The organism is Halomonas marinisediminis, from assembly GCF_004347715.1.
Classification (GTDB): Bacteria; Pseudomonadota; Gammaproteobacteria; order Pseudomonadales; family Halomonadaceae; genus Halomonas; species Halomonas icarae.
The window spans coordinates 1-113,249 of record NZ_SLTR01000002.1; the positions used below are offsets into that span (position 1 = coordinate 1).

The following is a 113,249-nucleotide window of genomic DNA, read 5'->3' on the forward strand; positions in this document are numbered from 1 at the left end:
TGCCGCGCCAAGGTGCACTTTACTGGCGCCCGCTGCCGCGCCAAGGTGCACTTTACTGGCGCCCGCTGCCGCGCCAAGGTGCACTTTACTGGCGCCCGTTGCCGCGCCAAGGTACCCTGACGCCGTTTCCGAGGCGAGGCGACGCCGATGAACGACGCGACCGTCGTCGCTTGGCAACGCCCGCCGCGTAGAATTTCTGGAGATCTCATGGTGCACGCCACTGCCGGGGGCCTGGCCCCCATCGAGGACCTGATCGAGGATATCCGTCAGGGCAAGATGGTGATCCTGATGGATGATGAGGATCGCGAAAACGAAGGCGACATCATCATGGCCGCCGAAAAGGTTCAGGCCGAGCACATCAACTTCATGGCGCGCCACGCCCGCGGCTTGATCTGCCTGCCCATGACCCGCAGCCGCTGTGAACGGCTCAAGCTGCCGTTGATGGTCAACGACAATGGCTCGGGCTTCGGCACCAAGTTCACCCTCTCCATCGAGGCCGCCGAGGGCGTCACCACCGGCATCTCCGCCGCCGATCGCGCTCGCACCGTCCAGGCCGCCGTGGCTCACGACGCCAAGGCCGAGGATATCGTGCAGCCCGGCCATATCTTTCCGCTAATGGCCGAGCCGGGTGGCGTGCTGCGGCGTGCCGGCCACACCGAGGCCGCCTGTGACCTGGCTGCCCTGGCCGGGCTCGACCCCAGTGGCGTGATCTGCGAGATCATGAATGACGATGGCACCATGGCGCGGCGCCCCGAGCTGGAGCGCTTTGCCGAGGAGCACGGCATCAAGATGGGCACCATCGCTGATCTGATCCACTACCGCATCCACAACGAGCAGACCGTGGATCATGTGGAAGAGACCCAGGTGTCGACCGCCTTCGGCGACCTGACGCTCCACGTGTTCCGTGACAGTATCCAGGGGGCTCACCATCTGGCGCTGGTCAAGGGGCGGCCGAGTCCCGAGGCGCCGACCACGGTGCGCGTGCACCTGGCGGACACCCTGCGAGACCTGCTCTGCCTGCAGAAGGGCGAGGGCGGCCACTGGACCTCTCATCAGGCCATCGCCGAGGTGGCTCGCAGTGAGCGTGGCGTCTTCGTGCTGCTCGATCAGGGGCGACCGGGACTCGATCTGCGCGACCAGCTGGACACCTTCCTGGAGCGTCGCCGTGCCCCGCGCACCAGCGACTCGGACGGTGCCGGCAACTATCTGACCATCGGCACCGGTTCGCAGATCCTGCGCCATCTGGGCGTGGGCCAGATGCGGTTGCTCAGCTCCCCCTGGAAGTTCTCTGCGCTATCCGGCTTCGATCTGGAGGTGGTGGAGCGGCTGGGGCCCGAGGATATGGCGACCGGCGAGTGAGCCGATGCCCTTGTGGCATGCCCGACGCCTCCTTGCAGCATCTTGTATGCGCACTCCCATTCAATATTCCCATTCAACACCAGGCGCGGGTCGACCGCGCCAGTGAGTCTCAGCAGGAAACCGACATGGAACCCATTTCTCAAGTGGAAGGCAGCTTCGTCGACGTCGACGGGCGCTATGTGATCGTGGTGGGCCGCTTCAACCACCATGTGGTGGACAGCCTGGTAGAGGGCGCCGTGGATATCCTGGTGCGCCATGGCGTCGATGCCGAGAACATCGATATCGTCCATGTACCCGGTGCCTGGGAGCTGCCGCTGGCGGTCAAGCAGGTCCTCAAGGCGGCACGCCCCGAGGCCGTCATCGCCCTCGGCGCGGTGATTCGTGGTGGCACACCACACTTCGAATATGTGGCCGGCGGGTGCAATTCGGCTCTGGGTACTCTACAGCTGGAGTTCGAGACGCCCATTGCCAACGGCGTGCTCACCGTCAACTCCATCGAACAGGCCATCGAGCGTTCCGGCACCAAGGCCGGCAACAAGGGGGCAGAGGCGGCCATGGCGGCCATGGAGATGGTGTCGCTGATGCGCCAGCTTGGCGGCGGCGTCGAGGAGGAGGCATGAGCCGCGAACGCGCGCCGTCGAAGGCGCAGCAGTCGCGTCGTGCCGCCCGCGAGCTGGCGGTGCAGTGTCTCTACCAATGGCAGCTGACCGGCAAGTCGATGAGCGCGGTGGAGGCGGAGTTCCGCAGCCAGCTGGCCGATGATGACCTCGAGGATCACGAGAACTGGCACAAGGTCATGGGGATCGCCGACCTGGCCCTGTTCCATGAGCTGGTGCACAACGTGTCCCGCTTCCGTGCCGACCTGGATGCCTCCATCGCGCCGCTGCTCGACCGCAAGCTCGAGGAGCTCGACGCCATCGAGCTGGCCATCCTGCGCCTGGGTGCCTATGAGCTCTCGCGTCGCCTGGAGGTGCCGTATCGTGTCGTGATCAACGAAGGGGTCGAGCTGGCCAAGTCGTTCGGTGCCACCGACGGCCACAAGTACGTCAACAGCATCCTCGACAAGCTTGCCGGGCGCCTGCGCGGCGCCGAGGTAGCTGCCCGCCGCCGCTGAAGGGTAGCCGGATGCACAGCGAATTCGAACTCATCGCGCGCCACTTTACCCCCGCCACCCCCGGCCTCGGGTCCGGGGTGACACTGGGGGTGGGCGATGATTGTGCGCTGCTGGCTCCCGCTGCGGGGCAGCGGCTGGCGGTGAGCGTCGATACCTCGGTGCTCGGGATTCACTTTCCACCTGAAGCGCCTCCAGAAGCGGTTGGCCATCGCGCTCTGGCGGTTAGCCTCTCCGATCTGGCCGCCATGGGGGCCAGAGCGCGCTGGTGCTTCATGGCGCTTGCCCTGGAGGAGAGTGATGACGCCTGGCTGGAGGACTTCTCGCGCGGTTTTCTGGCGCTCTGCGAGCAGACCGGAGTCAGCCTGGCAGGCGGCGATATCACCCGTGGTCAACTGGCCATCGGTGTCACCGTGATGGGGGAAGTACCACCCGAGTCTGCCATCTGTCGCAGCGGTGGTCGTCCCGGCGACCTGCTGGCGGTGACGGGAGCCCTGGGCGGTGGCGCCGGTGGCCTGGCCGCCTGGCAGGCGGGCGAGCGTGACCTTGCACACCCGTTGCTGAAGCGCTATCTCACCCCCCAGCCGCGGCTAGCCGCCGGCCAGGCCCTGGCGGGCCTTGCCACGGCGGGGCTGGATATCTCCGATGGGTTGCTGGCCGATCTGGGCCATATCCTCGAGCACTCCGGAGGCGGTGCACATCTAGAGCCCGAGACCCTTCCGCTGGCCGAAGGGCTGGTCGAGGCGCTGGGCGAGGAGGGCGCACGCCAGGCGGCCCTGACCGGCGGTGACGACTATGAACTGCTGGTGTGCCTCCCCCCCGAGCAGCTGGAGGAGGCTCGGTCACGCCTGGCGACGTTGTCGCTGCCACTGACGGTGGTCGGGCGGCTCACTGACACCGTCGGGGTCAGTGGCGTGACCACGACCCGGCGCACCGGCTGGCAGCATTTCCACGCTGTTGGCCAGGGAGGCACGCCATGAATCGAGCCCCATCCAGTGTCTGGCATCGGCCGTCGCACTTTCTGGCCTTCGGTCTCGGCAGTGGTGCCGTGCCGTGGGCACCGGGTACCTTCGGCACCCTGGCGGCCATCCCCTTCTACTGGCTGCTCTCCGAGCTGCCGCTCTCCTGGTACTGGGGCGTCGTCGTCATCGCCTTTGTCTGGGGGGTATGGCTCTGCGAGAAGACATCACGGGATCTGGGCGTTCACGACCACTCAGGCATCGTCTGGGACGAGTTCGTCGGCTACTGGATCACCATGGCGGCCATCCCCTTCACGTGGGAGTCGGCGCTCTGGGGGTTTCTGATCTTCCGGGTGTTCGACGTGATCAAGCCATTTCCCATTCGCTGGGCCGATCGTCGTGTGGCCGGCGGCTTCGGTATCATGATCGACGATGTTCTCGCCGGTATCTTCGCCGGGAGCCTCATGCACCTCTGGTTCTGGCTACACTAGAGCGTAGATCCTGAAGCGTGGATCGATAGCGCGGTGGTGTCCGATGCCCGGGGGCCACAGGGAAGGGAGTCACCATGCGCAAGGAACGTCTCATCGTGCCACTAGTGGTAGGGTTGGCGCTGCTCTGGGCCGTGGCCCAGTATGCGGCCTCGCTGCTCTTCGAGCGCGAGCTGGTGCGCATGTTGAACGATCTGGAGGCGCGCGGTGAGCTGGTGGTCGAGCGTGTCGCCGTCGAGCGTGGCTGGCTCACCTCATCGGGGCGCGTCGTGATCGCCCCCCTGCTGGGCGATGACTGGCAGCTCGCCTTTACCTATTCCGCCCGCCATGGGGTGCTCAGCACTCGGCTGGATGGCGAGCTTCAACCCACCCTGGGACCGGAGCAGCAGCGCCTGTTCGGCGACGCCCTGCCATCGACGGCACCCCGCTGGCATGCTCGCTATCAGACCCTGGGCGGAACCCTTGAGGGTAGTGTCGGACTGTCGCCCTTCGTGATACATCAGCTGGAGCGCGAGCTCGACTTCCAGGGAGGTCAGGTGACCTTCGGTGGCCAGTATGGTGACTGGTGGTTGCGTGCCAGGCTCAAGCCGCTGCGCCTCAGTGATGGTGACACTACCCTCGAGGCCGGGCCGTCGAGCCTCGAGAGTCGCTACGCCTACACCGCGGATGCCTACCACTTTACCCAGCATGACCTGCTGCATCTGGACCAGCTCATCTGGCGGCAACCGGGACTTGTGCTCGATGGCAGCGAGCTGCGCTACAGCAGCCGCATGCAGCTCGATGACAGCGAGCTGCGCATCGAGGGTGAGCTTGTTCTGGGGGAGCTGGTGGTCGCAGAGCAGGTGCTGTTGACCGGCCGGGTGGAGGCGCAGCTCTCGCGTGTGCATGCCGAGGCCCTGCGAACACTGCTTAGCCGGCTGCGCGAAGAGGTCATGCAGGCTCATCGCTATACCCCGCGTGAATTGATCGAACGGCTGGAGCCGGAGTTCAAGGCCCTGCTGCAGGATTCGCCGCGTCTGGATATCAACAGTGTCGACCTCGACAGCCCCATGCTTGGCGTTTCCGCACAAGGGGAGGGCGTGCTGATCTTCGATCCACGACGCCTCGATGAACTCAGGGTTTCTCGGCTCGATGACCCCGACGAGCAGGCTCGTTGGCGCAGCCGACTCGACGGCGACTTCGTCTGGCGTGATGTGCCCACCGTGGTGGCACTGTGGCTGGGCCTGCCGTTGAGTACTCGGGAGCTGGCAGTGGATGTCATTCGGGGCAAGGTGCGCGTCAATGGCCGCCCTTTGCCGCCGCTCAGGCGCTGACGGCGGTTCGCCAGACTTGAAGTTCCCGCTCGTCGCCCGCATTCCTACAAGCATTGGCTTAACAGCATTGGCACAAGACCAACCGCTTGGACAGGGAGACACCATGAGCGATGAACAGGACCGCCACGATACGGATGAGCCGGAGTGGATTCACCACGGCCAGGGCGAGGATCTCGACCTCGGTGAAACGCAGAGTGACAGCAAGCATTCCGTCGTGCCGGCCCGCGAGGCATTGCCCGAGCGCATCTATCTGCTACCCATTCATAATCGACCCTTCTTTCCCGCGCAGGTGCAGCCGCTGGTCATCAACCGCGAGCGCTGGGATGAAACGATCGAACGTGTCGCCAAGACCCCTCACCACACCGTGGGCCTCGCCTTCGTTGGCGAAGGCGCCTCTGAAGGAATGGGCGATGGTGACTTCCCCGAGATCGGCACCGCGGTCAAGATGCACAAGCTGCAGGGCGAGGAGGATCAGCTGCAGTTCATCGCCCAGGGCCTGCAGCGCTTCAGGATCCAGCGCTGGATTTCCCGGGAACCGCCCTATCTGGTGGAGGTGAGCTACCCGCGAGAGCCGGTGGATGCGGAGGCCGACGAGGCACGCGCCTACGCCATGTCGCTGATCAATGGCATCAAGGAGCTGCTGCCGATCAACCCGCTCTATGGCGAGGAGCTCAAGCACTACCTCAATCGTTTCAGCCCCCACGAACCGGGCCCTCTCACCGACTTCGCCGCCGCCATCACCTCGGCCAAGGGGCATGAACTCCAGGACGTGCTGGCGACCCTCCCGGTGCTTTCCCGCATGCAGAAGGTGCTGCCACTGCTGCGCAAGGAGATCGAGGTCGCCCAGCTGCAGAGCGAGATCAGCGACCAGGTCAACGCCCAGATGCAGGAGCGCCAGCGCGAGTTCTTCCTGCGCGAGCAGCTCAAGGTGATCCAGCGGGAGCTGGGTATCTCCAAGGATGACCGCGAAAGCGACGTCGACACCTTTCGCGAACGGCTGGAGAGCCTGGTGGTGCCGCCCAAGGTGCTGACCCGCATCGAGGAGGAGCTCGACAAGCTGACCATGCTCGAGACCGGCTCGCCGGAATATGGCACCACCCGCAACTATCTCGACTGGCTGACCAGCATGCCGTGGGGGGTGCGCAGCCAGGACCAGCTCGACCTCGCCCATGCACGCCAGGTGCTGGATCGCGACCACGACGGCCTGGCCGACGTCAAGGAACGGATTGTCGAGTTCCTCGCCGAGGGTACCTTCAAGGGGGATGTCGGTGGCTCCATCGTGCTCCTCGTGGGCCCGCCCGGGGTGGGCAAGACCTCTGTCGGTCGCTCCATCGCCGAGGCCCTGGGGCGCGAGTTCTACCGCTTCTCGGTTGGTGGCATGCGCGACGAGGCGGAGATCAAGGGACATCGGCGGACCTATGTCGGCGCCATGCCCGGCAAGCTGGCCCAGGCCCTCAAGGAGGTCGAGGTCGAGAATCCGGTGATCATGCTCGACGAGATCGACAAGATGGGTCAGTCCTTCCAGGGTGATCCTGCCTCGGCGCTGCTCGAGGTGCTTGATCCGGAGCAGAATATCGACTTTCTCGACCACTACCTGGATGTTCGCCTGGACCTCTCCAAGGTGCTCTTCGTCTGCACCGCCAATACGCCGGACTCGATTCCGTCGGCGCTGCTCGACCGCATGGAGCAGATTCGCCTCTCCGGCTATATCGCCGAGGAGAAGGTGGCCATCGCCAGAAACCATCTGTGGCCGAAGCTGCTCAAGCGCAACAACATCCCCAAGAAGCGTATCAACCTCACCGCGGCGGCGCTGCGCCAGGTGATCGAGGGCTATGCACGGGAGGCCGGAGTACGCCAGCTCGAGAAGCAGCTGCACCGCATCGTGCGCAAGGCGGCGGTCAAGTTGCTGGAAAGTGATCAACAGACGGTCAAGGTGTCGGTCAAGAACCTCGAGGAGTATCTGGGCGCGCCGCTGTTTCGCAAGGAGCAGGTGCTCGATGGCGAGGGGGTGGTCACCGGCCTGGCCTGGACCTCCATGGGCGGTGCTACCCTGCCCATCGAGGCGGGCAAGGTTCACGCCCTGGATCGTGGTTTCAAGTTGACCGGCAAGCTCGGTGACGTGATGCAGGAGTCGGCCAATATCGCCTACAGCTATGTGTTGGGCCACCTGGCCGAGTATGGCGCCGATGCCGACTTCTTCGACTCGGCATTCGTCCACCTGCATGTGCCGGAAGGTGCCACGCCCAAGGATGGCCCCTCGGCGGGGGTGACCATGACCACCGCGCTGCTGTCGCTGGCCAGGCATCAGGCCATCGATCGCAACCTGGCGATGACCGGCGAGCTGACGCTGACCGGGCATGTGCTGCCGGTAGGGGGGATCCGTGAGAAGGTGATCGCCGCCCGGCGCAGCGGCATCTTCGAGGTGATCCTGCCCGATGCCAACCGCCGTGACTATGACGAGCTGCCGGAGCACCTCAAGGAGGGCGTCACGGTGCACTTCGCCAAGCGCTACCAGGATGTGGCCAGGGTGGTGTTTGGCTAACTCTTCGGCTAAGCAGCGGAGCCAACTTCGCCGGGGGCAGTAAGTGATAACCCCCAGGAAACCCCGGAAACGGTAGCGGTACCGATTCCGGGGTTATTCATGGTAACCGCGTCGCCGATGCCGCCGGCGGCACCCTGCAGGGCAACACGGTGTTTCGGCATGGGAGATGGTTCCTCGAGTGGGCGAACGGCATTATAGTGATTGCTGAAGTACACAGTCATAACATGATCAATACTGGACACCCTGGGAGATAACGATGCCCCGCTTTACCCGCACCCTGCTTGCCTCCACCACGGCGATCCTGATGGGCGCCATGGCCCTCCAGGCCCAGGCCGAGACCCGCGTGACCTACAAGTCGGCCTCCGCCGGTACCGCCTATTACCAGATGGGGGTCGAGCTGGCCGAGGCCATTCGTGAGGGCACCGATGGTGAGGTGGTGGTGACCCTCGAGGAGAGCCAGGGCTCGGTACAGAACGTCATGGAGGTGATGGCGCGTCAGGGCAACTATGTGTTCACCACACCGCCGGGGCTGGTGACGCGTGCCCTCGAGGGGACCGGTCCCTTTGCCGAGCGACAGAACCCACGCTTCGCGGAAATTCGCGGTCTGTTCCCGATTCCGGCCATCACCATGCACTTCGTGCTGGCCGGTGAGGAAGGAGTGGTGGGTCTCGATGCCCTGGAGGGCAAGGAGATCCTGATTGGCCAGGGCACCTTCGGGGCTCGCGAGGCCCAGCGCTATCTGGAGCTGTTCGAGTTGATCGACAAAGTGGAGATTGCCAATGCCAGCATCGGCAGCGGCCCGGACGCCCTGAAGAATGGTCAGATCGACGCCTTCGTTACCGCCAGCTCCTTTCCCACCCCCAACGTCATCGAGACGGCAGCCAGCATGCCGGTCAGCCTGGTCAGCCTGACCGATGAGCAGATCGAAGCGACCGGAGCGGCGCGCCAAACCATTCCGGCTGGCACCTATGCCGGGGTCGATGAGGATGTGGAGACGACCTCGCTGCCGGTCATTGCCTACACCACCAGCGCCATGGACGACGATACCGCCTACGCCTTGACCCGTACCTTCTGGGAGCGCCGCGATGCGATGGCGGAGGAGGCCGCCTGGTGGGGCAGCATCACTCACGACATGGTGGGCAATATCGTCGGCACCCTCCACCCGGGGGCTCTGCGCTACTACGACGAGGCCGGTATCGAGATCCCCGACGAGCTGCGCTGATGTCACAGACTCATTCATCAACCCCTCCATCAACTCCATCGCCGGCCGTGGCCGGCGATGTCACGTCGGCTCGTCCGTCCCCGGCCTGGGTGGGCCTCGGGGCCATCAGCGTCATCTTTCATCTGGGGCTGATCTTCTATGGGTTGGCGCCGGCGCTTATCAGCCGGCCGATCCATATGGCCCTGGCGCTGCCCTGGATCCTGATCTTCATGGCACGCACGCCCTTCGAGCGTGTCAGCGGCTGGGTGTTGACCGGGCTGGGGATGGCGGCCTGCGGGTTTATCGTCATCAATCATGATGCCCTGTTGCAGCAGTACGGGTTTATCGACACCCCGTTGCAGATGGCCATCGGTGCCTTCCTGGTGCTGCTGGCCCTGGAGGCGGCACGCCGTGCCATCGGCTGGCCATTGCCGCTGGTCGCACTCGTGGCGCTTTGCTATGGGCTGTTCGGTGATCTGATACCCGGCCAGTTCGGGCATCCCGGGATGCCGCTGCCGAGCTTCATGGGCACCCTGACCATCTCCGAAGGGGGGCTGTGGGGGTCGCTGACCGGGGTCAGCGTCGGCGTGGTGGCCATCTTCGTGATCTTCGGTGCGGTGCTCAATGCCGGCGAGGCGGGGCGTGGCTTCATGAATCTTGCCGGTGCCATGGCGGGTCGCCTGACCGGGGGAGCCGCCAAGGTGTCGGTGATCTCCTCGGCCCTGATGGGGTCGATCTCCGGCTCGGCCTCGGCCAATGTGGCCTCGACCGGGGCCATCACCATTCCCGGCATGGTGCGTCTGGGCTATCCCCGCTCCCTGGCGGGCGGGGTGGAGGCGGTCGCCTCTTCCGGAGGGCAGATCATGCCGCCGTTGATGGGGGCCGGGGCCTTCGTGATGGTGGAGCTCACCGGTACGCCCTATACCCAGATCATGGCGGCGGCGATGCTGCCGGCGATTCTCTACTTTGCCACCGTGTGGGTGGGCATCAACGCCTACGCGACACGTCACGACCTCAAGCCGCTGGCCGAGAAGGACCGTCCCTCGGGACGCGAGGTAGTGATCACCTCGCTGTTCTTCGCCGTCCCCTTCGTGACCCTGCTGGAGCGCATCTTCGTGGGTGGCTACACGCCCCAGTACGCGGCCAGCCTGGCGATCTTCGCCGGCCTGGCGCTGCTCTTCCTCGACGCCTCCCTGAGCTTCTCGCTGCGAGGTTTCGCCGCTCGGCTGGCGGAGGCGCTGGTCACGGCGGGCCGTCAGGTGGCGGTGATCGGCTCCATTATCATCTGCGCATCGCTGGTGATCGGCGTGCTGGCGATGACCGGGCTGGGGGTCAAGATCACCTCGGGGATCCTGGCCCTCTCCAACGACATGCTGTGGCCGGCGCTGCTGCTGACCGCCCTGGCCTGTCTGGTGCTGGGCATGGAGGTGCCTACCACGGCGGCCTATGTGATCTGTGTCTCTGTTGCCGGTCCGGCGTTGATCTCGCTGGGGCTCGAGCCGTTGCTGGCGCATCTCTTCGTGTTCTGGTTCGCGCTGCTCTCGACCATCACGCCGCCGGTCTGTGGCGGGGTCTTTATCGCCGCCGGCATGGTCGGGGAGAGCTGGCTCAGGGTGGCCTTCAAGGCCATGTCGCTGGGCATCGGGCTCTATCTGATTCCACTGGCCATGGTGGCCAACCCCGAAGTGATCCGGCTGGCGTCCGCCCCTGGGGCGGCGGTGTTCGACATGCTCAAGATCGGCGTAGGCCTGGCGGCCATCTCCTATGGTGTGATCGCACGCCGGGCGGTAGGAGTGCGGCTGCTGCTGGTGATGGCCGGAGCGGTCATCGTGTTCATGATCTAGCGTGTTCAAGGAGGTTGGGATGCGTTTCGCCACCCTGGGCCCCGAGGGCAGCAACCATGCGCTGGTGCTGGGGCGCTATCTCGACAAGCATGGCATGCTCGCGAGGGACGCCGATGCCGAGGTGCATCTCTTCGAGACCTTCCCGGAGGCCTTCGATGCCCTGCTGGACGGTCGCGTCGACCGGGTACTGCAGTGTAGCGCCCACTTCAGCCATGCCGACTGCGTGGGGCGTACCATGCATCGTGCCTTTCCGGTGGATACCTTCGTTGCCGGCAGCCAGCCACTGGCGCTGCTGGCAAGGGCGGAGGTGGCCGCCCCGGTGTCGGTCGGGCTCCAGCCGGCCACGCGTCACTACACGGACCTTTCCACCTTCACCGAGCAGCGCGACTACGCCACCATCGTGGATGTAGCCGATGCGTTGCTGGCGGGAGAGATCGATGCCGGCATCTGCCCACGCGAGACGCTGGAGCGGCACTCCCAAGCGCTGCGACTGGTGGAGGACCTGGGCCCGGCGCTGGATGTCTGGGTGCTCTATGGCACCCGGCCGCTTCCCGAGAGTCACCCGCTGGTGGTGGCCTAGTCCCGCCCGGGACAGTCCCCCGCATCTGAATGCCGAGCCGCCGGCACAGGTGGCCGCGACGACACCGAAGCGTTGATAGAACGGCGCGGTATTCGTTAAGTCAACCTCACTCGGGAGCCCATAAGGGGGCCTGAAAGTCGTTTTTAAAACGAAAGTTTGATTCTACATTAGATAAGAAAAATTCTGCTTTCTTGTCATATTATTGTAGGCCCTAGTGTTTAGCGTATCATGTGGGGTCAAGACTGATGAATCGCCAGCTGTTTTTAAACGACTGTAGGGAAGAGTGCCAAGGATATGAGTGATCTCAGAGGCAAGAAGATTCTGGTCGTGGATGATGCAGAAGCAGATAGACTGCTTATTTCCACATTTCTTCGTCAACTCGGGTGCCGAGTCTTTTATGCTAATGACGGTGTTGATGGGGTCCATAAGGCCAGGCTGATCAGGCCCGATGCCGTGTTGATGGATCTGAGCATGCCTAACTGCAACGGCTATGACGCTTGCAAGCTTCTTGCGGAAGATCCAAGAACTAAACATACCCCCGTGTTGTTTCTTTCAGGTTATGCCACGCCGGAAGATAAAGTAAAAGGCTTGATGTCGGGTGCCGTCGACTATATTGCCAAGCCTTTCCATTTCGATGAGGTAAAACTTCGGCTCTCCGTTCACTTGAAGAGTGGCGGTGACAATATCGGTCACACCATTAATGATGAAGATGATTGCATTGTCCACGCGAGGAAAGAGAGCTCGCTCGATGAAATTCTCTTTCGTAGTGCGCAGGTGTATCTTCTTAAGGACCTCAACGAGGATCCGGGACTTCATGAGCTGGCACAGCAGGTCGGAACCAATGCCAAGCAGCTCAACCACTCCTTCAGGGCCTGTGTCGGCATGACGGTCTACGAATATCTTCGTGAAGAGCGAATGAAGGAGGCGCGGAAATTACTCGTTTCCACGGCGATCTCCGTCTCCGAGATAGCGGAAACCGTCGGGTTCAGCAGTGTTGGGACTTTTTCCACTGCCTTCAAGGAGCGTTTTGGCACCTCACCCACTAGATTCAGAAAGCAGGAGAGAGTCGGCTGATATGCGCATGCCATCCTGCTCCCGGGTTTTCGGCTGTTGTATTTCTCTGATATTGATAACCCTAATGGCTCTGGTCTGTCTGCCCGTGGCTCATGCGGAGTCTGGAGGCTCTGTTGAGGAAGTGAAGCTTGTTGAGCAAGTGGAACCTGTTGGTAATAGTGATGAAAAGTCTGACGTTATTGATCTCAGTGCCGTATCTTTTGATAAGAATCTTGTGTTCGATATGCAGGGGTTTCATGTCTCGGGAGAAGGCCACGCTTCACTGAACAAGGCGCTTAGAGAGGGTCGTTGGCAATTAGTCAGCGAAAATCCCGGCATTCTGGAAAAGCCTCGCCAATACTCCACGCTATGGCTGAAGGTCCGGTTGGAAAATTCCAGCGATGAGCATGTGGTGCGCTGGCTCGATCTCACTCCCTGGCGCCTCAACCAAGTCAATGCCTGGCTTGTCGAGCCTGTGAGCCTCGATATTAGAAATGAGATGACGACCGGGCTGAAAATCCCGATAGACAAGCGTGTGGTCGATAGCAACAAGGCGATTATTCCGGTCTCGATCTCTCCCGGCGAGAGTCTTCTGCTGGTGGCAAGAATATTTTCTGATAGCCGTCCTTTTCTCGAAATCAGAAGCTGGGAGCCCGTGGCATTTTCCATGAGTGAGATGGCCGAATGGCAGTTTCATTCCATGTTGCTGGCGGCAGTCATGACACTGCTCGCTGTGTTGCTAGTGACCCTTGACTTTCGCTATGCCTTGTTGGGTGCCTGGCTGTTGGTGATCTTTATTTTCGAATCCGAGAAGGAGGGCTATATAAGCCAGGTGTTGGTGAGTAGCCTGTTTGACTATTCTGCTAACCTAAGATTCTCGACCTGGATACTCACCGAGGCAGTCTTTCTGGTAACTTCTGTCTATATCCTGGGTATTAACAAGCAAAGGCCCTGGCGTTTTACTTTGCCAGTCTTGCTTATGGTCTCTGCTGTCTTTAGCGGGCTGACATTTTTCCTGGGTGGTGATGTTATACGCAATATTGGAAACGCTATTGACCTGTCATTTTCCCTTGTCTGGCTGATGATGATTCCTGCGGCTCTCCGTGTTGATCGCCAATGGCAATATGCACTGCTCGGTACTCTCTCGCTTTGGTGGCTGGCATCAAATTTCGTCTTGATTGGATATATAACCAATCTTTATTATACAGCTTCCTTTGTGGAGATGAAGATATTTTCTGGTATTACCATTGTGCTCTCTTTGTTGTTGATTTACTCAAGACAGAAGCGTGGTCATGAGTTGAATCTTGAGAAAAAACTTAGGGAGAGTGAACGTAATCAACGAGAAAAGCTTGAAGCGCTGGTGGTGCGTCGCACGCATGACCTCAACCAGGCTCTCGATGATGCGCGCAAAACCAATGAAGAAAAGACCCTATTTCTTGGCCGTATTTCCCATGACCTGAAGTCGCCGCTGACATCGATAAGTGGCTATGCACAGCTGCTCTCTGCAGAGGATGCGGAATCCGCTAATTTTGCTCGGATTATTCATTCGAGTGCAACACATATGAGTAGGCTTATAGAGAGATTGGTTGGCTATGCGAGGGGGGTCGTTTCGCATAAGGAGAGGCTATCAACCATTCATGTCGAGAGTTTCTTTACCGCTGTATTCCAAGAGGCGGAGGCGTTGACAAGCCGAAATGGAAATGGTTTCTCTATAAATGTCGAGACTGGAGACTTTCCATTCGTACGCTGCGATGATGTTTCCCTTCGGCAAGTGGTTATTAACCTTATCGATAACGCTGCCAAATATACGAGCTCGGGAAATGTTTCTCTTGAGGTCAATTGCCATGAGATGGTTGGTAAGACGGAGCAGCTTGCTCTAGACATGACGTTCAGGGATACAGGGTGCGGAATTTCCCGAGAGCGGATAAAGCGTATCTTCGAACCTTTCTCTCGTGAGTCTCGTGATAGCGAGGGCACAGGTCTGGGGCTGGCCATCGTCAAGGATCTGGTGACCACGATGGAAGGAAGCGTTTCTCTTAACAGTGAACCAGGTTCAGGCACCGAGGTGCATGTTTTGATACCCGTTGGAGTCGGTGATGAGTCAGAAGTGTTGAATGAGCCAGCCTCCATGCCCGGAGCGCTACTGCCTGCCTACCGAGTTGATGGCCTGTCGGCATGGGTGGTCGAGGATTCTCAGCCTATCCTGGACCTTCTATGTAGCGACCTCTCCACCATGGGCTTTGCCATAAAGGGCTTTCAGAAAGGTAGAGAGGCCATTGCGGCTATTCAGAATGCTGAACCAGTACCAGACCTTATCGTGACAGATTATCGGCTGCAGGGTGTCTCGGGTGATGAGGTGCTTATGGCTGCCAAGGCCAGGCACGACTGGATTCCCGTGATGCTGATCTCAGCGACCTGGAGCGTGTTGAAAAGTCGAGACCAACAGAGTAGCGACCTTGAGTATGCCGCCTGCCTGTCGAAGCCAATCAACCTTGTCGATTTTCGACGCGAAGTGGCTCGCGTCTGTGCTCTTTCACCTACCCGGCAGCCAGATCCATTGGGAAAAGAGGCTTCTACGGGTAGTGGGGATGAGCCCGATATCCAGCAGTTGTTATATCTTCTGGAGATGGGAGCCGTCAGCGATATCATGGATTGGTGTGACGCATATGCTGCCGTCTGCCCGGATAACAAGAGCCTCGCTGCCCAACTCCGCAGCCAGGCCGAGCGTGGCGACTTTTCCGGGATAAAAAGATCTATCAGCGTCTTGCAATAGCCCTGGGTGCCTGATATATGGCGGCTCGACTGCTCTCGCTTGCCGACGTGCATCGCGTCGGTTCTCCTGTTTTTTTGTTCAAGAAACTCCAGGTGTTAGATAAATTTCTTTCCTCTGGACAAACTATTTCCCCTCCATAAAAAACATCTGCTTGTCGCAAATTTTAAGGTGCGTCTAGCGCAGCACTGTAGCCAACAAGCTCCGCACTGGCGTGCGAGCGGCCAATCAGCACTCAAAAAAGCCCGGAGAGAGGCTTGGTTGATGGCGACCTGTCCAGCATTGACTGGCGCTCCCGGCGCCCCAGGCAGACCGCTCTCTCGACCAAGGACCGAGTACCTCCGCACAAGGAAGGCACAGCTGCAAGAGTCAACCAGAACGACACTCCGCAGGTGGACATGAACAAGGTATTTAGAATCATCTGGAACAGCACTCTTGGGCGTCTGGTGGTTGCCTCGGAGGCAGCTCACTCACGCGGTAAGTCCAGCGGCCAGCGGCTCCAGGTGGCGCCGACGGCAGCCATGAAGGCCTCGCCTGCGGGTGCCTTGCGGTCCCTGGTGGTGGCGATAGGGTTGGCTGCCGTAATCCCTGCTGCCACTGCACAGCAGAGCCCGACCTACACAAATCTGACGGTTACTGATGAGCTGACGGTTAGCGGCGATGCGATTCTTAGCGCCCTGCAGGTAAATGGTGATGCCACGTTCGACGGTACCCTTACCGTAGGGGGGGTGAACGTTGCCAGCGCCATCAGCACTAATACGAGCGATATCGGCACCAATGCGAGCGCCATCAGCACTAATACGAGCGATATTGGCACCAATGCGAGCGCCATCAGCACTAATACGAGTGATATCGGCACCAATGCGAGCGCCATCAGCGCCAATGCGAGCGATATCAGTTCCAACTCTAGCGGTATCTCGGCGCTGGATAGCCGGATTACTGCAGCAAGCGCTGGCTGGGATATCAGCGCGGAAGGGGGTACGGCGGCAAATGTCGCTCCTGGAGGCTCGGTCGACTTCAGCGGCGTTAGCAATATCGAGGTCGAACTTAGCGGCACCGATCTGGCTTTCGGCCTGTCCGACGATGTTGAAGTAGCCAGCAGCCTTGGCGTCACCGGCGGGCCCAGCATCACCACCGGAGGTATCGATGGCGGCGGCAAGGCGATCACTAACGTTGCCGCCGGCAACCTGACGGCGACCAGCAACGACGTGGTCATCGGCAGCCAGATCTACGACCTTTTTATCGAAGAAGGTGCCGGCGGTGTGCGCTATTTCCGCGCGCTCTCGGCGCAGCCGGACTCCCAGGCCCTGGGGGCCGAGTCGATTGCCATTGGTCCGAATACCGTGGCAGAAGGAGCCCGCAGCCTGGCCGCCGGTGACGGGGCAGCCACCACGCTGCCCGCCGAGGGCGCGATCGCCCTGGGACAGGGCGCCAGTGCCGGTGGCGATCCGCTCGGCGGGGCCGGTGCGGTCGCCGTCGGCCGCGACAGCGTGGCCGGCGCCAACAGCGCCTTGGCGCTGGGGGATGCTGCTCAAGCGGTGGGGGGCAATGCCACCGCCGTTGGCGCTGGTGCGGCAGCCTCGGGTGGCAATAGTATCGCCCTAGGTGATGCCGATGCCGTCGGGAGTAACGCCTTCGCCGCCGGCTCTGGTGCCTACGCAGGCTCGCCGGGCGGTATCGCACTGGGCTCCGGCGCCGGCGTTGGCACCAATGGTAGCGCGGCCGGAGACAAGACCCACCATATCGCCATCGGTACTGGTGCCGGTCGGAATGTAGACGGTAACCAGACCACGGCAATCGGCTTTTCGGCGGGTGCTGACATCACCGGAGATCATAACGTGTCCGTCGGCAGCCATGCCGGGCAGAACCTCCAGGGCGACTTCAACGTCGCGATTGGTCACGAAGCCAACCGCAATGGTGGGGAGGTGGAGCGCGCCACCGCCATCGGGGGGCAGACTGGGGCAGAGAGAAATGGTGTCTCAGTCGGCTACGGTGCCAGCTCCTTGGAAAGCGGCGTGGCGCTGGGTGCCAACACTAGCGCCCACAACCTTGGGGTGGCGCTTGGGCGCAATGCGATGGCCGAGGGCGGCAGCGTGGCCATAGGCAGCGGTTCCGCCGCGCGCAGCACTGATGCCACGGGGGCGGGCTACCTGACCGGGAGCGACTTTACCGACGGCACCGTCGTCTCAGTAGGCAATACCAATCCGGCCGGCGTGCGTACCACACGGCGTATCGTCAATGTCGCCGATGGCTCTCAGGCCTACGATGCCGTCAACGTTCGCCAGCTGGAGGGCGCGCAGGAGTCGGTCGCTAACCTCGTCGGCGGTAACGTCACCCTGGGGGCGAATGGCGCCTTCAAGGGGTATGTCGTCGAGCTGCAGGACAGCAGCGGTACCAGCCATCAGTACGCCACGGTCGCCGAGGCCATCAACGCGGTATCGAGCGGCAGTATCAACGTTCTGCCGGGTAACGCTGTGACCTACAATGCCACGACTGGTTCTGGCCCTGGCACAGTCACCGTTAGCGATGGGGAGCTGGACAGCCATGCGGTTAACGTCGGTCAGCTCAATAGGGCAGTGGCCGAAAACGGGGTCAAGTACTTTAGCGTCAACTCCACCGAGCCGGCCAACCGCGATAACGCCGAGGCCAGCGGCACCGATGCCATCGCGATTGGCCCCGCCACCAGCGCCGACGGGGCCTCATCGCTGGCGGCGGGCCACCTGGCCCACGCGGTGGGCGGCGAGAGCGTGGCGCTTGGCTATCGGGTCGAGGCGCTGGGCAATGATTCCACTGCGATTGGCAGCGACAGTGACGCCTACGGCAATGGGGGGGTGGCGATCGGCCTGTTAGCCAAGAGCCAGGGGGAAAACTCCATCGTCATGGGCACCCGTGCCCAGGCGGACCCCAAGAGCACCGATGCCACCGTCGACAATGCCGTGGTGATCGGGACTGATGCCGAGGCTACGGCGGACAACGGCATCGCGGTCGGCGAAAGCGCCCTAGCATCCGAGCTGCGCGCCGTGGCACAAGGTAACGATGCCCACGCCACCGCGGATGATGCCATGGCCTTCGGCAGCAACTCCCGCGCGAGAGCCGCCAGCGCCCAAGCCAGCGGTACCAATGCCAGCGCTAGCGGTGTCAATGCCCAGGCCAGCGGCACCAACGCCAGCGCTAGTGGTTTCAATGCCCAGGCCAGTGGCACTCGTGCTATTGGCTATGCCACCGATGGCATCGCCATGGGCACCGGGGCTGTAGCGGGCTTCGCTGATCCTAACGGGTTGGATCCGGACCGCAATACCGCGGGTATCGCGATTGGCAAGCAGTCCCTGGCGGACGAGCAGCACGCGCTGGCTCTCGGCGTCGAGGCGAAGTCCCGCGCCCAGTCAGCCACGGCGATCGGCGATGGGGCCGAAGCCTCGGACACCGCCGAGGGCGGCCTGGCCGTCGGGGCCGGCGCGCGGGTCACCGCGCAGAACGCTGCCGCCTTCGGCCAGAGCGCCGAAGCGGAGGCCACCGAGGCCCTGGCCATGGGCTCTGGGGCGAGAGCCGCTGCCCAGTCCGCCACGGCGATCGGCGATGGAGCCCAGGCCAACCACCAGGGCTCGGTGGCGCTGGGGAGCAACGCTGTCACAGCGGCGCCGGTCCCCACTGACAAAATGACGGTCGACAAGAACACCTACGACTTCGCGGGTATCGATCCCGTGGCGACCGTCAGCGTCGGTACGGCGGGCGCCGAGCGCACTCTGACCAACGTCGCCGCCGGACGCGTCAGCGCTACCAGCACCGATGCCATCAACGGTAGCCAGCTGCATGGCACTAACCTGGCGTTGGACGCTCTGGCCGGCAACCTGGATACCGCCGGTGACTCCGTGGCCGGGGTCTTGGGGGGCGATGCCGCCTACGATCCGGATACTCATCAGGTCACCATGAGTAACGTGGGTGGCACCGGGCAGGATACGGTAGACGAAGCCATCGAATACGCGGCCCAGGGTTGGAATGTCAGTGCGAATAACGAGCCCGGTGCCAATATCGCGCCCGGCGGGGCGGTGGATTTCAGCAGCGCCGACGGCAATATCGCCATCAACCGCACCGGCACCGATCTGGCGTTCAGCCTCGCGGACGACATCGCCGTCGGCGGTAGCGTCAGCGTTGGCAGCGATACCGTAATTGACGGTGACAGCGTCACCACTAACAACCTGACGGTCGGCGGCAATACCTTCGTCGTGGCAGGAGATAGCGTCACTTATGACGGCAATGAGGTCGCGACTCAAGCCGACGGCCTGAGTTTCATCGGTAACACCGGTGGTGCCATCGACAAGACGCTGGGTGGCACCACCCCGCTGACCGTTTCTGGTGAGCTGGCGGCGGGCGATGCCTCAAGCGGCGCCAACCTGCGCGTAGATAGCGATGGTAATCAGCTCAATCTGGTGATGGCGCGCAATCTGACCGAGCTGGACAGCGTTACCACTGGTGATAGCGTGCTCGATACCGATGGCTTGACCGTCGACGACGGCACCAACACGACCGATTATGGCCCCAACGGTGTCACGATCAGTGGCCCGAACCAGGACGTTCAGCTCAGCGACAGCGGCCTGGACAACGGCGGCAACCAGATCACCAACGTGGCCAGCGGCGGCACGACCATGACCAATGCTGCCAACATCGGTGATGTACAAAGTGCGACCAGCGATCTCACCATTACTGGTTTGAACTTCACGGGTGACAACAGCAGCGTGAACGTGCATCGCAACCTGGGCGAGACGTTGGCGATCAACGGCGGTGCCAGCAACGCGACGACCGCGAAGAACATCGTCACCACCGGTGATGCCAGCGGTGCTATCCAGATCGACCTGGCGGAAGAAGTGGATCTGGGGACTGACGGCAGCGTCACCACCGGCGACACTGTGATGAATAATAGCGGTGTGACCGTGGACGACGGTACCGGCAACCGCACCGACCTGGGGGCGGGCAGCCTCAGTGTCGCCGGCGGCAGCAACACTGTCGCCATCGACGGTGGCGCGGGCGACATCACCGGCCTGACCAACACTGACCTCGACGGCACCGACTTCGCTCAGGCGGGACGTGCGGCCACCGAGGAGCAGCTGGACCTGGTCAATCAGACTGCCAACGCCGGCTGGAGCCTGAGCGGCTCCGGCGCCGATCAGGTGAACATCGGGCCGAACGGCGCGGTGGACTTCCAGGGCGACAGCAATATCAGCGTGGCGCAGAACGGCCAGGAGGATGACGGTCAGATCGACATCACCCTGAACCCTGACCTGAATGTAGATAGCGTGACCGCGGGCAATAGCGTGCTCGATACTGATGGCCTGGCGGTGACCGATACCAACGGCAACCAGACCATCACTGGTGCCACCGGCACCAACGTCACCGACGGCACCAACAGCACCGAGTATGGCGCCGACGGCATGACCATCGCCGGTGGTCCGAGTGTCACCACCAGTGGTATCGATGCGGCTAGCAACACGGTCACCGGCGTGGCCGATGGCGCCATCAACAGCAGCAGCAGCGATGCCATCAACGGCAGCCAGCTGCAGGCAGCGGGCGACAGCCTGGCCAGCAACGTGCTGGGTGGCGATGCCGATTACACCGGCAACGACTTCACCATGAGTGACGTGGGCGGTACCGGCGAGAGCACCATCGATGACGCCATCCGCTCGGCCAACAGCGCGGCCACTGCGGGCTGGGACATCAGCGCTCAGGGCAGCAACCCGACCAATGTGGGGCCGAACGACAGCGTCGATCTGAACAACAGTGACGGCAATATCGAGGTCAGCAAGACCGCCGCTGACAACAACGTCACCTTTGATCTGGCCGATAACATTGATGTTGCCAGCGTGACCGCCGATGACGGCGCCGGCAATGTCACCGAAGTGACTGCAACCGGCACCAGTGTCACCGATGGCACCAACAGCACCGCCTACGGCGTCGACGGCATGACCATTGCGGGTGGCCCGAGTGTCACCACCAGTGGCATCGATGCCGGTGATCAGGTGATTGCCAACGTGGCCGACGGCGTGGCCGACACCGATGCGGTCAATGTCAGCCAGCTGACCAGTCTTGCGGATACCCCGCTGACCTTTGCCGGTGATGCCGGCAGCAACGTCGAGCGCAAGCTCGGGGAAACGGTGAACCTGGTTGGCGGCGAGACTGACACGACCGCTCTGGTCGACGGCAATATCGGCGTGGTCGCCGACGGTAGCGACACCCTATCGATCCAGCTGGCCAAGAACATCGATCTGGGTGATACCGGCAGCGTGACCACCGGCGACACCGTGATGAACGACGACGGGGTGACCGTCGACGACGGCGCCGGCAGCACCACCGAGGTGGGCGCGGGGAGCATCAGCGTGGCCGCTGCTGGCAACAGCATCACTCTCGATGGCAGTGCCGGTGACATCACGGGCCTGACCAACACCGACCTCGATGGCGGTGACTTCGCCCAAGCGGGACGTGCGGCCACCGAGGAGCAGCTCGACCTGGTCAATCAGACTGCCAACGCCGGCTGGAACCTGAGCGGCTCCGGCGCCGATCAGGTGAACATCGGGCCAAACGGCGCGGTGGACTTCCAGGGCGACAGCAACATCAGCGTGGCGCAGAACGGCCAGGAGGATAACGGTCAGATCGACATTACCCTGAACCCTGACCTGAATGTAGATAGCGTGACCGCGGGCAATAGCGTGCTCGACACCGATGGTCTGGTGGTCAACGACAGCGCCGCGAACCCGACGGCCACCACCACGGTAGCAGCGGGTACGATCACGCTGGCGGCGAACCCGACCACGGGCCCGGCCAACGAGATCGTAGTTGATGCCAATAGCGGCACTATCGGGGGGTTGACCAACACGTCCTTCGACCCGGACAGCTTCACCAGCGGCCAGGCCGCGACGGAGGACCAACTGGGTCAGGTATACACAGTGGCCAACGCCGGCTGGAACTTGTCGGTGGATGGTGAGGGTGCCCTGGCAGACGGTAGCAACAACGTCGGTCCCAATGGGGTGGTGGACTTCACCAGCGAGGACGGCAACGTCATTATCAACCGCGATGGCACCAATCTGGCGTTCAACCTGGCCGATAGTATCACCCTGGGTGATGGCGATACCGCGATCAACGTGGATGGCGAGAAGGGCGAGATTGGCGTCGGAGATACCATCGTGAATGGAGGCGGTGTCAGCGTTGGCGATAATGTGACTCTGGGTGATGTCGGGCTTGAGATTGCTGGTGGGCCGAGCGTCACGGCTGGTGGCATTGACGCGGGCGATCGCAAGATCACCGGTGTGGCCGACGGCGATGTAAGCAGCACCAGCACCGATGCCATCAATGGTGGCCAGCTGTATGAGGTGCAGCAGGTCGCCAATGCCGGCTGGAACCTGACCGGTTCCGGTGTCGACCAGGTGAACATCGGGCCGAACGGCGCGGTGGACTTCCAGGGCGACAGCAATATCAGCGTGGCACAGAGCGGTGAGAATGATGCGGGGGTGATCGAAGTCGCGCTGAACGACACCATCACCCTGGGCGAAAACGAGAATGCCATCACCGTAGACGGTACTGACGGCAGCATTACCACCGGTGGAACCACCATGGATGGTGACGGCCTTACCGTCGACGATGGCACCAACAGTACCGATTATGGTGCTGATGGCATGACCATTGCTGGCGGCCCGAGCGTCACCGTTGGGGGTATTGATGCTGGCGGCATACAGATCACTAACGTGGGTAGTGGCCTGGGTGGCCAGTCGTTGGATCAGATCAGCGGTGATGACCTGATGAACGCCGTGAATGTGGGCGATCTTAAGCAGGTGGCCGGTGATATCGGTGATGAAGTGGCAGCGGCCAAGACCGAAGTCACGCAAGGCAAGAACATCAAGGTCACCGAAACGACTGGCGCAAATGGTGAAAGCGTCTACGAGGTAGCCACGTCGGACGAGGTAGAGTTCGACAAGGTGGACGTGGGCTCCGTCACCATCGACAAGGACAACGTCGATGACGAGGGCAACACCATCATTGCCGGTGTCGGCAAGGGTGACATCAGCGAAGGCAGCACCGATGCGGTCAACGGCGGCCAGCTGCATGATGTCCAGGAAGAAATTGGCGATATCAATACCTCGCTGGATGGCGGCATGGACTTCGCTGCCGACGAAGGCGATGACGTGAACCGCAAGTTGGGCGATACCGTGGCCATTACCGGTGATGACAACATCACCACGCGCACCAATGACGGCGGTGTGGAAGTGGGCCTGAACCGCGACCTGGATGTCGACAGCGTGACCACGGGCAAAACCACCGTCAGCAACGGGGGCGTGACCATCGAAGATGGCCCGAGCATGACCACTGACGGCATCGATGGTGGCGGTATGCGAATCACCAACGTTGCTCCGGGGGTCGATGCCACCGATGCGGTGAACGTCGGTCAAATGCAGGAGCTCAACCAGCGCTTTGCCCAGGAGATTAATAACGTTCATGGGCGTATCAGCACGGTTGAGAAGAATGCGAATGCGGGCACCGCCAGTGCACTGGCGGCAGCGACTGTTCCCCAAGCCTGGATGCCCGGCAAGAGCATGGTGGGCGTGGGTGCCGGTACCTACGAGGGCGAGTCTGCCGTATCGGTAGGCGTATCGCGTCTCTCGGACAATGGCCGTTGGGTCATCCAGGGCAAGGTGACGGGTGACTCTCAGAGTAACTTTGGTGCGGGCATCGGCGCTGGCTGGCACTGGTAAGGAGACGAACGTGAAAGTAATGAGCTCATCTGCACTGCTCAAGGCGGCCCGAGGGGCCGCCGGTATTGCCAGCCTGGCAATGGTTGCAGGCTGTGCTAGCCCCCCGAACAACGACCGTACAGACATCCGTGAAGCGGGAGATGGCTTTCCGGCGCTGAATGATAACTGGCATGATGGCGGTCGCTTCGTCGAACCGCGGAACATCCTGCGCATTCGCGAGGGGCAGACCAAGGACCAGGTGCGCCAACTGATCGGCAGCCCCCAGTTCAGCGAAGGTTTCTTCGGCGTTCGCGAGTGGAACTACGTCTTCAATCTGTATACGGGTGAAGAGGGCGGGGAGTACCTCACCTGCCAGTATCAGGTCGATTTCGATGATGATATGGCGCTGGAGGACTCCAGCTGGCGAGATGTGCAGTGTCCTGAACTGTTGGTGCCAACGAAGGTGGCGGAAGACGAGACGCTGGTACTCTCGGGTGATGTGCTGTTCGATTTTGACAGCGACCAGCTGACCCTGGAAGGTCGCCGTGCCCTGGAGCGCGTGGCCCAGTCTGCCAAGGACAAGTTCACATCCCCCGGGATGATGATCGTGGGCTATACCGACCGCTTCGGCAGCGCGGCGTATAATCAGGAGCTTTCGCAGTCGCGGTCCGATAGCGTGGCCGACTATCTCTCCACTCAGGGGATCTCGCGTGGCGATATTCGCACCGCAGGACGTGGCGAGGCCGATCCGTTGGTGGAGTGCCCCGGGGCCAGGGCGACGCCGAGCGTCACCGAATGTCTGCGGCCCAACCGCCGTGTGGAAATCACGATCATTGATCTGGCAGAAGGGTAGTGGTGTCAATCCTCTGATCGTACAACGCTTTGCAGCTTTCAGCGCTGTTTATATACGTACCCGGCATGCTCAAGCATGCCGGGTTTCTCCTTGAGGGTGGCTAATTCATGAGAGCAAAGACTTGGCTGGGAGTTGTGCTGCTGAGCGGCAGCACACTGGCATATGCCGACTATAATGCTGGCCTGGCAGAGTTTCGGCAGAGAAATTTCGCCTCGGCGGTGCATGAGTGGAGAGAGGCCGCAGAGCAGGGCGAGGGCCAGTCACAGTTTGCGTTGGGCAAGATGTTCGAGAATGGCACTGGCGTTAAGGAAAGCCTGGACAAGGCCTACAAGTGGTATCGGCTGGCGGCTGACAATGATGTGCTCGAGGCCCAGGTCAGGATGGCCGAGCTATTCTTGAGCGAAAGCATCGACGGTCGTGGACCGGCGGATGCCGTGGAGTGGCTGGAGCGTGCGGCACAGTCCGGGCACGCTGGAGCTAAGTTCCAGTTAGGGTTGATGTATCTTGAAGGATTTGGTATCGAGGAGGATGCGGTCGCGGCGGCACGCTGGTTCGAGCAGGCGGCTGACCAGGGTCACCTTCAGGCTCAGAACAATATTGGCAGTCTCTACGAAAACGGGCGTGGGGTCGAGCAGGACTTTTCTCGCGCCTTCGATTACTTCAATAAGGCGGCCAGGCAGGGCGACGCCATGGCGCAGAATAATCTGGGTGCTCTCTATGCCCGGGGGCGTGGGGTAGAAGCCAACCACGCCTGGGCGGTATTTTGGTTTGCTACTGCATCGCGCAATGGAAATGATGTGGCCAATGCGAATATCCAGCCTAGCCTGTCGAAGCTCCAGGATAAAACGGTCATTAGCCCTCGTGTCAATATTCGATCGGGCGCTGGAACTGATAACGCTCGGATAACGCAGCTGACTCAGGGAACCGTGGTCTACGTGCTGGGAGAAGGAGAGGGCTGGAGCCAGATCTATTTTGAGAAGGATGGTGAGCCGGTTCTTGGCTGGGTCGCTACGCGATTGATTGAGTAAGCCACAGGGCTCTGCTTCGGCCTGGCCTGATGGCCGGCCGCGTGCCAAAATCGTCGGCTGACCTGGACACCGAGTCGCCGGCACAGGCGGCCGCTGAAAGAAGAGAAGAGAACACCATGCCCGAGTATCGTTCCCGCACCACCACCGCCGGCCGCAACATGGCCGGCGCCCGCGCCCTGTGGCGTGCCACCGGCATGAAGGACGACGACTTCCACAAGCCGATCATCGCCGTGGCCAACTCCTTCACCCAGTTCGTGCCGGGGCATGTGCACCTGAAGGACATGGGACAGCTGGTGGCCCGCGAGATCGAGAAGGCCGGCGGGGTGGCCAAGGAGTTCAACACCATCGCCGTGGACGACGGCATCGCCATGGGCCACGACGGCATGCTCTACTCGCTGCCGAGCCGCGACCTGATCGCCGACAGCGTCGAGTACATGGTCAACGCCCACTGTGCCGATGCCCTGGTGTGCATCTCCAACTGCGACAAGATCACCCCGGGAATGCTGATGGCCGCCATGCGCCTCAACGTGCCGGTGATCTTCGTCTCCGGCGGGCCCATGGAGGCCGGCAAGACCAAGCTGCTCGACCATGGCCTGGACCTGGTCGACGCCATGGTGATGGCTGCCGACGACAGCGTCGATGACGAGACCCTGGCCGAGGTGGAGCGCAGTGCCTGTCCCACCTGCGGCTCCTGCTCCGGCATGTTTACCGCCAACTCCATGAACTGCCTGATGGAGGCCTTGGGGCTGGCGCTGCCGGGCAACGGGACCGTGGTGGCCACCCATGCCGACCGTCGTCGCCTGTTCGAGAGCGCCGGTCACCGCATCGTCGAGCTGGCCAAGCGCTATTACGAGGGCGACGAGGCGCACCTGCTGCCCCGTGCCATCGGCGCCAAGGCGGCGTTCAGGAACGCCATGACCCTGGATATCGCCATGGGTGGCTCCACCAACACCATCCTGCACCTGCTGGCCGCCGCCCAGGAGGCCGAGATCGACTTCGACATGACGGATATCGACCGTCTGTCGCGGGAGGTGCCGCAGCTTTGCAAGGTGGCGCCCAATACCCAGAAATACCATATCGAGGATGTCCATCGTGCCGGCGGCATCATGGCGATCCTCGGCGAGCTCGACCGTGCCGGAGTGCTGGATACCCGCGTGCCCACCGTCTACGGCGATAGCCTGGCCGAGGCGCTCGAGGAGTGGGACATTATGCGCTCGCCGAGCCCCGAGGTGGTGGAGTTCTTCAAGGCCGGCCCCGGCGGGGTGCCCACCCAGGTGGCCTTCTCCCAGAGCGCTCGCTGGCCGAGCCTCGACGGCGACCGCGCCACCGGCTGTATCCGCGATCTTGAGCATGCCTTCTCCCGAGAGGGTGGTCTGGCCGTTCTCAAGGGCAATATCGCCGTCGACGGCTGCGTGGTGAAGACCGCCGGGGTCGACGAGTCGATCCTGGTCTTCGAGGGGCCGGCCCATGTGGTGGAGTCCCAGGATCAGGCGGTGGAGCATATCCTCGCCGGCCGGGTGAAGGAGGGCGATGTGGTCGTCATCCGCTACGAAGGCCCCAAGGGCGGTCCCGGCATGCAGGAGATGCTCTACCCGACCTCTTATCTCAAGTCCAAGGGACTCGGCAAGGCGTGCGCGCTGCTTACCGATGGCCGTTTCTCCGGGGGTACCTCGGGGCTCTCCATCGGGCATGTCTCACCGGAAGCTGCCGCCGGCGGTGCCATTGGCCTGGTCGAGCAGGGGGATATCATCCAGATCGATATTCCCAACCGTGCGATCAACGTCAAGCTCAGCGATGAGGAGCTGGCCAGTCGCCGTGCGGCCATGGAGGCGAAAGGCAATGATGCCTGGAAGCCGGTTATCCAGCGCGACCGCAAGGTCTCCGCGGCGCTCAAGGCCTATGCACTGCTCGCCACCTCCGCCGACAAGGGCGCGGTACGCGATCTGAGCAAGCTCGACTGAACCACCCAACGACGCCCCGGCCACGGCCGGGGCGTCGCGTTTCCAGCGAGGAGAGCTGCGATGAAGACCTTAACGCTCGGCGTCGGGCTGGTCGGGTATGGCCTGGCGGGCCAGGTGTTCCACGCCCCCTTGATCAATGCCACCGAGGGCATGCAGCTGGCCGCCGTGGTCAGCTCGGATGCCGACAGGGTTCATGCCGACCTGCCAGGGATGGAAGTGCTGCCCAAGGCGGCGGCGCTGTTCGATCGGCGTGACATCGATCTGGTGGTCATCGCCACTCCCAACGATACTCATTACCCCCTGGTCAAGGCCGCCCTGGCGGCGGGCAAGCATGTGGTGGTGGACAAGCCCTTTGCGGTGACGCTCTCCGAGGCGCGAATGTTGCGCGCCCAAGCTGACAACGCTGACCGAAGCCTGAGCGTCTTTCATAACCGCCGCTGGGACAGCGATTTCCTGACGCTCAAGGAGCTGATTGATGCAGGCAGCCTGGGGCGAGTGGTATCGCTGGAGTCTCGCTTCGATCGTTTCCGGCCCACGGTGACGGAGCGCTGGCGTGATAATCATCGACCGGGCGCAGGGATCTGGTACGACCTCGGGCCACACCTGCTCGATCAGGTGGTGCAGCTGTTCGGCATGCCGCGGGCGATCCTGTTGGAGCTGGCCACGGTGCGTGACGGCGCCGAAGTGGATGATGACTTCCACTGCCTGCTGGAGTACGACGGACTACGGGTCAGCCTGCAGGCGAGTTCGCTGGTGGCCGACCCTACCCCGCGTTTCCGCGTGCACGGTACCCGTGGCAGCTACGTGAAGTTTGGTCAGGATCCTCAGGAGGCCCACCTGCAGGCGTCACTGGCGGTCATGCCTGGCATGGGCGTGGATCCCGAGCCGGGGCAGCTGAGCCTGGTGGCCGACGAAGAGGATGTGCCGGAGGTGCAGCAGCACCTCAATCTGCCGGGGGACTACCCGGCCTTCTACGCCGGGGTAGTGGAGATGCTGTTGCATGGCGGGCCACCGCCCGTTTCGCTGGATAGCGCCTTGCAGGTCATGGAGCTGCTGGAGGTGGGGCTGGACAGCTATCGGCAGGCGCGCTGGCTGCGGCTCAAGGAGGGCAACAGCCAGCTTCGTCAGCGCCTGCATCGCCGCTGAATCGCCTCATCGGCGGGCTACCAGATTGCGCCGCCCTCTGCCTCGCTACGCAGGCGATCCCGGGCGATATAGAGTGCCGCGATGGCCCGGGCCTCATGGAAGTCCTCCCGGGCCAGCAGGGCGGGCAGCTCCTCGAGGGCGTGGGTCTCCACGATCAACGGTTCGGGTTCGTCACCGGGCAGGCGCTTGGGATAGAGATCCGTGGCCAGCAGCACCTGCATGCGATGGCGCATGTAGTTGGGGGCCAGTGACAGCTCCACCAGCGGTTCGATGCGTCGTGCACCGAAGCCGCACTCCTCCATCAGCTCGCGGTTGCCGGCACTGATGATATCCTCACCCGGGTCGACCAGCCCCTTGGGCAGGGTCAGCACATACTCCTCGAAGCCGGCGGCATACTCGCGGATCAGCAGCACGTGTTCGGGATCGGGCATGGCCACGATCATCACGGCCCCACTGTCGCTGCCGGTCAGACGCTCGAAGGTGCGCTCCTCGCCGTTGGAGAAGCGCAGATCAAGCGATTCGACATGGAAGAGGCGGCTCTTGGCCTCCGAGCGGCGGTCGAGGATGGCGGGCTTCTGCGGCCAGTCGGGCGAAGTCATCGGTGGCTCCGTTTCTGGGTAGGAACTTGCCTGCTACCATATCACCTCCCGCAAGCCACGACCCGGACCTCTTATGATTGACTGGCGCGCCATCGATACCGTTCTGCTGGACATGGACGGCACCCTGTTGGACCTGCACTTCGACAGCCACTTCTGGCTCGAGCATCTGCCGCGTCGCTATGTGGAGCTGCATCAACTCGATGAAGCCACCCAGGAGAGGGTGCGCGCAAAGGTCATCGGCGAGCAGGGGACGCTCAACTGGTACAGCCTCGACTACTGGAGCCGTGAGCTCGACGTCGATGTGATCGCCCTCAAGCGCGAGATTCAACACCTGATCGGCCTGCGCAGCGATGCCCTGGACTTCCTCAGGTGGCTCAAGCAGGCTCACCCCCGGGTCGTGCTGGCCACCAACGCCGACCGCGCCAGTCTGGCACTCAAGCTGCCGCTTACCGGTCTTGAGCCCTACCTGGATGCCATCGTCTCCTCGGCCGACTTCGGTGCGCCCAAGGAGGAGCAGGTGTTCTGGACGCGCCTGCAGGAGGTCGAGCCCTTCGTGCCGGCCCGCACCCTGTTTATCGACGACAACCCACGGGTACTGGAGAGCGCCCGGCAGTTCGGCATTCGTCATCTGTTGGGCATCAAGCAGCCCAACAGTCAGCGGCCCGAACGCGAGCTGGAGGAATTCATTACCCTGGACACCTTCGCGACCATTCTGCCTGGCAACGAGCCGCCCCTGACCCCTTGAACGGAGGGTGGGCTCGTGGCCGACAGCTAGGAGGATTCCCCATGGATAGTGTCAGGCTCGACAAGTGGCTATGGGCGGCACGTTTCTTCAAGACCCGCGGCCTGGCCAAGAAGGCCATCGAGGGTGGCAAGGTGCACTACAACGGAGGTCGGGCCAAGACCAGCAAGAACGTCGAGGTCGGCGCCATCGTACGCGTGCCCCAGGGCTGGGATATCTGGGAGGTGGAGGTGATGGCGCTCTCCGACCAGCGGCGCGGCGCCCCCGAGGCGCGCGAACTCTATCGCGAGACCGAGGAGAGTGCCCGCCGCCGTGAGCAGGAGGCCGAGGCGCGCCGGCTGACCAATCAGGTCATGCAGCATCCCCTCAAGCGCCCGGACAAGAAGCAGCGTCGCGAGATCCAGCGCTTCCAGCGCAATCAGGGAGAGTAGGGGAGGAGTGCAGATGTTTCGTGGATTAGGCGTTTTTCGTCAGCCATCTATCCAGCGCATTGGCAAACTCTCGACGGTCGCTGTCGGAGTACCCCTTGGGGCCGCCGGTATGCTCGCCGCTGGCGCGTAGGGTCTCCATGAAATCCCTCATCTGCACTCGCGCGCGGATGTTATTGGCGTCGAGTGTCTCGCCACGGGTGGTCATTACCTTCGCACCGCGCTCGATGGCCTCCATGGCCAGCGGCAGGTCCGAGGTGATCACCAGATCGTTGGCCGCCAGGCGCTCGACGATCTCGTCATCGGCGGCATCGAAGCCGTGGCTGACGGCCAGCGCCTTGACGACCGGTGAACGGGGTAGGGGTATGGCATGGTTGGCCACGAACCAGGTCGGCGTGGCGGTTCGCTCGGCGGCACGCACGATGATCTCGCGGGCCACCCTGGGGCAGGCATCGGCATCGACCCATAGACTGGGCATGATATCTCCTCGGTTGAGCAGCACATAAAGAGAAAGACCAAAAAGACTGGCCAGGCTAGGTCGACGATGGTAGCATGCGCCCTCCTCGCATGTGCTGACCCCACCATCATGTACGACGCCATCGCTGACGGTCATCGACCGAACAGAAGATGGGCGCCGCAACGCCAGGCCCAGCGACCATCGCTGTATGCCGCAAGCGTTCGAATTGTGTAGATGGAGCGCCAACCGAGATTCCGCCGTTCTGGCGTGATCGGCGCAAACGGTCGCCACAGGGGCTCACTGCCATCGACGATGGCGCTGACCCGATGCCAGGTGCGACCGGCGTCCCCGACTCCGATGTCCCGTGCTGACTGCCATCACTGGCCGCAGCGCGCCTGACCGCTTTTCGCTCGCGTCAGGGACGCCAATGAATTTACGCCGGTGATCCCGGCTTACCAAGGTGTGATCAATGACCTCTTCTTCCGTCGCCTCGCCGAACTTCGGTGATCTTGCCCTGCTGCCTGCTGTTCTCTCTGCCGTCGAGACCCTGGGCTACCAGACCCCCTCGCCGATCCAGATGGAGACCATTCCGGCTCTGCTGGAAGGGCGCGACATGCTGGGTCAGGCCCAGACCGGTACCGGCAAGACCGCGGCCTTCGCTCTGCCGCTGCTCTCGCGCCTCGAGCTGACTCGCCGTGAGCCGCAGGTGCTGGTCATGGCGCCGACCCGCGAGCTGGCACAGCAGGTTGCCGTCTCCTTCAGCCGCTATGGACAGAACCTTCAGGGCCTGGAAGTGGCTACCCTGTGTGGCGGCCAGGAGTATCGCGAGCAGCTGGGTGCGCTGCGGCGTGGCGCCCAGGTCGTTGTGGGTACCCCGGGGCGGATCATCGATCACCTGGATCGCGGCAGCCTCAAGCTTGACGGTCTCAGCGCCCTGGTGCTGGACGAGGCCGACGAGATGCTGCGCATGGGCTTCATCGATGACGTCAAGCGTGTGGTGGCCGACACCCCCAAGGAAGCCCAGCGGGTGTTCTTCTCCGCGACCCTGCCCGCCGAGATCGAGCGTATCGTCAACCGCTATCTGGTGGATCCGGTCAAGGTCGCCATCGAGTCGCGTACCACCACCGGCGAGAATATCGAGCAGCACCTGGTGCGGGTCGACGGCGGTGCCAAGCTGGAGGCGCTCTCTCGCATCCTCGAGGTGGAGCCGGTCGACGGTGCGATCGTTTTCGTGCGTACCCGTGCCGCCTGTACCACCCTGACCGAGCAGCTCTCCGCCCGCGGCCTCAATGTGGCCAGCCTCTCGGGTGATCTGGACCAGAGCCTGCGCGAGCGCACCATCCAGCGTCTCAAGCGCGGCAAGGTCGACGTGCTGATCGCCACCGATGTCGCCGCCCGTGGCCTCGATGTGCCGCGTATCACCCACGTCTTCAACTACGATCTGCCCCAGGATTCCGAGGCCTACACCCACCGCATCGGCCGTACCGGCCGCGCCGGGCGCACCGGTACCTCGATCACCTTCGTCGGCTTCCGTGAGGGCCGCAAGGTAGGCTGGATCGAGCAGGCCACCGGCCAGAAGATGAGTGAGATGGCGGTACCTGACGAGTCGGCCATTCGCGCGCACCGCGACGAGGCGTTCCACCAGAAGGTGATTGCCGCCCTGACCGCCGGTGCCGAGGAGCAGCAGGCTCTGGTCGAGCGTCTGATCGGTGAGGGTTACGACCCCGTCGAGCTGGCCTGTGCCTTCGCCCGCCTGGCGCGTGCCGACGAGGCGCCCATCGGCCGCCTGCAGGCGCCCCGCAAGGAGCGCGCTCCGCGTGATGCCAAGCCGGGTCGTGGGCCGCGTGACCGTGCGCCCAGCGAGGGGATGACCCGCTACCGTGTGTCCGTGGGCCACAAGGACGGCGTCAAGCCCGGCCAGCTGGTCGGTGCCCTGGCCAACGAGGGCGGTATCGAAGGCGCGCGTATCGGGCGCATCGACATCCGCAACGCCTTCTCCGTGGTCGAGCTGCCCAGTTCGCTGCCGTCCAGCATTCTGGCCAAGATGGCGCGCGCTCGTGTCGCCGGTCGTCCGCTGGAGATCAGCGAGGATCGTGGTGCTCCCGAGCGTGCTCCGCGCCGTCGCAACGATGATGGCCAGGCGCCGATTCGTCGCCAGTCACGCGCGTAACACCTCGGCTGCCGCCCGCCGGGCGGCATTCCACCTCACGACAGGTCGGAGCCCAGCTCCGGCCTGTCGTCGTTAGTGAACTCGATAACTCCGAGCATCGGGAGGATGCATCATGTGGAAGCGTTTGCCGTTTCGCCTGCGCGGCTATCTGATCACGATGAGTGGTGTGCTGCTGCTCTCGCCGGATGCGCTGCTGGTCAAGGACACCTCGGTAGATGTCGCCACCTTCATGTTCTGGCGTGGATTGATGCTGGGTGTGGTGCTGCTGCTGATCGCCGCGGCACGCTACCGCGAGCGCCTGGGACAGGCAGTCCTGGCCTGCGGTCCCGCGGCGCTGTGGTGCCCACTCGCCTTTGCCGCCAGCGCCTGGGCCTTCGTGGTGGCCACTCGCCTGACCTCGGCGGGCAATGTGCTGGTCATGCTCAATCTGGCGCCTCTGGTGGCCGGGCTGATCGGTCTGCTGTTCTTCCGGCAACGGTTGCGCCGCCAGACCTGGGTGGTGATCGCGATCTGTATTACCGGCGCCAGTCTGATGGCCGCCGGTGAGGTGGGGCAGGGGAGTCTGCTGGGCCTGGCGGTGGCGATGATCGTGCCGGTCTCCATTGCGATCAACACCAGCGTGGCGAGCTCCCGTCCCGGTGCCGGAAAGCGCGGTCTGGATACCACCGTGGTGCTGCCCCTGGGATGCCTGGCGATGCTGCTGCCTGCGGCGTTGATGGGCGGTGCCCAGCTACCGGGCGATGATGACATGCAGCGCCTGCTGCTGATGGGAATGCTGCTGCCGCTGGCCTACTTCCTGATCCAGACCGGGGCACGCTACCTGCCCGGTGCCGAGGTCAGCCTGGTAATGCTGCTCGAGACCCTGGTCGGTACCTTGCTGGTGTGGTGGTGGGTCGGCGAGGTGCCGGCGCCGCTGGCCTTCGTGGGCGGGGGCATGATCGTCGCCGCCATGCTGATCAGTTCGCTGCGTGACCTCCTGCGTCAGCGCCGCAAGGCTGCCGAGGGGGCTCCGGACACCCGGCGCCTGCGAGACGAGGCCGCGGAAGAGAGCCTCGAGCGCGGTGATCTTGCACCGCCGGTAGGTGAGCGCCACTGAGGCGGCGGCCTCGGGAGATTGAAGCTTGAAGAGCGCCGCTTCGCGGCTGGAAGCTGAAAGGAAGGGCGCTCTTCGCACCTTCGCCTGTCGTCACCTTGGGCAAGGCGCGACTCGGCGTCAGGGCTAAGTTGGGCTCAGGGCTGTGTCGGGCGCGAGCTCTCAGGAACAGTTGGTTTCCGCTACGGCGCTTTCGCGTTCGGCCACCGTCCTGGCGAAGCTGATCAGCAACGAGTTGGCCTCCGGCGTGGTGGTGACGCCACGCATCAAGGCATTGGCATCTTCACCCTGGTCGCGCAGCTTGTCGACCTGGCGGGCGAGGTAGGCGCGCATCACCTCTGGGGTGAACTCCGGGTGGAACTGCACGCTCCACTGGCGCGGACCATAACGCAGCGCCTGATTGGCGTCGTGGGCGTTACGGGCCAGCACCACCGCACCGCTGGGCGCCTCGAGAACCGACTGGGCATGGGTCAGCTGCACGGGGAAGTGTGCCGGCAGCGTTCCCAGCAGCGGGTCCTCGTGCCCCGATTCGGTCAGCGTCACCTCATGGGTACCCGATTCGCGCCCCGCGGGGTGATAGTCGCTCACCCCGCCGAAGGCGGAGGCCATCAATTGATGTCCATAGCAGACGCCGAACATGGCCACGTTGCGCTCCCGGGCGGCCAGCAGCCACGGCTTGAGCGCTTCGCTCCAGGGTTCGGCGTCGCTGACCATGGCGTGGGAGCCGGTGATGTAGAGACCATCGATGTTGGCCAGTTCCGGAAGCGGCTCATGGCGCGCATCGAACACCTCGGCCTCGAAGCCGGCGCGGGCCAGGGTCTGCTGGAACAGCGCCTCGAAATCACCATGGTGTTCGATTACCTCGGGGAAGCTATCACCGGTCTTGACGATCAGCAGGCGGGGCATGATGGTTCCTGATAGTAGGGAGTGAAGTGGTGCATTTCTCCGCCATATTCTACTTTCGTTGCAGGCGCTCGCCCAGTGCCTTCATGAAGTGACCGCCTGCCTCGAGCTGCTCATGCTCGATATACTCATCGGGCTGGTGAGCCTGGGCGATGCTGCCGGGGCCACAGATCACCGTGGGCAGTCCCTGACGCTGGAACTGGCCCGCCTCGGTGGCGTAGGCCACCGCACCGGCAGGGCGTTCGCCAAGCAGCGCATGGCACAGGGCCAGTACCTCGGCGTTGTTATCATCGGCCAGGGCCGGCACCGTCTCGTTAAGTGCCTCGGTCACGATGGATGTCTCCGGGGCGCGCCTCTGCATCTCGCTTTCGAGCTCGACGGCATAGGCGTTGACCCGCTCGATCAGTTCCTCGAAACGGTCCGATGGCAGGTGGCGAATCTCCCATTCGAAGGTGCACTCCCGGGCCATGATATTGATCGCGGTGCCGCCACTGATTCGGCCCACATGCAGGCTCGAGTGAACCACGTTGAAGGCTTCATCGATGCGACCCTCAGCCTTGAGGTCGGCCATCACGTCCTCGATATGGGTTACCAGGCGCGCCGCCACATGGATCGCCGACACGCCCTGGTTGACCTGGCTGGAGTGGCTGGCGCGGCCGGTCACCGTGGTGCGCAGATTGGTGGCACCCTTGTGGGCCACCACCGGGTGCATCAGCGTCGGCTCGCCGACGATCACCGCCGCGGGCCGCGGGTGCTCGGCCATCAGCCTCTCGATCATGCGTGGCGCGCCGATGCAGCCCACCTCCTCGTCATAGGAGAGCGCCAGCCAGATCGGCTTCTCCAGTTCGAGGCGTGCCCAGCGCGGTACCTCGCTGAGCGCACAGGCGATAAAGCCCTTCATGTCGCAGGTGCCGCGGGCGTAGAGGCGGCCGTCGCCCTTGTCGGTCAGCGTAAAGGGGTCGGTCGACCAGGGCTGACCGTCCACCGGGACCACATCGGTGTGGCCGGAAAGCACCACGCCGCCGGCCACGTTGGGGCCGATGCGCGCCAGCAGATTGGCCTTGCTGCCGTCGTCGCTCTCCACCCGCCAGTGGGGCACATCGTGCTCGTCGAGCAGCGACTCGACGAAGGCGATCAGCTCCAGGTTGGAATCCCGCGATACGGTGGGGAAGCTCACCAGGCGGTCGAGCATCTCGGCGGCGGTCATGGCGTACTCCTGGGTTAGGCGAAGGGGCAACTTCTTGTATCCAGTGACAGATTACCATGCCCTGAAGTGGACCCCATCCTTCGGACCACCTGACAGGTCAGCTAAGCTCGGATCGGGCCTTCATCGGCTTTCAGGCGAGGTTGTATGAATCGGCGCAGGCTTGAGCCCGCATGGGTGCTCGAACCGAGCCAGCCATCGCGATGGCTTTTGATGGGAAGTCAATTTGTCAGGCGACAGTTGGTAGTCATCGCCCAGCGTGATGAGGGTGGGGCCACTGGCGAGGCTCAGATCAGGAAAAGCCCAGGAATACTGCCAGCGCTCGGTTGACGGCGACCATGGCGCTGTCATTGAGGTGGCCGAAGGCCCCTCCAACCCTCTCCCGTTTCACCGTCATGGGCTTGTCCACCATGATCTGGGAAGGTCGTTGCAAGCCATTCTCGGGAGTCGGCTCCACATTCAGACGGATCAAGGGCGCATCGACCAAGGTGCTGGGTAGCAGTAGCACCGTAACGCTGGCTGTTACCGCAAACTGGTCTGAGCTGGATGACGAGGGCCGGGCGTGGCTTGCCAAACTCACCTGTTAGGGTGATGGTCACAAGATCCCCGCGCCTCATGCGTCACTCTCGTTATCGTCCAGGTCAAGATCGAGCAGCGCTGCGCCCATGAAATCCTGCAAGTCGTGATCCCCTGCATCGGCAGCCGCTACGATGGCGCACTGCCGGCGAACCTCTTCGGCAAAGCCGGGTCGCCGGGTGTCCGGAACCCAAATCTGGATAGGGCGCAGACCGGCGGCTCGCAGAGCAGCGCGGTGCTTTTTCACTCGTGTGTTCACGTCGTTGGGTGCCACTATGACGAATCCATCCTCTTCTCGTGTCATGTAACATGAGTAGTGTATGCCTCTTGTTACATGCAACAAGGAATTAGAGAAGCATTACGATCGGCAAAGGCCGTATGCAATCGCGGGCGACCACTCAACCACAGGGCGCAATGCTATCGCGCATGATGTAATTCCATACCAGCACAACGGACACACATATCCAGCCTGCTGGTGGGCTGCGGCGGCGATTGTCCCGATGTTGGATATTGACGAGCAGGCGCGCTACGTTGGGGCCAGTTGGGCCCTGAGGAGACTGGGGCCATGAAAATCAGGAGGCGGAATGCTTCATCCGAATCAATTTCAAGTCAACGAGGCGTGGATCGCGTTCAGGCTGAATGATCGGCCACTCCATACGGAAGAAGATGGAGATTTCGATATCTTCGCGTTCATGGATGCAGCCAGTTGTTTTCTCCTGAGTTCAAAGCCGATATCAGCAACGGCCGATGGGCCAAGTAAGCTGGAATCTCGGCGCTTGTTGAAGCAGGCCAGGGCGCACAAGAAACGCTGGCCGAAGACGCTCTTCGTGCCGAAGGAGCAAACCGTATCGTTCATAGTCGCCGAGGCGAAGAGGCAGGGCATTACTGTGGCTCATGTGACAGAAGATCAGCTGCTTCCCTTTATCGGTGAAGTGAGAGAGGGGTTCAAGGAGAGTTTTATCGGGTCGCAGACGAGGCTGTATGACTGAGTATTTCCTGCTCGATGTCTTCACCGACCGGGCCTTTGCCGGCAACCCGCTGGCGGTGTTTGCGCAAGCCGAGGGGTTGGATGTCGCCACGATGCAGGCCGTCGCCAACGAGCTGAATCTCTCCGAGACGGTGTTCGTGGGCCAGTCCACCGGCCGGAACCGTTATCCCATCCGTATCTTCACTCCCACCGCAGAGCTGCCCTTTGCCGGCCACCCGGTGATAGGTACCGCTCATCTCCTGGTGGAGCTGGGTATGGCAGAGCGCGAGTGCTCTCTGATTCTCGAGGCCGGTGTCGGCCCCCTGGTCGTGGAGTTCGATCGGACGCTGGCCAGTTTCACCACGGCTGCACCGTTCAGCATTCTGCCGAGCCCCCTGACCCGGACCGCCGCCGCCGAGCTGCTGGGGCTGGACATGCAGCAGGTGTTGAGCGAGCCGGTGCTCGCCTCCTGCGGGCTGCCCTATCATCTGATCGAGCTGGCGTCACTGGAGGTGCTCGAGAAGGCGCGGCCTTCGCCGCATGCCTGGACGGACCGGATATCACCCAGCGGTCATGATCAGATCTATCTCTACGTCACTGGAAACGGCGCGGGAAAGGAGCGGGACCTGCGTACCCGCATGTTCTGCACCGAGGGTGGCGTGCGCGAAGACCCGGCGACCGGCAGTGCCGCTGCGGCCCTGGCAGGCCATCTGGCGCAGCAAGGCGGACGGGGCCGCTGGCGCTGGCAGATCGAGCAGGGCATCGAGATGGGTCGCCCAAGCCGCATCCTGGCAGATGCTGAGCGCAGCGAAGATAATCTTGCGACCCGCATTGCGGGAGAGGCCGTCATCGTGGGACGCGGTTCGCTGTACCTTCCAGGCTGATGACCCAATGATCGGGAGCCACAATGAAGCCCTTCTCCATCCTGCTGATCCGCCTGCTGGGACTATATCTCTTCCTGAATACCCTTTTTGCCACCCTTCCGGCAATGCTGGGTCCCAACGCTGGCGAGCTCTGGTCCGGCGAGCTGCTGCCGGTGCTGATCGCCACGGTGGCGGTACCGATGGTGGGTGGAGTGCTGCTGTGGTGCTTCGCCGGCCCTCTGGCGGGTCGGCTGCATTGCAATTCCGACGGCGACGGTGAAGGAAGTGCCCGTATCAGAGACGATGACCTGGTGCGCGCCGGTACTTTCCTGATCGGGGTGTATCTCCTGGTGCGCCATACCGGGACCCTGGTCGGAATGTACGCCACATCAGGCGTCGTGGCGTATGGCGATCCGCTGGTTGCCGTGGCGGGCCTGGGCATGACGCTGGGCGGAGGAGCCGTCACGGCGGTGTACCGCCGGGTCAAGTATTTCGGTGACCGGCGTTAGGCCGGCCCCTGGTCATCGGCAAGACGATGGCCCGCGATGCCAGCCTTGCGTCGATGAAGTATCGCCGTAACATCGCTGCCCGTTAGTCACGCCGCACAGCACCGTTACAGCATCTCCCGGGTCGCCTCCATCACTCGTCCATCCACGCTGCGCTGGATCTTGTCTTCGATCTCGCTGAGCAGGGCCTCTACCTGGGACTTGGCGGGGGCGACGGCAACGAAGGTCCACTCGCTGGCGTCCAGGCGGTCGAGTTCGCCGCTTTCGCAGACGGCGATGGCGGGGTTGCGCCCGAAGCGCTCGTGCAGGCCACCCATGCGTTGGCGTTTCTCCTTCAGGGAACGGCAACCGGGCAGGGAAATGCACAGGGTGAGAATACCAAGGTGCATGGGGTCTCCATTCGTACCGTGAAAGGGGGGCAAGCCACCATACGTCATGGCGTGGATGGCCGCTCTAGTCCCTGAATACCATAGTAAAATCAGTAAAATGAGACCAAAGGCGTATTGCGGGGTATTTCTTTCTGATTGGCGCCGATATTCCCGATAATAAACTAAGTTTCCTATCGTATACTCCCGCGAATCTGATCATTACAGCAACGCCAGTGCTCCCGAATCGGGTCCGTCTGCGATGGGCCCGGCGAAGTGCTTGTATTGATTTCCGATGAGCCGGCCCGCGGTTGGGACGGGCCATAGAAGCCATTTGTATTGAGGTGTCTTTCCATGAGCAAACAGCCTTTCCTGATCGCCATGACCTTTATGTCGATCATCATCGGTGGCGGCTTCGCCTCGGGACAGGAGGTGCTGCAGTTCTTCACCGGCTATGGTGTGATCGGTATTGCCGGCACCCTGGTCAGCGGTCTGCTGTTCGCCTTTCTCGGTATGCAGATCGCGCGGATGAGCTCCACCATGCAGGCGAGCTCTCACAAGGAGGTGCTGGAGGCGCTCTTCGGCAAGCGAGCGGGGCTGGTCATCGACCTGGTGCTCTCCTTCTTCCTGTTCGGTGTCGGGGTGGTGATGCTGGCCGGCAGCGGTTCCATCTTCGCCCAGCAGTACGGCCTGCCACCGCTGTTTGGCGGCGTGCTGCTCAGTGTGCTGGTCATCCTGACCCTGTGTCTGCGTGTTCGCGGCATCATCAACCTGATCAGCCTTATCATGCCGGTACTGCTGTTGCTGGTGCTGACGATCACCGTCTACTCCTTCTTCACCAGCAGCGCGTCTCTGGAGACACTGGAGGCCGCGGCCGCCGAGGTGCCCACCATCAGTGATGGCTGGTCGTTCTCGCACTGGTTTATCGGCGCTCTGCTCTATGCCTCCTTCAATATCGCCGTCGGCTTCCCCATGCTCTCGGTGATTGGTGGCCTGACTCGCGATACGCGAGAGGCCTCCCTGGGCGGCATTCTCGGCGGCGTGGGGCTCGGTGTGCTGATTTTCCTGCTCAATATCGGGCTGTTCGCCAATCTCGAGCGCCTGGCCGGCGTGGATATGCCCTCGCTGATGCTTGCCACGGCGGTCTCGCCGGTGGTGGCCATGGTGATGTCGGTGGCGCTGATCTGCATGATCTACAGCACCGCCGTGGGCATGTTCTTCGCCTTTAGCGCCCGCTTCGCCGCGCCCGAGTCGGGCCGCTTCAAGCTGTTCAGCGTCATCTTCACCCTGGTGGGGCTGGTGCTCAGCCAGTTCGGGTTCAGCACCCTGATCGGCACCGTCTATCCCATGCTGGGCGTGGTGGGCCTGATCCTGATCGTTGCCCTGGGCATTCGCTGGTACAGCACACGCCAGCGCAACAAGGCGCAGTTGGCGAGCTCCGCCAGCCGCTGATGTTTCTGCCCGGTGTCCGTAGGGACGCCGGGGCTGTGGTGCCGCCAGCGGTGGTATGCCGTTCTACCCGGAGTGCCAGGCCGGCCACGGTTGCCCGTGGTCGGCCTTTCTCATATCTTGGGATTGCTGGGTGGCGTCGTTGATGAGAACCCAGCCCTGCCTTCCCGTGCTGGGCACTCAATGGCTTATGTGGCGATATGGAGGTAATGCATCATGGCCGGTGGTTGGACGCGAGATGGAGCCGTACAGGATCAGATTGACGCCACCGTGGAGGAGGCGGTCGAGAGGGCACGCACCAGCTTGCACAAAGGAGATAGCGCGGAGTTCTGCGTGGAGTGTGATGCACCCATCCCGGAGGGGAGACGCAAGGCACTCCCAGGTGTGCAGCTTTGTGTCGCCTGCCAGTCGAGCCTGGAAGCCAAGGGGGTGGATGTTGCTGCCATCAATCGGCGAGCCAGCAAGGACAGCCAGCTCAGGTGATGAGCCGATGGGTGGCGCTTTTCTTATGAGCGTTCCGGTCGGGGCGCCACGTCAGCGCCCCTAGGTTTCCTCCCACTTGTGCTTTCTCCCACCCATGCTTCCTCCTGAGTATGCTTTTTCCTAACTATGCCTCCTCCCACTCCACGCGATTACGTCCGGCCTCCTTGGCGGCATAGAGCCCCTGATCCGCGCGCTTGATTGCCGGGCGCAGCGTTTTTTCTCCGGCACTGACCAGTGTGACGCCCAGCGAGGCGGAATAGGCCAGCGTTCCGCTCTCCGGGGCCAGGTGACCCACCTCGACGGGTGTCGCGGCAATCGCTTCGCGGAGTCGCTGGGCGATCAACAGTGCCTGGTCACGTGAGGTGTCCGGCAGCAGTACCACAAACTCTTCACCCCCCATACGGCACAGCACATCGCCGGCACGCAGTTGCTGTTGAGCCGTGTTGGCAAAAGATTGCAGCACCAGGTCACCCACGTCATGACCATGGGCATCGTTGATGCGCTTGAAATGATCGAGATCTATCGCGATCAGGGCCAGGGGTGCCCCGTTGCGCTCGGCACGGGCGATCTCCATGGCCGCCTGATTCTCCAGGTAGCGACGATTACCGAGCCCGGTCAGGGGATCCGTCAAGGCCTGCCGCTCCAGTCGCATCTCCAGGTTCTTGCGCTCACTTAGGTCGAACACCATGGCGCGGGAGTATTGAAAGCCATCCTCGGTCACATGGGCGGTGGCCTTGATCGCGACCGGCAGATGGCTGCCATCACGGCGAAGAAGTTCGCACTCGGCGGACCCCTCCTTTCCCTGCCCCAGCACCTGATGGAAGGCCGCATCGAAGGCCGCACGGGTCTCAGCGGTGACGAAATCGCGGTAGTAGCGCTTGCCGATCACCTCGTCACCTCGATAGCCCAGCCAGTCGAGTTCGGTGAGGTTGATCTTGATCACCCGGCCATCGCTATCCAGCGAGTGGTAGCCACAGGGGGCGTGCTCATAGAGGTCCTGAACCTCGCCGGCGTATTGATAGGCTTTGCGGGAAAACGCCAGGGCGCGCTGTCGCAGCCCGCGCAGTCGATGTTCATTGAGCACCCAGAAGATGCCGAAGGCCACCGAGAGCAGATAGACCAGCACGATGGCCAGCAGTTGCGTAGGGGTCTTGATGAGTTGACTCATCAGGCTGGGCCGCGGTGTCAAGATGCCGAGGTGCCAGGGCTGGGTTTCGGCGTCGCTGACGATCGTTACGGCCTGGCTACGGTAGTGATGAGTGCGGATGTCATGAGTGCGCAGGCCGAGAAGATGCTCCTCCAGGGTGATGACCCCCTGCTGGTTGGGCGCCATGGTTGCCCAGATGGCGGGCCACTCACTCGCCAATGAGTGACCGAAGCGATCTTTCGCGCCGCCATCGCCCTCGGGTAGCAGCGACCTGCCTTGAGCATCCACCATCAGAACTCTGGCGCCTTCCTCCAGCGAGACGCGTGAGAGAGATGCGGTGATACGTGACCAATCGAGGGTAAACAGCAGCACTCCGAGGCGCTCCCCCTGATGATCGAAGACCGGTGCCGCAATATCGATGACGGGCCTCGCGGGTGAGCCATCTTCCCTGGTGGCGCCAAGGCGTGGCGATGAAATATAGAGATCGCGTGGCTTTAGCACCATGGCCCTCTGGAAGGCGGGGTTGGCGTCATGATCAATGACCCTCGGTCGAGGCAGCAGCAAAGCTTGCGTTGTATTGACCCACTCCCGGCCATGGCTGTCGATCACGGCCATTCGCGTATAGCGGCCAAAGTGGGTCAGTAGTGTCTCGAATAGCGATTCTAGCTGCCGCCAGTCTTGCTGAGTCTCGGTGTCTCGTTCCGGAGGCTGAGACGCTACCTGGCTCTCCAGAAAACGCCGCAGCATCGGATATTCTGAGATGGCCAATATCTGGTTGAAGCTTTCGTTCATGCCCTGAAGCAGCTTGTCATACTCGGAGGTCAGTACTGCCTCGGTCGCCAGACGCTTGCTGTCGATTTGATTGTCGAGGTGAGAGGTGAAGATCGGCGTCAGCGTCATGGTGACCAGGGTCACCGGAAGCAAAGTGGCCATGCCCAGTCGGGCCCAGAGAGCTTTGACGATCAATGGTGAAGTCTCGAGTCAGGCCAGATAGTGGCGGTATCCGGCAGGGGCCAGAGGGGAGTGGCACGAGAAATCGAGAGTTGGGGACTGCCACCCTACGGAGCGCAGTATCAGGTAAAAGGGCTGCAGCGTCATCTGTTATCGTGGGCAATATCTCTGCAACGGTTTCCCTTGCTCATATCATCTTGCTCATTCATCATTTTGCGGCACGGCTTGGCGACAAGAATAATCATTCCCCCTCGAGAGCATGGAGGCTGCGGTTTGCCCGACCCACAGGCGCTGATGGAGGCGCAGCAGGATATCCACGAGTTGATCGCGCATCAGGTACCCCTCGAGGAGACGCTCGAGACGATCGCCGCGTGGATCAGTCGACTGCTGCCCGACGCGCTGGTGTCGGTCATGCGCCACGATCCCGAGCGCAATACGTTGAGTATGATGCCCAACTCGCAGTTTTCGAGGGCATATATCCAGCGCCTGCAGGACCTCAGTATCGGAGATGGGATCGGCACCTGTGGCACGGCGGCCTACCGACGACGGTTGACCATCACCGAGGATATTCTGACGGATGCGCGTTGGAAGCCCTTTCGCGATGCCGCTCGGCTGGAGAGGGTGCGTGCCTGCTGGTCGACGCCGATTCTGACCGAGGAGGGGCTGCTGCTGGGTACCTTCGCCACCTACCATCGCCAGCCAGCGACGCCCTCTCCAGCCAGTCAGGCCATATTGAGGCAGGCCGCCTCTCTGGCAGCACTCGCAATCATGCGCGACCGTGAAAACCAGGAGTTCTCCCGCCTGGCGGTATGGCATCACTCCCTGTTCACCAACCATCCCGATGGAGTCTACAAGTTCGGCCTGGATGGCCGCGTCAAGCGCGCCAACGCGGCGCTGGAACGGCTCACCGGCTACACCGAGGAGACGCTGCTGGGGCGCCACTACACCGATCTCTTGTCGTCCCATGATCGCCCGGCGGCCAAGGCCGCCTTCGAGGCGGCTCTGGTCGGTGAGTCGCGGCAGAATGAAATGCGCGGGTGTGATGCCGCGGGCCGCAAGTTCCCCCTTGAAGTGACCACCTTTCCCGTGACGTCGGCCGAAGGCATCGTCGGCATGTATGCCATCTGCAAGGACGTCTCCGACCGCAAGCGTCAGGAAGCGGACCGGACGCTGCTGGAGCGTGGTATTCAGGCGACACCCAATGGCGTATTAATGGTTGATGCCACACGGCCAGATATGCCATTGGTCTATGTCAACACCGCCTTCCATAAACTGACCGGCTACACATCTGAGGAGGCGCTGGGCCGTAACTGCCGATTTCTGCAGGGGCAGGCGACCTGCGAGGATGCCATCAACGCCATCCGCCACGCGGTGGCCGAACGGCTACCAATCGAGACCACGCTGCTCAACTACCGCAAGGATGGCACCCCCTTCTGGAACCACCTGTCGCTGAGCCCCCTGTTCGATGGCCGCGGCATCTGTACCCACTACATCGGAATCCAGCAGGATGTCACCCAGCAGCGTAAGCAGGAAGCCCTGATCGCGTATCAGGCGACGCATGACCCACTGACCGGTCTGCTCAATCGTACCGCCTTCGATGAGCGGTTGGAGGCTGCGTTCGATCAGGCGCAGCAACACCAGACGCTGCTGGTGGTGATGCATGTCGATCTGGATGGCTTCAAGGCGATCAACGATGGTCTGGGCCACCACATCGGTAACCAACTGCTGATCGAGATCGCCTCACGACTCCGACAGTGGATAGGCGAAGGCGATACCCCGGCCCGCATGACCGGCGATGAATTTGCCTTGCTTCTTCCTGACTTCGATAGGCCCCAGGCCGCTATCGAGATGGCCGAGAAGATACTTGATGCCTTGTCCACCCCCTTTGTGATTGAAGAGAGGCCGTTGCACATCAGTGCCAGTATCGGTATCGCCTGCAATGGCGAACACTTGGAACAGGCCTTTGAAATGATGCAGCGTGCCGACCTGGCGGTCACCAGCGCCAAGCAGCAGGGCCGCAATACCTGGCACTGGTATCAGGGAGATATCCAGCGGATCACCGAGGACATGGTGCTGCTGAGACACGATCTGCATACCGCCCTGCATGACGACCAGTTCGAGCTCTTCTACCAGCCTATCGTGGAGGCGGACAGCGGTCGCTTACGTGGGCTCGAGGCGCTGATTCGCTGGCGACATCCGAAGAAAGGCATGATCTCGCCAGGGATGTTCATCCCCCTCGCCGAGCAGACGGGACAGATCATTCCGCTGGGCCGCTGGGTCCTGCGGCGTGCCTGCCGGGATGCCGCGATCATGTGCAGGGCAGGCAGACGTGATCTGCCGGTAGCCGTCAATATCTCCTCGCTGCAGTTTCGACGCAGCGGCTTCCTGGCCGATGTTCAATCGGCGCTCGACGACGCCGGCCTGCCTCCCGAGCTACTGGAGCTGGAAATCACCGAAAGCGTGTTGCTGAACGGGGCCGAGTCAGCCATCGAACTGATCGAGGCGCTCAAGGGAATGGGGGTGCGGGTCGCCCTGGATGACTTTGGCACCGGCTTCTCGAGCCTGAGCTACCTGCGTGACCTGCCGATCCACAAGGTGAAGCTGGACCGGGCGTTTATCCACGACATCACCACCAGCCGCAACAATGCCGCTATCGTGCAGGGCATCATCACCATGGCCCACCACCTGGGCCTTCTGGTGGTGGCCGAGGGCATCGAGGAGCAGGCACAGCAGCAGGATCTCGACCGTCGCCAGTGCGACCTGCTGCAGGGGTTCTACTTCGCCAGGCCGATGCCGAGGGAAGCCGTCATGCAGTTGCCCGACCGGCTTCCCGCCTCGGCCTGAGCGGCATCGGCGGCGGCCGGTCCGGGTTGAAGAGCAGGGGCAGAGGCCCCACCTACCGTCATGTACCCACACTTCCTGCTCTGGAGTCGATATGTCATCTAGCGTACTGATCACCGGTGCCAACCGTGGCGTCGGACTCGCCCTGGCTCGCCATTACCATGCCGCCGGTTGGACGGTGATCGGCGTGTGCCGCAGTGGCGGCGAGGAGGCGGCCGAGCTGCGTGAGATCGCCGAGACGTTGATCGAGGGCATCGACGTGACCCGTAAGGAGGACGTGACACGGCTGAAGCAGGAACTGGCGGGCCGCCGCCTCGACCTGCTGATCAATAACGCCGGCCTGTTGCAGGATGAGGTGCTTGGCGAACTCGACTTCGACTCCATCCGCACGCAGATGGAGATCAATGCCTATGCACCGCTGCGCGTGACCGAGATGCTGCTGGACAATCTGGGGGAGGGCGCCAGGATCGCCAATATCACCAGCCGCATGGGCTCCATCGCCGATAACGATTCCGGCGGGCGCTATGGCTACCGTGCCTCCAAGGCGGCGCTCAACGCCTTCGGCAAGTCGCTGGCCGTGGACCTCAAGCCGCGGGGTATCGCCGTGGCCCAGATTCATCCGGGCTATGTGCAGACGCGCATGGTCAACTTCGGCGGCATGATCAGCGCCGAGGAAGCCGCCACGGGCATCGCCCAGCGGATCGAGGCACTGACGCTGGAGAACAGCGGTGGCTTCTGGCACAGCAATGGCGAAACGCTGCCCTGGTAACCACGGCGGAGTCGGCTAGCGTGTATTGCTTGGGTTCAAGGAGGCGTCGCGCCGGCCGGCTGAGGGCGTTGCTCTTCGCTCAGTCGGATAACAGGCGATAGCCCTGCGCGCTCAGGCGCTCGGCGAGATGGGCGATATGTGCCGGGCTGACCTCGCAGCACCCGCCCACGATCGTTGCCCCCCGCTCGACCCAGCCACAGGCGTGGGCGGCATAGCCCGCGGGGTCGAGGTCCAGGCGAGCCTCGAGCCCATCCACCGTACCGCCGGGGGGCAGATCCGCGGCCGAGGTAAAGGCATTGGCGTAGCCGCCGAACGGCATGCCAAGGTCGGCGAGTTCGTCCATGGCGGTGGTGACTGCCTCGGGCACCGAGCAGTTGATCAGCACGGCCGAGGCCCCCGCTGCCACCACTGATTGTGCCGCCTCGGCCAGCGGTTCGCCTGAGCGCAGGCGCCTGCCGTCGGCATCATCCACCGTGAAGGCGACCCATACCGGCAGGGCGCGCTCTACCGCGGCTTGGGTCGCGGCCAGCGCCTCGCGGGTGAGGGTCATGGTCTCACAGATAAACAGGTCGACCCCATCGGCCTGGACCTCTACCAGACGACGGTAGTCACGCCGGCAGGTGGCATCGTCCGGGACCACCTCGGGGTGATAGCTCGCCACCAGCGGGGGCAGGCAGCCGGCGATGCGTACCGCCCGGCCGCTCTGCTCCCGCGCCTGGTGGGCGGCACCGAGCGCGGCGGCATGCAGGGCCTCGAACAGGGCCGGGTCGCCGTCGCGAGCCAGGCGTTGGGGCGTGGCGGTGTAGTTGTTGGTGGTGATGACCCGGGCCCCGGCCGCGATGAAGTCGCGATGCACCGCTGTCACCAGGTGGGGCTCGTCGAGCATGACCTGGGCGGACCACAGCGGCGTGGCGGGATGCTCGCTGCGCCGCCTGAGCTCTTGCCCCATTCCTCCATCCAGCAGTATCAGGCGATGTTGTTCGGGGTTCATGGGGCGCAGTCCTTCTCGTGAATGGCCAGGGCGATGCTGGCGATGGGTCGGGACGATGACCCTAGCCGTTCATGACGAATCACTCAAGGCGTTAGCTTGCCGTGGCTGTGGTGCCCGTGTCGCCATGGCTCAGGCTTCCGGGGTACTGTCGGGGGAGGGGAGCAGGTCCTCTACTCGCGTTCGCCCCGGGTCGAGCGCAGCAGCACCCGATCCATGCCGCCGGTGCTCAGTACCCGCCTGAGTGCCGCGAACAGATGAGTCGGCAGCGTGACCGCATAGCGCGGCCGCGGCCGCTTGCTCTCCACCGCATGGATCAGCTTCTTGACCACTGCCTCGGGACCCAGGGTGAAGGGGGCCTTGCCATCCTGGCTGGCCAGGCGCGCCTCCACCTGGCGGTAGGTATCCGCATGGGCGCTGTGGTTGGGGTCGATATTGGCCTTGAAGGCGCGATAGGCGTTGTCGCGAAAGCGGCTGGTGATCGGCCCCGGCTGGATCAGGCTGACATGGATGCCGCTGCCGACAAGCTCCTGACGCAGGGTGTCGGTCAGGCCTTCGAGGGCGAACTTGGAGCATACATAGGCGCCGCGATAGGGCAGGGCGGCAAAGCCCAGCACCGAGCTGTTGTGCACGATGCGCCCGTGCCCCTGGGCACGCATCATCGGCAACACCCGCGTGGTGAGCTCGTGGGTGCCGAGCAGGTTGGTTTCCAGCTGGGCCCGCAGTACCTCCCGCGACAGATCCTCCACCGCACCGGGCTGACCGTAGGCACCGTTGTTGAACAGTGCCGTCAGCCGGCTGCCGGTGCGCTCCTGGATCGTTGCCACCGCGGCCTCGATGGAGGCACTGCTGTCGAGGTCGAGCCTCAGGGCCTCGAGGCCCTCCGCCTCGAGCCTGGCCACGTCCGCCTCGGCGCGGGCCGTGGCGAACACCCGCCAGCCCCGGGCCGTCAGGGCATGGGCCGCGGCATGGCCGATACCGCTCGAGCAGCCGGTGATCAGGATGCTGCGTGTCGGGGTCCCTTGAGTCAGGGCCATGCGATTCTCCCTAGCGACCGGCGAGCGTGATCCGTCCGAGACGCCGGCCCATGTCACGGCTCCTTGAGCCCGGCCGCGCCCAGGTCCGGCGCGTCGAAGTCGGCCGGCTCGTCGGTATAGACGCAGACGTTGGCGTCTTCGATATCGCCGTCCTCAGCCTCCAGGTGGGTGGCGAAGAACTCGCGGATCTCGCGGCGCTGGCAGTGGGCCTCGAAGGCCGCCCGGTTGGCCCATACCTCGTGGAAGACGATGGGATAGCTCGTGCCCTGGGCGAAGGGGTTGTCGATCTGGCGGGTCACGGTGTAGTGCAGGCAGGCGTCTTCGCGATGGGCGTTGGGCTCCAGCCCCTGGAGGGCGCGAAACACGGCGTCTTCCCGCCCGGGCTTGGGCTTGAAGCTGGCGATGCAGTAGATCTTCTGTGACATCGATGGTGTCCTGTTTGGAGAGGTGCGCAGACGATACCATCGACCGCCTCGACGGCATAATCGTGAGTGCCGCATGCCGCGCTTACTGCTTGAACTCAGGGATGGAAGGCCTAAACACGACGGTGCGCTGGAGCAGGACGTAGAGAACATGATCCGAGGCCTCACGATCAACCCAAGCGTTGGAGCTTTCATGAATAGAATTAATCCAGCCAAATTGAGAAACAGCAAGTGGACAGCCGTAACCCCGTTAAATCGAGAAAAGCACTTTATGGTGACCGAGGTTGAATACGATGAGGATGGTTCTGTGATTTCCTGTGTTTTGGAGGCAGTTCTTTCCAGAAATGAGTACCCAATCGAGTGGACCGAGCTGAAGGATGTGAATCAATGGCTTCATGGATGGAGGTAGCGCCTGTCGAGCATCACACGAGACGCGACACATATGGTAAACCGGCTCGCTGAGGATGAGTTTATCCACGTCAGCGAGCCCGCTTTCATCCTTACTGGCTCACGAGCTTCGCCCGGCTGGTGCCGTTGCCCTGAGGTTCCACCTGGATCTGTACCGGAATGCGCTCATGCATCTCCTGTACGTGGGAGATCACGCCGACCCGGCGGCCCAGGGCCTGCAGGCCGTCGAGGGCCTCCATGGCCAGCGCCAGTGACTGGGGGTCGAGGCTGCCGAAGCCCTCGTCGATAAACAGCGACTCGATGGTGAGCTCGCCGGAGGCCATGGAGGCGAGCCCCAGCGCCAGGGCCAGCGAGACCAGGAAGGTCTCGCCGCCGGAGAGCGAGTGCACCGAGCGGCGCTCGTCGGCCATGTCCAGATCCACCACCAGCAGACCCAGCTCGCTGCCGCCGCGCACCAGTCGATAGCGGCGGCTCAAGCCCGCCAGATGCGCGTTGGCGTGCTCGAGAAGCTGCTCCAGGTTGTAGGCCTGGGCGATGCGCCGGAACACCTTGCCGTCGGCGGAGCCGATCAGCTCGCTGATACGCCCCCAGCGACGGAACTCGGCGCGGGCGGCCTCCAGTTCGCTCTGCCCGGCCTGCTGGCGCTCGCGCCGGCGATCATCATCGTTGAGTGCGAAGGCGGCCTCGTCCCGCGCCTTCTGGGCCGCTTCCAGCTTTGGTGCGAGTTCGGTCTGGGCCTTTTCCAGTGCCTCATGGCGTCGCTGCAGCTCTGCGGTCACGGCCTCGTCCAGCAGTGCCTGGTCGCTCTCTTGCCGGTTCTCGTCCTCGATCAGCCCCTGACCGCGACGATGATTCAGCAGGGCGGTGCGGCGCTCCGCCAGCGTGGCATTGGCGCGCTGGCGCTGGGCGTCGGCCGCCTCGATTCTCCGCTCCTCATCGCGAGCCGCGTCGTCGCCCTGGGCCAGCAGCCGTGCCAGGGTGGCATCACTCAGCCCGGGGTTAGCCTGGCGCCAGGCGTCGAGTTCCTGGGTCAGGCGCTGTTGTTCCCGCTTTTGCTGCTCCAGCTGTCTGGCTTCGTGCTCTGTCTGCTGGGCAAGCCGCTGCTGCCCACGCTGGGCCTGATGCAGCCGAGCCAGGGCGGCGTCATAGGCCTGGCGGGCGCTCTCCAGGTGCGCGTCGAGCCGCTGCTGCCAGGCGTCGGGCGAGGCGTGTTCGCCGAGCCGCTCGGCAAGGGCCCGCGCGAGCGTGTTGCGCTGCTGGCGCAGCGGAGGCAGCTGGGCGTCGAGTTCGGCCAGCCGCTTGGTGGCGCTGGTTGTTTCGGTCTCCAGGCGGGTCAGCGCGAGCTGCTCCTCGTGGAGGGCCTTCTCCAGCGGGGCCAGTTCGGCGCTGGCCCGGTTCAGGGCCTGCAGCGACTGGCGCTGCCGCTGACGCTGCTCTTCGCTCTGCCGGCGCTGGGCCTCTAGCCAGACGTCGCGGTCGGGTTCGTTGATGGCCTCGAGCTCCCCGTAAAGCGAATGCTGGGTCAGCGCCTGTAGGGTGTCGTCGCGCCACTGTTCGGCGGCCTTGAGGTCGCGCTCCAGCTGCTTGAGGGAGCGTTCCAGGGCGCGATAGTCGCCGACCAGCTCATCGCGCTGCTGCTGGGCGGTATCCAGGGCGCTGCGCGCCTCCTCCAGCTGGCGGGTCTCCTCCTGCTGCTGGGCCTCGAGCTGGGCCGCCTCCGGCGTCGACGGCGGGTGATGCCGCCAGGGGTGGTCGAGGCCGCCGCAGACCGGGCAGGGAGTGTCCTCCTCGAGGGCCTCGCGCAGACGTACCACGCTCTCGCTGCGCACCGCGCGGCTGCGTTCGACCAGTGCGGAGACGGTGGTGAAGTGTGCCTGGGTACGGTCGAGATGTTCACGGGCGGCCTGACCCTCGGCCAGCAGCTTGTCACGGCGGTCGCGCTCCTGACCCAGCTGGGCGGCGAGCCTCTGATGGGCCTGCTGGGCGCGAGCGAGTTCCTGCCAGCGGCTGACTATTTGCTCCAGGGCGAGATGGCGCTGGGCCGCCCGATCATGGGCCTGCTGGCAGTCCTGGCGGGCGGCGTCGAGGTCGGTGTGAGTGCCCATCAGCTCGTGCAGCCTTGCCTGCCACTCGTCGCGCTGGCGCTGACGCTCATTCTGGGTGGCCTGGGCGTGGCGGTGCTGCTCGGTGATGTCGTCGGCGAGTCGTTGCTGCTTGTCGCGTGCCGCTTCCAGCTCCTCGAGGCGCTGATCCAGAGTCGCCAGGCTCTGGGCCTGTTCGCGGGCCTGGCACAGCTCGGGCTCGGCGCGGCGGTAGCTCTCACGAGCCTCGTTCATGGCCTGCTCGGCCTGTTCGATCGCCGTGCCGGCAGTCTGCTGCTCGGCGTCGACGGTCTCGAGAGCCGTGACGGTCCTGGTGTGGGTCGACTGCAGTTCGGCGATCTCGCCGGGCAGCTCGGCATGACGGACGAGGGCGTGGCGCCGTGGGGCGATCAGCCGGCGCCAGTCACGGTCGGCACGCTGCTCGGCGAGGGCCTGCCACGCATGCTCGGCGGCCTGCTGCTCGCCATGGCCGTCCCGATAGCCTTCGTGCAGCCGGGCGTCCTCATGGAGCCAGCGCTGCTCGCCCTTGAGTGTCTCCGCCTGTTGCTGCTGCTCGTTCAGGGCCTGGCGGCTGGCCTGAGCGGCGCGCTCCAGCTCGGCACGGGCCTCGGCGTCGCCGGGCAGGTCCTCAGCGAGCCGCTCTTCCAGCGCCTCCACTCCCTTTCTTGCCTGGCTGGCGCGGTGATAAGCGGCCATGGAGATCTCGGAGTATTCGCGCGTGCCGGTCAGGCGCTCCAGCAGGTCGCTGCGGGCGTTGTCGTCGGCCTGGAGGAAGGCGGCGAACTCGCTCTGGGCGAGCAGCACGGCGCGGGTGAACTGGTCGAAGGTGAGCCCCAGGCGCTCCGGCAGCAGACGATCGAATTCACGCTTCTGGGTGGTGAGCAGGCGGTCATCCTCGAGGTCGCGCAGCGACTGCTCGGCCTTCTGCAGCTTGCCGGCGACCTTCTCCCGGGCGCGGCGCACCGCCCAGCGAGCGCGATAGCGGCGTCCGTCGCGGCCCAGGAAGTCGACCTCGGCGAAGCCCGAGGCGGTGCCGCGGCGCAGCAGGGTGCGCGGGTCGCTGGTGGTCAATGTGGAGTCCGCGGTGTCCTCGATCTGGCTGTCCCGGGCCGGCGCCTGACGCAGCCGCGGTGTACCGCCGTAGAGCGCCAGGCACAGGGCATCGAGCAGGGTGCTCTTGCCGGCGCCGGTGGGGCCGGTGATGGCGAACAGGCCGGCCTCGCCGAGGGGTGGCGTGGTGAAGTCGAGCTCGAGGGGGCCGGGCAGGGAGGCCAGGTTCTCCAGGCGCAGGGCGAGGATTCTCATGGGCGCGCCTCCTCGGTTGGTGACGGCTCAGCCAGTATGTTGTCGTCCGAGGTGCCATCGGCGTCGAGCACGTCCTGACGCAGGCGGTCGAAGTCGGCGAGCACGTCCTCCTCCGGCGGCTGCCCCCAGCGCTTCTCCCAGGTGCGCTCGAAGAGCCTGCGCGGGCCCAGCGCCTCCAGGTCGGCTCGGGTCTTCTGGTCGTCGTCTCCGGCCCGGGGCAGGCGCCGCTCGAGGCGCAGCAGACGCAGCGCCCTTCCCTCGAGGGCGGCCTCCACGCGGGCACGCAGGTCGGGAGTCGGTGAGTCGAGCTCCACGCGCACCTCCAGCCAGGGCCAGCGATCTCTTGATAGCGCGGGAGCGTCCTCTAAGGCTTCAAGTTCGGCCAGCACCTGCTCCAGCGGCGCGGGGCCGACGCGGTGCATGGCCACTGGGCGGGGCACGGGAAGTGCCTCGGTGGCGGCCAGTGTCTCGTCGTCGAGCACCACCTCCACCACCTGGTGGGGATAGGCCACCTCGCTGAAGTCCAGCGGCAGGGGGCTGCCGCTGTAGCGGATGCGTGCCTCGCCGACCTGCTGGGCGCGGTGCAGGTGGCCCAGGGCAACGTAGGCGATAGAGTCCGGAAACAGGGCAGCGGAGATCGACTCCTCGCCGCCGATCACGATGGGGCGTTCACTGGCCTCGGACACCGCGGCACCGTGCAGGTGGGCGTGGCTCATGGCCACCAGCGCCTGGCCGGTCTGCCGGCGCGCCTCGGCGGCGGCGATCAGCTGTCGGTGCACCCGTGTGATGCCGGCCACATAGTCGTTGAGGGAATCGTCGGGGCCGTGGTCGTCGTTCGCCAGCGACGCGCCGGTCACCTCGGCGGGGCGGAGGAAGGGCAGTGCGAGGCACCAGGCACGCGTCTCACCCGAAGAATCGGTGAGCGGCACCAGCAGGCGCTCGGCGTCGAGGGTGCCGTCGTCCAGCCAGCTGACCCGGCCCAGGGCGTGGGTGCGCAGACGACGCATCAGCGGGGCGGGTAGCTCGATGCGGTTGCCGCTGTCGTGATTGCCGGCAATCAGGACGATATCCAGGGTCGGCAGCCGCTCGTGGGCTGAGACGATAAAGTGAAACAGCAGCTCCTGGGCACGCAGCGAGGGATTGACCACATCGAAGATATCGCCGGCCACCAGCAGGGCGTCGGCCTGGCGCTCCTCCAGGGTGTCGAGCAGCCAGTTCAGGAAGGCGCGGTGTTCGGTGTGGCGCTCCTGGCCGTGAAAGCTCTGGCCCAGGTGCCAGTCGGCGGTGTGAATCAACTTCATGGTCTCTCCCTTTCCATCCAGCGTCCCGAAGGCGTTAGTCTACGTGACTCACAGCGGCTGTTCAGGAGTACTGATGACGACGACCCCACTCCATGACTGGAATCTGTCGCCGAAGGACGCCATCGCCCTGCAGAAACGCCTGGCCGGGCGTGTCGAGCGGGAGGATCGCCTGGCCGAGGTGCGCCATCTCGCCGGCGTCGATATCGGATTCGAGCAGGACGGTGAGATCACCCGCGCCGCCGTGGTGGTGCTGGCCTGGCCGCCGGAGATCGGCGGTGAGTTTTCGGTGGTGGAGCGGGTGGTCCATCGAGAACCGACGCGGATGCCCTATATCCCGGGGCTGCTGTCGTTCCGTGAGGTGCCGGCGGCGTTGGCGGCATTCGAGCGATTGAACGTACGGCCGGATCTGGTGATGGTGGACGGCCAGGGCATCGCGCATCCCCGGCGGCTCGGGGTGGCCAGTCACCTGGGGCTGTGGCTCGACCTGCCCACCATCGGCGTGGCCAAGTCACGGCTGTGCGGTCGTCACGCCGAGCCGGGCGCCGAACGGGGAGAGTGGACGGCTCTGGTCGACGGTGCTGACGATGAGGTGATCGCGGCGGTGCTGCGCTCGCGGCCCAGGGTGAAGCCGATCTTCGTCTCCACCGGCCACCGGGTCTCGCTGCCCACGGCCCTCGAGTGGGTGACGGCGTGTCTGTGGCGTACCAAGCTGCCGGAGCCGACCCGGCTGGCGGATCGTCTGGCCTCGCGTCGCGGGGGAGAGGGTGACCAGACGCCATGAGCAGGGGAGGCGATCGAGAGACCTACGGCCGACATCGAGGCGAGCCGCCGCTGCGCTATACTGCCGGCTCACTTCCCCAGCGAGCCGACCATGCCCCCAGCCGTTGACCCCCTTGCCGCGACCCGCCAGTGGGTGGAAACCTTCGTGGTCGCCCGCAACATCTGCCCCTTTGCCGGCCGAGAGGTGGCCCGCGACACCATCCGCTATGTGGTACAGGATGCCGGCGACTGGGAGCCTGCCCTGCTGGCGCTGGTGGCCGAATGTGAGCGTCTCGACGAGACGCCCGGCATCGAGACGACCCTGCTGGTGCTGACGCCCGGGCTCGAGGCCTTCGCTGATTACCTGGACTTTCTCGAGATAGCCGAGGCGCTGCTGGTGGACCAGGGCTATGAAGGGGTCTATCAGCTGGCCAGCTTCCATCCGGACTACTGCTTCGCCGATGCCGAACCGGAGGATCCCGCCAACTATACCAATCGCTCGCCCCTGCCGATGCTGCACCTGCTACGTGAGGCGGGCCTCGAGCAGGCGCTTGCCCACTACCCCGACCCCGAGGCGATACCCGAGCGTAATGTGACGGCGCTGCGCGAGGAGGGCCATGCTGGACTCAGCACGGCCCTCGCCAGGCTGCGCGGGCAGATCGAAGACGACTGGTTGCTGTAAGAGGCTGTCATCCCCATAGTCTATGGTTAAGGATGATACGACCGACTCATATAAGCCAAGTATAAGGAGACGTCATGAGCATCGAGAACACCGCAAGTGCACAGTGGAAGGGTAGCCTGAAGGAGGGGGGCGGCTCGCTCTCCACCGGTAGCGGCGCGCTCAAGGAGACGCCCTATGACTTCCGCCGCCGCTTCGAAGGCGCCGCGGGCACCAATCCCGAGGAGCTGATCGGAGCCGCTCATGCCGGCTGTTTCTCCATGGCATTGTCGTTGGTGCTGGGCGAGGCGGGCTACACCGCCGACAGCATCGACACCCAGGCCAAGGTGACCCTGGATCCGGACAGCCTGACGGTTACCGATGTCCATCTGACCACCGTGGGCCGCGTGCCGGGTGCCGATCAGGCGGCCTTCGAGGAGGCGGCCAACGGCGCCAAGGAGAACTGCCCGATCTCCAAGCTGCTGACCGCCAGGATCACCCTCGAGGCGACACTGAAGGAGTGACGGAGCGCCTCTCCGGAACCTTCCGCGAGGCATAGTTACTGCTTAGGGCGGTATCTATCACGCCGGGGCAGCCGAATGGCGGTCCCGGCGTTGTTATTGTGGCCACCAAGTCGCCGCCTTGTCGGCGCTGCCTCAGGCGGGAGTCTCTGCCTCACGGCGTCGCCGCATCGCCGCCTTCGCCAGGGCGCGGATCAGACGCTGCTGGGGACGGTTGAAGATCAGCCATTCCGGGTGCCACTGCACGCCGATCAGGAAGTCGTGTTCGCGAGACTCGATGCCCTGCACCAGGCCATCGCGGTCCCGGGCGACGATCTCGATGCCGCGCCCGGCCTGCCTGACGGCCTGATGGTGCAGGCTATTGATGCGACACCAGCTGACCCGCAGGATGCGATGCAGCTGGCTGTCCCCTACGATATCCACGGTCTTGCGCGGCAGCACGGTGCGGCGCCGCTTGAGCCCCTCGTGCGTGGTGTAGATATCCGGGTCCAGGGTGCCGCCCAGGTAGACGTTGATCAGCTGGGCACCACGGCAGATGCCGAGTACCGGCGTGCCCCGGGGGATAAAGGTCTCGAGCAGTTCAAGCTCCAGTTCATCGCGCTGCGGGTCGACACGCACGTCGATCTGCACCTCGGCGTCATAGAGGTGGGCCTGGATGTCGTCACCGCCACCGATGATCAGGCCGTCGAGGTGTTCCGGCCAGGGCCTCGAGGGCGATAGTCGCAGGGGGCGGCCGCCGTGGCGCCATACCGCAAACCAGTCGAAGAGCCAGGCGGTATGGCTCTTGCGATCCGAGGTGGTGATGCCGATCAGGGGACGTTGGCTCATGAGGCCTTCACCCAGCGGCGCAGGTTCAGCCACAGCCGAGTGAGCGGCGAGCGGGTGTGCTTGGCCACATAGCCGGCGGCGCGGCGCCTGAGCGTATCGGTGTCGGCGGCCAGCTTTTCCACCTCCAGCCAGCGGTTCCATTCGACTGCCGAGCCCCAGTCGGGCTGCGAGAGCCGCGCGTCGGGCAGCCGGTAGTGGAAAGTGGGTCGCGCCTTGACCAGCTTGTTGCGAAACAGCTCGTGGGGGTAGTCGGGCCGCAGGTGGGCGAACAGCGGGGTCATGTCGAGCTCGCGGTTGCGGGTCGGGTTGTCGGCCAGATAGTCGCGGATCAGGGTGTCAATATCCGGGGCATAGTCCGCCGCCAGTATTTTAAGGGCATAGGCCTTGGGAAAGGGGTTGGCGTGGGGCAGGACCTCACGGGTGATGTCGACATCGATCTGTTCACGCAGCCACTCGGCGGTGAGGAGATAGGCGCGTAGATGATCGAGCAGGCTTGGCACCTCGAGGCTGGGGACCTCGGGGTTGAGGTGCAGTCCGAAGCCATAGAGCAGGCTGTCGTCGGTTCCCTTGGCGCCATGCTCTCGCAGCGCCGCGAACAGCGCATCGAGCTGTTCGAGTTCATTCCACGGGATCGGCGGGCAGACGATCTCGGTGGGCACCAGGCCGGTGACCACATCCCCGATCAGTTCCCTGGCACGGCTATGCAGGTCGACTCGCATCTGATGGCGGTGGCGCTCCCATTCGCTGTCGCCACTGGGCATGGCCTCCAGCACTTCCGTGTCGGGATGGGCATACTGGGTATCGAGCTCGATGGTAAAGGTGCCCCAGCGAGTCTCCTCCACCTTGAGGCGGTGGGGGCTGATCGCCAGGACCTCGCCGCCAAACAGTGCACACACCACTGCCGCGGTATCCTGCGGTGGCAGGCCCGCAAACTCGATCTCGACGCCCACGCGGCGGGTTTCGCCCTCGTGAGTCGTGGGCTCGGGTGGCGGTAGTGGCGTCATGGCGGCATCCTGTGCATCACATGGGAGCGCCTGGGAGCGTATCATACTGAGCTCCGCCTACGGCGCTCGCTTACTCATCGACATGGAGGTGTGATGTACCCATACCGCCGCCTCGGTTCATACGCAACCGTCTGGACGCTGCTTTTCGCTCTCTTGCTGAGTCTTGCCGCCTGGCTGTTGCCTGTGGCTTCCGTGCAGGCACAGTCGGTGAACCTGCCGGGGCTGGTGACCTCCGGTGAGGATCAGCAGCAGCATGACCCCGAGGCCTTCCAGGAGTCGCTGCAACGCATCATCGCGACCCTCGAGGATGCCGAGCGGCGCGGCCAGCTGCTGGAGAGCCTGCAGGACCTGCAGAGCGTGCATGGCCAGGCGGTCGAGGAGCGCGGCATCGCCCCGCGGGAAGGCCTGCTCGGGGCCCTGGCAGAGACCATCAGCGATCTGGGCCAGCAGGCCGAAGGGGAGGCGTCACCGCTGGCACACTGGAAGGCACAGCTTAACCAGGGCTGGCATGACCTGAGCGAGCTGGTGGCCAAAACCGAAAACGCCGACCTGATTCGCTTCGCGATCGAGGCCACCGTGCTGCTGATCATCTGGGGCGGGTTGTTGGTGATCCTGATCGCCCTCGGGCGCCTGCTGGCCAGGCGTCGTGGCTGGCCCCTGGATCTGCCCCGCGAGCCGCGCGCCTGGCTGCTCACCGTTCACTTCCTGCGGCGCATGCTGCCCTGGGGGCTGGCCTTCGCGCTGGTGCTGGGTGTGGCCCAACTGGTACCACCCAGCAGTGGGCGTGTATTGGCGCTGGTGGTCGCTTATATCGCGCTGTGCGGCCGCACCCTGTCGGTGGTGGTGGAAACCTTTGTTTCGGAGTTCACCCGGGGCCACCGCTTCGTGGCGGTGCAGCTGGTGCAGAACCATGGCCTGCGGCCACTGTTCGTGATCGGTGCCCTGGTGGCGCTGGGAGATGCCTTCAACTCGGGACGCCTAACCGTGCTGCTCGGTGCCGAGCTGGCCGGCCTGCTCTCGGTGCTGGCCAATATGCTGGCGGCGCTGCTCAGCGTGCGTTTCATCTTCAGGTTCAAGCGGCCCATCGAACATATCATTCGCAACCGGCCCTGGCGTGAGCGCCGCGAGCCCGGTGCCAGTGCCAGTATCGTGCAGGTGCTGGGCAGTCTCTGGCATGTACCGGCACTGCTGCTGGTGGGCGGCTCGCTGGTCGCGATCTTCGTGACCGGAGGCGACGTGGGCACCGCCCTGGCACGCTCCATCATCTCGGCGGCACTGCTGGTGCTGGTGCTGGTCGTCACCGGCCTGGTGCGCCGCCATGGCGAACGGCGCAAGCGGCGCCAACGTCGGCGTCGTGTCAGTCAGTATCGCGTGCGTCTCGAACGCTTCGGCTATGTACTGGGCCATGTGGCGGCCTGGGTTGCCTTCGCCGAGCTGTTCTTGCAGGTGTGGGGCGGCTCGCTGTTGGGCATCGGCAGTGCAGGGGTCGCCAGTGCCCGTATCGGCCAGGCGCTAATGGCCATCGCCCTGACCCTGCTGCTGGCCTGGCTGGCGTGGATCTTCGCCGATACCGCCATCCAGCGCGCCTTGACCAGTTCGGTGCGCTCCCGCGGGCGGCGCGTCAATCAGGCGCGCGCCCAGACCATCACGCCGATGATCCGCAACGTCATCTTCACCACCATCGTGATCATCGCGGCCATCGTCGGACTGGCCAATCTGGGGGTCAATGTCACGCCGCTGCTGGCCGGTGCGGGTGTGATCGGCCTGGCGCTCGGTTTCGGCGCCCAGACGCTGGTGCAGGATCTGATCACCGGCATCTTCATCCTGATCGAGGACTCCCTGGCCGTGGATGACTTCGTCAGGATCAACGGTCATATGGGCACGGTGGAGGGGCTGACACTGCGCACCGTGCGCCTGCGTGATCTCGACGGCATCGTGCATATCATCACCTTCAGCCGCATCGAGTCGATTCATAACATGTCGCGGCAGTTCGGCATCGCGCTGATGAAGATCCGCATTCCCTATGAGATGCCGATCGACGATGCCATCACCCTGATGCAGGAGACCGCCCAGGCGCTGCGGCAGGATCCGATGATGCGCCATTACATCTGGTCGCCGCTGGAGATGCAGGGCATCCACGCCTTCGAGGAGGGTTGCCCGATCCTGCGGATGCGCTTTCGTACCGCGCCCGAGATGCAGTGGGACGTCTCCCGCGCCTTCAACCTGCTGCTCAAGCAGCGCATGGAGACCCAGGGTGTCGACCTCGGCGTGCCGCGCCTCAGTGTCAGCATGGAGGGGCGGGGTGGCGGCCGTCTGGACGGCGCCAGCGAGTACGGTGATGACCAGGCCGGTGAACGCGATGCATCCGGCCGCGCACCGGGGCGTGCCGGTGTTGCCGACCCCCATCACCAGACGAGCAGTAGTGGCGGCTCGCCCGACCCGGGCTAGTCGCCCAGCCTAGAGTGAGTCATCCATGATTCAGGTTGAACGTCAGGACAGTCTCCACCTCAAGGTTTCCCGCGTGCTGCAGGAGGAGACCTCGCATCGGCTTGATCTGTTTCTGTTCGTGCCGGGGGAGCTGGGCCTGACCGGTCAGGTGATTCCCGAGGAGGACTTCTATCACGGCTCCATCCATGTGAAACGCACCTACTTCAGCGACCGCTACCGCCTGCCGCTGGTCCTCAGTCGTCTGGCCGAACGCGGCAAGCTCGATGCCGAGCACTATCGTCTTAGCCTGAGCCTCTATGCCTATCAGTATGTGGTGGCCATGGAGAGCGCGATTCAGCCGCTGATCGATGATGTGCGGCGCGCCAGAAAGAACGAGAAGGTCGAGAAGGCGGAGAGGGAGCGAGAGGAGGAGCAGGGCAGGGAGGACGACAGCACCGCATCGGAGCAGGGCGATCAGCCGCAGAAAGCGCCAGAGAATGAGCAGCTGGCCGAGCTGGAGAAGAGGCTCGCCGAGCATGTCGACCTGGCGGTCAGCATCCTGAGTCGCCTGCGGCGCCAGGAGCCCGGTGACGAAAGCCTGCATCGCTACTTCGCCACCATCGACAACTATCTCTCGTGGTTTACCGAGCAGCGGCTGCTGGCACTGCTCGCCGGTCTGCCTCGGGGGGCACGCTTTCGCCCGATACGCGCACGGCTGGTGGAGATCTGTCGTGCCGAGGATGCGTATCGACGCGAACGGGAGTACAACTCCGCACGGGTGACCCGCGATCCGACGCGGATGTCCAACAAGATGCGGCTGTTGAGGCGGTTGATCGAGCATCCGGTGACCCTCAAGCAGAAGAATCAGGAGCTGGGCAATGCCGAACAGAAGGCGGTAAAGGCGCTGGCCACCGCGGTGGTGATGATATTCGTCTCCCTCGGGCTGCTCGAGATCCGCACCGTGCTGGCCGACCTCACCGCGCTCTTCGTACTGGCCATGGCCGGCATCTACGCCCTGCGCGAGGTGTTCAAGGACGACCTGCGCAATACCCTGTGGCGACTACTGCGTCGCGGCCGCCCCAAGTGGCGTCGACAGTATCTGGACCCGACCCGCGACCAGGTGGTAGGGCGCCAGTTGGAGTGGTTCGACTACAAGCGGTTTTCCCGACTCGATGATGAGATCAAGCGGGTGCGCAAGCGCAGCGTGGCACAGCGCGAGGAGGTGGTGGTGCACTATCGCTCCAGTTCGCGGATGTCGCCGACCCGATTCCTGAGCGGCTACGATCACACCCGCGAAAGCCTGACACTCGATCTGTCCCCGATCGCCCGGCTGATGGACAAGAGCAGTCGCCGCGTCTACCGGCTGGGAGAAGGCGACCAGGTCGTGCGTGAAGAGGTGGAGAAACGCCATCTTCTCAACCTGGTGATCCGCGAGACCCAGGGCAGTGCTCCCGCCACCCTGGAGCGCTGGAAGATCGTCATGAGCCGCTCGCGGATCGTCGACGTGGAACGGGTCCACGGCGAGGGGCCGGGGCATGAAGAGGCGCCTGATCCCAGTTGAGGCGAGTGGCAGCCGCTCCCTTGCCGTGCCGCGCCTCGGTTCTCAGGCTCTCAACTTGCCAGATTCTCGGGCCCGAAGGCATCGGGCAGCAGCTCGGTCATGGTGTATTGCTTGAGCAGGTTGCCCTCGGCGTCCACCACGCGGATACGGGTGTGCTCGTCGGCGAATTCGCGGATGCGCTGGCGACAGTCGCCGCAGGGCGTGCACAGCTGCTGACCCGGGCCGATCACGTAGACCTCGCGCAGGCGCCGCTCGCCGGCGCTGGCCATGGCGGCGATGGCCGAGGCCTCGGCGCACAGCCCCTTGTAGTGAGCCACCTCGACGTTGGCTCCGGCGTAGCGACTACCGCTTTCGCTGACCACCACGGCACCCACCGGGTGCCGCGAGTAGGGGGCATAGGCGCGGTCGCGTACCGCCACCAGCGTCTCGATCAGGCTTGGATCCAGCGTGTTCATGCGTCGACCTCGCCGATGTTGGAGCATTGGTCGTCGAGCAGCACGGCATCCAGCGCCACCCGCATCATGTCGTCGAAGCTGCGTTCGCGGGCGCTGCTGTCCAGTGAGTCGCCCTTGAGGATATGGTCCGAGACCGTGCAGATGGTGGCCGCGCGGGCACCGAATTCGGCGGCCACCCCGTAGAGACCGGCAGCCTCCATCTCCACGCCGACGATCCCGTAGCGCCGCAGCAGCTCGGCGGTGTCGGGGCGCGGGTCGTAGAAGAGGTCGGCCGAGAACAGGTTGCCGACGCGGGTGGTCACGCCCAGCTTGTCGGCGGCATCGGCCAGGGCACGGGTCAGGGCGAAATCGGCGGTAGCGGCGAAGTCCATGCCGGCGAAGCGCGCACGGTTGACGCCCGAGTCGGTAGAGGCCCCCAGGCCAATCACCACATCACGGACCGCCACATCATCGCGCACCGCGCCACAGGAGCCGACCCGGATCAGTCGCGTCACGCCGTACTCGGTGATCAGCTCCTTGGCATAGATCGACACCGATGGAATGCCCATGCCGTGGCCCATGACCGAGATCCTGCGGCCGCGATACGTGCCGGTGTAACCGGCCATGTTGCGCACGCGGTTGACCTGCTTGACGTCGGTCAGGTAGGTCTCGGCGATGTACTGGGCGCGCAGCGGGTCGCCGGGCATCAGCACGATGTCGGCGAAGTCGCCCGGGGCGGCGTCGATATGCGGGGTTGCCATCAGCACTCTCCTTGAGGGTTGGCGCCTGAAGAACAGGAAGGAAGGAAACTGGTGCCATCATTCATGGCCGGCAGGCCGAGCCAGCTGGCCAGGCTCTGGCCGATATCGGCGAAACTGTCGCGGGCCCCCAGGGGGCCACGCGGCAGGCCGCCGCCCAGAGCCAGCACCGGCACCTGCTCGCGGGTATGCTCGGTGCCGCGCCAGGTCGGGTCGCAGCCATGGTCGGCGGTGAGGATCAGCAGGTCGTCCTGCTTGAGCCTGGCCAGCAGCTCGGGCAGCCGGGCGTCGAAGGCCTCCAGTGCCGCGGCGTAGCCGGCGACGTCGCGACGGTGACCGTAGAGGGTGTCGAAGTCGACGAAATTGGTCATCACCAGGGTGCCGGCCGGATCGTCGCCCGACTCGTCGAGGGCCGCCAGGGTGGCGTCCATCAGGGCCTCATGACCGCTGGCCTTGACGCTGCGCGAGATGCCGCAATGGGCGTAGATATCGGCGATCTTGCCAATGGCGATCACCTCGCCGCCGGCGTCGTGAAGCCTCTGCAGCACCGTGGGGGAAGGCGGCTCGATGCTGTAGTCGCGCCGATTGCCGGTGCGCGTAAAGCCGGTCGCTGTGTCGCCCGTGAAGGGGCGGGCGATGACACGGCCGATGTTGTAGGGCTCGAGCAGGCGTCGGGCCGTCTCGCACAGGACGTAGAGTCGCTCGAGACCGAACGCCTCTTCGTGGGCGGCGATCTGAAATACCGAGTCGGCCGAGGTGTAGACGATCGGCTTGCCGCTCGCCAGGTGTTCCGCGCCCAGGCGGGTGATGATATCGGTGCCCGAGGCGTGGCAGTTGCCCAGCACGCCGGGCAAGTTGGCGTCGCGGACCAGTGCCTCCAGCAGCGCCTCGGGAAAGCTGTTGTTGCGCTCGAGGAAGTAGCCCCAGTCGAAGCGTACCGGCACGCCGGCAAGCTCCCAGTGGCCGGAGGGGGTGTCCTTGCCCGAGGAGATCTCGGCGGCATGCCCCCAGGCGCCGATCAATTCGGTGGGTGGCGTCACCCCGTCGGCCCAGGCGCCGGTAGCGGCGTGGTGGGCGTGGAACAGCCCCAGGCGCGCCAGGTTCGGCAGCGAGAGCGGTCCGCTGCGCGTCGCCTCCGGAGCGGTGGTGGAGTCCTGGGTAGTCTCGCACTCGCCGCGGGCACAGGCCGCGGCGATATGGCCCAGGGTGTCGGCGCCGGCGTCGCCGAACTGCTCGGCATCGGGACCGGCGCCGATGCCGAAGGAGTCGAGGACGAGCACGATGGCACGACGGTGGGTGCCGTGAGTCATGGGGTCTCTCCCAGGAGGCGTTGATGGATCGGCGCCGGCGCCGTGGTGGGGGCGTCATCCACGACAATGGCCGCACGCACCTGGGCCGCGGCACGCTCGGCGGCATCATGGCTGGCGGCGTGGACAAGCGCCAGCGGACGCTCGGCATCGACCGCCTCGCCGATGGCGGCTACCTCGCTCAGGCCGACGGCGGGGTCGATGGCGGCGCCGGGGGTGCGGCGTCCGCCGCCCAGCTCGACCACCGCAAGCCCCAGGGCACGGGTGTCCAGGCGCTGGACGATGCCGGCGCGCTCGGCCGGCACCGCCAGGGTGACCGGCGCCCGGGGCAGGTATCGTTCGGGGTGGTCGAGCAGGTCACCAGGGCCACCCAGGCCTGCCACCATGCGGGCGAAGCGTTCGGCGGCCTTGCCCGAGGCCAGCGCGGCTTCGAGGCGGGCCTCGGCGCCGGCCGGGGTCTCGGCCAGGCGACCGGCGATCAGCAATTCACGGGCCAGGCGACGCGTCACCGTCATCAGGCGGCTGTCGCACCGTTTGCCGGTCAGCGCATGGATCGCTTCGTGCACCTCCAGGGCATTGCCGGCGCAGGGCGCCAGCGGCTGGCTCATGTCGGTGACCAGTGCGGTGGTCGGCGTGCCGGCGCGGGTCGCGACATTGGCGATCGAGGCGGCCAGCTCCAGGGAGGCGGCATGGGTGGGCATGAAGGCGCCGCTGCCGCTCTTGACGTCCATCACCAGGGCGTCGAGTCCGCAGGCGAGCTTCTTGCCGAGGATCGACGAAACGATCAGCGGCAACGACTCCACCGTGGCGGTGACGTCACGGATGGCGTAGAGGCGTTTATCCGCCGGGGCCAGCTCGCCGCTCTGGCCGACGATGGCCACGCCGACCTCGCGCACCAGCCGGCGGAAGGTGGCGGTATCCGGGGTGACGTCGTAGCCAGGGATCGCCTCGAGCTTGTCCAGGGTGCCGCCGGTGTGGCCCAGGCCGCGGCCGGAAATCATCGGTACGTGACCGCCACAGGCGGCGATCCAGGGCCCCAGCACCAGCGAGACCAGGTCGCCCACGCCACCGGTGGAGTGCTTGTCAAGCACCGGACCGGGCAGGTCCTCCCAGGTCAGGGTGACGCCGGAGTCGCGGATGGCGGTGGTCAGCGCTACCGTCTCGGCCTCGTTCATGCCGTTGAGATAGATCGCCATGGCCAGTGCCCCGACCTGGGCATCGGAGAGTCGGCCGTCGGCGACGCCGTTGACCAGCTCGCCGATCGCGGCGCTGTCCAGGACATGGCCATCACGCTTGGCGCGGATCAGCTCCTGGGGTAGCGGCGAGGTCATCTCAGTACCCCTCCTGACCCTCGACCGGCGCCACCGCCAGGTCCAGCGTGTGCAGCAGGTCGTCAAGCAGGCCCGAAGCGCCGAAGCGGAAGTGTGCCGGGGTGATCCAGTTGGCGCCCATCACCCGCTCGGCCAGCTGCAGGTAGGCCTGGGCATCCTCGACGCTGCGCACACCACCGGCGGCCTTGAAGCCCACGCTGCGCTGCAGCGTGGGGGCGCTGGCCTTGATGGTCTCCAGCAGGATCTCGGCGGCCTCGAGGGTGGCGTTGATCTCCACCTTGCCGGTGGAGGTCTTGAGGAAGTCGGCGCCGCCCTCGATGGCCAGCTCGGCGGCGCGACGAATCAACGCCGGCTGCTTGAGTTCGCCGGTCTCGAGGATCACCTTGAGAGTTGCCTCCCCGGCGGCCTGATGGCAGCAGGCGACCAGCTCGCGGCCGGTCTCCTCATCGCCGGCCAGCAGGGCGCGATAGGGAAACACCACATCCACCTCATCGGCACCGGCGGCAACCGCCTCGCGGGTCTCGCGGGCGGCGGCCATGATGTCGTCGCCGCCATGGGGAAAGTTGGTCACCGTGGCCACCCGGATCCTGTCCGCCAGGTCCAGCGCCTTGAGAGTACGCTTGGCAGTGGTGACGAAGGCGGGGTAGACGCAGACCGCCGCCGGGGTGCCGGCGGTGGTGCGGGCGCGGCGGCACAGCGACTCGATGCGAGCATCGGTGTCGTCGTCGTTGAGGCTGGTCAGGTCCATCAGCGCCAGCGCCTGGCGTGCGGTGCGCTTGAGATCTTGGGTCATGGTCGCGTCCATAGGTCGTGAAGAATAGGTCGTGAAGAATAGGTCGGGAGGATAGATCGTGAAAGGTTAGACGCCCGGGTTGGCCCGGGCGCAGGAAAAGCAAGGGTCAGCCCAGCGCCGACAGGGCCATGAAGAATCCGGCGATGGAGGCTGACATCAGATTGGACAGTGTACCGGCCAGCACCGCCTTCAGGCCGAAACGGGCGATCTCGTGTCGACGACTCGGGGCGATGCCGCCTACCCCGCCGAGCAGAATGGCGATCGATGACAGGTTGGCGAAGCCGCACAGGGCGAAGGAGAGGATCGCCATGGTGTGGGCGCTCATGACCTGGCCGGTGGCGGCCACCACCTGCTCGCCGCTGAGATAGGGGCTCAGATTGATGTAGGCCACGAACTCGTTGACCACGATCTTCTGGCCGATAAAGGAGCCGGCCAGCGTGGCCTCCTCCCAGGGGATGCCGAGCAGGAAGGCGAGAGGGGCGAACAGCCAGCCCAGGATCCATTCCAGGCTCAACGCCTCGAAGTCGAACCAGCCGCCGATGCCGCCCAGGATGCCGTTGATCAGGGCGATCAGGCCGATAAAGGCCAGCAGCATGGCGCCGACGTTGGCGGCCAGCTTGAGACCCGACGAGGCGCCGGAGGCCGCCGCGTCGAGCACGTTGCTGGGCTTGTCGTCGTCCTCCTCCTGCTCCTCTTCGATCTTCGAGATGCTGTCTTCGGGGGTGCGTGTCTCGGGCATGATCAGCTTGGCGAACAGCAGCCCGCCCGGCGCGGCCATGAAGGAAGCGGCGATCAGATACTCCATGGGCACCCCCATGGCGGCATAACCGGCCAGCACCGAACCTGCCACCGAGGCCAGGCCACCGCACATGACCGCGAACAGCTGCGAGGGCGTCATGCGGGCGATGAAGGGACGCACTACCAGTGGGGCCTCGGTCTGGCCGACGAAGATGTTGGCGGTGGCCGAGAGGGACTCGGTGCGCGAGGTACCCAGTGCCTTTTGCAGGGCACCGCCGAGGATGCGGATGATCCACTGCATGATCCCGAGGTAGTAGAGCACGGCGATCAGCGAGGAGAAGAAGATGATGACCGGCAGCACCTTGATGGCGAAGACGAAGCCGATGCTATCGACATCGGCCAGGCCGCCGAAGACGAAGCCGATGCCGTCGTTGGCATAGAACAGCACCTGGGTGACGGCGTCGGAAAGCGTCTTGAGCACCGTCTTGCCGAAGGGCACGTAGAGCACGAAGGCACCGATGCCGAGCTGGATGGCGAAGGCGCCGACTACCGTGCGCAGACGAACGGCACGGCGATCGTAGGAGAAGATCAGGGCGATGGCGATCAGCGTCACCATCCCGACAAGGCTCATGATGAGGGTCATGGGTGTCCCCTTTGGGCGTGAGTTCGGGTCTACGGCAGCTTGAACTTGAGGGTATCGATCATGGCGTTGGGATACTGCCCCGGCGTGCCGAGCTTGTCGTCGACCGCGGGCGGCCTGGACGGGGACGACACCGAACAGCAGATCGGTGCCCCGGCCGAGAAGGGGTGATGGCGGATCATGAACGGGGTCTCGGTGGCTGGTGTTGCGGTTTTGTCCCCGGGGGACGTGGCTCACGTGAAAAGTATAACAGCTAGTGTTATTTTTCTAACATTTTCATGTTGCCGCGAGGGCTCGATGCATGGCGCAACGCATCAATGAACGTAGCGCACGGCGGGTAGCGCGGCTGGCCGAGGTGCTGGCGGAGCGGGGTAGCCTGCGCCTGGCGGAGGCGGCGACCCTCTGTGGTGTCTCGCCGATGACCGTTCGTCGAGACCTGGCCGCGAGTGATGGCGAATTGATGCTGATGGGGGGCTACCTGGTGCGTGCCGCCGACCCACGCTACGCCCCGGTCTACGACCTCGACGATCAGCGGGACCGCCAGGCCGCCGCCAAGCGCGCACTGTGCCGTAAAGCGGCGGCCCGAGTCGAGGAGGGGGACACCCTGTTCATCGACTGCGGTACCACCCTGGCGCCGTTGGTGGCTGAGCTTGCCGAGTATCGAGAGCTCACCGTGGTCACCTATGCCCTCAACGTGGCCAGCGCCGTGGCTCGCCATCCGGGGCTTCGCCTGGTGTTGCTGGGTGGGCTCTATCACCCGGCCTCGCAGTCCTTCGAGAGCGATGAGGTGGATGCTGCCGTTGGCCGCCTGGGCATCAACCGTGCCTTTCTTTCGGCGGCGGGGGTACATCCGCGTCATGGTCTGAGCTGTTTCCACTTTCATGAGGTAGCCCCCAAGCGTGCCGCCATCGCTGCGGCCGGTGAGCGTATCCTGGTGGCCGATGCCACCAAGCTGGGGGTGATCCGCCCGGCCCGCTTCGGGGCCCTAGACGACATCGACCTGCTGATCAGCGACGCCGAACCCGAAACGTCGCCTCTGGTGGAGTCTCGGGAGGAGTAACGTCACCTTCGGCGTGAGAAGAGGCGTTAAGGGATCCTGCTCAAGATCAAGGCAAAAGGCCCGGCACGTTGCTATGGTTGATTCTACAAGCCCCTGAACCCGTTGGAGAACGTCGATGCAAGCCGCCGATATCATGACCCGTAACGTCATCACCGTAGGCCGTGACAGCGAGGTGCGAGAGATCGCCAGCCTGCTGCTTGAGCACGGCATCAGTGCCGTGCCGGTGGTGAGCGACAGCGATGAGGTGCTGGGTATCGTCAGCGAAGGCGACCTCATTCGACGGGTCGAGGATGACAAGCGCAAGTCCTGGTGGTTGCGGCTGTTCGCGGTCAATGACCCCGGCGAGTACGTCAAGTCGCATGGTCGCCGCGCCCACGAGATCATGACCCCCGACCCGCTCACCATCGGCGAGGACATGCCGTTGGCACAGATCTCGCGACTGCTGGAGAAGCATCACATCAAGCGGGTGCCGGTCGTCAGCAATGGCAAGCTGGTGGGTATCGTCAGCCGTGCCAACCTGCTCCAGGGATTCGCCGTGGTCGGTCCGGAGACTGCCGCGACCAGCGCTGATGATCGCGAGATTCGTGAGGCGATTCGCAAGGAGATCGATCAGAACACCGGCGTGCTGGTGGATCGCATCAACGTGATCGTCAGCCAGGGTCAGGTGGAGCTGTGGGGCCTGGTGGAGAATGACAAGGAGCGCATGGCGGTTCAGGTCGCGGCCGAGAATGCTGCCGGCGTCAAGGAGGTAAAGAACAACCTGGGCTATGTGCCGCGTGGCTTTGGCGGCGCTTGAGTCGATACCGCGTGGCTCTGGCGGTGCCTGAGTGAGAACTGAACCGGCGATGACATGATCACAAGTACGAAGCGGGCGGCCCCAGGGCCGCCCGCTTCTTTACTACATCAGTGATACATCAGCTCGAGTTCTCGAACCTTCGAGAACCGACGCTATGCTTCGTCGGGTGTGGGCTGATTCGGCTGCGCGATCTTCTCCAGGGCCTGGCGCAGGCTATCGATGGCGCGCTGATGGTGGTGAAGCTTCTCCATCCCGAACAGGCCGATGCGGAAGGTCTGAAAGCCGTCGCCCTCGTCGCACATCAGCGGTACCCCGCCGGCGATCTGCAGGCCCTCCTCGGCGAAGCGGCCCACCATGCCGGGGTCATCGGTGTAGCTGACCACCACGCCGGGCGCCTCGTAGCCAGGGGCGGCCACGCTCTTGAACCCGAAATCGGCAAGCAGTTCACGCACGCCGCTGCCCAGTGCCTGCTGCTCGTCACGCAGCGTGTCGAGACCGTACTGATCGATCTCGAGCATGACATCACGCAGCTTGACCAGGCCGTCGGTGGGCAGGGTGGCGTGATAGGCATGTCCGCCGTTCTCGTAGGCCTCCATGATCGTGAGCCATTTCTTCAGATCACAGGCAAAGCTGGTGCTGGTGGTCTCCTCGATGGTCTCGCGGGCCAGCCGCGACAGCATCACCATGGCGCAGCAGGGCGAGGCGCTCCAGCCTTTCTGCGGGGCGCTGATCAGCACATCGACGCCGAGATCCTGCATGTTGACCCACATGGCGCCGGAGGCGATGCAGTCGAGCACCAACAGGCCACCCTCCTCGTGGATGGCGTCGGCTACCTGACGAATGTAGTCGTCCGGCAGCATGATGCCCGAGGCCGTCTCAACATGCGGGGCGTAGACGATATCGGGCTGGGCGTCGCGAATGGCGTCGATCACGTCCTGGAGCGGTGCAGGAGCGAACGGTGACGTGGCATCGTCCTCGTCCAGGCGACGCGCCTTGCGCACATTGACGTCGCCGGCGATGTGGCCCATCTCGAGAATCTGGCTCCAGCGGTAGCTGAACCAGCCGTTGCGCAGGATCAGGGCACGCCGGTTCTTGGTGAACTGGCGGGCAACGGCCTCCATGCCGAAGGTGCCGCTGCCGGGCACGATCACCGTGCTGTGGGCGTTGTAGACCTTCTTGAGGTGTGCGGAGATATCGCGCATCACCTCCTGGAAGCGCGCCGACATATGATTCAGCGAGCGGTCGGTGTAGACCACCGAGTACTCCAGCAGGCCATCGGGGTCGACATCGGGAAGCAAGCCGGGCATCTCTCTCTCCATGGTTGTTCTGGCCTTCCAGTGTGAAGGCGATTGGTGTCTCAAGCATATTCCCATTGCCCGTTCGGGGCCAGCCGTGGCAGCGGCTCCAAAAGGGCAATGGCACGCTTAACCAGGCTGGTTCGCCTGGATGGCGGTGAGGGCGATGGTATAGACGATATCGTCGACCAGCGCGCCACGCGACAGGTCATTCACCGGCTTGTTGAGGCCCTGCAGCATGGGGCCGACGCTGACCACCTGGGCGCTGCGCTGCACCGCCTTGTAGGTGGTGTTGCCGGTGTTGAGGTCGGGGAACACGAACACCGTGGCGCGACCGGCTACCGGGGAGTCGGGTGCCTTCTGACGGCCCACGCTCTCGATGGCGGCGGCGTCGTACTGCAGCGGCCCGTCGATGCAGAGCTCGGGGGCACGCTCCCGGGCCAGGCGCGTGGCCTGACGGACCTTCTCGACGTCGGCACCGGAGCCGGACTCGCCGGTGGAGTAGCTGATCATCGCCACCCGTGGCTCGATGCCGAAGGCCGCCGCCGAGCGGGCGCTCTGAATGGCGATCTCGGCGAGGGTCTCGGCGCTCGGATCGGGGTTCACCGCGCAGTCGCCGTAGACCACCACCTGCTCGGGCAGCAGCATGAAGAAGATCGACGATACCTGGCGGTAGTCCGGCGAGGTCTTGATCAGCTGGAAGGCGGGGCGCACGGTGTTGGCAGTGGTGTGCACCGCACCGGAGACCAGGCCATCGACCTCGTCCTCGGCCAGCAGCATGGTGCCGAGCACCACGTTGTCCTGCAGCTGGGCCTCGGCGGTGAGCTCATTCAGCTTGCCGGCACGCCGCGCCACCATGGGGGCCACATAGCGCGACCGGATGGTATCGGGGTCGATGATCTCGAGCCCCTCGGGTAGCTCGATGCCGCGCTGTCGGGCCACCTCCTCGATCTCCTCGCGTCTGCCGAGCAGCACGCACCGCGCGATGCCGCGTTGCTGGCAGATTACCGCCGCCTCCACGGTGCGTGGCTCGCTGCCCTCGGGCAGCACGATGCACCGGTCGGCCTGCTGGGCCAGCTGTACCAGCTGATGGCGGAAGGCGGCGGGGGAGAGTCGACGGGGGTAGCCGCGGCTCAGGGTGGCCTTGAGCCAGTGCAGATCCAGATGGCTGGCGACGAAGCGAGTCACCTGCTCGGCGCGCTCGGCATCATCGATGGGAATATCGTTGGCCATGCGGTCGAGGCTCTTGGCGGTCTCGAAGCTGTCCGAATCGACAGTCAGCACCGGCAGACCGGTGCGCAGCGCGGGGCGGCAGATCTCCACCATCGACTCGCCGGGCTGTTCGCCGTGGGTGAGCAGCACGCCGGCCAGGGGCACGCCGTTCATGGTGGAGAGGGCGGCGGCCAGCAGAATATCGTCCCGGTCGCCGGGGGAGACGACCAGTCGCCCGGGCTTGAAGACATGCAGTGCGCGGTAGGCGCTGCGCGCGCACAGGCTGGTACCCATCACCCGGCGCGTGTCGGCATCGCCTTCATGCAGGAAGCGGGCGTCCAGCGCGCGGGCCACATCGATGATGCGTGGGGCGGAGAGGGCGTCGTGCCAGGGCACGGCACCGATCAGCCGGAACTGTTCGCCATCCAGCGCCGGCAGGTGCTGGCGCAGGATCTCGGCAAGCGCCCCGTTGCCGTGGGCGGCCAGTTCCGGGGCGGCCAGCGAGGAGTTGCCGGGAGTGTCGGGCAGCGGACGCACGCGCATCAGGATGCACCCCAGGGTGCGCGCGGAGCGCGTGCCATCGAAGGGCTGGGCATGGATATCGAGCTGCTCCGCCAGCTGGCGCGGATTGTCGAGGTCGCCATCGGCCACCAGGATCACCCGGGCGTCCAGGGCGCGAGCCAGTTCGGCATTGAGCAGGCCGGCGTAGCTGCTCTGGGGGCCGGCGACCAGTCCCTCGACGACGACCAGATCCGGGCAGGTCTCCTCATCGCCGCAGGCGACGCGGGTGTGCCGGGCGACGGCTTCTTCCATCAGTTCGGCAATGCGGTCGTCGCGCAGCAGCCGCTCCAGGCGTGACTGGGGGAGCGGCTCGGGAGGCGTGAGCCCCAGGGTGGTTCGGGCCAGCGCCGTGGAGCGATCCGAGCCGGGCCCGTTGATGTCGTCCTGACGAAATGGGCGCATGAAGCCGGCCCTGAGACCCAGGGTATCCAGGGCGCGTATCAGGCCCAGGCAGGCCGAGGTCAGGCCGACATTGGCGCCGGTGGGGACCAGCAGCAGGGTACGGGGTTCGGGGCGTGTCGCGCTGGTGCTCATGCGGGGGCCTCGCTGAGGAGTTGACGGGTCTCGAAGGCGATCTGGCCCTCTTCATCGGTGGGAATCACCCACAGCTCGGGGCCGCTGTCATCGGCATCGATGCGCCCCTCCTGGCCGCCCACGGTGGCGGCGTTGGCGGCTGCCGAGAGGCGCAGCCCGAAGTGGGGCAGGGCCTCCACCACCCGGGCGCGTACCGCACTGGCGTTCTCGCCGATGCCGCCGGTGAAGACGATGCCGTCGAGCCGGGGCAGGGCGCAGGAGAGGGCGGCCAGGGACTTGGCGATGCGATAGCAGAACACCTCGATGGCGAGCTCGGCGCCGCGATGGTGCTCGGCGGCGGCCTGCTCCAGGCGACGCATGTCGTTGGAGAGCCCGGAGAGGCCCAGCAGGCCGCTCTCCCGGTTGAGCAGGGTGTCGATGCGCTCCAGCGACCAGCCGAGCTGTCGGCTCAGGTGGGCATGCAGGCCGGGGTCGACATCGCCGCTACGGGTGCCCATCACCAGGCCCTCCAGCGGCGTCAGCCCCATGCTGGTATCCACGCTCCGGCCCTGCCATACCGCGCAGGTCGAGCAGCCGTTGCCCAGGTGGGCGGTCAGCCAGCCGCCATGGGGACGGCTGGAGAGATGATCGACGCGCTCGCTGACATAGGCATGGCTGCTGCCGTGGAAGCCGTAGCGACGAATCCCGTGGCGGGCGTAGAGATGCTGGGGCAGGGCATAGCGGTAAGCGCGTGGCGGCAGGCTCTGATGAAAGGCCGTATCGAAGACCGCGATCTGGGGCAACTCGGGAAACAGCTCGAGAGTGGCGCGTACCCCCACCAGGTTGGCGGGGTTGTGCAGCGGTGCCAGGGCCCCGGTGCTCTCGATGGCGCGCAGCACGGCGGGGTCGATGCGGGTGGCGGCGGTGAAGCGCTCGCCGCCATGCACGATGCGGTGACCCACCGCGGCCGGCGCCGGACCGCTCAGGGCGTCGAGGATCGCCGCCATGGCTTCGGTATGGTCGGCGCCGTGCAGTGGCCGGGAGAACTCGTGGCCGTCGGCATCCATGCCCTTGAGACGCGCGTCGCCGCCGCCAAGACGCTCGGCCAGGCCCGACTGGCGTGGCTGGCTGGGGGCGTCGGAGACCACAGCATACTTGATGGAGGAGGAGCCGCAGTTGATCACCAGGATCGGGTCACGCATCGAGGAGCCTCGTGGAAAGAATAAGACGTTAGGCTACCATGGGGCTTCAATCTCAGTCGTACCCGTCACTTGATGCGCGTCATGCTTCGGTTCGAAGCATCGGCCGCCATACCGTTCAGGTTCTCCCCACTGACTGCTTATGCAAGGAAGCTTCATGCCGAAAGCCGCCGCACTGCCTCGTCCACTGGCCATCATGCTGCTGTGCAGTGTGGCCACGCTGTTTGCCACCAACCACGTCGCCGCCCGGGTCGCCTTCGATGAGGGTACCGGACTGCTGCTGGCGATACTGGTGCGCTCCTGTGTGGCCCTGTTGGTGCTCGCAACCCTGATGGTGCTGCAGCGCAAGTCGTTGCGCCTGCCGGCGGGTACCGCCGGTTGGCAACTGTTGGTGGGGCTATTGATCGTGGTGCAGAGTCTCTCGCTCTATTCGGCGGTGGCGCGGATTCCGGTGGTGGTGGCGCTGCTGCTGATGAACACCGCGCCGATCCAGCTGGCGCTGCTCAGCTGGGCGCTGGGTGGGCCGCGACCGACGCTGCGCGCGGCGCTGGTCATGGGGGTGATTCTCGCCGGCCTGGTGGTGGTGCTGGATGTGCCGACCTGGCTTGCCGATCCCGCTGCCATGGGGCCCGACTGGCTGCTTGGCGTGGGCCTTGGGCTGACTGCCGCGCTGGTGTTCGCCGTGGCCATCTGGATCACCGAGCATCGCCTGGCCGTCGTGGGCAGTACCCTGCGCAGCCTGCTGACCATGCTCACGGTACTGGTCAGCATGCTGGCGGCAGGCGCCGCCGGCCTGGTACCGGGCGGCATGGACCTGCCCCAGAGCGCTGCTGGAGCCTGGGGGCTGGCCGCGCTGGCGCTGTGCTACGGCGTGGCCTTCTCCATTCTGTTTATCAGCGTGCCGCGCCTGGACATGGCGCGTAACGCCCCGGCCATGAACATGGAGCCGGTGGCGGCGCTGGTGCTCGGCTACCTGGTACTTGGCCAGACGCTGTCGTCCGTGCAGCTGCTGGGCGGCGGCATGGTGCTGGCGGGCATCGTGATACTGAGTCTCTCGAAACAGGAGTGAAGGGCGGGAGCAAGAGGCGCCTATCGCTTGCCGGTAATCACCGGCAGGGCGCCCTTGTCGATACGCAACTGCAGCTCGGCGAACTTGCCGAGCAGTTCGCCGTCGGCCGTGATTCGATGCTGTTGCTCCATCTGGATGCGACAGTCGGCGGTGGCGTACTGCTCGACGCTGTCGTTATCGCTGGGGGTCGCTCCTTTATAGCGAGTCACCAGAAAGGTCCACAGCAGCTCCCACCAGGGGCGAGGGCGCACGGCAATGAGGGTCAGTCGTCCACTCCGGGGTGAGGCACCCGGGACTCGCGTGCCGCCGCCGAAGAAGCTCCCCGAGGCGATGGCCAGGGATAGCCAGCGCCCCTCGATGCGCTCGTCATCGGTGTGGATGGTGGCCTTGAAGCCACGCGTCAGACCCAGGCGGCGCAGCTGCGGCAGCATGGCCGCATAGCTGAAGCGACCCAGCCAGCGCTTGAGGCGCGTCGAGGCCTGGGTCGTCGGCAGGGTGCCCAGGCCGATATGCACCACATTGAGGAACAGCTGGTCGTCGAGCCAGCCGACATCGACCCGTTCGACTCGTCCCCTGGCGATAACCCTGCACAGGGCGTCGGGATCATCCGGCAGGTGGAGGTTGCGCGAGAAGTCATTGGCGGTGCCGGAGGGCAGCACGCCGAGGGTGGCACCCCGGTCCAGGCACACCCTGGCGGCCCGGTTGACGGAGCCGTCGCCGCCGGCGACCAGCACGGTGTCGTCGGTATCAAGCTCTGTCTCCCAGTCATCATCGCCCAGGTCACGAACCTGGTGTGGCGTGATACCGGCCCGCTCGAGGCGCGGCTTCCAGAAGTCTGCGCCGCGGGAGCCGCTTCCGGCACGGGTGTTGGCGATCAACCAGTAACGCATCCCTGGGTCCTTTCCCGATGAGTAAGCCCTGCCTGCGTAGGTATCTGCGTGGCACCTGCGTGATAGAGGAGTATAGCCAGGCGGGGTGGGTCATGGTATGTCGCAACTGGACGACACCCTTATAGCGCAACGTTGCACATTTGTCCCTTGATACTTCGTCGTAGAGGGGCCACACTTGGGGGTGTTAGGAAACACTGTTCGTTAATGAGGAGTGCGTTATGAAGACCCTTACCATTGCCGCTGTGACTTCCGCCCTGCTTGCCGCCGTTGCGACCGCCGCCCAGGCCCAGCAGCCTCCCTATCCCCAGGGCTATGTGGGCGGTGACGCCATGTTCTGGGAGCTGAACCCGGATGGCCCGGCAAGCAGCCGCGACAGTGTCGGCCTGCGGGTCAACGGTGGCCTCAAGTTCAACGACTTCTTCGCCGTGGAGGGTCACCTGGGAGGTGGCGGCTCCGATGGTCCGGTCGAGCTGGACTCCCTGGTGGGGCTCTACGCTAAGGGCATCCTGCCGGTTTCCCAGGAGTTTCGTCTCTATGGCCTGGCCGGCATGACCGAGGTGGATGGAGATGTCGATAGCGAGTCCGGCTTTTCCTACGGCGCCGGTGCCGAGTTCGACGTGGCGCCCAATGTGGCACTGGGTGCCGACTACATGCGCTACCTCGACGAGGATCAGTACACCTTCGATGCGGCAAGCGTGGGTGTGCGCTACCGCTTCTGATACTCGCTGGCAGTTCCGTCGATGCAAGCGCCCCCACCGTTCGGTGGGGGCGTCGTCTTGTCAGACTGGCTTGTAGAGTTCGGCGCCCTGGTCGCGGAACTTCTCCGCCTGGGCCTCCATGCCCTGCATCACGGCCTCGGCATCGCCGTCCAGATTGTGCTTGGCAGCGTAGTCACGCACCTCCTGGGTGATCTTCATTGAGCAGAACTTGGGACCGCACATGGAGCAGAAGTGCGCCACCTTGGCCGAGTCCTTGGGTAGCGTCTCGTCGTGGTACTCCCGAGCGGTATCCGGGTCCAGGCCGAGGTTGAACTGATCCTCCCAGCGAAACTCGAAGCGCGCCTTCGATAGGGCGTTGTCGCGGCGCTGGGCGGCCGGATGGCCCTTGGCCAGGTCGGCGGCATGAGCGGCAATCTTGTAGGTGATGATGCCGGTCTTCACGTCGTCCTTGTTGGGTAGGCCCAGGTGCTCCTTGGGAGTCACGTAGCAGAGCATGGCGCAACCGTACCAGCCGATCATCGCCGCACCGATGCCGGAGGTGATGTGATCGTAGCCGGGCGCGATGTCGGTGGTCAGCGGCCCCAGGGTGTAGAAGGGCGCCTCGTCGCACTCGACGAGCTGCTTGTCCATGTTCTCCTTGATCAGGTGCATGGGCACGTGGCCCGGTCCCTCGATCATCACCTGGACGTCGTGCTTCCAGGCGATGCGGGTCAGCTCACCCAGGGTCTCGAGCTCGGCGAACTGTGCCTCGTCATTGGCGTCGGCCACCGAGCCGGGGCGCAGGCCATCGCCCAGCGAGAAGGCGACATCGTAACGCTTGCAGATTTCGCAGATCTCCTCGAAATGGGTGTAGAGGAAGCTCTCCCGGTGGTGGAAGAGACACCACTTGGCCATGATCGACCCGCCCCGGGAGACGATGCCGGTGACTCGCTTGGCGGTCAGGGGCACGTAGCGCAGTAGCACCCCCGCGTGGATGGTGAAGTAGTCCACGCCCTGTTCGGCCTGCTCGATCAGGGTATCGCGGAACACCTCCCAGGTGAGGTCCTCGGCCACGCCGTTGACCTTCTCCAGGGCCTGGTAGATCGGCACGGTGCCGATCGGCACCGGGGCGTTGCGGATGATCCACTCGCGCGTCTCGTGGATGTTCTGCCCGGTGGAGAGGTCCATGATGGTGTCGGCACCCCAGCGGATGCCCCAGGTCATCTTGTCGACCTCGTCCTCGATGGAGGAGGTGACCGCCGAGTTGCCGAGGTTGCCGTTGATCTTCACCAGGAAGTTGCGGCCGATGATCATCGGCTCGGACTCCGGGTGGTTGATGTTGCAGGGGATGATCGCCCGGCCGGCGGCCACCTCGTCGCGCACGAACTCCGGGGTGATCTCCTCGGGCAGGCGGGCGCCGAAGCCCTGGCCGGCGTGCTGGTGGCCGAGGATGCGCTCGACCTCCGCCGTCCCCAGCGCCTGGCGACGCTGGTTCTCGCGGATGGCGATAAACTCCATCTCCGGGGTGATGATGCCCTGGCGGGCGTAGTGGAGCTGGGTGACGTTCTTTCCTTCCTTGGCGCGACGGGGCGTGCGGGTCAGGTCGAAGCGCAGGTTGGCGAGCATCGGGTCGTTGGCCCGGCGCCGTCCGTATTCGGAGGTCGGACCGTCGAGCCACTCGGTGTCGCCGCGTTCATCGATCCATGCCCGGCGCAGCTCGGGCAGGCCCTTTCGCAGGTCGATCTTGGCCTCGGGGTCGGTGTAGGGGCCGGAGGTGTCATAGACAAGCAGCGGTGGGTTCTCCTCATCGGCGCCTGAAGTCCTGGTCGGCGAGAGAGTGATCTCGCGGAAAGGCACACGGATATCGGGGCGCGAGCCCTCGATGTAGAGCTTGCGCGAGCCGGGTAGCGGCTGGATGGCGGCCTCGTCGACGCGGGCGCTCTCGGCGAGGAAGTGGGCGGTCTTGCTCATGGTGTTCTCCCCTGGATTGTCGGGGTCTTGTTCAGGGAGGACACAGGCGGGGAGGACAGGGGCCACGGCGTCGGGCGCACGCGGCCTGTCGCTTGATCCCTACGCTGGTCCTAACCAGTTCAGGTTCAACGGGATCCATGCTGTGTCTCTGGTGAGAGAGGCATGATCTCAGCCGTCTTCAACGGCACCCCGTCAAGCGTGGTGTTGCCCGCCACCAGGCGGGCCGTATTGCATCATAAGGCCTGTTTAGTTCGGGCTGACAGCCTTCTCCGTCGCTTCCCGTCTCAATAACCGATATACGCCATCAGTCGGCGAGGTCCAGCCCCATCTGCCAGAAATCGATCTCCAGGCGGGTGGCGTCGCGGAAGATGGTGGCCAGCTGTTCGAACCGCTCGGGCGTGACATCGGCCAGGCGGGCGTCGAGCCAGGCGATCTCGTCGCGCATGGCGGCCTGGAACTCGTCACTCTCATACATCTGCAGCCACTTCTCGAAGGGGTTGGCCTCACCGCGAACGGTAAAGGGCTGCTTGGCCTGCCACTGGGAGATGACCCCATAGCCGACCAGGCAGGGGGCCAGGGCCACGTGCATATCGAGCAGATCGCCACGGTTGCCGGTATCCAGCACATAGCGGGTATAGGCCATGGTCGCGCGGGCTTCTGGCAGGCCGGCCAGGTCGGTCTCCGAGATACCCCATTCGCGGCAGTAGTCGATATGCAGGCCGAGTTCGACATCGATGATGGTCTTCAGGCCATCCAGGCTATGGCGCAGCTCGGTGATATCGCGGCTCTTGTAGGTCGCCAGCGCATAGGCTCGCCCGAAGTGAATCAGAAACAGGTAGTCCTGCTTCAGGTAGTGGCGAAATGCCTCTTCCGGCAGGGTGCCGGCGGCGAGCTGGCGCACGAAGTCGTGCTCGATATAGGCGCGCCAGTCTTCGTGGCAGGCCTGCGTAAGGTCACTGAATCGATAGCCCATCATGCCTCCGGTCAAGCTAAGCAATCCGGCAGGTGGTAGAGGGCGTAGGCGGAGGGTAGGGGCAGAGAGGTGGCCTGGCTACCGCTTGATTCCTACGCCGGTACTAACCGGATCAGGTTCAACGGGCCTCGTCGTGATGACAGTCACTGCCATGGGACGATCTCAGCCGGTTCCACCGGCACCCCGTCAAGCGAACGCCCAGTCTAGCAGGTCGCTCGCCGCTTTCCAGTCGCCCGCCGCTTTCCAGTCGCCCGGCTCAGTCGGTCTCGAGGCGTAGGCTGTCGAACCATGTCTCGCTCTCGGGCAGTACCAGCTCGCTGGCCGGCCGGCCACTGGCGTACCACGCCCGGGCGTTGCGCAGCTGCCAGCGACGCCCGCCATCGTCGATGCCGATGCCTAGCCGCAGCGGCCCGTAGCGGGCGAAGGCGCGGCCGACGAGCCGTGAATCGCGCAGGGCCAGGTTGGCCAAAAGCTCCAGGCGATCGCCGCCCCGCACGTCGAGGTTCTCCAACCGCACGCTGTTGTCGCCGAGGATAACGCGTGCCTCGCCCTGCACCTCGCCGAGGGTGAGGCGTTTGCGCAGCCAGCGTCGCTCTCGGGCGGCGTCGACGAGTAGATTCACCAGCAGGCCGCTGTCGCGCATGGCCAGCTCCAGTCTGGCGTCGAGGGTCAGCGGCGTCTCCCAGCGCAGGCGTCCCTCGGGGAGGGTGAGCCGTGCCCACCAGCCGCGGCTGAGGTTGCCGGCGGCATCGGTCAGACGCACGCCGTCCAGGCTGAGCCGTGAGCCGGAGATATCGAAGTCGAGAGTGTCCAGATGGCCGTCGGTGAGTCGGGTATCCAGATGCAGGGTGCCATCCAGGGTCTGCTTATGCACGGCGAGTCGAGCCTCCGGTGCATGCAGCTCCAGCCGGCCCTGGGCACGCATGCCCTCGAGCTGCAGCTGAAGGGCGAGGCGCGCCTGACCGGCGAGCAGCTCGAGGGTACTACCCGGGGGCAGATAGTCGTTGAACGCGGCGAGATCCGGTGCCACGAGATAGGGGATCTCGATGCGCGTATTCAGCTCGCTCAGCCCCTGGGACATATCGAGATGGCGTGCCTGGCTGCGAATCTCCAGCAGCCGCCCCTCGATCAGGGCGCCTGCGTCCGCCTGGCGACGCAGGCCGAAACGAGGCATCGACAGATGAAGCTCTGCTCCGGGGTCAGTGGTCGTAAGGATCAGCGAGCCGTCACCGAAAGCCTCGTAGTGCAGAAAGCGAGTCGCCAGCCGGTCGGAGTGAAGCCTGAGCTCGCTGCCGGCGACGATATCGCCGTCGGCGAAGCGCAGGTCGGTGCTCAGGCGTCCGCCGCCCTGGATGGTCACGCCATGTTCTGCGGGCAGAAAGGCGTTGATAAAGTCGAGTCGGTCGAGCAGGCCGTCCAGGCGTAGCGTGCCAGAGAGAGGCCTGGCCGGCGTATCGCTGCCGGGCCAGTCGCGGCCGCCCTGGAGCCTTGCTTGGCGGGCCACCAGCTGAGTCTGCACAGGTTCGGCACTGTTCGTCGATGCCTTGACGGTCAGGCGGCTGCCGGAGAGGTCCAGGCGCTGGCTGGCGGGGTGGAGGTCGCGCAGCTCCAGGGTCAGATCCAGCTCGCCGTTGAAGGCCTCCTGCAGCAGGCGGCCTTCGATGGCATCCCCGCTCAGGGTGACTCGTCCCTGAGCGCGCTCCCCGGCGAACAGCAGCCGACCGTCGCTGCTGGCTCGACCGCCATGGAGTCGCAGCGGAGACGACGACGGCAGATAGCCATCTAGCACCGCCACGTCGGGGAAGCGCGCATCCCGCCACTCGACCTCGACGCGGGTGGCAAGCTCGCTCTCGGCGTCTGCCTGGGCGCCGTCATCGAGTTTTCGCCAGTTCAGCGGCGACCGGAAGCGGGCGACAGGTAGCTCGAGCAGGGCGGAGAGTGGCGCCTCCTCACTCGAGGCGGCGGCCTCGAGATGTAGGCGCGTGCCGGAAACGTCCACACTGTCCTCTCCAATGTCGAGCTCGACGATGGGCAGATGCAGGTCCAGCCGGCCGCGCAGGGGCTGCTCGCCGAGACGGACCGATATGGCGTCGCCCGTCAGGTCCAATCCGCCGGTGAGGCGCTGGTCGGCATACGTCAGATTTCCCTCTAGCCGTGCCGAGCCCCCCAGCAGCGTTAGCGGCACCGGCGCGGGAAGGTAGTGATCGAAGCTGGCAACATCCTGCGCCTCGACGTTGCGCCACTGCAGTTCCGCGCGCTGCAGCGTATCCGGTGGCGCATCCAGGCGCAGCACGGGGGTCTCGAGGGTCAGGCGGAACCCATCACCGCCGATCACAGGCCGTTGTGAGGCGGTGTCGGTCATCGCCTCGGACATCACCACCTGGTCGAGCTCGAGAGTCAGGCGAGCCCGTTGTGCCACCTCGGCCTCGATGGCCCCGCTACCTTCGATCCGATAGCGGGATCCGCCTTCCAGCCAGTGGCGCTCGTCGAGCCGCACGCTCAGGCGAGGTGAGTTCAGACGCAGACGGCTGCCCGGTAGCACTTCGCCGCGCTCGATGGCGATGTTACCCGTCAGGTCGCCGCTACCGTCGATCGCCAGCCAGTCCAGCGCGGCGAGATAGGGGCTGAAGACATCATAGGCGTCGCTGCGCCCGGCCAGGGCGAGGGTGCCGGAGAGAAAGCGTGTCGCCTCGCCGCCGGGATGCTCGGCCAGGATCAGCGGGGCCAGGCGAAGCTCGGCATTCAGCGCCACGGCTTGCGCCAGTACCCTGTCGCCGTGTCGGATGATCCCGTCTTCCAGTGCCAGCGCGATGCTATCGGCGCCTATCTCGCCGGCGTGCCAGTGGACTCCTGCCAGCCGCAGCGTGCCCTTGCCCGCCAGGCGGTAGGCGTCGAGGCTGGCGTGGCGGACCCTCTCGGCTTCCAGAACGTGAACCCTGATCTCTCGGTGGAGCAGGGGGACGAGCGCAAGGTTCAGGGTGGCGCGCTCGGCCGCCAGGGTCACGTCACGCTCGGCGGCACTGCCGGACAAGCGTAGCTGGGTGACTTCGACTCGGCCGGGAACCACCGTCCAGGCGTGCTGCCACTCTACCGTCAGCCGCGGTGCATGATCGAACTGAGCACGGCCCCAGGCACTGGCGAGAAGGGCGTTGGCCGCGATGAGGTAGATGCCGTAGAGCACTACCGGAGTCAACCCGAGCCATAGCAGTGCCTTGAGTGGCCTGGCGCGGGTCATGGATGACGTACGTCGTAGTGAAATCGTAGTGACATGGCTCCTCCCGGGCACAAGCCGCGGTAGCCGCGTTAGTAGATCCGGAAGCGCCGGTGCTCGGGGTGCCCCTCCTGCTCCTGTATCACCTTGCGGTAGCGCTTGTACTCCCACTGGTACTGGGCCGGATCCAGGGCGATGGCGGCTTCGACGCAGGCGTTGACCCCGGTGGCGGACTCGATCTCGTCGGGTGAGTAGACGCGCTCATCGGCCGCCAGGAAGTGGATCTCGAAGCCTTGGCCGGGGATACGGCGTGCCACACCGGTGACCACACGGGCCTCGGTGCGGGCGACGAGCTTGGGGAGCAGGGTGGCGGTATAGGCCAGCCGATCGAAGAAGGGGGCGAAGACGCCGCTGCCCCAGCTCGGTTCCTGATCAGGAAGGATGCCGATCGCCTCGCTGCGCTTCAGTGCCTTGAGCAGAGCCGCCACGCCACGCGGGTTGGTTGGCACCAGGCTTGCCCCCATGCGCTCGCGGCCGGCCCGGGTCACGGCGTCGAGCTCGCCGAGCTTGGGCGGCTCGTACATGGCGGTGAAGGGGAAGTGGCTGGAGAGCCAGAAGTTGAGCACCTCCCAGTTGCCGAAATGAGGGGCCAGCACGATGACTCCGCGCCCCCCGGCACGCGCCTCGTCGAGCAGCTCACGACCGTGAACGGCCAGCAGAGACGTCTCGATACGCTCTGGCTTGCCCATCCAGGCGAAGCCGATCTCGAGCATGGTGGCGGAGGAGTGGATCAGGCTCTCGCGGGCGAGGCGGTGCCGTTCGGTGGGGCTGCTCTCGGGATAGACGTGGGCCAAATTCGCCTCGGTGACGTCACGCTCGCGGCGGCTGAAGCGATGCACCAGCGGGCCGACCAGGCGCGCGAGCCGCCATAGCGTGGTCAGGCGCCGACCAGCGAGCGTTCGCCACACTCTCTCGATGGCGCGGGCCTGGAGAGTGCTGACAAGAGTGCCTGTACGAGAAGGAGCCTTGGCCATGGGTTACACCAGCCAGGTGTCCACATTGTCGGGAGAGCGCTTCTCCTGGAGCCCCTTGAAGCCCTTGACGCAGCGAATCACCAGCCACACCACGGCCACCAGCCAGAGGACAAAGCCGATCAGCACGAACATCAGTACGCCGGCCAGGCAGAAGTAGAGCAGGCCGATCCAGAAGGTGCGAATCTGGTAGCGGTAGTGACGCTCGAGCCACTCGGGGCCCTTGCCGCGATAGACATAGGCAATGACCACGCCGACCAGGGCGGTCAGGCCGCCGGTGATGATGCTCGCCAGATAGAGGGCATAGATGACCATGGGGAGCGTCGTGTCGACCGGCTCGGGACTCTCGATGACGATGTTCTCGCTGTGCGGGTTTTCACGCTGCAGGTTGTCGCTCATGGCGGGGCTAACGTCCTGGTTCTTTATGGAAATTGATGTCGACATGATACCCGGCGAGGGCCGCAATGCCACCGTCGGTGGAATCAGGGGGCGTCGTCGGTTTCTGGAGTGCTGCGCAGCGGGCGGCTGATCTCCAGCAGGTTGCCGTCCGGGTCACGCAGGTAGAGCGACTCGATCTGGCCGGTGGCGCCCTGACGCTGTACCGGCCCCAGCTCGATCTCCACGTCGAGTGCCTGCAGGTGTCGGGCCACCTCATCCAGCGGCAGCAGACTGCGCAGGCAGAGATCCAGGCTGCCGGGCGTGGGGGTGCCGGCGCGGGGCTCGATATCGGTGGCCGTCCAGTGCAGGCGCAGCGCCATGTCGCCGAGGATCAGGTCGACGCGTTCGCGATCGCGGTAGCGCACCTCCAGCCCCAGCACCCGGGAGTAGAAGTCGACCGCACGGGAAATATCGGTCACGGTGATGACCAGATGGTCCAGACCTGACAGCATTCGTCTCTCCTTGGAGAATAGGGGTGTTGCCCCAGAGGATACGATGATGCCGACCTGCCCGCTATGCGCATCCGCGGATACCGCCTTCTATCACCGCGATGCGCGGCGCGACTACCACCGCTGTGAGCGCTGCACGCTGGTCTTCGTGCCACCGGCCTTTCGGCTTGCCCCCGAGGAGGAGAGGGCGGTATACGACCAGCACCGAAACTCGCCGGATGACCCCGGTTATCGGCGCTTCCTGGCGCGGCTGTTCGAGCCCCTGCATGCCAGGCTCGAACCGGGAGCTCGTGGGCTCGACTTCGGTGCCGGCCCGGGACCGACGCTATCGGTGATGTTCGAGGAGGCCGGTCACCCCATGGCGATCTATGACCCCTTCTATGCGCACGACCCGTCGGTGCTCGAGCACACCTACGATTTCATTACCGCCACCGAGGTGGCCGAGCACCTGTTCTCACCCGGCAAAGAGCTTGCGCGGCTGGTGGAGCGCTTACGGCCCGGTGGCTGGCTCGGGATGATGACCAAGCGGGTCACCGACCATGCCGCCTTCACGTGCTGGCACTATATCCTCGACCCCACCCATGTGAGTTTCTTCAGCGAGGCCACCTTTCGCTGGCTGGCCGACGAGCTCGAACTGAGTATCGAGTTTCCCGCCGCCGATGTGGTGTTGCTGCAGCGTCGCTGACGTTCGCCTTCGCTATTGACGTCGCGCCCGGCGTATCACACCTGGCCCAAGCTGAAGGGTTCCGGGGGTAATGTCAGTCGCGTTGGTTTTTTTATTCGCTGATTAATCATTAGCGTATTCGTAGTGAATCCCCCGGCAATTTCCGCTTGTCACTGTGGCCGCCCCCTTTATGGCATGGGTGGCCGAAGTGCACGCCATGCCAACCGACAGTGCACCCTGAGACAAACGCTTCCCATGGCTTTCTGCCTAAGGTGTGTGGGTACCGATGAGTCGTTGGAGTGGAGCAGCTAATAAAGAAATATTATTTTTTTAAATAAATATATATTTATATAAGTGTTATGTCTTCATGCCATTTATGGCGCTTGATTCAAGATGATAGTGCCAATTCCAGGAAGCCGCGCTCAGTTCAGAAATGCAGATAAGTGGGGCTGATTGTGACGCTCATGAATTCAGTGCTAAAAGAAACCGCCCTTTATAAGAGCATAAATATAATTCAGGTTAGTCAGCAGTAATAACAATAGAGGAATGGTTATGTCCAAGTTAAGAGTCGCCGTCGATGCCGGCGGAACCTTTACCGACGTCTGTATTTATAATGAAGAGACTCAGGCGTTCCGCGTCACCAAGGTTCCCTCTACGCCAAGTAACCCCAAGCAGGCCGTGATCGACGGGGTGCGGCGTGGCGAGATCGATCTTTCGAACGTGGATCTGTTCTTCCACGGCACCACCGTTGCCACCAATGCGCTGATCACCCGTCGCTTCCCCAAGGCGGCACTGGTCACCACCAAGGGCTTTCGCGATGTGATCGAGATTCGTGACGGCACCAAGGACAATCTGTGGGATGCCTACGAGGATGTGAGTGGCCCCTACATCCGCCGTCGCGACCGTTTCGAGGTGACCGAGCGCGTCGACTACGCCGGTGAAGTCGTGACCCCGCTGGATGAGGAGGAGGCCCGCATCCTGGCTCGCAAGCTCAAGCGGCGTGGTGCCACCACGGTAGCGGTGTGCTTCATCAATTCCTATGCCAATGCCGAGAACGAGAAGCGCATGCGGGAGATCCTCGAGGAGGAGATTCCCGAGGCGAGCGTCTCGACGTCATCGGATATCCTGCCCGAGATATTCGAGCATGACCGCTTCAATACCGCGGTGGCGAATACGGTGCTGGGTCCGCTGGTGTCGGACTACGTCAAGCAGCTCGACGATGAGTTGAGCGCGGGTGGCTACGATAACGACCTGCTGCTGCTGCACTCCGGTGGTGGCTCGATGACGCCGGCCATGGCGAAGCACTTCCCGGTGCGTCTGGCGGCCTCCGGTATCGCCGCGGGGGCGATCGCCGCCAAGCATATCGCCGAACAGTGCGGTTATCAGAATGCCGTCGGGCTGGATATGGGGGGCACCTCTACCGATATCTCGCTGATCCATGATGGTGAGCTGCGCGTGACCAAGCAGTGGGGAGTGGAGTATGGGCACCCCATCGTGTTTCCGAGCATCGAGGTACTGACCGTTGGCGCCGGCGGGGGCTCGCTGGCGCATATCGACATCGCCGGGGCCCTGCGCAATGGCCCGCAGTCTGCGGGGGCCGACCCGGGTCCGGCCTGCTATGAGCGTGGCGGCACGGAGCCTACCAATACCGATGCCAACCTGGCGCTGAACCGTCTGGGCACCGTGCTTGCCGGCGGCGCACTCGAGCTGAACCGGGACAGGGCGACCCAGGTCATCGAAGAGCGTGTCGGCCAGCCGCTGTCGTTGGACACGGCCGAGGCGGCACAGGCGGTCATCAAGGTGGCGAATGCCAACATGGCCGATGCGGTGCGGCTGGTATCGATCCGCCGTGGCCTGGATCCGCGTGACTTCGCCCTGATCGCCTTCGGTGGTGCCGGTGCCCTTCACGGTGCCGAGGTGGCCAAGGAGCTGGGCATCCCGGCGGTGATCGTGCCCCCCAATCCCGGGGTGACCTCGGCGATGGGGTGTCTGCTGGTCGATATCCAGCACGACCTCTCGATGATGTACACCGCGGCGGCGGAGAGTGCCGACCTGGAAGACCTCGAGCGCCAGTTCCGGTCACTGGAGGACGAAGCGGTGGACAGGCTGCGCCACGAGGGCGTCGCCGACGCCGATGTGGTCCTGCAGCGTGGCATCTCCATGCGCTATCAGGGACAGTGGCGCTCCCTGCAGGTGGCGATGGGTAGCGGCGAAGCGTCACTCGAGGATGCCATCGAGATGTTCCACCAGGAGCATGAGCGGCAGTTCTCCTTCCGCCAGAATGCGCTTCCCGTCGAGATCTACCAGCTTCACCTGCGTGCCGTGGGCAAGACGCCGAAGCCCGAGTTTCCGCGCAGCGAGCGTCAGCCGGGTGCCCAGGCAGAGCCGCATGCACACCGCGAGGTCTACTTCGAGGGGCAGTGGCACCGGACGCCGGTCTACGATCGGACAACCCTGCCGGTAGGCTTCGAGTTCTCCGGTCCCGCCATCATCGACCAACTGGACTCCACCACCGTGGTACCGCCCGATACGGTGGCGTCGATCGATGAGTGGAAGAATATTCGCATTCAACTGATTCAGTCGGGAGAGAAGGCATGATCATGGCACATACCTACAAGGACAACGCTCTCGATCCGGTTACCTTCGAAGTCCTCAAGAACGCCTTCGCGACCAGTGTCGACCTGATGAGCGAGCAGATCCTGCGCACCTGTTACTCGTTCGTCATCTACTCGCGCGACTTCTCCTCCGCGCTGTGCGATGCCGAGGGCAATACGGTCATGCAGGGCAGCGGCGACATCGCGGTGCACGTCGGCACCCTGCACTTCCAGTGCAAGGCGGTGCTCGAGGAGTTTGCCGGCGATATTTACCCCGGTGATGTCTTCGCCATCAACGACCCCTATCGTGGCGGCACCCATCTCAACGATGTCAGCTTCATTCGCCCGATCTTTTCCGAGGGTGAGATCATCGGCTTTGCCCAGAACAAGGGGCACTGGGCGGATATCGGCGGCAGCGTGCCGGGCTCCTTCGACGTCAACGCCAGCACCCACTTCAGCGAGGGGCTTCGCATCACGCCGGTGCGTGTCTGGCGCGAGGGCGTGTTCCTGCACGATATCGCCCAGCTGCTGGTCTCCAACACCCGCGCCCCGGCCCAGGCCCTGGGGGATCTGCAGGCCCAGGCAGAAGCCACGGCGGTCTGTGAGCGTGAGGTCCTGCGTCTGGTCGACAAGTACTCCAAGGCCACCGTGGTGGCGGCCATGCAGGAGACCCAGGACTATGTCGAGCGGGTCGTTCTCAAGAGTCTGGCGGGAATGCCCAAGGGCGAGTGGGAGACGGTCGACTATATCGATGCCGACCCTGCGCTGGGTGAGGGGATGGTGCCGATTCGCATCAAGCTGACGCTGGATGGCAACGGCATCCACTATGACCTGTCGGGTTCGGCGCCTGCGGTCTCCACCTTTCTCAACTCCAGCTATGGCACGACCCACTCCGCCATCTACGCGGGTACCAAGACCTTCTTCCCCGATGTTCCGCTCAACTCCGGCTTCTATCGCGCGGTGACGGCCAATATCGGTGAAGAGGGCAGCGTGGTGAACGCGGGCTGGCCTCATGCGGTCACCGGCTTCTGCTCCGGCCCCTACGAGAAGGTCATGAACGGTATCTTCGAGCTGTGGAGCGGGGTCATGCCGGAGCGTGCCATGGCCTGTGCCTTCAACCTGGAGTACCTGCTGATCGGCGGTAATGATGGACGCACCGGCAGCGGCGACTACTTCATGTGGTATGACTGGATGGCCGGCGGCTGGGGCGGCCGTCAGACCAAGGATGGCTCATCGGCCACCTCGCCGGTGTTCGGCACCGGGCTGGCGGTTCAGCCGGTGGAAGGGCAGGAGAGGCTGAACCCCGTGCTGACCATGTGTCACGAGATCAGCATGGACTCTGCCGGTCCGGGCCGCTTCCGCGGGGGCTGTGGAGTCGAGAAGGGAGGCAAGCTGACCCAGGTCGACAAGACGGTGATGAGCTACTGCTGTGACCGCGGCCGTTCGGTGACCTGGGGGGTGAATGGCGGGTTGCCCTCCGTCCCGCATGGGGTGTGGATCAACAAGGGAACGCCGGATGAGAAATACCTGGGGGCCACCTTCTCGAACGTGACGGTACGCTCCGGAGACACCTTCACGCGACCCTCGGCGGGTGGCGGTGGCTTCGGTGACCCGCTGGAGCGCGATGCACAAGCGGTGTTGGATGATGTGATCGATGGCTACGTATCCGTCGAGCGCGCCGAGTGCGACTATGGCGTGGTGATCCAGGTCAACGACCCCGATGTCGATGACTATGTGATCGACACCGAGCGCACCGCCAGGGCTCGCGAGTGGATCCGGGCGAATCGGCGGGAGTGGTTGCAGACCCCACCCGAGGACGTCGCCAAACAGTATCGAGATGGCGAGCTAAATGTCCTGGACGTGATTCGTCGCTACGGCGTGGTGCTGGACTGGGGCACCGGTGAGTTGCTGGAGACGTCGACGCAACAGTATCGTGACTCGCTGGCCAAGCGCTCATCCAGCTTCTGGACGTGATATTGCGATCGCGAAGGTGAACGGCGAGACTTCGGTAGGACCCTGGCCCGATCAGTTCGGGCCGGGCCTCCGGAGTCTCGCCTTCGTTGCGACACGCCTAGATACGGCGCGTGAACAGTCAGAGAGGAGTGGCATGAATACAACGACGACAATGCCAGAATCCGCCGAGTTGCCAGGAGCTGCCGGTTTACCGAGAACCACTGATTTTCCTGGAACCACAAGGCCGGCAAGGGGCGGTGGGGGCACAAGGCCCGACACACGGTTGAGCTCCAACTCCCAGGAACGCTGGACGCAGATCATTTCCGACACCTACTTTCCATTGACCCTGAGCTACGGTGGCCATAAGGAGGATGCCTTCCAGGGGTCGCTGAAGGTCTGGAAGGCGGCGGGTAGTGACTACTCCCTGTCGCGCCTCACCTCCGACAGGGCCGAGTACTCCCGCTCGCGCTCGCAGATTGCCGAGGATAGCCAGGCCTCGTTTCTGGTAACGATCCCGCTGCGGGCCCAGGTGTTCTTTTCCCAGCATGGAAGAAACCTGAACTGCCCACCGGGCCACTTCATCGTCGAACAGGGCGACGCGCCCTATCGGTTCGGCTACGCGGCGCACAATGATATGTGGGTCTTCAAGGTGCCCGAGGAGTCGATGAAATCCCGCATTCGGCGCCCGGAACGCTATTCGCAGCACTGCTTCTCCGCCCAGGAGGGCATCGGCTGTGCCTTCGTCGAATTCCTGAAGATCTGCTCACTGCATGTGAACGAGTGCAGCGTTGAGGATCAGAGCCGCCTGTTCGAACAGGCTCTGAGCATGCTGTCGATGGTGCTGGAGCAGGATGAGCGGGTGCTGAACAGCGACCAGTCGCATCTGAAGACCGCCCACCTGATGCGGATCGAGCGCTATATCTCGGCCAATCTGGGTGACCCCGAGCTGTCACCCGCGCGTATTGCCCGTTTCTGCGGCATCTCCCTGCGCTATCTGCACAAGCTCTTTGCCGGGTCCGGGTATACGGCCGCCGAGTGGATACGCGCCCAGCGGCTGGAGGCCGCGCATCGCGAGCTCGAGTCGCTCCCCCTGGGGGTCAATATCGGTGAGGTGGCCTACCGCTGGGGATTCTCGGAACAGTCGCAGTTCAGCCGCGCGTTTCGCAGGCGGTTCGGCTATTCCGCCAGCGAACTGCGGGATCGCATGGGGTGAAAGTCAGCGGTGTAGTTCCTGAATTCATCCGATACGCGCGGCACCTGCGGTAGCCAGTCGTTCACCGCTAACAGAAAGCGCTAACAGAAAAGGAGGCAAGTCCTGCCATGCAGAGAGCACAGGCCGTGAGCCAGCTTCAAATCGACGACAGTCAGGTGATCGTGACCCGTTGGGACTTTCCACCCGGGTCGGAGACGGGCTGGCATCGCCATGAACATGACTATGTGATCATCCCGTTGACCGACGGCCTGATGCGGCTGGAAACCCCCGAGGGGGAGCGCGAGGTTACCCTCGAGGCGGGTGTTTGTTATAGACGAGTCGAGGGCACCGAGCATAACGTCATCAACGATGGCGAGGCGCCTTTTGCCTTCGTCGAAGTGGAGATCAAACAGTAAGGACAGTCAGGAGGCAAGAAAGCAGAAGGCAAGACGCCGCCTGCCGAAGCGGTGTAACTCGGCGCTCAGGTGGCTCTCAGCAGCAGCCCCGGGGCGAGCGTTTTACGCGTGAGTGGCACCCGGCATCGGTCGGCTCTGGCTAGTCCCGACGCAAGGGCGTGTCAGGGCCACAAAGTGTGGGCCACAAAGCCATTGGCAGTGCCCCGCACCGGGCGTATGATTCGCGCGCTCAGCATGTCGTGGGCGTGATATAACATCCGCTACAAGGCCGCTTGTGCCTTGAGTGCCACCCGGCTCCTACCCCTACCCTCCTTCCTGTACGAGGCATGCATCAATGTCGCGGCAACTGCTGGCTTTGGCCCTCGCGCCCTTGTTGGGGCTCTTTATTCTCGGTATCGGTAACGGCTTTCTGGCCACGGTGATCACGCTGCGTCTGGATGCCGCGGGTGAGTCGGCGGCGGTGATCGGCTGGGTGTCGGCGGCCTACTTCATCGGTCTGGCGTTTGGGGCCATGTTGAATGACCGCATGCTGCTGCGTATCGGTCATATCCGTTCCTATGGCAGCTTCGCCTCGCTGGTGGCGGTTACCGTGATCCTACAGGGTCTGGTGGAGTCTCCCTGGGCCTGGTTCTTCCTGCGCCTGATCGGTGGCTGGGCCACGGTGGGCGTCTATCTGGTGATCGAGAGCTGGCTGCTGGCCTCGGGGGATGCACGGGTGCGTGGCCGGCTGCTCGCCCTCTACATGATCTCGCTCTACGCGGCAGGCGTGCTTGGACAGTTATTGCTGGGTGTCACCGAGGCCATGGGCGGGGCGTCGTCGTTTATGGTGATCGGGATGCTGGCCTCGCTGTCGGTGCTGCCCATGGCGATGATCCCTCAGTTCACGCCGATGATCGAGAAGGCCGAGCCGCTCTCGCCGTTGCGTCTGGTCATGCTGACCCCCACCGGCGTCATGGGTAGCTTCGGTTCCGGGTTGATCGTGGCGGGGGTTTACGCCCTGTTGCCGCTTTACCTGCAGCGCGCCGGCTTCTCGGTCGACCGCGTCGGTCAGATGATGGCAGTGGTGATACTCGGCGCGATGGTGCTGCAATATCCCGTGGGGCGCTGGTCCGACCGCCACGACCGACAGCTGGTGCTGATTCTGATCTCCGTTTTCTGCACCCTGATCTCGGCGGCGGTGCTCTGGCTGCCGCTGAATAGCTGGGGCCTGGCCGGGCTGCTGTTCCTGCTCGGTGGTGGGGTGTTCTCGTTCTATCCGGTCGCGCTGGGTCATGCGGCCGACCGCGCGCCGGCGGGCGCCCTGGTGCGCATGAGCCAGGGCCTGTTGCTGATCAACGCGATCGGCTCGGCGCTCAGCCCGCCGCTGATCTCGCCGGTGCTGGGGAAGCTGGGGGATGCCGGTCTGTTCTGGAGTTTCGGGGCGCTGGGCATCGGTTTGGTGCTGTTCTTCGCCTGGCGGCGTAGCGTGCGTCCGGCACCGATGCCGGTGGCGCCCTTCCATGCCGGTACGCCGATGACGGCGAGCGGCGCCGAGCTGGTTATCACCGAAGATCTGGTCAAGGGTGCCACCGAGCATGAGTACAAGGAGGACCTTACCGACCTGGTGCCGGATGTGGAGGTGGCCGAGCCGCTGGTAGGGCCACCGTTGCCGGATGAAACCTGTGTCGCTCACTATCCCGAGTCGGACGATAGCGAAGAGCCGGTTCAGCATGCGTTGCCGGGTATCGAGCCGGTCGAGGCCTATCTGGCGGTGTCGGAGGCGCTCGAGCCGGGCTGAGGTGTCTGCATGTTTAAGACCTTGGGATAATGGTCGACGGAAAGTAGTGAATCTACTATCGCCATTATCATTTTTCCCGAGGTGCTTCGATGATTCCCTTTGCCGCTCCCGTCCGTGACCTTCGCTTCGTACTGGAAGAGCTGCTCGAGCACGGCTCTCTCGCACTGCCCGGTTTCGAGGAAACCAGTCCCGATCTGGTGGAGGCGGTGCTGGAGGAGGCCGCCAAGCTGGCCGGCGAAGTCTGGGCACCGCTCAATGCCAGCGGCGACCAGCAGGGCTGCACCCGTCGTGAGGATGGCAGCGTCAGCGTGCCCGACGGCTTTGTCGAGGCCTACCAGGCCTACGCCGAGGGGGGCTGGAACGGCATCGGTGTCTCCGAGGAACTGGGTGGCCAGGGGCTTCCCGAGGTCGTGGCAAGCTCGGTGCAGGAGATGCTTCACGGTGCCAACATGTCGCTGGGCCTGTGCCCCATGCTGACCGCCGGTGCCATCGAGGCGCTGGCCCACCACGGCAGCGAGGCACTGCGTACCACCTACCTGCCCAAGCTCGTCGAGGGGAGCTGGACGGGCACCATGAACCTGACCGAGCCCCAGGCCGGCTCCGATCTCTCCAAGGTGCGGACCCGTGCCGTGCCCCAGGAAGACGGCAGCTATCGACTCTTCGGCCAGAAGATCTTCATCACCTGGGGCGAGCATGATGCCGCCGAGAACATCATTCACCTGGTGCTGGCGCGCAAGCCGGATGCCCCCGAGGGCAACAAGGGTATCTCGCTGTTCGTGGTGCCCAAGTTCCTGGTTAACGTCGATGGCTCGCTGGGCGAACGCAACGATGTGGTCTGCGCCTCCATCGAGCACAAGCTGGGCATCCATGGCTCGCCTACCTGCACCCTGAGCTTCGGTGAGCAGGAGGGCGCGATCGGTTACCTGGTAGGCGAAGAGGGGCGTGGCCTCAACCATATGTTCACCATGATGAACGAAGCGCGTCACAAGGTCGGCATCCAGGGGATCGGCGTGGCCGAGCGCGCCTGCCAGCATGCCGCCGCCTACGCCCTGGATCGCACCCAGGGGCGCAGCCCGCGCTCGGGGCGCAATGACTGCACCATCAGCGACCATCTGGATGTGCGGCGCATGCTGCTTTCCATGCGCGCGCGCACCGATGCTTTGCGGGCCCTGGCGCTCTACTGTGCCGCCCAGCTCGATGTGGCGCGTCATGCGGCGGATGATGCCGAGCGCGCCGCCGCTCAGGCGCGTGCCGAGGTGCTGATCCCGGTGGTCAAGGCGTTCTCGACCGACCAGGCGGTGGAGATCGCCTCCCTGGGGATTCAGGTTCACGGTGGCATGGGCTTTGTTGAGGAGACCGGCGCCGCCCAGCTGCTGCGCGATGCGCGTATCGCGCCCATCTACGAGGGCACCAACGGCATTCAGGCCCTGGATCTGGCCGGGCGCAAGCTGCAGCGTGATGGCGGTGCCGCCCTCGAGGGGCTGCTCGGCGATATCGACAGCACCGTGGCATCGCTCAAGGCCAGCGACGAACTGACCACACTGGGCGAGAGTCTGGCGGCTGGTGTTACCGATCTGCGTGCCGCCATGGCCACGGTGCTGGAGGCGGGCGCCGACCCGGAGAGCGGGGCCGACGCCGTTCAGGCCTACGCGACCCCCTTCCTGAGCCTCGCCGGGCACGTGCTGTGCGCCTGGCAGATGGGCCAGGCAGCGCTCAAGGCCAGCGCCGCCCAGGCCGGCGGCAGTGCCGATCCGTTCTACGCCACCAAGCGCCAGAGCGCCGACTATGTGATACGCCAGTGGTTGCCGGTGGGTCGTGCACAGCGCGCGGTGATCGAGGCCGGCATGGCCAGCCTGGCCGCCTTCGACATCGCCCACTAGTGTCAATACAAGGCCTGCGCCGCCGGCTCCAGCCGGCGGCCTCTCTAGCCGCCATGCGCCACTCTCGCCCCCATAACAACTCGACAGGAGCATGAACAGCCCGACAGGGTCATGCGCCAGATCACGGAGCCACTCATGAGCCAGAGCATTTTTGAACAGGGTCTGCCCAAGACCGCCGCCAACCACGTACCGCTCTCACCGCTGACCTTTATCGAGCGTACCGCCTCGATCTACCCGGACTACCCCGCGGTGGTCTATGGCAAGTTGCGCCGCGACTGGGGCACCACCTGGGAGCGCTGCCGTCGACTCGCCTCGGCCATCGAGAAGCGTGGCATCCAGCCCGGCGAGACCGTGGCGGCCATGCTGCCCAACGTGCCGGCGATGTTCGAGGCCCACTTTGGCGTGCCGCTGTCCGGCTGCGTGCTCAACACCCTGAATATTCGCCTGGATGCCGATGCCATCGCCTACATGCTGGAACATGGCGAGGCCAGGGCGATCCTGGTCGATCCGGAGTTTGCCGATGTCATCGAGGAGGCGGTCGGCAAGCTCGACAGAAAACCGCTGGTCATCGATGTGGCCGATCCCGAGTTTGTGCCCGAGGGGAGAAGCATCGGTGAGCTGGAGTACGAGGCGCTGCTGGCCGAGGGTGACCCGGACCATGCCTATCGTCTGCCCGAGGATGAGTGGCAGGCGATCTCGCTCAACTACACCTCCGGCACCACCGGCAAGCCCAAGGGGGTGGTCTACCACCACCGCGGTGCCTACCTGAATGCCACCAGCAATATCCTGGTATGGGCGATGCCGCACCACCCGGTGTATCTGTGGACCCTGCCGATGTTCCACTGCAACGGCTGGTGCTTCCCCTGGACCATCGCCGCCGCCGCCGGCACCAATGTCTGCCTGCGCAAGGTCGAGGCCAAGCGCGTGATGGACCTGATCGCCGACGAGCAGGTGAGCCACTTCAGCGGCGCCCCCATCGTGCTGAATGGGCTGGTCAACCTGCCCGACGAGCAGAAGCGCGACTTCGATCACCCGGTGAAGGTCACCACGGCGGGCGCGGCGCCGCCCGCCTCGGTGATCGCCGGCGTCGAGACGCTCGGCATCGACGTGACCCACGTCTACGGCCTTACCGAGGTCTATGGTCCGGTCACCTCCTGCGCCTGGCGCGCGGCATGGGACGAGCTGCCCATGGAGGAGCGAGCCAAGCTCAAGTCGCGTCAGGGGGTGCGCTACCACATGCTGGAAGCGCTCTGTGTGGCCGACCCCAACACCCTGGAGCCGGTGCCCAAGGATGGCCAGACCATCGGCGAGATCCTGATGCGCGGCAACAACGTGATGAAGGGCTATCTCAAGAACGAGGCGGCCACCGAGCAGGCCCTGGAGGGCGGCTGGTACCATACCGGCGACCTCGCGGTGTGGCATGCAGACGGATATATCGAGATCAAGGATCGCTCCAAGGACATCATCATCTCCGGTGGCGAGAACATCTCCACCATCGAGGTGGAGGACTGCATCTACTCGCACCCGGCGGTGGAGGAGGCGGCCGTGGTGGCCAAGCCCGACGATAAGTGGGGCGAAACCCCCTGTGCCTTCGTCAAGCTCAAGGTGGGCTATGGCGAGGTCACCGAGCAGGAGATCATCGATCACTGCCGTCAGCGTCTGGCGACCTTCAAGGCGCCCAAGACGGTGATCTTCACCGAGCTGCCCAAGACCTCCACCGGCAAGATCCAGAAGTTCGTGCTGCGCGACGAAGCGCGCAAGCAGTAGCGAGAAGGAGCGAGAAGGGACTGTCCCCGGCAGCGGCGCCGATGCCAGCTCGGTCGGGGACAGTCCCTGGCGGTTCTGACGGTTTGACAGTTGACAAGAAGCAGATCACAGGAGAGTGCAGATGAGTGAGCAAGCGATCGGTGTGGTAGGCGCCGGTACCATGGGGCAGGGGATCGCTCAGGTGCTGGTGCAGAGCGGCTTTTCGGTTCGACTCTACGATGTGGCCGAGGAGCAGCTCCAGCGCGCCCGTGGTGCCATCGACAAGGGGCTGGGCAAGCTGGTCGCCAAGGAGAAGCTCGCCGCGGCCGACCAGGATGCCGCCCTGGCGCGTCTGGACACCACCACCGCGCTGGATGCCCTGCGCGACTGCGAGGTGATCATCGAGGCCGCCCCCGAGCAGCCGGCTCTCAAGGAGAAGCTGTTTCGCGACCTGAGCCGCCTGAGCCATGAGGCGATCCTGGCCTCCAATACCTCCTCGCTGTCGCTGACCCGCCTGGCCGCCGTCTGCGAGCGCCCGGAGCGGGTGGTGGGCATGCACTTCTTCAACCCGGTGCCGGTGCTCAAGCTGGTCGAGGTGATCCGTGCCGAGCAGACCAGCGATGCCACCGTGGCGCGCATCGAGGAGCTGACCCAGGCGCTTGGCAAGACCGCCGTGGCGATCGCCGACTCCCCCGGGTTTGCGGTCAACCGCCTGCTGGTGCCGATGATCAACGAGGCCGCCTTCCTGCTCCAGGAGGGGGTGGCCAGCGCCGCGGACATCGACGCCTCCATGAAGCTGGGCGCCGCCCATCCCATGGGGCCGCTGGCCCTGGCCGACCTGATCGGCCTGGATGTCTGCCTCTCCATCATGGAGGTGCTGCAGGAGGGCTTCGGCGATCCCAAGTATCGGCCCTGTCCGCTGCTCAAGCGTATGGTGGATGCCGGCTATCTGGGCCGTAAATCGGGCCGTGGCTTCCACGTTTACTCCTGATCGGGTCTGGCGGCCGGTATCTCCTGTGGGAGGCGGGCTCCGCCAGGCAAAGGTGATACCTCCTGTGGGAGGCCGGCTCCGCCGGGCGAAGGCGCCGCCAGGCGCCACTGGGAGGGCCTCATACCCGGACTGGGATCCACCAAGGAAGCATTGCCGCCCAACCTAGCGTTCGCTAGGGTTGGGCGGTATCGTCTCAACACCACGCAACAAGAATCCGAGGAGTCCTACCCATGAGCGAGAAGCTGATCGATGTGGTCGACAACGCCGGCCTCGTGCGCCTGACCATCAATCGTCCCAAGGCACTCAACGCCCTGAATAGCGATGTGCTGGCCGAGCTGGAGCGTGTACTGGCCGACCTGGAGGGCCGCGCCGACCTGCGTGCCGTGGTGATCACCGGTGCCGGCGAGAAGTCCTTCGTGGCCGGCGCCGATATCGCCGAGATGCGCGAGAAGACCCCCGAGCAGGCCCGGGACTTCGCCCGCCAGGCGCTGGATACCTTCAAGCGTCTGGAGACCCTGCCGGTGCCTACCGTGGCGCTGGTCAACGGTTTCTGCCTGGGTGGCGGCTGCGAGCTGGCCTTGGCCTGTGACTGGGCGGTGGCCAGCGATAACGCCATCTTCGGCCAGCCCGAGGTGCTGCTCGGCGTGATCCCCGGCTTCGGTGGCACCCAGCGTCTGCCGCGCCGCGTCGGCCCGGCCATGGCCATCGATCTGTGCACCACCGGTCGCAAGATCGACGCCAACGAAGCGCTGCGCATCGGTCTGGTCAATCGGGTGATGCCCCAGGCGGAGCTCGAGGACTATGTCGAGGAGCTGGCCAAGCAGCTGGGTGGCAACGGCCCGCAGTCGGTTCGCGCCGCCAAGCAGGCGATCCACGATGGCATGGACCAGGATCTCGACAGCGCCCTGGCCCTGGAGAATGCGCTGTTCGCCTTCTGCTTCGCCGGTGAGGAGCAGAGCGAAGGCATGAGCGCCTTCGTCGAGAAGCGCAAGCCGAACTTCTAAGGGGCGTTGCCTTAGCTTAAGGGGCGTTGCCTTAGCTGAAGCGCGGCCGTGGCAGTTCAGCCACGGCCGCCTTGCGTTGCAGGGGTGCCTTTCCAGGCTCCCCTTGCACTGGTTGAATGACGGGCTATGGTGATAGCTGGCAGTAACGCTCTGAACTCCAGGATGGGAGAAAGCCGTCATGAAAGCACTGTTAGTTTCCGCACTGCTACTTGCCACGCCAGCCTGGGCCCAGGCCGCCTGGCAACTGGACGAGGAGCACTCTTCGGTGCATTACGTCTCCATCAAGAACGCCTCCACCGGTGAGATCAACAGCTTCGGCAAGCTCTCCGGCAGCATCGAGGAGGAGGAGAGCCGGGTGGTGATCGATCTCTCCAGTGTCGAGACAGGCATCGATATTCGTAATGAACGCATGCAGGAGATGCTGTTCGAGACCGGTCAGTTCGGCGAGGCCGAGGTCAGTATGGCGATGGGCGAGGAAGCCCTGTCGGACATGCAAGTGGGCGAGCGTCGTCAGGAAACCCAGACCCTGAGCCTGAGCCTGCATGGCGAGACGCTGGAACTGGAGGCCGAGATGCAGGCGATTCGCCTCGACGACTCGACCCTGCTGATTAGCTCGGTGCACCCCGTGATACTCTCCGCCGAGGACTTCGGGCTGGGCGAGGGTGTCGAGGCCCTGCGCGAGGTCGCCGGGCTCTCCGCCATCAGCACGGCGGTGCCGGTCAGCTTCAATCTGGTGTTTACCCAGTGAGCGTCAAAGATCATGACAACGCGGCCGTGGCATAACTGCCACGGCCGCGTTGTGTTACGGGTTCCGTCGGTTGAGCCTGAAGGCTACTTGGCGAACAGCTGGTTCATATCCTTGAACGCCTTGAACTCCAGGGCATTGCCGCAAGGGTCGAGCAGGAACATGGTGGCCTGCTCGCCGACCTGGCCCTTGAAGCGCACATGAGGTTCGATCACGAATCTCGTGTCGCGGGCCCTGAGACGTTCGGCCAGCGCCTCCCACTCCTCCCAGCCCAGTACCACACCGAAGTGGGGCACCGGTACGTCGTGGCCGTCCACCGGGTTGGTGTGGGCCTGCTTCTGGGTAGGCGTCTGCGGGTGTTCGTGGATCACCAATTGGTGGCCGAAGAAGTCGAAGTCGACCCACTGCTCGCTCGAGCGACCCTCCTCCAGGCCGAACACCTCGCCGTAGAAGGCGCGGGCCGCCGGCAGGTCATGGACCGGAATCGCCAGATGAAACGGGGACAGGCTCATATCACTCTCCAGAAACATGCCAGCATTTACAGCTGGGCCATGACCGTTTCGGCACTGCTCTTGTCGACGCCCTTGTCATCGACACCCAGATACTCGACCACCCCATCGTTGACGATGGCGGCGAAGCGCTTGCAGCGGATCCCCATGCCGCCACCGCTGGCGTCAAGCTCGAGCCCCAGCGCACGGGTCAGCTCGGCGTTGCCGTCGGCCAGCATGGTGATGGCCTGGGCGTTCTGATCCTGCTGCCAGGCGCCCATCACGAAGGCGTCGTTCACCGCGAGGCAGGCGATGGTGTCGACTCCCTGGGCCAGCAGCTTGTCGGCGTTGACCACGAAGCCCGGCATGTGAGTGTTGGAGCAGCCGGGGGTAAAGGCGCCCGGTACCGCGAACAGCACCACCTTCTTGCCGCTGAAGAGCTCGCTGGTGCGAATGTCCTCGGGGCCCTCCGCGCCGTTGGTCTTGATGGTCACGTCGGGGATGCGCTCGCCGGTCGTTATCGTCATGGGGTCAGTCTCCCTTGTTGAGATGGGGTATTGCCCTGCCAGTCTGCCCCGTAGCAGGGGGTTACGACAAACCTGGGGTGATCACGTTGGGTGGTCTGGCTGGTGCTTGACGCAACTGACAGGCTCTATAGCCGTTCTGGTTGATATACATCAAGGTATCACTCTGGCCAGCTGCTATAGCTGTAGTGGTCACTTTTATAGCTTTAGTGGCTACTTTCCCTGTCGGCCCAGGAGCCTGCCATGCCCTCCATGATGAAAGCCGCCGTGTTCGTCGAGCCCGGACGCATCGAGATCGACGACCGCCCCATTCCCGATATCGGTCCCAACGATGCCCTGATCCGTGTGACCACCACCACCATCTGCGGCACCGACGTACATATCCTCAAGGGAGAGTACCCGGTGGAGAAGGGCCTGATCGTGGGCCATGAGCCGGTAGGCGTGATCGAGAAGCTGGGCGCCAATGTACAGGGCTACCGTGAGGGGCAGCGGGTGATCGCCGGGGCGATCTGCCCGAGCTTCACCTCCTACGCCTGTCAGGATGGCTGCAGCTCCCAGGATGGCGGCCACCATGCCCATGGCTACAAGCCCATGGGCGGCTGGCGCTTCGGCAACACCATCGATGGGGCCCAGGCGGAGTATCTGCGCGTGCCGGACGCCCAGGCCAACCTTTCGCCGGTACCCGATGGTCTGACCGACGACCAGGTGCTGATGTGCCCGGACATCATGTCCACCGGCTTCGCCGGGGCGGAGGCCGCCAATATCAAGATCGGCGACAGCGTCGTGGTATTCGCCCAGGGTCCCATCGGGCTGTGCGCCACCGCCGGCGCACGGCTGCGCGGCGCCGGCATGATCATCGCCGTGGATGGCGTCGATGAGCGGCTGGAAATGGCCAGCAAGCTGGGTGCCGACGTGACCCTCAACTTCCGCAAGGTGGATGTGGTCTCGGAGGTGCTCAAGCTCACCGGTGGCCGAGGCGTGGATGCCTCCATCGAGGCGCTGGGGCTGCAGCAGACCTTCGAGCAGGCGCTGCGCGTCATCAAGCCCGGCGGCACCCTGTCGAGCCTCGGGGTCTACTCCGAGGACCTCACCATCCCCCTGGATGCCTTCAGTGCGGGTCTGGGTGACCATCGCATCGTTACCTCGCTGTGCCCGGGTGGCAAGGAGCGCATGCGTCGCCTGATGCAGATCATCGACAGCGGTCGCCTGGACCTTGGTCCCATGGTCACCCACCGCTACCCGCTGGAGAAGATCGTCGACGCCTATGATCTCTTCAGCCACCAGCGCGACGGCGTGCTCAAGATCGCCCTCGAAGTGTCGTAAGGCCGTATGGCATCTCCCAGGCCGGGCAAAAACTCGCCCGGCCTGTCTATTCTGGTGGTCTCTTCCACGAGACAGGGGGAATGTCTTGCATCGCTGACTTGCCAGAAGCGGCTCTGCCGCGACGACAGTCAAGCGGTTAGCGGATGGTTCCGTGTCGTGTCAAGGCGACCATGGCGGCTTAGAGTGGTATCCGCGCAAACTCTGGTACAATCGCGCGATGATTGAAGCAGACGGAGACACGATGGAAACGGAACTTAGCGAATTCGAGCGGCAGATGCGCCGCGATATTAATAGTTTCATGGACAAGGCCCAGGAGACTCGACGCAAGGCGGCGACCTCCGCTCCCGAGTGGCCCATCGAGGACAAGAGCAACGCGAAGACAAAGCCCAAGGCGCCACGCAGCAAGCCTGGCGGTTCGCCGAAGACAGGCCATCGGGTGAAGCTGGCCGTACGCACCAAGCAGCTCGAGATGGATACCGTGTTCGAGCATGTGTCGTCGAGCATCTCCAAGATCGAGGCACAGCTGGAAGCCGAGAAGGCCGCCCGCAAGGCTGGCTATCCCATTATCGGCTTCGTGATCGAAACCACCCGGCTGTAATCCCTGATCGCCTGGGCTAGGCTTTGGGCATTTCTTGCCCCTGGAGCCGCCCGTGAAGATCACCCAGCTTTCTATCTACCCGGTCAAGTCACTGGGTGCCATCGCCCTGAACGAGGCCGAGCTGACGCCCGAAGGGCTCGCCTGGGATCGCCGCTGGATGGTGGTCGACGATGTGGGGCGTTTCGTTACGCAGCGCCAATTGCCGGCCATGGCCGCCATTCGGGTCGGTCTCGAGGCCGATGCCCTGGTGTTGCGCCATCCGGATGCCGAGGCGTTGCGTGTCCCCCTGTCAGCGGAGGGGCAGGAACGGCTGACAGTCTATGTCTGGGAGGATCGCTGTGCCGCCCTGGATGAGGGGGCCGAGGCCAGGGAGTGGTTGGGCGGGGTGCTGGGTGATTTCCGGGGCAGTGGTCTGCGCCTGGTGCGCTTCGCGCCCGACCAGCGGCGCCGGGTCGAGCCGCACTATCTCGCGCCGGGCGAGCAGGCACATACCGCCTTTGCCGATGGCTATCCCTTCCTGGTGGTGGGCGAGGCCTCGCTTGCCGAATTGAACCGCCGCCTGGCTGCCAAGGGGCTCGAACCGGTGCCGATGAGTCGCTTTCGGCCCAGCATCGTGATCGACCACGAATTGCCCTTCGTCGAGGATGGCTGGCAGGAGCTGGCCGCCGTCGAGAGTGGCTGGCGGCTGGGGCTGCGCAAGCCCTGCCAGCGCTGCAAGATCACCACCGTGGATCAGCGCAGCGGCGAGATCGAGGTGCCGGGCGAGCCTCTGCGCACGCTGGTGGAGATGAACACCCGCCTGGCCCCGGGCGGGTACTTCGGGCAGAACGCTATCCTGCTGGCAGGAGAGGGGCGGACGATCAGTGTCGGCGAGCCCCTGACGCCGAAGCCGCGCTGACTCTCTCGAGGATACCCGCGTACTCTCGAGGATACCCATTTACCCAGCCCGGTAGCTGCGAGTGCCCACTGGTCCACTGGATCAGCGCCCAACGGTGCGATGAGGGATCAAGGCGCGAAGATATTCGGCCAGTGGCTATCGGCGGCCTCGATATGGCCGGGAATGTCACGCTCCCAGCGCCACTGGATAAAGCGGCTGTAGTTCAGATAGAGCTTGTCGTCGACGATCTTCCACGCCTCGGGCACGGTCGAGGCGGCCTCGCCGCGTGCCGCGGCCCAGGCGCACCAGCCGCCGTATTGCGGGGCGTAGGCCTCGGGGTCGGCCTGGAAGCGGTCGCGGTGCTCGGCGGAAGCGAACTGCCAGGTGGCCTCGTGCCACTCGAGCTGGTGCTCCGGTGAGCCCGCCACCGGTCTGCCCTCGGTGAAGTAGGCCACCGGGTCGGTGCCGCCGATGGCCAGTCCGTCGCGGGTGAAGATGCGCCCGTCGGCCATGGATCCCAGCGACCAGGCCAGACCGACCATCAGGATGGCGGCCCTCCACCCCTGTGCGCGTTTCATGATCTGCCTCCTCTCGAACCCTGGGGTCACAGGGTTCTGTCGGGCAACGGCTCCCGACCTTACAGGCGATATGACGGTGCTGGCGGCGTGCAAGGGCTCATCACAAGGGTTGGCTGAGTGAAATGGAATGGATTTCCAGCAAATGGCCATCTGGGTTATCATGACGGGGCATCTGTCCACTTGCGCAAGGAGCCTGCCATGAGCTTTCACGTCTATCTTTCCGGCGAGATCCACACCGATTGGCGCGACGAGATCCAGCGTGGCGCCGAGGCGGCCGGCCTCGATGTGGTGTTCACCGCTCCGGTGACCGACCATGATGCCAGCGATGCCGCCGGCGACCATCTGGGCGAGACCCCGAGCCAGTTCTGGCGGGATCACCAGTCCTCCAAGGTCAATGCCATCCGCACGCGCACCCTGATCGAGCAGAGCGATCTGGTGGTGGTGCGCTTCGGCGACAAGTACAAGCAGTGGAACGCCGCCTTCGACGCCGGCTACTGCGCCGCCCTGGGCAAGCCCTACGTGACCCTCCACGGCGAGGAGATCGTGCACCCGCTCAAGGAGGTCGATGCCGACGCCCAGGCCTGGTGTACCACCACCGATCAGGTGGTCGAGGTGCTGCGCTACGTGCTCAAGGCCTGACCCTAGCCTGCGGCGTCGATTGGCTACACTGGGGGGCACCACTCTCGATGGAGGAGTCCCCGATGAGCCTGGAGCTGAAGCGTGCCTTCGACGCCGCGAACCACAATGACGGCTATCGTGTGCTGGTCGACCGTCTATGGCCCCGTGGCGTCTCCAAGGAGGAGGCGAGAATCGACGAGTGGCCCAAGGAGGTCGCTCCCAGCGACACCCTGCGCAAGGCCTTTCATGCCGGTGATCAGGGGTGGGGCGAGTTCCGCCGCCGCTACCTGGGCGAGCTCAAGGCGCATCGCGAACGGCTCAGGCCCCTGGCCGAGCGCGCCCTCGGGAAAAGGGTGACCCTGGTATTTGCCGCCAAGGATGAACGCCACAACAACGCCGTGGTACTTGCCGAGTATCTGGCCATGCTCGAGCCGCGCCTGCGCGCCGAGAAGCGTTAACGGAACAGGGCGGCCAATCCCCGCGCAGCTGCTAACTTCAAGGGAAGGCGGTGTGATTGCCGCCGTCCTGCGAGGTGGCCGCCATGCTGTTCATTACCAATCGTTTTCCTACCCAGAGCATTCGCACTCGGGTCAACCGCAACTTCACCTTCGACCTCAACAATAACGCTGCCAGCAATTCGGTGTTCTACTGCGAGCGGCAGGGGGAGGAGGAGTATCAGGAGATTGGCAGTTCGGCCTTCCTGCAGCGGCTCAAGGACGCCGATGTCAATCAGGTGCTGATCTATATCCACGGCTTCTCCAATCTGCCGGAAGATGTCTTCGCGGCGGTCCAGGAGTTTCAGTCGCTGTGCGATGAGACCAAGCCAGGCGAGGTGCTGGTGGTACCTCTGGTGTGGCCCTGTGACAATGACCTGGGGATAGTGAAGGACTACTGGGATGATCAGGAGTCGGCCGACCTGAGCGGCTTCTCCTTCGCCCGCGTGCTGCAGCGCTTCCTGGACTGGCGGGAGGGGGAGCAGTTCAAGCAGGACCCGACCCCCTGCCTGAAGCGCATCAATGTGCTGGCCCACTCCATGGGCAATCGCGTGCTGCGCGAGACCCTGAGGGTCTGGCACAAGTACTCGCTGCCGGGCGGGGTGCCGCTGCTGTTTCGCAATACCTTCCTGGTTGCCGCCGATATCGTCAACGAGTCACTGGAGGAGGGGCGCAGTGGTGAGCTGATCGTGCATAGCTCACGCAATGTGACCGTCTACTTTGCCTCCGACGACCTGGCGCTGCGTGCCAGCAAGGCCTCCAACCTGAGGAATCGCATCGCCTCCCGGCGGCTCGGCCACACCGGTCCCGAAGACATGATCCGCCTGCCGCGCAATGTCTTCGCGGTCGACTGCGACGACGTCAATACCCTCTACGATTTCCCCAAGGGGCACTCCTATTTTCGGTCTGGCATCGTGCCCGGCAAGCCCGGTGTGGTGTTTCAGCACCTGTTCGTCGCCCTGGAGAGCGGTCGGGTCTTCCCCGAGGACGAGCTGCGCCGCATGACCATCCTGCGTGATTGAGTCGGCGTCAGAGCTTGACGGCCTGCACGTGCATCCAGTCGAAGTTGCGCGTGCGCCCCAGGCTGACCCAGCCTTCCTCTTCCCAGAGGCGCCACCAGATGTCGTACTCCGGCCGAGCCAGGCGTGCTCGGTCGCGTCCCCACCGGAGCTTGTTGTGGCTCGGGTCCCAGTCGATGGCCAGGCCCCAGGCATGGGTCGACCAGCGGGTGCCGCCGCGCTTGCGACGCTTGTTGTAGCAGCCGCCGTAGCGATGCAGGCCCAGCTCCCTGAGGCGCTGCGGCCCGTAGTGGTCTTGTACCCGCTCCAGGATGCGCGCCAGGCTGTCGGCGACCTGCTCGTGGCAGCCGATACCGCTGGGGCTGGTGCCGAGATCCCAGGCCAGCGCAAGCTTCCAGGGGCAGGGCACGACCGTCAGGGGTGGCTTGCGTGTCGGCGAGCCCAGCGCCTGCTCCAGCTCGGCCTCCCGGTACCAGCCGTTGGGGTTGGTCTCCAGCGTCGGCTGATCGCGCCAGGGGGCAGGCTTGCTGCCGGTCTTCTGGAGGGTGTCCAGCACCTCCACCGCATGCTCGGTCTGGGGGCCCCACAGTCCGTCGATGGGCCCGACCTCGATCCTGTTCTGTTGGCAGGCGATCTGCAGACAGGCGACGGCGCGGCGTCGGTCGCTCCAGCCGTCGGCCCCGTCGGGCAGCTGGCTGGCATGCTTCTGTAACGCGGCATTCACGGCCGCCAGGGTCATGGGGCCGCGTACTCCGTCGATGCTGGCGTGGTAGGCGTCCTGGTCGGCGAGAAACTGCTGAAGGGTACGAACGGCGGTCTTGTTCATGGTGTTGCCTCCCCCTCGCTGGGGTCGGAGTGCCGCGGTCATCATGGCCGGGCTTACGCCCACAGTGTAGGCGATACCCACGACGCCGCCCCCGGCCAGGAGCTGGCCGGGGGCGGCGCTATCACGACTGGCGGGTTCCCCTCAGAGGGTCATGAACGGCTGGGCCTCGCCATCGCGGAACTGGTAGACATTCCACGCTTCCTGCTTGGGTCCTGGCATGCCGGGCGTGCCGATGGGCATGCCGGCAAGGCCGATGCCATCGGTGTCGGGGCGCTCCTCGAAGAGCTTCTCGAGGGCCGCGAAGGGCACATGACCCTCGATGGCATAACCGCCCATCTCGATGGTGTGGCAGGCGCCGAGGCCGTAGGGCAGGCCGACGCTCTTCTTGATCTGGCCGAGCGACACGTCATCGACGATGGTGACATCGACGCCATGCTCCTCGAGGTGACGGGCGTACTTGTCACAGCAGATGCACTGGGGGTTCTTGTAGAGGGTCGCCTCGGCGGGCAGGGCGGCGTGGGCGGTACCGGCACCCAGCAGCAGGGAGGCAGACATGAGCAGGGTGGCGCTTGAAGGGATGCGATTCAGCATGACACTTTTCCTGGTCCAGATGGCGTGGTTGCGCAGGGTTGTCTCTCGGCCAGCCTCCGGCTAAGGCGATCCGGCCGAGGGAGGGACGGTTGGTTTCGAAATATACATCTTATGTGTAGCACCCAGGTCAAGAGCTGTGCTGGGTCAAGGTCAGGGGGCTTCTTCGGGCAGGGTATCCACCAGCCCCAGCGCCACGCACAGGCGAACCAGCTCGGCCAGGTTGGCGGCTCCCAGTGACTTCATGGCGCGCAGCCGGTAGATTTCCACGGTCTTGGGGCTGATTCCGAGGTGGTCGGCGACCTCGCGGCTGGTCAGACCCCGGGCCACGTGCACCAGGATCTGGCGTTCCTTGGGGCGCAGTGCGGCGTAACGCTCGCGTAGCGCCTCGAGGCGGAGCTGGGCCTGACGCGCCTGCTGGTGCGTATGAAGTGACTGCTGGACGATATCGATCAGCTGCTGGTGATTGAATGGCTTCTCGAGGAAGTCGCGCGCCCCGGCCTTGAGCGCGGAAACGGCCATGGGCACATCGCCGTGGCCGGTCATGAAGATGACCGGGGGGGGCTTTTCCAGCTCACTCAGTCGCTGTTGTACCTGGAGACCTGAGAGGCCGGGCATGCGCACGTCCAGCAGTACCGTGTCGAAGCCTTCGGGGTCGCCTGCGAGAAAGGTCTCGCCGTCGGCGAAGAGGCGGCTTTCGATGCCGACGGAGTCCAGCAGCCAGGCCAGGGAGTCACGCAGGGCCTGGTCGTCATCGACGATGGCGATGCAGGGTGAAGAGGTATCGGTCATGGGCGCTTCAAGGCAGCGGTGTGGTCAGGTTCGGCGAGCAGTGTAGCGGCAAAGGTGGCGCCGCCGGAACCGGTGTGTGGCAGCAGGCGCAGGTTGCCGCTCATGGCTTCCATCAGGGTGCGGCTGATGGCCAGGCCCATGCCCAGCCCCTCGTCACGACTGGAGTGGAAGGGGGCGAAGATGGAGTCGGCCTGGTCGGCGGGGATGCCGGGGCCCTGGTCGGCAACCGTCAGGGTCACCTCGCGGCGCCCGCTGCGCCGGGCCTTGATCTCGACCCGTTGAGCGCCGGGATGGTCGCGGCTCGCCTCCAGTGCGTTGAGCAGCAGGTTGACCAGCACCTGCTCCAGTCCCACCGGGTCGGCGATCACCCTCGGCAGTGGCGCCTTGAGGGCCGCCTCGAGGTCGACCCCGGCCTGCTGGTACTGCCACTCGCAGAGCCGGCAGGCGGCGTCCACTACCTCGGCAAGGACCATGGGCCGCGGCCGGATCTGGCCCTTGCGCACGAAGCCGCGAATATGGCGCAGTCGTTCCCCCAGGCGCTCTACCTGTCGCTGGATCTGCTCGAGGGGCAGGCGCAGTGCCTCGGCCGGCTGGCCGGCATCGAGCTTGAGCAGGGCGCCACTGGCGTAGTTGCCGATGGTGCCCAGCGGCTGATTGAGCTCATGGGCGATATTCGATGCCAGCTCGCCGGTGGTGGCCAGCCGGTTGGCGTGGGCGATCTGGGCCTGATGCTGACGGGCCTGCTCCTCGGCCGCCTGGCGCAGACGGATATCACGGTTGAGCAGCGATACATGGCCCGATTCCGTGCCGGGCCCGGAGTGCGCCATCACCACGCTGAGCACCGGCACCACGCCCTGTGGACCACGCATCGCCAGCTCGCCACTCCATGAGCCGTAGCGGGCCACGGCGGGCAGCACGATATCATGCAGGTCGCGCAGTGACTCCTCGATATAGGCGTCGGCCAGTCGCGCGGCGCCGCCCGTGCGGGGCAGCTGCAGGAGGTGGCGTGCCGCCTGGTTGGCGTAGAAGAGCCGCTCATCGTCATCCATGAACAGCACGAACTCGGTGGTGGACTCCACCACCCGGGCCAGTCGTTCTCGGTTGGCCTCGGCACGGATGCGGCGCCCGACATCCCGGGAGACGCAGAGAATATCGAGCAACTCGCCGCTGGCCGGGTCGCGCCGGGTCCGACTGGTGGTTTCGAACCAGACATAGTGGCCATCCTTGGCGCGGAAGCGATAGGTCTGCTGGTAGAAGCCGTCGCGGTAGTAGATCCGCGGTGACTTGTTGAGCAGGGCGGCCAGGTCGGCGGGGTGAAACAGGTCATAGGCGGAGATGCCGATCAGCTCCTCGGGGGCATACCCGAGCAGGTCGCGTGCCGCCTCCGAGGCGTAGAGAAAGGTGCCGTCTCGGGCATGGCGCGAGATCAGATCGGTGCTGCTCTCGGCCAGCCAGCGGTAGTGGTCACGCTCAGCTTCGAGGGCCCGGTGCCTCTCCTCGAGTCGGTCGCAGCGGGCGGCAAGCGCCGTATGCGCCTCGATCAAGCGGGCCTGGGCCTCGGGCGAAAGAGCGGCACTGGTGTTGGGTGCGCTGTTGGGTGTGCTGTCGGGCATATGGCTCCGGCCCCCGGGTCAGCCGGTGGCATGCTGCTGGATACGCTGCAGCCGCTCTGGAAAGTAGCATAACGGTCCTGGTGGCTCCCGGTGCAAGTCGACCGGACGGCCGAACCCCTCGGCGAGAAGCTCCACCAGCATCATCGCCGAGAGCCCCCAGATAACCTGGCCATCGACATGGTAGTTGGGCACGTACCAGGGCCGGCCGTCTACCGGGATCACGTCGGTATGATGACGACGGTCCTCGAGAAAAAGTGCCAGCGGCACCTCGAAGATCAGGTCGAGTTCGGCGGGGTCGGGCAGCAGCGGCAGATCGGGTGGAATCACTCCCACATAAGGGGTGACGCTCAAGCCATGCAGCGAGATCACGTCCGACAGCTGGCCGAGCAGCTCCACATGCTGCGGCGGCAGGGCGATCTCCTCCTCTGACTCCCGCAGCGCGGTGGTCAGCAGGTCGGCATCCTGGGCTTCACGCTTGCCGCCGGGAAAGGCGACCTGGCCGCTGTGGGTATTGAGGTGGATGGCTCGCCGGGTGAACAGCAGCGTTGGGTCGGGACGGTCGACGATGGGCATCAGCACCGCCGCCTCGGGTAGGCGCAGTGACTGTCGGCGGGGCCGGTGCGCTTGCAGGCGTTCGCGAAGTTTCTCTAACATGGGGTTTCCATTGGGGTTTGGTATCTTCTACCCGGCCGCCTTCCGCAACGTCAAGCCAGTTCGCTTGCCTGGGAGTCTCATGAACTTCTGTAGCCACTGTGGCCATACCGTGCGCCTCGCGATTCCGCAGGGGGATGATCGTCCGCGCTTTCTGTGCGACGAGTGCGCGACCATCCACTATCAGAACCCGCGTATCGTGGCGGGGACGCTAACGGTAAGCGGTACTCGCGTGCTGCTCTGCCGCCGTGCCATCGCCCCACGCAAGGGGTACTGGACGCTGCCAGCGGGTTTCATGGAGAACGGCGAAACCACGGCAGAGGCCGCCGCCCGGGAGACTCGCGAGGAGGCCTGTGCCGAGACCCGACTACATGGGCTCTATACCCTGATCAACCTGCCGCATATCAACCAGGTGTTCATGATCTTTCGGGCCGATCTCGAGGGCAGCTTCGCTCCGGGGCCGGAAAGCCTCGAGGTGGGTCTCTTCGAGGAGCACGAAATCCCCTGGGAAGAGCTCGCCTTTCCTACCATCGAGCGCACGTTGTGGCACTTCTATGCGGACCGCAAGCAGGGCGAGTTTCCGCTGCATATGAGCGACATCGTGCCCGACCGCGAACGTCAGTCCGGTGCCGGCTAGTCGCACACCCCCGGCTTCAAAGATCCTCGAGACGCCAGACATCGAAGGCCGGCTCCTCATAGGGGTGGGCCTGGCGTAGCGCTGCCACCGCCTCGCGAATCAGCGCATCCTCACAGACCAGCTCCACCTTCAGCTCTTCCACCCGCTCCAGGTCGCCCACCCTGCCGATATGCGGGGTGGCACCGTCCAGGGGGCGGAACTGCCCGGTACCCGGGGTCTGGAAGCAACACGCCTCATAATCGCCGATGCGCCCGGCGCCGGTGGCGAATACTGCCTCCTTGACGGCCTCGGCCTCCGCCATCGGTACAAAGAACGCCAGCTTGTACATGAGTGTGACTCCTCTATCGGGGTGATCCAGCCTGTCGTTGTGCCATATCCGGGGGGGCTGCGTCAGCCATAGCAAGACTCTCTTGCCCTATCGTGCCCTGGCGTGTCACAAAGGTGCCGAAAAAAACTTGTCCAATTTATGGTGGTAGTATAGGTTGTGTATAGGTTGACCGATGGAACTCCATTCATCGGTGACACGACCGCCGGGCAT

Annotated in this window: 98 protein-coding genes and 2 riboswitches; of the genes, 56 read left to right on the top strand and 42 right to left on the bottom strand. The window is 64.5% G+C overall.

The window, feature by feature from the left end:
• Nucleotides 1–207: 207 nt before the first annotated feature.
• The 7 genes from ribBA (at nt 208) to lon (ending at nt 7,772) form a co-directional block, all read left to right on the top strand.
• Nucleotides 208–1,359 (top strand): bifunctional 3,4-dihydroxy-2-butanone-4-phosphate synthase/GTP cyclohydrolase II, encoded by a 1,152-nt coding sequence (gene ribBA / locus E0702_RS01800; protein WP_132041267.1) that lies wholly within the window; start codon nt 208–210, stop codon nt 1,357–1,359.
• 125 nt (nt 1,360–1,484) lie between these two features.
• Nucleotides 1,485–1,979: a 6,7-dimethyl-8-ribityllumazine synthase gene (ribH, locus tag E0702_RS01805; protein ID WP_132041268.1), complete on the top strand. Its 495-nt coding sequence runs from the start codon at nt 1,485–1,487 to the stop codon at nt 1,977–1,979.
• A complete protein-coding gene (gene nusB / locus E0702_RS01810; protein WP_132041269.1) occupies nt 1,976–2,473 on the top strand; it encodes a transcription antitermination factor NusB in 498 nt (165 codons plus the stop codon). The genes ribH and nusB overlap by 4 nt, the downstream gene beginning before the upstream one ends.
• 11 nt (nt 2,474–2,484) lie before the next feature.
• Entirely contained in the window at nt 2,485–3,450 is a 966-nt protein-coding gene (thiL, locus tag E0702_RS01815; protein ID WP_132041270.1) for a thiamine-phosphate kinase, read from the top strand.
• Nucleotides 3,447–3,920: a phosphatidylglycerophosphatase A family protein gene (locus E0702_RS01820; protein WP_132041271.1), complete on the top strand. Its 474-nt coding sequence runs from the start codon at nt 3,447–3,449 to the stop codon at nt 3,918–3,920. Before thiL ends, E0702_RS01820 begins: the two co-directional genes overlap by 4 nt.
• 74 nt (nt 3,921–3,994) lie before the next feature.
• Entirely contained in the window at nt 3,995–5,230 is a 1,236-nt protein-coding gene (locus tag E0702_RS01825) for a DUF945 family protein (protein ID WP_132041272.1), read from the top strand.
• Nucleotides 5,231–5,333: 103 nt separating this feature from the next.
• On the top strand, nt 5,334–7,772 hold the full coding sequence (gene lon, locus E0702_RS01830) for an endopeptidase La (RefSeq protein ID WP_132041273.1): 2,439 nt from the start codon (nt 5,334–5,336) through the stop codon (nt 7,770–7,772).
• 8 nt (nt 7,773–7,780) lie between these two features.
• On the opposite strand, the gene E0702_RS18975 is transcribed toward lon, so the two are convergent.
• Entirely contained in the window at nt 7,781–7,933 is a 153-nt protein-coding gene (locus tag E0702_RS18975) for a hypothetical protein (protein ID WP_165927462.1), read from the bottom strand.
• A 95-nt stretch (nt 7,934–8,028) separates the two neighbouring features.
• Here E0702_RS18975 and E0702_RS01835 point away from each other — a divergent pair, with 95 nt between their 5' ends.
• The 10 genes from E0702_RS01835 to E0702_RS01880 all read left to right on the top strand — a co-directional run bounded on the left by E0702_RS01835 (nt 8,029) and on the right by E0702_RS01880 (nt 28,922).
• Nucleotides 8,029–8,994, top strand: a complete 966-nt coding sequence (locus E0702_RS01835) for a TAXI family TRAP transporter solute-binding subunit (protein ID WP_132041274.1) — start codon at nt 8,029–8,031, stop codon at nt 8,992–8,994.
• Complete coding sequence (locus E0702_RS01840) at nt 8,994–10,817, top strand: TRAP transporter permease (RefSeq protein ID WP_132041275.1); 1,824 nt, start codon at nt 8,994–8,996, stop codon at nt 10,815–10,817. The genes E0702_RS01835 and E0702_RS01840 overlap by 1 nt, the downstream gene beginning before the upstream one ends.
• A gap of 19 nt (nt 10,818–10,836) precedes the next feature.
• Nucleotides 10,837–11,397, top strand: a complete 561-nt coding sequence (locus tag E0702_RS01845; RefSeq protein ID WP_132041276.1) for a hypothetical protein — start codon at nt 10,837–10,839, stop codon at nt 11,395–11,397.
• A gap of 294 nt (nt 11,398–11,691) precedes the next feature.
• On the top strand, nt 11,692–12,471 hold the full coding sequence (locus tag E0702_RS01850) for a response regulator transcription factor (protein WP_132041277.1): 780 nt from the start codon (nt 11,692–11,694) through the stop codon (nt 12,469–12,471).
• A 64-nt stretch (nt 12,472–12,535) separates the two neighbouring features.
• Nucleotides 12,536–15,223 (top strand): hybrid sensor histidine kinase/response regulator, encoded by a 2,688-nt coding sequence (locus tag E0702_RS01855; protein ID WP_165927463.1) that lies wholly within the window; start codon nt 12,536–12,538, stop codon nt 15,221–15,223.
• Between the two features lie 395 nt (nt 15,224–15,618).
• Nucleotides 15,619–23,955, top strand: coding sequence for a YadA-like family protein (locus tag E0702_RS01860; protein ID WP_132041279.1), 8,337 nt, complete (start codon nt 15,619–15,621; stop codon nt 23,953–23,955).
• Nucleotides 23,956–23,974: 19 nt separating this feature from the next.
• A complete protein-coding gene (locus E0702_RS01865) occupies nt 23,975–24,787 on the top strand; it encodes an OmpA family protein (RefSeq protein WP_240721657.1) in 813 nt (270 codons plus the stop codon).
• A gap of 107 nt (nt 24,788–24,894) precedes the next feature.
• The gene (locus E0702_RS01870) at nt 24,895–25,815 is read left to right on the top strand and encodes an SH3 domain-containing protein (RefSeq protein ID WP_132041281.1); all 921 of its coding nucleotides are present in this window, start codon (nt 24,895–24,897) and stop codon (nt 25,813–25,815) included.
• A 116-nt stretch (nt 25,816–25,931) separates the two neighbouring features.
• Nucleotides 25,932–27,776: a dihydroxy-acid dehydratase gene (gene ilvD / locus E0702_RS01875; RefSeq protein ID WP_132041282.1), complete on the top strand. Its 1,845-nt coding sequence runs from the start codon at nt 25,932–25,934 to the stop codon at nt 27,774–27,776.
• Nucleotides 27,777–27,836: 60 nt separating this feature from the next.
• On the top strand, nt 27,837–28,922 hold the full coding sequence (locus E0702_RS01880; RefSeq protein WP_132041283.1) for an oxidoreductase: 1,086 nt from the start codon (nt 27,837–27,839) through the stop codon (nt 28,920–28,922).
• Between the two features lie 17 nt (nt 28,923–28,939).
• Here E0702_RS01880 and nudE read toward each other — a convergent pair whose 3' ends face one another.
• Nucleotides 28,940–29,521: an ADP compounds hydrolase NudE gene (nudE, locus tag E0702_RS01885; RefSeq protein WP_132041284.1), complete on the bottom strand. Its 582-nt coding sequence runs from the start codon at nt 29,519–29,521 to the stop codon at nt 28,940–28,942.
• A gap of 73 nt (nt 29,522–29,594) precedes the next feature.
• Between nudE and yrfG the strand changes: the two genes are divergently transcribed.
• Nucleotides 29,595–30,266, top strand: coding sequence for a GMP/IMP nucleotidase (yrfG, locus tag E0702_RS01890; RefSeq protein WP_132041285.1), 672 nt, complete (start codon nt 29,595–29,597; stop codon nt 30,264–30,266).
• Between the two features lie 41 nt (nt 30,267–30,307).
• Nucleotides 30,308–30,694: a ribosome-associated heat shock protein Hsp15 gene (gene hslR, locus E0702_RS01895; RefSeq protein ID WP_132041286.1), complete on the top strand. Its 387-nt coding sequence runs from the start codon at nt 30,308–30,310 to the stop codon at nt 30,692–30,694.
• A gap of 25 nt (nt 30,695–30,719) precedes the next feature.
• On the opposite strand, the gene E0702_RS01900 is transcribed toward hslR, so the two are convergent.
• Nucleotides 30,720–31,169, bottom strand: a complete 450-nt coding sequence (locus E0702_RS01900) for a YaiI/YqxD family protein (RefSeq protein ID WP_132041287.1) — start codon at nt 31,167–31,169, stop codon at nt 30,720–30,722.
• A 448-nt stretch (nt 31,170–31,617) separates the two neighbouring features.
• On the opposite strand from E0702_RS01900, the gene E0702_RS01905 reads away from it, so the two are divergent.
• Nucleotides 31,618–33,318 carry a DEAD/DEAH box helicase gene (locus tag E0702_RS01905; RefSeq protein WP_132041288.1) on the top strand — a complete coding sequence of 567 codons (1,701 nt, stop codon included), beginning with the start codon at nt 31,618–31,620 and terminating at the stop codon, nt 33,316–33,318.
• Between the two features lie 112 nt (nt 33,319–33,430).
• Nucleotides 33,431–34,414 (top strand): DMT family transporter, encoded by a 984-nt coding sequence (locus E0702_RS01910; protein WP_132041289.1) that lies wholly within the window; start codon nt 33,431–33,433, stop codon nt 34,412–34,414.
• Between the two features lie 159 nt (nt 34,415–34,573).
• Here E0702_RS01910 and E0702_RS01915 read toward each other — a convergent pair whose 3' ends face one another.
• The 4 genes from E0702_RS01915 to E0702_RS01930 all read right to left on the bottom strand — a co-directional run bounded on the left by E0702_RS01915 (nt 34,574) and on the right by E0702_RS01930 (nt 37,368).
• A complete protein-coding gene (locus E0702_RS01915; RefSeq protein ID WP_132041290.1) occupies nt 34,574–35,317 on the bottom strand; it encodes a glutamine amidotransferase in 744 nt (247 codons plus the stop codon).
• Nucleotides 35,318–35,366: 49 nt separating this feature from the next.
• Complete coding sequence (argE, locus tag E0702_RS01920) at nt 35,367–36,521, bottom strand: acetylornithine deacetylase (protein ID WP_132041528.1); 1,155 nt, start codon at nt 36,519–36,521, stop codon at nt 35,367–35,369.
• Between the two features lie 289 nt (nt 36,522–36,810).
• Complete coding sequence (locus E0702_RS01925) at nt 36,811–37,098, bottom strand: type II toxin-antitoxin system PemK/MazF family toxin (protein WP_306766893.1); 288 nt, start codon at nt 37,096–37,098, stop codon at nt 36,811–36,813.
• Nucleotides 37,099–37,131: 33 nt separating this feature from the next.
• Entirely contained in the window at nt 37,132–37,368 is a 237-nt protein-coding gene (locus E0702_RS01930; RefSeq protein WP_240721644.1) for an antitoxin MazE family protein, read from the bottom strand.
• 310 nt (nt 37,369–37,678) lie between these two features.
• Here E0702_RS01930 and E0702_RS01935 point away from each other — a divergent pair, with 310 nt between their 5' ends.
• From E0702_RS01935 to E0702_RS01945, 3 genes are read left to right on the top strand one after another with little or no spacing between them, the layout of a single operon-like run.
• Nucleotides 37,679–38,083: a hypothetical protein gene (locus tag E0702_RS01935; RefSeq protein WP_132041292.1), complete on the top strand. Its 405-nt coding sequence runs from the start codon at nt 37,679–37,681 to the stop codon at nt 38,081–38,083.
• Entirely contained in the window at nt 38,076–38,945 is an 870-nt protein-coding gene (locus tag E0702_RS01940) for a PhzF family phenazine biosynthesis protein (RefSeq protein WP_132041293.1), read from the top strand. The genes E0702_RS01935 and E0702_RS01940 overlap by 8 nt, the downstream gene beginning before the upstream one ends.
• A 23-nt stretch (nt 38,946–38,968) precedes the next feature.
• Entirely contained in the window at nt 38,969–39,433 is a 465-nt protein-coding gene (locus tag E0702_RS01945) for a hypothetical protein (RefSeq protein WP_132041294.1), read from the top strand.
• A gap of 104 nt (nt 39,434–39,537) precedes the next feature.
• Here the strand turns inward: E0702_RS01945 and E0702_RS01950 are convergent, their stop codons facing one another.
• Nucleotides 39,538–39,819 (bottom strand): DUF503 domain-containing protein, encoded by a 282-nt coding sequence (locus tag E0702_RS01950; protein ID WP_132041295.1) that lies wholly within the window; start codon nt 39,817–39,819, stop codon nt 39,538–39,540.
• A gap of 330 nt (nt 39,820–40,149) precedes the next feature.
• Between E0702_RS01950 and E0702_RS01955 the strand changes: the two genes are divergently transcribed.
• Nucleotides 40,150–41,247: a YkvI family membrane protein gene (locus tag E0702_RS01955; protein ID WP_132041296.1), complete on the top strand. Its 1,098-nt coding sequence runs from the start codon at nt 40,150–40,152 to the stop codon at nt 41,245–41,247.
• 213 nt (nt 41,248–41,460) lie between these two features.
• Complete coding sequence (locus E0702_RS01960; protein ID WP_132041297.1) at nt 41,461–41,727, top strand: DksA/TraR family C4-type zinc finger protein; 267 nt, start codon at nt 41,461–41,463, stop codon at nt 41,725–41,727.
• A 124-nt stretch (nt 41,728–41,851) separates the two neighbouring features.
• Here E0702_RS01960 and E0702_RS01965 read toward each other — a convergent pair whose 3' ends face one another.
• Nucleotides 41,852–43,807 carry a sensor domain-containing diguanylate cyclase gene (locus tag E0702_RS01965; protein ID WP_240721645.1) on the bottom strand — a complete coding sequence of 652 codons (1,956 nt, stop codon included), beginning with the start codon at nt 43,805–43,807 and terminating at the stop codon, nt 41,852–41,854.
• 291 nt (nt 43,808–44,098) lie between these two features.
• Here E0702_RS01965 and E0702_RS01970 point away from each other — a divergent pair, with 291 nt between their 5' ends.
• Both E0702_RS01970 and E0702_RS01975 read left to right on the top strand, forming a co-directional pair.
• Nucleotides 44,099–46,669: an EAL domain-containing protein gene (locus E0702_RS01970; protein ID WP_240721646.1), complete on the top strand. Its 2,571-nt coding sequence runs from the start codon at nt 44,099–44,101 to the stop codon at nt 46,667–46,669.
• Between the two features lie 91 nt (nt 46,670–46,760).
• Nucleotides 46,761–47,435, top strand: coding sequence for an SDR family oxidoreductase (locus E0702_RS01975; protein ID WP_132041299.1), 675 nt, complete (start codon nt 46,761–46,763; stop codon nt 47,433–47,435).
• A gap of 79 nt (nt 47,436–47,514) precedes the next feature.
• On the opposite strand, the gene E0702_RS01980 is transcribed toward E0702_RS01975, so the two are convergent.
• The 3 genes from E0702_RS01980 to E0702_RS01990 all read right to left on the bottom strand — a co-directional run bounded on the left by E0702_RS01980 (nt 47,515) and on the right by E0702_RS01990 (nt 49,885).
• The gene (locus E0702_RS01980; RefSeq protein ID WP_132041300.1) at nt 47,515–48,426 is read right to left on the bottom strand and encodes a homocysteine S-methyltransferase family protein; all 912 of its coding nucleotides are present in this window, start codon (nt 48,424–48,426) and stop codon (nt 47,515–47,517) included.
• Between the two features lie 170 nt (nt 48,427–48,596).
• Nucleotides 48,597–49,460, bottom strand: coding sequence for an SDR family oxidoreductase (locus tag E0702_RS01985; protein WP_132041301.1), 864 nt, complete (start codon nt 49,458–49,460; stop codon nt 48,597–48,599).
• Nucleotides 49,461–49,513: 53 nt separating this feature from the next.
• Nucleotides 49,514–49,885 carry a putative quinol monooxygenase gene (locus tag E0702_RS01990; RefSeq protein ID WP_132041302.1) on the bottom strand — a complete coding sequence of 124 codons (372 nt, stop codon included), beginning with the start codon at nt 49,883–49,885 and terminating at the stop codon, nt 49,514–49,516.
• Between the two features lie 73 nt (nt 49,886–49,958).
• On the opposite strand from E0702_RS01990, the gene E0702_RS20025 reads away from it, so the two are divergent.
• Nucleotides 49,959–50,291: a TIGR02450 family Trp-rich protein gene (locus E0702_RS20025; protein WP_306766894.1), complete on the top strand. Its 333-nt coding sequence runs from the start codon at nt 49,959–49,961 to the stop codon at nt 50,289–50,291.
• 91 nt (nt 50,292–50,382) lie between these two features.
• On the opposite strand, the gene E0702_RS02000 is transcribed toward E0702_RS20025, so the two are convergent.
• Together E0702_RS02000 and E0702_RS02005 are read right to left on the bottom strand one after the other, a co-directional pair.
• On the bottom strand, nt 50,383–53,697 hold the full coding sequence (locus E0702_RS02000) for an AAA family ATPase (protein WP_132041303.1): 3,315 nt from the start codon (nt 53,695–53,697) through the stop codon (nt 50,383–50,385).
• Nucleotides 53,694–54,998 (bottom strand): exonuclease SbcCD subunit D C-terminal domain-containing protein, encoded by a 1,305-nt coding sequence (locus E0702_RS02005; RefSeq protein ID WP_132041304.1) that lies wholly within the window; start codon nt 54,996–54,998, stop codon nt 53,694–53,696. Before E0702_RS02005 ends, E0702_RS02000 begins: the two co-directional genes overlap by 4 nt.
• Before the next feature lie 73 nt (nt 54,999–55,071).
• Here E0702_RS02005 and nfi point away from each other — a divergent pair, with 73 nt between their 5' ends.
• From nfi to E0702_RS02020, 3 genes are all read left to right on the top strand, one after another.
• Nucleotides 55,072–55,779: a deoxyribonuclease V gene (gene nfi, locus E0702_RS02010; protein ID WP_132041305.1), complete on the top strand. Its 708-nt coding sequence runs from the start codon at nt 55,072–55,074 to the stop codon at nt 55,777–55,779.
• Nucleotides 55,780–55,869: 90 nt separating this feature from the next.
• The gene (locus tag E0702_RS02015) at nt 55,870–56,439 is read left to right on the top strand and encodes a DUF1415 domain-containing protein (protein WP_132041306.1); all 570 of its coding nucleotides are present in this window, start codon (nt 55,870–55,872) and stop codon (nt 56,437–56,439) included.
• A gap of 74 nt (nt 56,440–56,513) precedes the next feature.
• Nucleotides 56,514–56,939 (top strand): OsmC family protein, encoded by a 426-nt coding sequence (locus E0702_RS02020; protein ID WP_132041307.1) that lies wholly within the window; start codon nt 56,514–56,516, stop codon nt 56,937–56,939.
• A gap of 132 nt (nt 56,940–57,071) precedes the next feature.
• On the opposite strand, the gene E0702_RS02025 is transcribed toward E0702_RS02020, so the two are convergent.
• A complete protein-coding gene (locus E0702_RS02025) occupies nt 57,072–57,764 on the bottom strand; it encodes a gamma-glutamyl-gamma-aminobutyrate hydrolase family protein (protein WP_132041308.1) in 693 nt (230 codons plus the stop codon).
• Nucleotides 57,761–58,768 carry an amidoligase family protein gene (locus E0702_RS02030; protein WP_132041531.1) on the bottom strand — a complete coding sequence of 336 codons (1,008 nt, stop codon included), beginning with the start codon at nt 58,766–58,768 and terminating at the stop codon, nt 57,761–57,763. The genes E0702_RS02025 and E0702_RS02030 overlap by 4 nt, the downstream gene beginning before the upstream one ends.
• Nucleotides 58,769–58,861: 93 nt before the next feature.
• Between E0702_RS02030 and E0702_RS02035 the strand changes: the two genes are divergently transcribed.
• Together E0702_RS02035 and E0702_RS02040 are read left to right on the top strand one after the other, a co-directional pair.
• Nucleotides 58,862–61,216: a mechanosensitive ion channel domain-containing protein gene (locus E0702_RS02035; RefSeq protein ID WP_132041309.1), complete on the top strand. Its 2,355-nt coding sequence runs from the start codon at nt 58,862–58,864 to the stop codon at nt 61,214–61,216.
• A gap of 25 nt (nt 61,217–61,241) precedes the next feature.
• On the top strand, nt 61,242–62,756 hold the full coding sequence (locus E0702_RS02040) for a hypothetical protein (RefSeq protein ID WP_132041310.1): 1,515 nt from the start codon (nt 61,242–61,244) through the stop codon (nt 62,754–62,756).
• A 50-nt stretch (nt 62,757–62,806) separates the two neighbouring features.
• On the opposite strand, the gene cdd is transcribed toward E0702_RS02040, so the two are convergent.
• The 7 genes from cdd to E0702_RS18980 form a co-directional block, all read right to left on the bottom strand.
• Nucleotides 62,807–63,211: a cytidine deaminase gene (gene cdd, locus E0702_RS02045; protein WP_132041311.1), complete on the bottom strand. Its 405-nt coding sequence runs from the start codon at nt 63,209–63,211 to the stop codon at nt 62,807–62,809.
• Complete coding sequence (gene deoD / locus E0702_RS02050) at nt 63,208–63,951, bottom strand: purine-nucleoside phosphorylase (protein ID WP_132041312.1); 744 nt, start codon at nt 63,949–63,951, stop codon at nt 63,208–63,210. The genes cdd and deoD overlap by 4 nt, the downstream gene beginning before the upstream one ends.
• A complete protein-coding gene (locus E0702_RS02055) occupies nt 63,951–65,258 on the bottom strand; it encodes a phosphopentomutase (protein WP_132041313.1) in 1,308 nt (435 codons plus the stop codon). The genes deoD and E0702_RS02055 overlap by 1 nt, the downstream gene beginning before the upstream one ends.
• On the bottom strand, nt 65,255–66,586 hold the full coding sequence (gene deoA, locus E0702_RS02060) for a thymidine phosphorylase (protein WP_132041314.1): 1,332 nt from the start codon (nt 66,584–66,586) through the stop codon (nt 65,255–65,257). The genes E0702_RS02055 and deoA overlap by 4 nt, the downstream gene beginning before the upstream one ends.
• A 1-nt stretch (nt 66,587) precedes the next feature.
• Nucleotides 66,588–67,391 (bottom strand): deoxyribose-phosphate aldolase, encoded by an 804-nt coding sequence (gene deoC, locus E0702_RS02065; protein WP_132041315.1) that lies wholly within the window; start codon nt 67,389–67,391, stop codon nt 66,588–66,590.
• Between the two features lie 94 nt (nt 67,392–67,485).
• Nucleotides 67,486–68,760 carry a NupC/NupG family nucleoside CNT transporter gene (locus E0702_RS02070; protein WP_132041316.1) on the bottom strand — a complete coding sequence of 425 codons (1,275 nt, stop codon included), beginning with the start codon at nt 68,758–68,760 and terminating at the stop codon, nt 67,486–67,488.
• 29 nt (nt 68,761–68,789) lie between these two features.
• Nucleotides 68,790–68,939, bottom strand: coding sequence for a hypothetical protein (locus E0702_RS18980; protein ID WP_165927464.1), 150 nt, complete (start codon nt 68,937–68,939; stop codon nt 68,790–68,792).
• Nucleotides 68,940–69,058: 119 nt separating this feature from the next.
• Here E0702_RS18980 and E0702_RS02075 point away from each other — a divergent pair, with 119 nt between their 5' ends.
• Nucleotides 69,059–69,817 (top strand): DeoR/GlpR family DNA-binding transcription regulator, encoded by a 759-nt coding sequence (locus E0702_RS02075; RefSeq protein WP_306766895.1) that lies wholly within the window; start codon nt 69,059–69,061, stop codon nt 69,815–69,817.
• Between the two features lie 115 nt (nt 69,818–69,932).
• On the top strand, nt 69,933–70,613 hold the full coding sequence (locus tag E0702_RS02080) for a CBS domain-containing protein (protein WP_132041317.1): 681 nt from the start codon (nt 69,933–69,935) through the stop codon (nt 70,611–70,613).
• Nucleotides 70,614–70,765: 152 nt separating this feature from the next.
• On the opposite strand, the gene E0702_RS02085 is transcribed toward E0702_RS02080, so the two are convergent.
• The 3 genes from E0702_RS02085 to E0702_RS02095 form a co-directional block, all read right to left on the bottom strand.
• Nucleotides 70,766–71,920, bottom strand: coding sequence for an aminotransferase class V-fold PLP-dependent enzyme (locus E0702_RS02085; protein WP_132041318.1), 1,155 nt, complete (start codon nt 71,918–71,920; stop codon nt 70,766–70,768).
• Nucleotides 71,921–72,037: 117 nt separating this feature from the next.
• A complete protein-coding gene (gene pta / locus E0702_RS02090; protein ID WP_132041319.1) occupies nt 72,038–74,215 on the bottom strand; it encodes a phosphate acetyltransferase in 2,178 nt (725 codons plus the stop codon).
• Nucleotides 74,212–75,396, bottom strand: coding sequence for an acetate/propionate family kinase (locus E0702_RS02095; protein WP_132041320.1), 1,185 nt, complete (start codon nt 75,394–75,396; stop codon nt 74,212–74,214). Before E0702_RS02095 ends, pta begins: the two co-directional genes overlap by 4 nt.
• A gap of 154 nt (nt 75,397–75,550) precedes the next feature.
• Here E0702_RS02095 and E0702_RS02100 point away from each other — a divergent pair, with 154 nt between their 5' ends.
• Nucleotides 75,551–76,462, top strand: a complete 912-nt coding sequence (locus tag E0702_RS02100; protein WP_240721648.1) for an EamA family transporter — start codon at nt 75,551–75,553, stop codon at nt 76,460–76,462.
• A gap of 20 nt (nt 76,463–76,482) precedes the next feature.
• Here the strand turns inward: E0702_RS02100 and E0702_RS02105 are convergent, their stop codons facing one another.
• The gene (locus tag E0702_RS02105) at nt 76,483–77,352 is read right to left on the bottom strand and encodes a diacylglycerol/lipid kinase family protein (protein ID WP_132041322.1); all 870 of its coding nucleotides are present in this window, start codon (nt 77,350–77,352) and stop codon (nt 76,483–76,485) included.
• Between the two features lie 218 nt (nt 77,353–77,570).
• Between E0702_RS02105 and E0702_RS02110 the strand changes: the two genes are divergently transcribed.
• Nucleotides 77,571–78,071 carry a porin family protein gene (locus tag E0702_RS02110; protein WP_132041323.1) on the top strand — a complete coding sequence of 167 codons (501 nt, stop codon included), beginning with the start codon at nt 77,571–77,573 and terminating at the stop codon, nt 78,069–78,071.
• A 60-nt stretch (nt 78,072–78,131) separates the two neighbouring features.
• Here E0702_RS02110 and thiC read toward each other — a convergent pair whose 3' ends face one another.
• From thiC to E0702_RS02140, 6 genes are all read right to left on the bottom strand, one after another.
• Entirely contained in the window at nt 78,132–80,021 is a 1,890-nt protein-coding gene (thiC, locus tag E0702_RS02115; protein WP_132041324.1) for a phosphomethylpyrimidine synthase ThiC, read from the bottom strand.
• A 79-nt stretch (nt 80,022–80,100) separates the two neighbouring features.
• Nucleotides 80,101–80,223, bottom strand: a riboswitch (TPP riboswitch).
• A 102-nt stretch (nt 80,224–80,325) separates the two neighbouring features.
• Nucleotides 80,326–80,994, bottom strand: coding sequence for a thiaminase II (gene tenA, locus E0702_RS02120; protein ID WP_132041533.1), 669 nt, complete (start codon nt 80,992–80,994; stop codon nt 80,326–80,328).
• A gap of 72 nt (nt 80,995–81,066) precedes the next feature.
• Nucleotides 81,067–81,190, bottom strand: a riboswitch (TPP riboswitch).
• A gap of 60 nt (nt 81,191–81,250) precedes the next feature.
• The gene (locus E0702_RS02125; protein WP_132041325.1) at nt 81,251–84,229 is read right to left on the bottom strand and encodes a hypothetical protein; all 2,979 of its coding nucleotides are present in this window, start codon (nt 84,227–84,229) and stop codon (nt 81,251–81,253) included.
• A gap of 68 nt (nt 84,230–84,297) precedes the next feature.
• Nucleotides 84,298–85,239, bottom strand: coding sequence for a lysophospholipid acyltransferase family protein (locus E0702_RS02130; RefSeq protein ID WP_132041326.1), 942 nt, complete (start codon nt 85,237–85,239; stop codon nt 84,298–84,300).
• A 3-nt stretch (nt 85,240–85,242) separates the two neighbouring features.
• Complete coding sequence (locus E0702_RS02135; protein ID WP_132041327.1) at nt 85,243–85,635, bottom strand: DUF4870 family protein; 393 nt, start codon at nt 85,633–85,635, stop codon at nt 85,243–85,245.
• Between the two features lie 83 nt (nt 85,636–85,718).
• Nucleotides 85,719–86,126, bottom strand: a complete 408-nt coding sequence (locus E0702_RS02140) for a VOC family protein (protein WP_132041328.1) — start codon at nt 86,124–86,126, stop codon at nt 85,719–85,721.
• Nucleotides 86,127–86,169: 43 nt separating this feature from the next.
• On the opposite strand from E0702_RS02140, the gene E0702_RS02145 reads away from it, so the two are divergent.
• The 11 genes from E0702_RS02145 to E0702_RS02195 all read left to right on the top strand — a co-directional run bounded on the left by E0702_RS02145 (nt 86,170) and on the right by E0702_RS02195 (nt 101,088).
• Nucleotides 86,170–86,808 carry a class I SAM-dependent methyltransferase gene (locus E0702_RS02145; RefSeq protein WP_132041329.1) on the top strand — a complete coding sequence of 213 codons (639 nt, stop codon included), beginning with the start codon at nt 86,170–86,172 and terminating at the stop codon, nt 86,806–86,808.
• A 531-nt stretch (nt 86,809–87,339) separates the two neighbouring features.
• Nucleotides 87,340–89,385 carry a hydantoinase/oxoprolinase family protein gene (locus E0702_RS02150; protein WP_132041330.1) on the top strand — a complete coding sequence of 682 codons (2,046 nt, stop codon included), beginning with the start codon at nt 87,340–87,342 and terminating at the stop codon, nt 89,383–89,385.
• The gene (locus tag E0702_RS02155; protein WP_205741858.1) at nt 89,382–91,355 is read left to right on the top strand and encodes a hydantoinase B/oxoprolinase family protein; all 1,974 of its coding nucleotides are present in this window, start codon (nt 89,382–89,384) and stop codon (nt 91,353–91,355) included. Before E0702_RS02150 ends, E0702_RS02155 begins: the two co-directional genes overlap by 4 nt.
• 262 nt (nt 91,356–91,617) lie before the next feature.
• Nucleotides 91,618–92,547, top strand: coding sequence for a helix-turn-helix domain-containing protein (locus E0702_RS02160; protein ID WP_205741859.1), 930 nt, complete (start codon nt 91,618–91,620; stop codon nt 92,545–92,547).
• 125 nt (nt 92,548–92,672) lie between these two features.
• The gene (locus E0702_RS02165) at nt 92,673–92,942 is read left to right on the top strand and encodes a cupin domain-containing protein (protein WP_306766896.1); all 270 of its coding nucleotides are present in this window, start codon (nt 92,673–92,675) and stop codon (nt 92,940–92,942) included.
• A gap of 334 nt (nt 92,943–93,276) precedes the next feature.
• Nucleotides 93,277–94,719: an MFS transporter gene (locus tag E0702_RS02170; protein ID WP_132041332.1), complete on the top strand. Its 1,443-nt coding sequence runs from the start codon at nt 93,277–93,279 to the stop codon at nt 94,717–94,719.
• An 89-nt stretch (nt 94,720–94,808) separates the two neighbouring features.
• Complete coding sequence (locus tag E0702_RS02175) at nt 94,809–96,599, top strand: acyl-CoA dehydrogenase (protein ID WP_132041333.1); 1,791 nt, start codon at nt 94,809–94,811, stop codon at nt 96,597–96,599.
• Nucleotides 96,600–96,734: 135 nt separating this feature from the next.
• A complete protein-coding gene (locus E0702_RS02180; RefSeq protein ID WP_132041334.1) occupies nt 96,735–98,366 on the top strand; it encodes an acyl-CoA synthetase in 1,632 nt (543 codons plus the stop codon).
• Nucleotides 98,367–98,487: 121 nt separating this feature from the next.
• Nucleotides 98,488–99,336: a 3-hydroxybutyryl-CoA dehydrogenase gene (locus tag E0702_RS02185; RefSeq protein ID WP_132041335.1), complete on the top strand. Its 849-nt coding sequence runs from the start codon at nt 98,488–98,490 to the stop codon at nt 99,334–99,336.
• Nucleotides 99,337–99,566: 230 nt separating this feature from the next.
• Nucleotides 99,567–100,340 carry an enoyl-CoA hydratase-related protein gene (locus tag E0702_RS02190; RefSeq protein WP_132041336.1) on the top strand — a complete coding sequence of 258 codons (774 nt, stop codon included), beginning with the start codon at nt 99,567–99,569 and terminating at the stop codon, nt 100,338–100,340.
• A gap of 178 nt (nt 100,341–100,518) precedes the next feature.
• On the top strand, nt 100,519–101,088 hold the full coding sequence (locus E0702_RS02195; protein ID WP_132041337.1) for a YceI family protein: 570 nt from the start codon (nt 100,519–100,521) through the stop codon (nt 101,086–101,088).
• Nucleotides 101,089–101,171: 83 nt separating this feature from the next.
• On the opposite strand, the gene E0702_RS02200 is transcribed toward E0702_RS02195, so the two are convergent.
• Both E0702_RS02200 and E0702_RS02205 read right to left on the bottom strand, forming a co-directional pair.
• Nucleotides 101,172–101,597 (bottom strand): VOC family protein, encoded by a 426-nt coding sequence (locus E0702_RS02200; RefSeq protein ID WP_132041338.1) that lies wholly within the window; start codon nt 101,595–101,597, stop codon nt 101,172–101,174.
• 26 nt (nt 101,598–101,623) lie between these two features.
• Nucleotides 101,624–102,100: a peroxiredoxin gene (locus E0702_RS02205; protein WP_132041339.1), complete on the bottom strand. Its 477-nt coding sequence runs from the start codon at nt 102,098–102,100 to the stop codon at nt 101,624–101,626.
• Nucleotides 102,101–102,340: 240 nt separating this feature from the next.
• Here E0702_RS02205 and E0702_RS02210 point away from each other — a divergent pair, with 240 nt between their 5' ends.
• The 3 genes from E0702_RS02210 to E0702_RS02220 all read left to right on the top strand — a co-directional run bounded on the left by E0702_RS02210 (nt 102,341) and on the right by E0702_RS02220 (nt 104,916).
• A complete protein-coding gene (locus tag E0702_RS02210) occupies nt 102,341–103,420 on the top strand; it encodes an NAD(P)-dependent alcohol dehydrogenase (protein WP_132041340.1) in 1,080 nt (359 codons plus the stop codon).
• Nucleotides 103,421–103,661: 241 nt separating this feature from the next.
• Entirely contained in the window at nt 103,662–104,018 is a 357-nt protein-coding gene (locus tag E0702_RS02215) for a hypothetical protein (protein ID WP_132041341.1), read from the top strand.
• A 52-nt stretch (nt 104,019–104,070) separates the two neighbouring features.
• Nucleotides 104,071–104,916, top strand: coding sequence for an MOSC domain-containing protein (locus E0702_RS02220; protein WP_132041342.1), 846 nt, complete (start codon nt 104,071–104,073; stop codon nt 104,914–104,916).
• A 107-nt stretch (nt 104,917–105,023) separates the two neighbouring features.
• On the opposite strand, the gene E0702_RS02225 is transcribed toward E0702_RS02220, so the two are convergent.
• The gene (locus E0702_RS02225; RefSeq protein ID WP_132041343.1) at nt 105,024–105,473 is read right to left on the bottom strand and encodes a YHS domain-containing (seleno)protein; all 450 of its coding nucleotides are present in this window, start codon (nt 105,471–105,473) and stop codon (nt 105,024–105,026) included.
• Nucleotides 105,474–105,671: 198 nt separating this feature from the next.
• Between E0702_RS02225 and E0702_RS02230 the strand changes: the two genes are divergently transcribed.
• From E0702_RS02230 to E0702_RS02240, 3 genes are all read left to right on the top strand, one after another.
• Nucleotides 105,672–106,112: a YtoQ family protein gene (locus E0702_RS02230; RefSeq protein ID WP_132041344.1), complete on the top strand. Its 441-nt coding sequence runs from the start codon at nt 105,672–105,674 to the stop codon at nt 106,110–106,112.
• A 62-nt stretch (nt 106,113–106,174) separates the two neighbouring features.
• Entirely contained in the window at nt 106,175–106,549 is a 375-nt protein-coding gene (locus tag E0702_RS02235; RefSeq protein ID WP_132041345.1) for a DUF488 domain-containing protein, read from the top strand.
• A gap of 83 nt (nt 106,550–106,632) precedes the next feature.
• Nucleotides 106,633–107,607: an alpha/beta hydrolase gene (locus E0702_RS02240; RefSeq protein ID WP_132041346.1), complete on the top strand. Its 975-nt coding sequence runs from the start codon at nt 106,633–106,635 to the stop codon at nt 107,605–107,607.
• A 7-nt stretch (nt 107,608–107,614) separates the two neighbouring features.
• Here E0702_RS02240 and E0702_RS02245 read toward each other — a convergent pair whose 3' ends face one another.
• From E0702_RS02245 to E0702_RS02265, 5 genes are all read right to left on the bottom strand, one after another.
• Nucleotides 107,615–108,430: a M15 family metallopeptidase gene (locus E0702_RS02245; protein ID WP_132041347.1), complete on the bottom strand. Its 816-nt coding sequence runs from the start codon at nt 108,428–108,430 to the stop codon at nt 107,615–107,617.
• Nucleotides 108,431–108,571: 141 nt separating this feature from the next.
• Nucleotides 108,572–109,021, bottom strand: coding sequence for a DUF411 domain-containing protein (locus tag E0702_RS02250; protein WP_205741860.1), 450 nt, complete (start codon nt 109,019–109,021; stop codon nt 108,572–108,574).
• Between the two features lie 150 nt (nt 109,022–109,171).
• Entirely contained in the window at nt 109,172–109,810 is a 639-nt protein-coding gene (locus E0702_RS02255) for a response regulator transcription factor (protein WP_132041348.1), read from the bottom strand.
• Nucleotides 109,807–111,423, bottom strand: a complete 1,617-nt coding sequence (locus tag E0702_RS02260; protein WP_132041349.1) for a PAS domain-containing sensor histidine kinase — start codon at nt 111,421–111,423, stop codon at nt 109,807–109,809. Before E0702_RS02260 ends, E0702_RS02255 begins: the two co-directional genes overlap by 4 nt.
• A gap of 18 nt (nt 111,424–111,441) precedes the next feature.
• On the bottom strand, nt 111,442–112,077 hold the full coding sequence (locus E0702_RS02265; RefSeq protein WP_132041350.1) for a CoA pyrophosphatase: 636 nt from the start codon (nt 112,075–112,077) through the stop codon (nt 111,442–111,444).
• A 79-nt stretch (nt 112,078–112,156) separates the two neighbouring features.
• Between E0702_RS02265 and E0702_RS02270 the strand changes: the two genes are divergently transcribed.
• Nucleotides 112,157–112,711: an NUDIX hydrolase gene (locus tag E0702_RS02270; protein WP_132041351.1), complete on the top strand. Its 555-nt coding sequence runs from the start codon at nt 112,157–112,159 to the stop codon at nt 112,709–112,711.
• A 16-nt stretch (nt 112,712–112,727) separates the two neighbouring features.
• Here E0702_RS02270 and E0702_RS02275 read toward each other — a convergent pair whose 3' ends face one another.
• Nucleotides 112,728–113,039 (bottom strand): Nif3-like dinuclear metal center hexameric protein, encoded by a 312-nt coding sequence (locus E0702_RS02275; protein WP_132041352.1) that lies wholly within the window; start codon nt 113,037–113,039, stop codon nt 112,728–112,730.
• Between the last annotated feature and the right edge of the window lie 210 nt (nt 113,040–113,249).

Excerpts from the sequence above, each read along its gene's own strand:
- E0702_RS18975 (WP_165927462.1), bottom strand. The coding sequence starts at position 7,933 with ATGCCGAAACACCGTGTTGCCCTGCAGGGTGCCGCCGGCGGCATCGGC.
- E0702_RS01980 (WP_132041300.1), bottom strand. The coding sequence starts at position 48,426 with ATGAACCCCGAACAACATCGCCTGATACTGCTGGATGGAGGAATGGGG.
- E0702_RS01935 (WP_132041292.1), top strand. The coding sequence starts at position 37,679 with ATGCTTCATCCGAATCAATTTCAAGTCAACGAGGCGTGGATCGCGTTC.
- E0702_RS01950 (WP_132041295.1), bottom strand. The coding sequence starts at position 39,819 with ATGCACCTTGGTATTCTCACCCTGTGCATTTCCCTGCCCGGTTGCCGT.
- E0702_RS18980 (WP_165927464.1), bottom strand. The coding sequence starts at position 68,939 with ATGATCCGCCATCACCCCTTCTCGGCCGGGGCACCGATCTGCTGTTCG.
- ribBA (WP_132041267.1), top strand. The coding sequence starts at position 208 with ATGGTGCACGCCACTGCCGGGGGCCTGGCCCCCATCGAGGACCTGATC.
- E0702_RS02070 (WP_132041316.1), bottom strand. The coding sequence starts at position 68,760 with ATGACCCTCATCATGAGCCTTGTCGGGATGGTGACGCTGATCGCCATC.
- E0702_RS02020 (WP_132041307.1), top strand. The coding sequence starts at position 56,514 with ATGAGCATCGAGAACACCGCAAGTGCACAGTGGAAGGGTAGCCTGAAG.
- E0702_RS01940 (WP_132041293.1), top strand. The coding sequence starts at position 38,076 with ATGACTGAGTATTTCCTGCTCGATGTCTTCACCGACCGGGCCTTTGCC.
- E0702_RS01900 (WP_132041287.1), bottom strand. The coding sequence starts at position 31,169 with ATGCCCAGTCTATGGGTCGATGCCGATGCCTGCCCCAGGGTGGCCCGC.
- E0702_RS20025 (WP_306766894.1), top strand. The coding sequence starts at position 49,959 with ATGCCGCGCTTACTGCTTGAACTCAGGGATGGAAGGCCTAAACACGAC.
- E0702_RS02250 (WP_205741860.1), bottom strand. The coding sequence starts at position 109,021 with ATGCTGAATCGCATCCCTTCAAGCGCCACCCTGCTCATGTCTGCCTCC.
- E0702_RS02265 (WP_132041350.1), bottom strand. The coding sequence starts at position 112,077 with ATGTTAGAGAAACTTCGCGAACGCCTGCAAGCGCACCGGCCCCGCCGA.
- E0702_RS02235 (WP_132041345.1), top strand. The coding sequence starts at position 106,175 with ATGAGCCTGGAGCTGAAGCGTGCCTTCGACGCCGCGAACCACAATGAC.
- E0702_RS02100 (WP_240721648.1), top strand. The coding sequence starts at position 75,551 with ATGCCGAAAGCCGCCGCACTGCCTCGTCCACTGGCCATCATGCTGCTG.
- E0702_RS01860 (WP_132041279.1), top strand. The coding sequence starts at position 15,619 with ATGAACAAGGTATTTAGAATCATCTGGAACAGCACTCTTGGGCGTCTG.
- lon (WP_132041273.1), top strand. The coding sequence starts at position 5,334 with ATGAGCGATGAACAGGACCGCCACGATACGGATGAGCCGGAGTGGATT.
- E0702_RS01960 (WP_132041297.1), top strand. The coding sequence starts at position 41,461 with ATGGCCGGTGGTTGGACGCGAGATGGAGCCGTACAGGATCAGATTGAC.
- deoC (WP_132041315.1), bottom strand. The coding sequence starts at position 67,391 with ATGGACGCGACCATGACCCAAGATCTCAAGCGCACCGCACGCCAGGCG.
- yrfG (WP_132041285.1), top strand. The coding sequence starts at position 29,595 with ATGATTGACTGGCGCGCCATCGATACCGTTCTGCTGGACATGGACGGC.
- E0702_RS01825 (WP_132041272.1), top strand. The coding sequence starts at position 3,995 with ATGCGCAAGGAACGTCTCATCGTGCCACTAGTGGTAGGGTTGGCGCTG.
- E0702_RS02040 (WP_132041310.1), top strand. The coding sequence starts at position 61,242 with ATGATTCAGGTTGAACGTCAGGACAGTCTCCACCTCAAGGTTTCCCGC.
- E0702_RS01870 (WP_132041281.1), top strand. The coding sequence starts at position 24,895 with ATGAGAGCAAAGACTTGGCTGGGAGTTGTGCTGCTGAGCGGCAGCACA.
- E0702_RS02130 (WP_132041326.1), bottom strand. The coding sequence starts at position 85,239 with ATGGCCAAGGCTCCTTCTCGTACAGGCACTCTTGTCAGCACTCTCCAG.
- pta (WP_132041319.1), bottom strand. The coding sequence starts at position 74,215 with ATGAGCACCAGCGCGACACGCCCCGAACCCCGTACCCTGCTGCTGGTC.
- E0702_RS01855 (WP_165927463.1), top strand. The coding sequence starts at position 12,536 with ATGGCTCTGGTCTGTCTGCCCGTGGCTCATGCGGAGTCTGGAGGCTCT.
- E0702_RS02145 (WP_132041329.1), top strand. The coding sequence starts at position 86,170 with ATGATGCCGACCTGCCCGCTATGCGCATCCGCGGATACCGCCTTCTAT.
- E0702_RS01840 (WP_132041275.1), top strand. The coding sequence starts at position 8,994 with ATGTCACAGACTCATTCATCAACCCCTCCATCAACTCCATCGCCGGCC.
- thiC (WP_132041324.1), bottom strand. The coding sequence starts at position 80,021 with ATGAGCAAGACCGCCCACTTCCTCGCCGAGAGCGCCCGCGTCGACGAG.
- E0702_RS02085 (WP_132041318.1), bottom strand. The coding sequence starts at position 71,920 with ATGCCCGGCTTGCTTCCCGATGTCGACCCCGATGGCCTGCTGGAGTAC.
- E0702_RS02140 (WP_132041328.1), bottom strand. The coding sequence starts at position 86,126 with ATGCTGTCAGGTCTGGACCATCTGGTCATCACCGTGACCGATATTTCC.
- nudE (WP_132041284.1), bottom strand. The coding sequence starts at position 29,521 with ATGACTTCGCCCGACTGGCCGCAGAAGCCCGCCATCCTCGACCGCCGC.
- E0702_RS02270 (WP_132041351.1), top strand. The coding sequence starts at position 112,157 with ATGAACTTCTGTAGCCACTGTGGCCATACCGTGCGCCTCGCGATTCCG.
- E0702_RS01820 (WP_132041271.1), top strand. The coding sequence starts at position 3,447 with ATGAATCGAGCCCCATCCAGTGTCTGGCATCGGCCGTCGCACTTTCTG.
- cdd (WP_132041311.1), bottom strand. The coding sequence starts at position 63,211 with ATGAACACGCTGGATCCAAGCCTGATCGAGACGCTGGTGGCGGTACGC.
- E0702_RS01905 (WP_132041288.1), top strand. The coding sequence starts at position 31,618 with ATGACCTCTTCTTCCGTCGCCTCGCCGAACTTCGGTGATCTTGCCCTG.
- E0702_RS01845 (WP_132041276.1), top strand. The coding sequence starts at position 10,837 with ATGCGTTTCGCCACCCTGGGCCCCGAGGGCAGCAACCATGCGCTGGTG.
- E0702_RS02210 (WP_132041340.1), top strand. The coding sequence starts at position 102,341 with ATGCCCTCCATGATGAAAGCCGCCGTGTTCGTCGAGCCCGGACGCATC.
- hslR (WP_132041286.1), top strand. The coding sequence starts at position 30,308 with ATGGATAGTGTCAGGCTCGACAAGTGGCTATGGGCGGCACGTTTCTTC.
- E0702_RS02175 (WP_132041333.1), top strand. The coding sequence starts at position 94,809 with ATGATTCCCTTTGCCGCTCCCGTCCGTGACCTTCGCTTCGTACTGGAA.
- E0702_RS02170 (WP_132041332.1), top strand. The coding sequence starts at position 93,277 with ATGTCGCGGCAACTGCTGGCTTTGGCCCTCGCGCCCTTGTTGGGGCTC.
- E0702_RS02150 (WP_132041330.1), top strand. The coding sequence starts at position 87,340 with ATGTCCAAGTTAAGAGTCGCCGTCGATGCCGGCGGAACCTTTACCGAC.
- E0702_RS02125 (WP_132041325.1), bottom strand. The coding sequence starts at position 84,229 with ATGACCCGCGCCAGGCCACTCAAGGCACTGCTATGGCTCGGGTTGACT.
- E0702_RS02025 (WP_132041308.1), bottom strand. The coding sequence starts at position 57,764 with ATGAGCCAACGTCCCCTGATCGGCATCACCACCTCGGATCGCAAGAGC.
- E0702_RS02110 (WP_132041323.1), top strand. The coding sequence starts at position 77,571 with ATGAAGACCCTTACCATTGCCGCTGTGACTTCCGCCCTGCTTGCCGCC.
- deoD (WP_132041312.1), bottom strand. The coding sequence starts at position 63,951 with ATGGCAACCCCGCATATCGACGCCGCCCCGGGCGACTTCGCCGACATC.
- E0702_RS02105 (WP_132041322.1), bottom strand. The coding sequence starts at position 77,352 with ATGCGTTACTGGTTGATCGCCAACACCCGTGCCGGAAGCGGCTCCCGC.
- E0702_RS02015 (WP_132041306.1), top strand. The coding sequence starts at position 55,870 with ATGCCCCCAGCCGTTGACCCCCTTGCCGCGACCCGCCAGTGGGTGGAA.
- nfi (WP_132041305.1), top strand. The coding sequence starts at position 55,072 with ATGACGACGACCCCACTCCATGACTGGAATCTGTCGCCGAAGGACGCC.
- E0702_RS02035 (WP_132041309.1), top strand. The coding sequence starts at position 58,862 with ATGTACCCATACCGCCGCCTCGGTTCATACGCAACCGTCTGGACGCTG.
- E0702_RS02205 (WP_132041339.1), bottom strand. The coding sequence starts at position 102,100 with ATGACGATAACGACCGGCGAGCGCATCCCCGACGTGACCATCAAGACC.
- E0702_RS02230 (WP_132041344.1), top strand. The coding sequence starts at position 105,672 with ATGAGCTTTCACGTCTATCTTTCCGGCGAGATCCACACCGATTGGCGC.
- E0702_RS02260 (WP_132041349.1), bottom strand. The coding sequence starts at position 111,423 with ATGCCCGACAGCACACCCAACAGCGCACCCAACACCAGTGCCGCTCTT.
- E0702_RS02240 (WP_132041346.1), top strand. The coding sequence starts at position 106,633 with ATGCTGTTCATTACCAATCGTTTTCCTACCCAGAGCATTCGCACTCGG.
- E0702_RS02185 (WP_132041335.1), top strand. The coding sequence starts at position 98,488 with ATGAGTGAGCAAGCGATCGGTGTGGTAGGCGCCGGTACCATGGGGCAG.
- thiL (WP_132041270.1), top strand. The coding sequence starts at position 2,485 with ATGCACAGCGAATTCGAACTCATCGCGCGCCACTTTACCCCCGCCACC.
- E0702_RS02075 (WP_306766895.1), top strand. The coding sequence starts at position 69,059 with ATGGCGCAACGCATCAATGAACGTAGCGCACGGCGGGTAGCGCGGCTG.
- E0702_RS01910 (WP_132041289.1), top strand. The coding sequence starts at position 33,431 with ATGTGGAAGCGTTTGCCGTTTCGCCTGCGCGGCTATCTGATCACGATG.
- E0702_RS02200 (WP_132041338.1), bottom strand. The coding sequence starts at position 101,597 with ATGAGCCTGTCCCCGTTTCATCTGGCGATTCCGGTCCATGACCTGCCG.
- argE (WP_132041528.1), bottom strand. The coding sequence starts at position 36,521 with ATGACCGCCGCCGAGATGCTCGACCGCCTGGTGAGCTTCCCCACCGTA.
- E0702_RS01955 (WP_132041296.1), top strand. The coding sequence starts at position 40,150 with ATGAGCAAACAGCCTTTCCTGATCGCCATGACCTTTATGTCGATCATC.
- E0702_RS01880 (WP_132041283.1), top strand. The coding sequence starts at position 27,837 with ATGAAGACCTTAACGCTCGGCGTCGGGCTGGTCGGGTATGGCCTGGCG.
- E0702_RS02245 (WP_132041347.1), bottom strand. The coding sequence starts at position 108,430 with ATGAACAAGACCGCCGTTCGTACCCTTCAGCAGTTTCTCGCCGACCAG.
- E0702_RS02225 (WP_132041343.1), bottom strand. The coding sequence starts at position 105,473 with ATGAAACGCGCACAGGGGTGGAGGGCCGCCATCCTGATGGTCGGTCTG.
- E0702_RS01990 (WP_132041302.1), bottom strand. The coding sequence starts at position 49,885 with ATGTCACAGAAGATCTACTGCATCGCCAGCTTCAAGCCCAAGCCCGGG.
- E0702_RS02180 (WP_132041334.1), top strand. The coding sequence starts at position 96,735 with ATGAGCCAGAGCATTTTTGAACAGGGTCTGCCCAAGACCGCCGCCAAC.
- E0702_RS02000 (WP_132041303.1), bottom strand. The coding sequence starts at position 53,697 with ATGAGAATCCTCGCCCTGCGCCTGGAGAACCTGGCCTCCCTGCCCGGC.
- E0702_RS02005 (WP_132041304.1), bottom strand. The coding sequence starts at position 54,998 with ATGAAGTTGATTCACACCGCCGACTGGCACCTGGGCCAGAGCTTTCAC.
- E0702_RS01975 (WP_132041299.1), top strand. The coding sequence starts at position 46,761 with ATGTCATCTAGCGTACTGATCACCGGTGCCAACCGTGGCGTCGGACTC.
- E0702_RS02055 (WP_132041313.1), bottom strand. The coding sequence starts at position 65,258 with ATGACTCACGGCACCCACCGTCGTGCCATCGTGCTCGTCCTCGACTCC.
- E0702_RS02030 (WP_132041531.1), bottom strand. The coding sequence starts at position 58,768 with ATGACGCCACTACCGCCACCCGAGCCCACGACTCACGAGGGCGAAACC.
- E0702_RS01850 (WP_132041277.1), top strand. The coding sequence starts at position 11,692 with ATGAGTGATCTCAGAGGCAAGAAGATTCTGGTCGTGGATGATGCAGAA.
- E0702_RS02190 (WP_132041336.1), top strand. The coding sequence starts at position 99,567 with ATGAGCGAGAAGCTGATCGATGTGGTCGACAACGCCGGCCTCGTGCGC.
- E0702_RS02275 (WP_132041352.1), bottom strand. The coding sequence starts at position 113,039 with ATGTACAAGCTGGCGTTCTTTGTACCGATGGCGGAGGCCGAGGCCGTC.
- E0702_RS01915 (WP_132041290.1), bottom strand. The coding sequence starts at position 35,317 with ATGCCCCGCCTGCTGATCGTCAAGACCGGTGATAGCTTCCCCGAGGTA.
- E0702_RS01865 (WP_240721657.1), top strand. The coding sequence starts at position 23,975 with ATGAGCTCATCTGCACTGCTCAAGGCGGCCCGAGGGGCCGCCGGTATT.
- E0702_RS01965 (WP_240721645.1), bottom strand. The coding sequence starts at position 43,807 with ATGGCCACTTTGCTTCCGGTGACCCTGGTCACCATGACGCTGACGCCG.
- E0702_RS02135 (WP_132041327.1), bottom strand. The coding sequence starts at position 85,635 with ATGAGCGACAACCTGCAGCGTGAAAACCCGCACAGCGAGAACATCGTC.
- E0702_RS02095 (WP_132041320.1), bottom strand. The coding sequence starts at position 75,396 with ATGCGTGACCCGATCCTGGTGATCAACTGCGGCTCCTCCTCCATCAAG.
- E0702_RS01835 (WP_132041274.1), top strand. The coding sequence starts at position 8,029 with ATGCCCCGCTTTACCCGCACCCTGCTTGCCTCCACCACGGCGATCCTG.
- deoA (WP_132041314.1), bottom strand. The coding sequence starts at position 66,586 with ATGACCTCGCCGCTACCCCAGGAGCTGATCCGCGCCAAGCGTGATGGC.
- E0702_RS02255 (WP_132041348.1), bottom strand. The coding sequence starts at position 109,810 with ATGACCGATACCTCTTCACCCTGCATCGCCATCGTCGATGACGACCAG.
- ilvD (WP_132041282.1), top strand. The coding sequence starts at position 25,932 with ATGCCCGAGTATCGTTCCCGCACCACCACCGCCGGCCGCAACATGGCC.
- E0702_RS02195 (WP_132041337.1), top strand. The coding sequence starts at position 100,519 with ATGAAAGCACTGTTAGTTTCCGCACTGCTACTTGCCACGCCAGCCTGG.
- tenA (WP_132041533.1), bottom strand. The coding sequence starts at position 80,994 with ATGGGCTATCGATTCAGTGACCTTACGCAGGCCTGCCACGAAGACTGG.
- E0702_RS02080 (WP_132041317.1), top strand. The coding sequence starts at position 69,933 with ATGCAAGCCGCCGATATCATGACCCGTAACGTCATCACCGTAGGCCGT.
- nusB (WP_132041269.1), top strand. The coding sequence starts at position 1,976 with ATGAGCCGCGAACGCGCGCCGTCGAAGGCGCAGCAGTCGCGTCGTGCC.
- E0702_RS01985 (WP_132041301.1), bottom strand. The coding sequence starts at position 49,460 with ATGGCCCTGACTCAAGGGACCCCGACACGCAGCATCCTGATCACCGGC.
- E0702_RS02155 (WP_205741858.1), top strand. The coding sequence starts at position 89,382 with ATGATCATGGCACATACCTACAAGGACAACGCTCTCGATCCGGTTACC.
- E0702_RS01945 (WP_132041294.1), top strand. The coding sequence starts at position 38,969 with ATGAAGCCCTTCTCCATCCTGCTGATCCGCCTGCTGGGACTATATCTC.
- ribH (WP_132041268.1), top strand. The coding sequence starts at position 1,485 with ATGGAACCCATTTCTCAAGTGGAAGGCAGCTTCGTCGACGTCGACGGG.
- E0702_RS02215 (WP_132041341.1), top strand. The coding sequence starts at position 103,662 with ATGGAAACGGAACTTAGCGAATTCGAGCGGCAGATGCGCCGCGATATT.